Genomic DNA, 113,980 nt, shown 5'->3' with positions numbered 1-113,980 from the left:
TCGGTGCAGCAGGTGGGGGACATCATCGGCCAGGTCAGCGCGGCCAGCGCGGAGCAGGCGCAGGGCCTGCAAGGCATGCATCAGGCCATCGTCGAGATGGATCAGGTGACGCAGCAGAAGCTGGCGCTGGTCGAACAGGCCGCCAGCGCGGCGTCGAGCTTGCAGCGGCAGGCGGTGAATTTGTCGGAGGCGGTGGCGATGTTCAAGCTGGACGAGGGCATGGAGCCACCGCCGCCCAAACTGCCGGCAGGCACACCACGCGTGGTGCGCCTGCGGCTGGCGTCGGTGCGCAATTGAAGCTTATGCGCCCTGGCGTTTGACCGACCAGCGGTCGCCGGATTGGCGCAGGTATTTCTTGACCACGTAGCCCCAAGGCATGGCGATCGGGATGATGATCACTGCCAGGCATTGCACGAATATTTCCATCGTGCCTGCGTCCAGCGCGCCGGCGCGCCACGCGGGCAGGACGACGACCAGCGTCCAGATGACTTTCCACGACAGTTCCCACAGCAGCACCGGCAGCATCTGCAAGGGATAGCGCACGCCCAGCGCGCATAAGGCGCCAAACGCCGCCAGCATGCAATTGACCACGCCCCCCATCAAACTCCACGGCTTGTCGTGATGGATCACGCCAGGCCAGATGACCAGACCCAGGCCCACGGCGATAATCAGATACACGGCTCTCAGCATATACAGACGTACCAACGAAACTTCGTTCATTTTGCGGCTCCAGGTGGGGGGGGAGGGGGATTACTCGACTTCTTTCAGAATCTTTTCGATCGCCGTGACGCGCGATTTCAACTCCGACAAGCTGGCGTCCATCGACGCCAGCGAGGCGGCGGCTTCGGTGTGCGCCGCGACGGCCTTCTCGGCGATCACGCGGTACGCTTCCTCGTGGGCGAAGCGCAGCTTGGCCTGCTGGATCGCGGAGAAATGCCGCATCGCCGCGATGATCACGATCGCCAGCAGGGGGAGGCAGATCGTCAAAAGATATACATGCTCAGCCATAATTGCCTCTATTGTTCAGGGTTGTTGGACAGCGACTTGACCGCCTCGGCGATCACGGCCGGAGTCAGTTCGAAGTCGAAGTTACTCACGTCAAAATAGTTCAGCGCCTTGCCGTCCTGCGACAGCTCCATCTGGCTCACGACCAGCCCGGCGTCCTCCAGCTTCTGCAGGTGCAGATGCAGCAATGGCCGGCTGATGCCCAGCTCGCGCGCCAGCTGGCTGACGTAGTTGCGGCCGCCGGACTTCAGCATCGCAACGATGCGCAGGCGGTGCGGGTTGGACAGCGCCGCAAGCATGCTCAACAATTGGTCTCCGCTGGGAGTAGGCGTTTTCGATTTCATGTGTAAAGAATATCTGACATATGAAATGAAGTCAAACATAAATTCAAGTTATCAAATCCGCTAGCATGAAGCGCTTGAGCCGACCTGACCGGATTTCCATGACACTGCTGCTTTATTTCGCCGCCACGCTGCAGGCATAAAAAAACGCAGGCCGAACCGGTTGGTTCGCCTGCGTTCTTCAGACAGCGCGGCGAACCGCGCATCCCTCAGTTACTTACACGATTACTCGTAGTCGCTCATCGGCGCGCAGCCGCAGAACAGGTTACGGTCGCCGTAGACGTTGTCGGCGCGGCCGACCGGCGGCCAGTACTTCTGCTTGCGCAGCGACGGCACAGGATAGGCCGCCACTTCGCGGCTGTACTTGCGCTCCCACTTGTCGGCGGTCAGCACCTCGGCGGTGTGCGGCGCGAATTTCAGCGGGTTGTCCAGCTTGTCGAACTCGCCGCTTTCCACCTTGGCGATCTCGCCGCGGATGGCGATCATCGCATCGATGAAGCGGTCCATCTCGACCTTCGATTCGCTTTCGGTCGGCTCGATCATCAGCGTGCCCGGCACCGGGAAGCTCATGGTCGGCGCGTGGAAGCCGAAGTCCATCAGGCGCTTGGCCACGTCTTCGTTGCTGATGCCGGTGGCATCCTGCAGCGGACGCAGGTCGATGATGCACTCGTGCGCCACCAGGCCGTCGTGGCCCGAGTACAGCACAGGGAAGTGCGGCGACAGGCGGCGCGCGATGTAGTTGGCGTTCAGGATCGCGGTTTCGGTCGCGGCGGTCAGGCCTTCCGCGCCCATCATCGCGATGTACATCCACGAAATCGGCAGGATGCTGGCCGAACCGTACGGCGCGGCGCTGACCGAACCGATGCCGGCGTTGTCGCGGATGTAGCCGTTCGAACGCTGGTTAGGCAGGAACTTCGCCAGGTGCGCGCCTACGCCGATAGGACCGACGCCCGGGCCGCCGCCACCGTGAGGAATGCAGAAGGTCTTGTGCAGGTTCAGGTGCGAGACGTCGCCGCCGAACGAACCCGGAGCCGCAACGCCGACCAGCGCGTTCATGTTGGCGCCGTCGATGTAGACCTGGCCGCCGTGGCCGTGGACGATTTCGCACAGTTCCTGGATGCCTTCTTCGAACACGCCGTGGGTCGATGGGTAAGTCACCATCACGCAGGCCAGGTTCTTCGAGTGCAGTTCAGCCTTGGCTTTCAGGTCGGCCAGGTCGACGTTGCCGCTGGCGTCGCAGGCGGTGACGACCACCTGCATGCCGACCATGTTGGCCGATGCCGGGTTGGTGCCGTGCGCCGACGAAGGGATCAGGCAGATGTTGCGATGGCCTTCGCCGCGCGACTGGTGGTAAGCCTGGATCACCAGCAGACCGGCGTACTCGCCCTGCGAGCCGGCGTTAGGCTGCAGCGACACGGCGGCGTAGCCGGTCAGCGCGCACAGCATCTCTTCCAGCTGCGAGATCATTTCGCGGTAGCCCACGGTCTGCGCGTCCGGCGCGAACGGGTGGATGTTGGAGAACTCAGGCCACGTGACCGGGATCATTTCCGAGGTCGCGTTCAGCTTCATGGTGCACGAACCCAGCGGGATCATGGTGCGGTCCAGCGCCAGGTCCTTGTCCGCCAGGCTGCGCAGGTAGCGCAGCATTTCGGTTTCGGAGTGGTAGCGGTTGAAGACCGGGTGGCTCAGGTACTCGCTGGTGCGCGACAGCGCATCAGGGAATGCCTGGGCGACGGCGGCTTCCACGCCGTCGAAGTCCGGGCCGTGGGCCGGGCCGCCGACCGGGTGCGCGAACACGGTCCACAGCAGCGCGATGTCTTCGCGGCTGGTGGTCTCGTCCAGCGACACGCCGACGTGGGTGGCGTCGATCACGCGCAGGTTGACGCCGTGCGAGTGGGCCGATGCATGCAGCTGCTCGGCGTTCTTGACGGCCACGGTCAGGGTGTCGAAGAAGGTCTCGTTGGTGACGGTGTAGCCCAGGGTCTTCAGGTTGGCGGCCAGCACGCCGGTGTAGCGGTGCACGCGCTGGGCGATTTGCAGCAGGCCTTTCGGGCCGTGGTAGACGGCGTACATCGACGCCATCACAGCCAGCAGCACCTGCGCGGTGCAGATGTTGGACGTGGCTTTTTCGCGGCGGATGTGCTGCTCGCGGGTTTGCAGCGCCAGGCGGTAAGCCTTGTTGCCTTGTGCGTCGATGGTGACTCCGACCAGGCGGCCGGACATGCTGCGCTTGAATTCGTCGCGGGTCGACAGGTAGCCTGCGTGCGGGCCGCCGAAGCCCAGCGGTACGCCGAAGCGCTGGCTGTTACCGACAACCACGTCCGCGCCCCATTCGCCCGGAGGCGTGAGCATGGTCAGCGCCAGCAGGTCGGCGGCGACCACCACCATCGCGCCCTTGGCCTTGATGGCTTCAACGCCGGCCTTGTAGTCGCGCACCACGCCGTTCACGCCCGGGTACTGCAGCAGCACGCCGAAGCATTCGCCGACGGCGGCCAGTTCGGCCGGGTGGAAGGTCTTCACTTCGATGCCCAGCGGCTTGGCGCGGGTCTCGACCACTTCGCGGGTTTGCGGCAGCACGTCGTCGGCCACGTAGAAGGTCATCGATTTCGATTTGCCCACGCGCTGGATCAGCGTCATCGCTTCAGCGGCGGCCGTGCCTTCGTCCAGCATCGAGGCGTTGGCGATGCCCATGCCGGTCAGGTCGGTGATGGTCTGCTGGAAGTTCAGGATCGCTTCCAGGCGGCCTTGCGAGATCTCCGGCTGGTACGGGGTGTAGGCGGTGTACCAGGCCGGGTTTTCGAAGATGTTACGCAGCACCACGCCAGGCGTGACGGTGTTGTAGTAGCCCTGGCCGATCAGCGACTTGAGCACCTTGTTCTTCGAGGCGATCTTCTTCAGCTTGGACAGCGCTTCCTGTTCCGGCATCGGCTGCGAGTACGCGCCCAGCGGCAGTGCGCCTTTGTTGCGGATGTTGGATGGGACCAGGGCGTCGATCAGGGCTGCGCGCGAGGCGTAGCCGAGTACCGACAGCATGGCTTCCTGTTCTGCGGCGTCAGGGCCGATGTGGCGGGCGATGAAGGCGTCGCGGGCTTCGAGTTGGGTCAGGCTGGTGCGGGTCATGATTTGTCAGGGCCAAAAAAGAGAATGCGGGTGGGGCGCGGCTTTCCCCGGCAAGCAGCCCGGGGCAAAAGCAAAGGGCCAGCGTGCTGCTGGCCCTCTCGCGGAATTACGCTTCGGTGGTCTTGCCGTAAGCGGCGGCGTCCAGCAGGCCGTTGATCGCGGCGGCGTCGGCCGGCTTGATCTTGAACAGCCAGTTGGCGTAGGCGTCGGCGTTGATCGATTCAGGCGCGTTGACCACGTCGTCGTTGACGGCGACTACTTCGCCGGCGATCGGCGCGTAGATGTCGCTGGCTGCCTTGACCGACTCCACCACGGCGGCGTCGTCGCCGGCGCCGAAGGTCGCGCCCACTTTCGGCAGTTCGACGAAGACGATATCGCCCAGCGCATCCTGTGCGAACTCGGTGATGCCGACGGTGACGGTGCCGTCAGCTTCAGCGCGTACCCATTCGTGGGATTCGGTGTACTTCAGGTCGGCAGGAATGTTCATGTAAGGCTCCAGAAGGGTAGTTAGGTGATACGAAAATTAAACAGCCAGGATTTTACCGTTGCGCACGAACGGCAGCTTGACCACCGACGCGGCCAGTTTCTTGTCGCGGATCTCGACGTGCACGGTGTCGCCGACGGCCACGCCGTTCGGCACGCGGGCCAGTGCGATCGCCTGCTGCATCGATGGGCTGAAGGTGCCGCTGGTGATCTCGCCGGTGGCGTCGGTGCCCGCTACGACCACCTTCTGGTGGGCGCGCAGCACGCCGCCTTTTTCGCGCAGGATCAGGCCCACGAACTGGGCGTTCTGGCCCATGGCTTGCAGTGCCGATTTGCCGATGAAGTCGCGCTCGGAAACCAGGTCGATGGTCCATGCCAGGCCCGCGTCCAGCGGGTTGACGGTTTCGTCCATGTCCTGGCCGTACAGGTTCATGCCGGCTTCCAGGCGCAGCGTGTCGCGCGCGCCCAGGCCTGCCGGCTTGACGCCTGCTGCCACCAGCGCGTTCCACAGGTTCTCGGCCTGCGCGGCGGCGACGCCGATTTCAAAACCGTCTTCGCCGGTGTAGCCGGTGCGGGCGATCATCGCCTCGCCGAAGGTTGGGCTCTGGGCGAAGGCGACGTTGAACGGCTTCATGTCGGCCGTGCCTTCCTTCGATTCAGGGATGACTTCCCACACCTTGGCGCGGGCGTTCGGGCCTTGCACGGCGATCAGCGCCATCGGGGCGCCTTCGGCGGTGTCGCCGTCGCGGCGCTGGGTGATGGCCAGGCCGGCCTTGGTGGCGGTGTTCTGCTGCTGCATCCAGGCCACGTCTTTTTCGGCGGTGCCGGCGTTGACGACCAGGCGGAACCAGCTCTCGTTGATGAAGTAGACGATCAGGTCGTCGATGACGAAGCCTTGCGGGTTCAGCATGCACGAGTACAGGGCCTTGCCCGATACCTGCAGCTTGTCGACGTTGTTGGCCAGCAGGCCGCGCAGGAAGCCGCGCACGTTGTCGCCCTTGATGTCGACCACGCACATGTGGGCGACGTCGAACATGCCGACGTCGGTGCGCACGGCGTTGTGTTCTTCGATCTGGGAGCCGTAGTTGACCGGCATGTCCCAACCGCCGAAGTCGACCATCTTGGCGCCGGCGGCGCGGTGGGCATTATTGAGTGGGGTGGCTTTGAGCGTCATAATTCCTCGGTCCAAATCGAATAGGGGTTAACAGAACATACAAGGAAACGCTAAACAAAAGCTGATTCCACAATGATCGCAGACCCCTCTGTCCTTGGTACCTGAGAGATTACGGGAGGAGGCTGGCTCCTGGTTCCCGTGCGCCCCTTCGGTGGGCCGCCGGCTTGCGCCGCGACCGCTCTCCAGAGTTGGTCCAGTTGGCATCCCGTCGCATTGAACAATACGGCGGCCGCGCTGGTCCCTTGATCGGTCCTTTTGCCTGAGAGTTTTTGGGTAGTGCCCCTTCGGCGGCTGCGCAGGCGAATTCGCTCGCAACCCTCTCCCGATCAAGACTCGGGAATATATGTCAGAAGCACCTTGTTGTCAATCTGAACCCTGATTTCCGGGGCTCAGCCCCCGCGCACGAATGAAATGCAATAATAAGGCTTGAAAAACAACTATTTGCTAGAATAAATCACACTTATTCGAGAGCCCAGTTATGAGCCAAGATTCCACTACTTACGAGGGCCATGCGTGGTTCACCCTGTCCGGCGATGTCAACAGCGACATGGTTCGCCGCGTCTTTGACGCCGTGGCCGACATGACGGAGGACCGCATCACCACCGCCCACATCCTGATCCAGTCGAACGGCGGCTACGTCAGCGACGGCATCTGCCTGTACAACTACCTGAGCAAGCTGCCGATCAAGATCGTCACGTACAACGCCGGCGCGGTGGCTTCGATCGCGGTGATTTTGTTCCTGGCCGGCGCCGAGCGCTACGCCAGCGACACCGCGCGCTTCATGGTGCACAAATCGCACGCCAGCGCGCCGCACGGCGCCCGTCCGGACGCGCTGCGCATCATCGTCGAAGGCTTGCAGGCCGACGACGCCCGCACCGAACAGATCCTGCGCCATCATGTCCGGTTCACCGACGAGCACTGGCGCACGCACGAGTACTCGGACCTGCACCTGACGGCGGCCGAAGGCTTGAAAGTGGGGATGGTCGATGCAGTGAAGGATTTCGTGCCGCCGCGCGGACAGCGGGTGGCCAATATCTGACGTCGGAACCTGACGCCGCGGCGCTGCGGCGCCGGAGGATGGCACCGCAGGGACCGCGCTTGCCTACCTAGCGGTCCTTATTGCCGGACTGCTTGTTGCCGTCGTTTTTGTGGCTTTGACGGCCGGCTTCCACATGCTGCTCATGGGTGCCGCCCTGCGTGCCGCCGCTGCTGCCGCGCGAACCGCCGGACGAACCTTTGTCGCCCGACTGCTTGCTGCTGCCGGAGCTCTGGTCCTGCTTGCTGCCACTGCCTTTTTGATTCGAGTTCATGTCTATTCCTTTACGAAAGTGAAAGAACGTGCTCGCCAGAACCGCGCCGGCACTTGCATTCCGTCGCGTTTTTGGTATCGCAATGATGCGTGTTCGATCCGCTGATCGCTATCGGATTTCGTCTTGGTGGCATGTAGGAGCACGCCTTGTTGCTCCCCTCAGAACTCTTCCCACTCGACTTCCTTGCCGCCTTGCGCCGGACGCACGGCGGGCGCGGGCCTCCGCTGCGGCCCCGGCGGGGCGGGCGCGCGCCGTCCGGCGGCGCTGCCGCCCGCGTGCGTCATGTGCTGTGCCGGCGGGGCCAGCACGGCGGCAAGAGACAGGGGGCCGGCCGGCGTCGGCGACGGCGCATCGCCATCGCCGGAAAACACGCCGACCGCTTCCTTCAGCCTGGCGGTCTCTTCCTGCATCGCGGCCGTCGCGGCGGCGGCCTGTTCGACCAGCGCGGCGTTCTGCTGGGTGGCCTGGTCCATCGCCGCCACCGCCTGGTTGACCTGCTCCAGCCCGGCGGTCTGCTCGGCGCTGGCGTCGGCGATCTCGCCGATCAGTCCGGTGACGCGCTTGACGCTGCCGACCACCTCGTCCATCGTATTGCGCGCCTGGTCGGCCAGTTGCGTGCCGCGCGCCACCTTGTCGACCGAATCGGCGATCAGCTCCTTGATCTCGCGCGCGGCCGCCGCGCTGCGATGGGCCAGGTTGCGGACTTCCGACGCCACCACGGCGAAGCCCCGTCCCTGTTCGCCGGCGCGCGCGGCCTCCACCGCCGCGTTCAGCGCGAGAATGTTGGTCTGGAAAGCGATGCCGTCGATCACGCCGATAATCTCGGCGATCTTCTTCGAGCTGTCGTTGATGGACGCCATCGTCCCCACCACCTGCTCAACGTCGGCGCCGCCGCGCAGCGCCACGGCGGACGCCGACAGCGCCAGCTGGTTGGCCTGCATCGCGTGCTCGGCGTTTTGCTTGACGGTGGCCGTCAGCTGCTCCATCGACGAGGCGGTTTCCTCCAGCGACGCGGCTTGCTGCTCGGTGCGGGTCGACAGATTCAGGTTGCCTTCGGCGATCTCGCGCGCGGCGCCGTCGATGGCGCGGGCGCCGTGCCGCACTTTGCCGATCATGCCCAGCAGGCTGTCGTTCATATGCTGCATCGCTTGCAGCAACCTGCCGGTCTCGTTGTTGGAGGTGTCGCCGATGCGGGTGCCGAGGTCGCCGCTGGCGATGCGCTGCGCCGCCTGCGTCGCCCGCTGCAACGGCGACGAGATCGAACGCGCCAGCCACAACACCAGCAACGCGCCGCCGAAGACCGCCACGCCCAGCGTGCCCAGCGTGATCAGCCGGGAGCCGTCGTACAGTTCGTCGGCGCTGCGCGCCGCTTGTTGGCTGCCGGCCAGTTGCGCCGCCAGCAGCTTGTCGAGCTGGCCGTTCACCGTGTCCAGCGCCTGCTGCGAACGGCCCTTCAGCAAGGCCTTGGCCCCGTCCAGCTTGCCGTCGGCGGCGAGGGCCATCATGCGATCGTGCTCGGCGCTGTAGTCCCCGGCCAGGCGCAGCAACTCCGTACCCTGCGCCTGTTCCGGCGTCCCGGCCAGCAGGCGCGTCAGCTGGCCAGCGTTGCTGCGCAAGGCCGCGCTGGCCGCGGCCAGCTTGCGGTCGGCGTCGGCGATGCTGTCCTTGTCGGCCAGGACCACATGCTCCAGTTTGCGCACCTCCTGCAAATCGTTGCGCAGCGACAGCACTGCTATGGTCTGAGGCAGCCATTTGCCGGACAATGCCGAGGAGGCGTCGTCGATATGGCCCATGCGGGCCAGGGCGCTCAGGCCCAGCAGCGCGGTCAGGGCGAGCAGGGCGGCGAAGGCGGCCAGCAGCTTGCTGGACGTTTCCAGGTTATGCAGGAATTTCATGGCGGGTTCTCGGCGGCGGCGGCAGGAATTTGTTATGTTAGGGAAACTTCAACCTTGTCCTTTGCGCCCCGTCAATGCTGGGTTTCATGCCATAAAAGTTGTGGGAAAACAGAAAAATACGCGAAATATTGCACAGTCTTTCCTTTCCGGTATTGCCTTGTGGAAAGAATGTGCAAGAATGGCGTAAACAGACTCTCCTATCACAGCAGGTAACACCATGGTTGCAACTTCCACAACGTCCGCAGCGCCGAAAAAGCCGGTCTCGCCGCGGCATGCCTTGTTGGAAGAGTTGATCGGCATCGCCACCAGGCATGCGGGCGACCAGTACCTGGACCTGGCCAACAAATTGGCCGGCGCGCTGATCGACGCCACAGGCGGCGACCCGCGCACCATGCAGCAGCGCATACGCGCCGGCAATCAACTACGCAATCGCAACTTCGCCTTCCTGCACCTGGCCTCCAGCACGCTGGAGAAGGCGCTGCGGCGCGAGATCGCCGAGCTGTCGCCTGCGGTCAAGGGCGCGCCGCGCGCGAGCGAACAGCCGCTGTCGCTGGTGCCGTTCGAGGAAATGGACAACAAGGTGGCGCTAGGCGGCGTCAGCAAGCCGTTCGAGAGCCTGTATGCCGACCAGTTGCAAACGTTGAACGTGCGCCTGGCTTTCCTGTTGGATCGCGACATCTTGCGCATCAGCCAGAATCCTTTCCGTCCCGAGGTGTTCCTGGTGGCGTTGCAGCAAGCCTGGGTCGAATTCGATACCGAGGCCGACGCCGCGCCCTTGTTGCAGCCTTTGATCAAGCCGGGCATGTTCATCGAACTGGGGCCGATGCTCGATGCCTTGAACCTGGCCTTGCAGAGCAAGGGTGTGTTGCCGGGCTCGGTGGACGGCTACCAGGGCCGCAAGACGGACAAGCCCAAGGCCGCGGCGCCGTCGCGCGTGCGCGGCAACCAGGCGGCGCTGGCGCAGCAGTTGCGGCAGTTCTTCGCGTCCAGCGATGTGGAGGGTTCGGCTGCCGGCGAGATCGTCGACAACATCGCAGGCGGCCTGTTGCAGGGCGTGGATTTGAGTATTCCGGATTTGCCGTTGTCGGCATTGAATTCCGGTGCGGTGTGGGTGCCGAAAGCTGGCGAGCAGGGCGGCGCTACTGCTGTCCCGGTTTCGGGCGCGGCCGCGCAACACGCCGCGTCGCACGCCGTTGGGCCGTCTGCTGCGGGTGTGTTGATGGCTGCCGGTTTTGCCGCTGGCGCAGCTGGCGTGCCGGCCGTCGCCGCAGGTGGCTTCCTGCCCGCCGTGCCGGGGCAGGGGGCTGGCGGCGTGTGGGTGCAGGGACCGGCGCAAGGCTTTGTGCCTGGCGCCTTGAGCAACGAAGACGCGCAACGCCTGTCGCAGATCGGCGCCAAGCAGCCGCTGCTGGCGTATCTGGCGCAGTTGCAAAAAGCCGTGCCTTACGAATCCATCGGCACGCTCGGCGCGGTGGCCGGCGTTGGCGGTGCATCGCCGCCGTCAGCACATGCCGCCGATGGCGCTGCTGCGCCCGCAACGGCAGGCGCGGCTGGCGGCAACGTCTTCTACCTGCCGAACATCAAAGCCAGCATGCCGCGGGGCAGCCTGTCGCGCACCGACGAGAGCACCATCGATCTGTTGTCGGCGATCTTCGACACCGTCTTCCGCGACCAGAACATCTCGCAGGAAATCCGCGACCTGATCCGCTTCCTGCAAATCCCGGTGTTGAAGGCCGCGCTGGTCGATAAAAACTTCTTCTTCCAGGAAGCCCATCCGGCGCGCCGCCTGATCGACCTGCTGTCGCGCATGGGTTGGGAGCAGCGCAAGGGGCCGGAAGATCCGCTGTTCCAGGCCATGCAGCGCAGCGTCGACCGCGTCGGCCGCGACTACGATCACGAGCTGTCGGTGTTCACCGAGGCGGTCAATGAGTTGGAGGCATCGATCCAGGCCGAAGAGCGCGCCGCCGCCGCCGCCATCGCCGAGCCGGTCGCCGCCGCGCTGAAGCAGGAGAAGATGGCCGAGTCGGGCAAGCTGGCCAGGAACGCCGTCGCGCTGCGCATCGGCACCGGCGAAGTGATCGCCGTGGTTGAAGCCTTCCTCGAACAGCGCTGGGTATCCGTGTTGACCATCGCCTACAGCATCGAGGACGACAAGCCGGGCGCCGTCAACAACGCCACCAGGACCATGGACGACCTGATCTGGAGCGTGCGCCCCAAGCTCAACGCGGACGACCGCAAGCAGCTGATCGCCAAGCTGCCGGTGCTGCTGAGCACGCTGAACAAATGGCTGGATATCATCAAGTGGCAGGACGCCGACCGCCTGCAATTCTTTGCCGAGCTGGCGGAGTGCCACGCCTCCATCGTGCGTGCGCCGCTGGAGATGTCGCCGGAGCGTCAGCTGGAGATATCGATGCAGGTAGCGCAGCAGGCCGCCGAACGGCGCCTTGAGCTGCAAGCCAAGGCAGAAGCCGCCGCCCGGGCGGAAGCCGAAGCGCGCGCGTTACAGCAGGTGGATCCGGAAGAGGAAGACGCCGCCATCGAAGTCGACAGCCTGACGCGCGGCATGTGGCTGGAATTCGAACAGGACGATGGCGGCAGCCGCAAGGTCAAGCTGGCCTGGATCAGTCCGCTACGCACGCTGTACATCTTCTCGACGGCGGCGCGGCAGGAAGCGTTCTCGATGTCCGGCGAGCAGCTGGCGCAGCGCTTCCGCGAGCAGAGCGTGCAAGTGGTGCGCAGCGAAGGCGTGGTCGCCGTCGCCCTGTCGCAAGCGCTGGCCCGCAACGCCGACAACGACGCCTCCATCGACCCGCCGGCTTCGGCGTTCGGTTAAAGCCATCTCGGCGGCGTCCTGCAACTCCGTGAGAGCGGGCGGGACGATGACCAGTTTCATTTCAAGTTCTTGCGCACTTGAGCCAGTGCCTCGGCCATTGGAATAGTTTGTTCGATGCCGTTTTCTATGTCGGCGATGCGCCGCTCAATTTCAATGGTCCAAGCCTCGTCAAGGCCCGCATCTTTGCTCAAGCTTGCTTGCAATAGTTGCTCAAACTCCATACGTTCGCGCGTATCGAGTTTGAGCGCTTCAGCTACCAGGGTTTTAAAAGCGGCATTCATGGACTGGATTCTACCGCCGTTTGCCGCGAGCTTATTTCGAGTTCGTCAACGTCAGCAGCGCGCCGCCCATGCCGACGAAGATCACGCCGGTGGTGCGTTTGGCCAGGCGGGTGCGGGCGATGCTCTGCTTGACGCTGCGCTTCAACCACGACGCGCACGCGACGTAGAAGAAGTGCGACAGCAAGGTGCAGCTGGTGAAGGTCGAGGTCAGCAACAGGAAGCGCACCGGGTCCACGTGATCCGGCGGCATGAATTGCGGGAACACGGCGGTGAAGAACAGGATCGCCTTGGGATTGGACACCGCCACCAGCAGGCCGCCGCGGAAGGTGCTGAAGCGGCTGGCCTCAACCGCGCCTGGCGCCGCTTCAGCCGTTGCGGCCGCTTCGGCAGTTGCCGTCACCAGGCCCGCGCTGCGCCAGGCCTTGATGCCCAGGTAAATCAGATACGCCGCACCAGCCACCTTCAACGCGCCGAACGCCAGCGCCGACGTCTTCAACAGCAGGCCCAGGCCGGCCACCGCCGTCGTCGCCACGATGAACACACCCAGCGCGTTGCCCGCCGAGCTGTAGAGGGCCCGCTTCGCGCCCATGGTGGTCGCGGTCGAGATCGCCATCAGCACACCCGGCCCCGGGCTGAACGCCGCCGCCAGGGAAACCGATAAGAACAACAGCCAGGTCGATACAGTCATTGCTAAACTCCAAAAAGATTGTCAGGGCAGGCCGTTACAGCCATGGGTGCGAAAACCTTCGCGCTCGCTCAAACGGGAAAACCAGGCGTCGACGGCGGCAAGATCCGGCCGCGCCATCGGCACCGCGCGCCAGCGGTTGGCCGACAAGCCGAGCACGATATCGGCCAGCGTCGTCGTCGCGCCGCAGACGTAAGGCCCGCCGGCCGCCAGCTGCGCGTCCAGCATGGCCATCAGACGGTTCCATTCCGCCACGCTGGCCGCCAGCGCCGCCGCATCGCCATGTGCCGGACTTTGCCGGACCAGGGCCATGAAGGCATAACGCCAGGCGTTGTTCAACTCGGTCGCCTGCCAGTCCATCCACTTTTCCACCTGCGCCCGCGCCATCGGCCCGGACGGCAGCAGGTCGGTGCGGCCGTGCTTGCCCGCGAGGTAGCGGCAGATGGTGTTCGATTCCCACAGGCTGTGCCCGTCGTCGATGATGACCGGCACCATGCCGTTGGGATTCATGCGCAGGAAGTCGGGCGTGGCGGTCGGCAGGAAGCCGCTGCCATACTGTTCCAGCTGGTAGTCCAGGCCGATTTCAGCGCAAGTCCACAGCACTTTGCGGACGTTGATGGACGAGGATTTTCCAAGAATGATGAGCATGAGCAAGAGTATGCCACGGCCCGCCGACACGCGTCGGCCACGGCGAAATCCAGCGCGCACTGTTGTTGCATAGCAATTTTCGATAGAATGCGCCCGCATGTGTTTTAATGATGCGGTGCAAAAACAACGATAGGGCGCTTTTAGATGATGATGTGGTGGCACGGTTTGAGTATTACGGGGAGTCTGGCAGTCACCGGGCCGATAGGCATCGCCATCGCTGTTTGGCTGTTGGCCGGCAAGTCCTGGCGGCTGACGGCCGCCTGGTGCGCGCTGTTCGGCGTCGGCATGGCGCTGGTGGTGGCCACCAAGATGGCCTTCGTCGGCTGGGGCATCGGCGTGGAATCGGTGGAATTCGCTGGCTTCAGCGGCCATGCCATGCGCGCCGCCGCCGTGTTCCCGGTCGCGTTCTTCCTGGCGTTCCGCTCGTCGTCCGTGGCGCTGCGCTGGTTCGGCGTGCTGGCCGGCACGGCGCTGGCCGTGCTGATCGCCATTTCCCGCGTCTACGTCCAGGCCCATTCGGTGTCGGAGTCGGTGACGGGTTGCCTGCTCGGTCTGCTTGTGGCGGCCGTGTTCATCTGGTACGCCAGCACCGAGCACCACCTGGCGCTGAGCCGCCTGCTGGTGGTGTTCTGCATCCCCATTGTGCTGATTGCGCCGCGCGTGGAGCCGGTGCCGGCGGAAATGTGGATCACCCAGGCCGCGCTCTACCTGTCGGGCCACGACAAACCTTACACCCGCGCCATTTGGCGGGAACCCAAATCCCCGCTACGATAAGCGCACGCTCCGCCATGACGCGTTTTCGGCCTGATTTGATGCGCAAAATGGTATTATTGTGAACTTTTCCAGCCCACACACCAGATAACAACGTGCGTCTATCTTCCATCAAATTGTCGGGATTTAAGTCTTTCGTTGATCCCACCAATTTCCAGGTACCGGGTCAGTTGGTTGGCGTGGTGGGGCCCAACGGTTGCGGCAAGTCGAATATCATCGACGCCGTGCGCTGGGTGCTGGGCGAGTCCAAGGCTTCCGAGCTGCGCGGCGAGTCCATGCAGGACGTGATTTTCAACGGCTCGACCCACCGCAAGCCGGCCGGGCGGGCGTCGGTCGAGCTGGTGTTCGACAACAACGACGGCAAGGCCTCCGGCCAGTGGGGCCAGTATGCCGAAATCGCCGTCAAGCGCACGCTGACGCGCGACGGCACCTCGACCTACTACATCAACGGCCAGCCGGTGCGCCGGCGCGACATCCAGGACATCTTCCTCGGCACCGGCCTCGGTCCCCGCGCCTACGCCATCATCGGCCAGGGCATGATCAGCCGCATCATCGAATCGCGGCCGGAAGAATTGCGCGTGTTCCTGGAGGAGGCCGCTGGCGTTTCGAAGTACAAGGAACGCCGCCGCGAAACCGAAAACCGTCTGCACGACACCCGCGAGAACCTGCTGCGCGTGGACGACATCCTGCGCGAGCTGAACTCCAACCTGGAAAAGCTGGAAGGGCAGGCGGCCGTCGCCACCAAGTTCCACCAGCTGCAATCGGACCAGGAAGAAAAGCAGAAGCTGCTCTGGCTGCTGCGCAAGATCGAAGCCGAGAACGAGCAGAAGAAATACTTCCGCGAGATGGAGCAGGCGCAGAACGACCTGGAAGAACAGACCGCCAAGCTGCGCAACGTCGAGCTGTCGCTGGAGCAGATGCGCCAGGCGCACTTCTCGGCCGGCGACCGCCTGCACACGGCGCAGGGCAGCTTGTACCAGACCAACGCCGAAATCGGCAGCCTGGAAGCGCAGATCAAGTTCGTCATCGAATCGCGCAGCCGCTTGCAGGCGCAGCTGGCCGCGCTGACCGCGCAGCGCGACCAATGGCAGAACCAGGCCAGCGAGTACGGCGGCCAGATCGAGGAAGCCGAGTTCACGCTGGAAGAGCTGTCGGCCAAGGTCGAACAGTCGCAGATGATGGCCGAGCAAAAAGCCGAGTCGCTGCCGATGCTGGAGCAGGTATGGCGCGAGGCGCAGACCAAAAGCACCGAATCGCGCGCCCGCATCATGCAGGCGCAGCAGCAGCTGGAGCTGGAGTCGGCGCACCAGCGCAACGCCAACAACATCCTCAACGGCCTGGCTGTGCGGCGCGAGCGTCTGCAACAGGAAAAGAGCGGCCTTAATCTGCCGGACAGCGCGCACCTGAACAACCTGCGCTTGCAACTGGAAGAAAAGCAGCAGGCCCTGGAAGAGCAAGGCTTCCTGCTGGAAGAGGCGCTGGAGCAGCAACCGCGCCTCGACGAGGAACGCCAGGCCGCCCAGCAGCAGGTCAACGCCGAAACCGCCGCCAACGCCCAACTTGAAGCGCGCTTGAACGCGCTGCGCCAGTTGCAGGAGCGCGTGCAGACGCAGGGCAAGGTCACGCCATGGCTGCAAAAGCATGAACTCGATACGCTGCCGCGCCTGTGGCAAAAACTGAACATCGAATCCGGCTGGGAGACCGCGCTGGAATCCGTGCTGCGCGAGCGTACCTCGGCGCTGCAGATGTCGAACATCGAATGGGCCAAGGCCTTCTTCAGCGATGCGCCGCCGGCCAAGCTGGCGCTGTTCGCGCCATCCACCGCCGTGCCGCCTGCTCCGGTGGAAGTGGCGGGCCTGAAGCCGTTCCTGAATCTGCTCAAGCTGAACGATCCAGGGCTGCGCGGCCTGCTGCAGGATTGGCTGCACAATGTCTACATCGCCGAGGACACGGCCGAAGCCTTCGCCGAGCGCGCCAAGCTGCCGGCCGGCGCCTGCTTCGTCACGCGCCAGGGCCACGCCGTCACGCAGGGCAGCGTGCGTTTCTACGCCGCCGACTCGGAGCAGGACGGCATGCTGGGTCGCCAGCAGGAAATCGACAACATCACCAAGCAGCTGCGCGCGCAGCAGATGCTGGCCGACGAGGCGCGCGCCCGTTCGGTGCGCGCCGATGCCGCCGTCGCCGAGTTGACGCGCCGCCTGACCGAGTACCGCGCCAAGCTGCAAAGCCTTCAGCAGTCGGTGCACACCTTGCAGCTGGACGTGGTCAAGCTGTCGGAGATCGAAGCGCGCTTCAACCAGCGCAGCAACCAGATCGAAACCGACCTGGCCGAAATCGCCGCGCAGGAAGAAGAACAAACCCAGATCAAGATGGAGTCCGAGGAAAAGTTCGAGCAGCTCGATATGGAGCTCGGCAACCTCCAGGGCGACCACGAGGAAGGCCAGACGCTGTTCCTCGAAAAAGAGCAGCGCCTCGCCGACGCCCGCGAAGCCTTGCGCGACCTGGAACGCGCCGCGCAGGAAGCGCAGTTCGCGGAGAAGTCCCAGCGCAGCAAGATCGAAGAATTCCGCCGCTCGATCGCCACCGCGACCGCGCAGGTGGCGCAGGTCACGCAAAGCCTGGAAGCGGGGCAGGCCGAACTGGCCAATCTCGAATCCGGCCAGGCCAACGAAGGCTTGCAGGACTTGCTTGACCGCCGCACCGGCCAGGAAAAAGCGCTGTCCGACGCGCGCCATGAACTCGACCAGATCACGCAGCAGCTGCGCATGTTCGAGGAAGGCCGCATGTCGACCGAGCGCGCCCTGCAACCGCAGCGCGACAAGATCATGGAAATGCAGTTGAAGGAACAGGCGGCGCGCCTGAACCAGGAGCAGTTCGCCGCGCAACTGGCCGAGGTGCAGGCCGACGAGGCGGCGCTGGCCGAGAAGCTGCATCCCGATATGAAGGCTTCGTACCTGCAAGGCGAAGTCACGCGCCTGACCAATGCGATCTCGATGCTGGGCGCGGTCAACCTGGCGGCGCTGGACGAGCTGGCGACGGCTTCCGAACGCAAGAACTTCCTCGATGCGCAGAACGCCGACTTGAACGAGGCGATCAACACGCTGGAGGACGCGATCGCGCGCATCGACAAAGAGACCCGCGATCTGCTGCAAGACACTTTCGACCGCGTCAACGGCCACTTCTCCGAACTGTTCCCGATCCTGTTCGGCGGCGGCCAGGCGAAGCTGATCATGACCGGCGATGAAATTCTCGACTCCGGCGTGCAGGTCATGGCCCAGCCGCCGGGTAAAAAGAACGCCACCATTCACCTGTTGTCCGGCGGTGAAAAAGCGCTGACCGCAACGGCGCTGGTGTTCTCGATGTTCCGACTTAACCCGGCGCCGTTCTGCCTGCTCGACGAGGTCGATGCACCGCTGGACGACGCCAATACCGAACGATTCTGCCGGATGGTCAAGCGCATGTCTGACCAGACCCAATTCCTCTTCATTTCGCACAACAAGATCGCGATGGAGATGGCCAATCAACTGATCGGTGTGACGATGCAAGAGCAGGGCGTATCGCGCATCGTGGCGGTGGATATGGAATCCGCCGCAAACTTCGCTTCCGAGGCACAAGCAGCATGACAGACCTTCAAATGAGTTTGATCGGAATCGCCGGCGTATTCGTCGCCGGCGTTTTCACGTACAACAAGATCCAGGAATACAAGGCCAAGAAGAGCGTCGAACGCGCCTTCTCGACCGACCATGACGATGTGCTGATGCGCACCGGCGACACGCCGCCTGCGTCCGGCGCGCGCCATGAGCCGACGCGTCAGGAGCCGAGCTTCTCGCTCGACAGCGCGGCGCCTGGCGTGGCCGGTGGCGAAGCCTCCGCCGCAGCGTCCGCGCTGGGCGCGGTCGCCGCCGAATTCGAGACCGACGCCGACCCGACGGCGCCGCCGGCCGCGCCGCGCGCCAACAGCGTGACGCCGGCCGCCGAGCAGGCTACCGCGCTGGTCGACCCGCTGATCGATTGCCTGCTGCCGCTGGCGCTGGAAGGCGCGGCGCGCGGCGACAAGCTGCTGCCGGTGCTGCAAACGCTGCGCATGGTCGGCAACAAGCCGGTGCATTACATCGGCCTGGCCGTCAGCGGCGACTGGGAGCCCATCGTCCATGGCGGCGTCTACACCAAGCTGCAAGGCGGCGTGCAGCTGGCCAGCCGCAGCACCGCATTGAACGAACTGGAATACTCGGAACTGGTCACTCGCCTGCGCGCCATGGCCGACGAAATCGGCGCCGAGCCGGAAATCCCGGACATGATCGAAGTGATGGCCGAGGCGCGCAACCTGCACCGCTTCGTCGCCGGCCACGACGCGCAGCTGGGCGTCAACCTGCAAACCAATGGCGCGCCGTGGGCCATCTCCACGCTGCTGGGCGCGTTGGAGAAGCAGGGCTTCGACGTGCGTCCCGACGGCCGCTACGTGATGCCGGACGGCGAGGGCGGCCATCTGTTCTCGCTGTCGACCAACGTCACGCTGGCTGAAGAAACCACGCCGCGACTGACCTTGCTGCTGGACGTGCCTTGCGTGGCTCCGGCCCGCGACGGCTTCGGCGCCATGGTCGCCTGCGCCAAATCGCTGGTGGGCCGCCTGGACGCGACCATCGTCGACGACTACAACCAGCCGCTGTCGGACACCGCCCTGTCGGAGATCGCCGGCCAGGTACAGGACTTCTACGCCGAGATGAACGACGCCGATATTCCGGCCGGTTCCATCCGCGCGTTGCGTTTGTTTAGCTAGTAGGAAGCAGTAATGACCGAAGTAGATTTTAAAGCGCGCATCGAGTCGTTGAGCGCTGAGCTCAACAAGCACCTGCACGCCTATCACGTTGAAGACGCGCCCACCATCCCGGACGCGGAGTACGACAAGCTGTTCGTCGAGTTGCAAAAGCTGGAGGAAGCGCACCCGCAGTTCGCGCTGCCCGATTCGCCCACCAAGCGCGTGGGCGCGGCGCCGTTGCCGCAGTTCGACCAGGTCACGCACACGGTGCCGATGCTATCGCTGAACAACGGCTTCACCGACGAGGATATCGAGAACTTCGACCGCCGCGTGCGCGAAGGCCTGGATGCGGCGGCCGCCGTCGAATACGCGGCCGAAGTCAAATACGACGGCCTGGCCATCAACCTGCGCTACGAGAACGGCCTGCTGGTGCAAGCCGCCACCCGGGGCGACGGCTATACCGGCGAGGACGTCACCGCCAATATCCGCACCATCCGCACCATCCCGCTGCGCCTCCTCACGCCGACACCGCCGGCCGTGCTCGACGTGCGCGGCGAGGTGCTGATGTTCAAGAGCGATTTCGAAGCGATGAATGCGCGCCAGCGTGAAGCCGGCCAGAAGGAATTCGTCAATCCGCGTAACGCGGCGGCGGGCAGCCTGCGCCAGCTCGATTCGCGCATCACCGCCTCCCGCAACCTGAGCTTCTTCGCCTACGGCGTTGGCGCGCTGGAAGGCGCGGAGATGCCGCTGTCGCACTCCGCGCTGCTGGACTGGTACCGCACCATGGGCCTGCCCGTCGCGAAGGAAGGCGCCGTGGTAAGGGGCTACGACGGTTTGATGGCCTACTACAAACAGATCGGCGAAGCCCGTCCGACCATGCCTTACGAAATCGACGGCGTGGTCTACAAGGCCAACCTGCTGCAGGACCAGCGCACGCTGGGCTTCGTGTCGCGCGCGCCGCGTTTCGCGCTGGCGCACAAGTTCCCCGCCGAAGAAGCGCTGACCACCGTGCTGGCGATTGAAGTGCAGGTCGGCCGTACCGGCGCCATCACGCCGGTGGCGCGGCTGGCCTCCGTGTTCGTCGGCGGCGTCAACGTCACCAATGCCACGCTGCACAACGAAGACGAAGTGCGCCGCAAGGACGTGCGCATCGGCGACACCGTCATCGTGCGCCGCGCGGGCGACGTTATTCCCGAAGTGCTGTCCGTGGTCCTGGAGCGCCGGCCGTCGCCGGAGCCGGAAGCCTACGTGCTGCCCAAGACCTGCCCTGTGTGCGGCTCGCACGTCGTGCGCGAAGAGGGCGAGGCGATTGCCCGCTGCTCGGGCGGTTTGTTCTGCTCGGCCCAGCGCAAGGAGGCGATCCGCCACTTCGCCGGCCGCCGCATGATGGACATCGAAGGCCTGGGCGACCGCTACATCGACAACCTGGTCGAACATGGCCAGGTCCAGCGCGTCGCCGACCTGTACGCGCTCAAGCTGGAAGACCTGCTGGAGATGAAGCGCCTGGCCGACGAACGCGAAGGCACGACGCCGGAGACTGTCGCGCAGGGCAAGATCGCCACCAAGTGGGCGGACAATCTGCTGGAGGCCATCGCCGCCAGCAAGAACCCGCCGCTGGAGCGCATGCTGTTCGCGCTCGGCATCCGCCACGTCGGCGAGTCGACCGCCAAGACGCTGGCCGAATGGCTAGGCCGTTTCGATCTGATCCGCCGCGTGCCGGCCGCGCTGCTGCGCGTGCTGCCCGATATCGGCGGCATCGTCGCCGAATCGATCGCCGACTTCTTCGCCGAACCGAAAAACCAGGAAGCCATCGACGCCTTGCTGGCCGCCGGCGTCGCACCGTCCGGCGAACATGCGCCGAGCGCCAAGCTGCGCGAGAAGCTCGACACCGTCAAGCTGATGGCCGCGCTGGGCATACCGAAATTGACGGAACCACGCAGCAAGCAGCTGGTCGAACAGGAAGTGACGCTGGAAGTGCTGGCGCACCTGCCGGTGTTCACCGTGTTCGGCCTGCCGGCAGGCGTGGCCGAAGCGCTGGAAGCGTGGATGGCGGAGCCTGGCCACCGCGAGCAGTTGATCGCACTGGACCAGTTGCGCAAGGATCTGCTGGCGCAGCTGCCGGAGCAGGCGGCCGAAGGCCCGCTGACCGGCAAGACCTTTGTATTGACGGGCACTCTGCCCAACCTCAGCCGCGATCAGGCTGGCGCCATGATCGAAGCGCAGGGCGGCAAGGTATCCGGCTCGGTATCCAAGAAAACCCATTACCTGGTTGCCGGGGCCGATGCCGGCAGCAAGCTGGCCAAGGCCCAGGAACTCGAAGTCACCATACTGGACGAGGCAGGCCTGCTGGCGCTGCTGGAAGCCAGATAAAACAAGATAGCTATCATGTCCAAAATCAGAAAAGCAGTGTTCCCGGTCGCCGGTCTTGGCAGCCGTTTTCTCCCAGCGACCAAGGCGCAGCCGAAAGAGATGCTGCCCATCGTCGACAAACCGCTGATCCAGTACGCGGTGGAAGAGGCGGTCGCCGCCGGCATCACCGAAATGGTGTTCATCACCGGCCGTAACAAGCGCGCCATCGAGGACCACTTCGACAAAGCCTACGAACTGGAAGCGGAACTGGAAGCGGCCGACAAGAAAGCCTTGCTGGAGCTGGTGCAGAACGTCATTCCCAAGAACGTCAACTGCATCTACATCCGCCAGTCGGAGCCGCTGGGCCTGGGCCACGCGGTGCTGTGCGCGCGTCCGGTGATCGGCGACGAGCCGTTCGCCGTGCTGCTGGCGGACGACTTCATGGACACCGCCGACGGCGTCAAGCCGGTGCTGGCGCAGATGACCGACCTGTACGCCTACGAGCGTTGCAGCGTGCTGGCGGTGCAGGAAGTGCCGCGCGCCGCCACCCGCCAGTACGGCATCGTCAGCGCCTCGGCCTACCAGCCCAAGCTGGAACTGGTGCACGGCATCGTCGAGAAGCCGGCGCCGGACGTGGCGCCGTCCACGCTGGCGGTGGTGGGCCGCTACGTGCTGTCGGGCCGGATCTTCCAGTACCTGGAAAACCTCGGCACCGGCACCGGCGGCGAGATCCAGCTGACCGACGGCATCGCCGCGCTGATGAAGGATGAGCGCGTGCTGGCCTACCGCTACGACGGCCAGCGCTACGACTGCGGCTCCAAGCTGGGCTACCTGAAGGCGATGACGGCGATGGGCCTCAAGCATCCCGAGACCGGCGCCGAGTACTGCCAGTTCCTGCGCGAGATGCAGTGCGAGATCAACGGCGGAGGCATCAAATGACCGTCCGCGAAATCCTGAAGATGGGCGACCCGCGCCTGCTGCGCGTGGCGGAGCCGGTGACGGAGTTCGACACGCCCGCCATGCGCGAGCTGATCGCCGACATGTTCGACACCATGCACGCGGCCAACGGCGCGGGCCTGGCGGCGCCGCAGATCGGCGTCAACCTGCAACTGGTGATCTTCGGCTTCAAGCAGAACGCGCGCTATCCCGATGCGCCGCAAGTGCCGGAAACGGTATTAATCAATCCGGTGCTGACGCCGCTCTCCGACGACAAGGAAGAGGGTTTCGAAGGCTGCCTGTCGGTGCCCGGCTTGCGCGGCAGCGTGCCGCGTTTCGTCAAGCTGCGCTACGAAGGCGTGGACCAGTTCAGGCAGCCCATCTCCCGCGATGTTGACGGCTTCCACGCGCGCGTGGTGCAGCATGAGGTCGACCATCTGCTCGGCGTGCTGTACCCGATGCGCATCGCCGACTTTTCGAAGTTCGGCTTTACCGAGGTGATGTTCCCCGACCTCGATCCCAACGACGACGATTGAGGCCCGGCCATGAGTGAAGGTCCGGTGCGCAAGCCTGCGCAGAAGGTGGTCCGTCCGCGGGTCGGCAACGACCGCGGCGTGTTCCGCATGGGGACTTCGCAGATCAAGCGGGTCGGCCTGGGCCGCCCGCATTGGGGCGACATCTACCACTGGATGCTGACCCTGAGCTGGGCGCATTTCTTCCTGCTGGTCGGCGCGCTGTATCTGGTGACGAACCTGGCGTTTGCGCTGGCGTTCTACCTGGTGCCCGGTTCGATCTCCAATGCGCGGCCCGGCTACTTCCCGGACGCGGTGTTCTTCTCGATCGAAACGCTGGCCACCGTCGGCTACGGGTATATGAATCCCGGCTCGACCTATGGCCACATCGTCGCCTCGACCGAAATCCTGCTAGGCATGGTGGAAGTGGCGGCGGTGACGGGGCTGTTGTTCGCCCGTTTCTCGCGGCCGACGTCGCGCATCATGTTTTCCGACGTCGCCGTCATCACGCCTTTCAACGGCGTGCCGACGCTGATGCTGAGGACCGGGAATGAACGCGGCAACCTGATACTGGAAGCCTCGGTGCGAGCCACGCTGATACGCCGCGAGACCACGCTGGAAGGGCAGATCTTCACGCGCTTCTACGACCTGCAACTGGAGCGCGAGCATTCCGGCGTGTTCGCGCTGACGTGGACCATCCTGCACAAGATCGACGAATCGAGCCCGTTCTGGGGCAAGTCGCAGGAGGACCTGCACAATGAAGGCGCGACCTTGTCGGTGGCCGTTTCCGGCACCGACGACACACTCAACGATTTCGTCCACGCGCGCCAGACCTACGCGGCGGAGCACATCTTCTTCAACCACCATTTCGCCGACATCATGTCGGACAAACTGGAGGGCAATGTGCGGATACTGGACTACAGCAAGTTCCACGATATCTACCCGGACGGCTCGGCCGGCGGCAGCATGCCCGGCGCGGCGCTGGCGCATCCGGGTTAAGAGGGAAGGGCGTCAGCCTGCGCCCAGCAGGTCGCGGGAGTTCAGCAACGCGTAGACGATATCGGGGTGGTTGTGCAGGCAGCGCCGCACGGCGGCCGGCACCTGCTCGCGGGTCTTGCGGCACAGGCCTTGCTGCTCCGCCAGGCGTATCTGCAAGCCCATCACGGTGCGCACGCCGTTCAGGCTGGGGGTGATGGTCAGGCGTATGCCCAGCTGCTCCAGCATGCGCTGCTCGATGCGGCCCAGCTCTTCGAAGCTGGCGATGTTCTCTATCCTGGCGATCAGCAGTTTTTCTTCGTCGCGGGTGAGGCGCAGGATGCGGATGTCCGTGTCCTCGGGCGCCTGGTCCCACTGTTCCAGCAGTTCGTCGCGCCGGCACTCGCAGGCGCCGGGCGGGCATTCTTTTCGAAGCTGGAAGGGCAGTGCTTGAGGCATGGCGAAACAGTTCGGCTGATTAGGGCGACAATTCGCCGGAGCTAAATTCTACTCCTATTTACTTCGCCGTCGACGTTTGCAGACGTTGCTGCAACAAGGCCAGCACCGCCGCCTCTTCCGGACGCAGCGCGTGCAGGTTGTCCTGCAATTGCTGCCTGGCGCGGTTGCGCGCCGCCTTCAGCATGGTGCCGTCCAGGTAGGATGCGATCACGCTCGGATGCACATAGCACTTGCGGCAAATGGAGGGCGTGTTGCCCAGCTTGCGCGCCACCGATTCGATGGCCTGCACCACGTTCTTCTTGGCCTGCGCCTCGGAGTCGAACTTTTCGTACTCGCGCAGCGCCACCGCGGCCAGCACCGTGCCGGACCAGGTGCGGAAGTCCTTGGCGGTGTAGTCCTCTCCCGCGATCGCCTGCAGATACTCGTTCACGTCGGCCGAGCCGACGGCGTGCGGCGTGCCGTCGTCGTCGACGTACTGGAACAGCTCCTGCCCTGGCAGGTCGCGCGTGCGGCGGATGATGTTGGCCAGGCGCCGGTCCTCGACTTCGACGGCGTGGTGCACGCCGCTCTTGCCGCGAAAGCGGAACTCCACCTTGCGGCCGTCCAGCCGCACGTGGCGGTCGCGCAGCGTGGTCAGGCCGAAGGATTTGTTCTCGCGCGCATACTCCTCGTTCCCGATCCGCATCATCGTCGCTTCGAGCAGGTAGACTATGGTGGCCAGCACCTTCTCGCGCGGCAGGCCGGGCAACTTGAGCGCGGTGTCGACCGCGCGGCGTATCGCGGGCAGCGCTTTGCCGAAGCCGAGGATGCGGTCGTATTTGGACTCGTCGCGATGGGCGCGCCAGCGAGGGTGGTAGCGATACTGCTTGCGGCCGCGCGCGTCGCGGCCTGTGGCCTGCAGATGGCCGCGCGGATGGCTGCAGATCCAGACGTCGCTCCACGCTGGCGGGATGACCAGCGATTTGATGCGGGCCAGCGTGTCGACGTCCTTGACGGCATGGCCGTCGGCGTCGACGTAGTGGAAGTGCTTGCCGCGCTTGCGGCGGGCGATGCCGGGCTGGTAGTCGTGCACGTAGCGCAGTCCGGCCGACATGGCGGCGGCGGTGGCAGTGGCATCGGGCAGGTCGCGTTTCATCGCTATCCTTGGTGGGCAGATTATCGGAAATCGTACCCGGCCAGGGCCGGCGATGTTGTGCGCTAACGCACGCTTTAGTCCATGCGTTTGAGGCGCTGGCCGACGATGCTCCATTTGCAGGCTTCGCCGTCGACGGTGCCGGTCAGCACCCAGCCGGTGCCGATCTTCTCGACGCCGATGTCGCACTCCAGTTCCTTCGCCAGCTTTTCGGCCCAGCCGCGCGCCGCGCCCTGGCCTTTGAACAGCTCATTGCCTTCGTAGATCACGGTGGCGTCGAATACGGGGGCGGCGAAGATGGTCATGGTGAGGCTCCAAAAAAGTAAGCCGGTATTGTGCCATTAATTTCGCGCTGCGGCCGGCATTGCGTCGGGTGTGCATGTATGCCAACATTGCCATCACCTCCACAATCGAAAAGAACGACATGAAGCCTAAACTCTCAGCCTTGCTGGTGTCGTTGGCGCTGGCTGCGCCGCTGGCGGTGGCCGATGTGGCAGCGCCTGGGCCGGACGCCGGCACTGCGGCCATCTACCAATATCTGCGCACGCTGCGCAGCGAGGCGCAGAACCTGAGCGGGGCCGCTACCGCGTCCCGGGGCGATCTGCAAAGCGCGGTGCAGAAGTATCAAAAGCTGCTGGACTACCTGGCGACGCCGCAGGTGGCCGAGCATGCGGCCGGCTACCGGCCGCTGTACGCCGAGCATATCAATCTGTTGTTGCCGCTGGCCGCCACGTATGCGCGCTTGGGCATGAAGGAAGAGGCCTTGTCTGCGCTGGAGCGCGTGCAAGGCACGTTGTGGGCGCCGCCGTTTTTGCCGTTGCTGGAGGCGCCGGCATACGACGGGCTGCGCGACGAGCCACGCTTCAAGGCGGTACGGCGGACGATGGCGCTGCCGGAGCGGTTGTATAAAGCCGCCGCCATCGCCACGCCATACAAGCCGGTGCTGACAGTGGAAGAAAAAGTGGCCGGCCTGTCGCTGTTCTGGGCCGAAGCACGCAGCGGCTTTGTCCACTTCGACCACGTGCCGGATCTGAATTGGGACCAGGTCTACATGGACTATCTGGCCAAGGTGATCGCCGCGCCCACCACGCGCGACTACTACCGGATCATGATGCAACTGGCGCCTTTGCTGCAGGATGGCCATACCAACATTTATCCGCCTGAGGAACTGGACAACGAGTTGTATGCGCGGCCGCCGCTGCGCACCACGCTGTTGGAGGACAAGGTGCTGGTTGAGCGGGTAGGCAACCCGGCGCTGCAGGCGCGCTTGCGTGTTGGCGAAGAGATCGTCGCCATCGATGGCGAGCCGGCGTTGCAGTACGGGCGGCAGCACGTCGAGCCTTTTGTCAGCGCATCCACGCCGCAGGACCGGGCGCTGCGCACGTATTCGTATCAGCTGCTGACGGGGAGCGCCAGCAATCCTGTGGTGCTGCGCGTGCGCGCCGCAGCCGGGGCGGAACGCACCGAGATGGTGGAGCGCACCGGCTCCTATCAGGCGCCCGAACGTTTCGTCTTCAAGATCCTGCCGGGCGATATCGCCTATATCTCCATCGACCATTTCGAGAGCGATGAAAGTGTGAAGGCATTCGAGAAGGCGATGCCTGAGATCTTGAAAGCGAAGGGGCTGGTGATCGATGTGCGGCGCAACGGCGGCGGCTCCAGCGAGTTCGGGCTGAGGATACTGTCCTGGTTGAGCCGCCAGCCCGTCATCAGCGCCGCGTCCTACCGGCGCGACGACGATGCCGCCAGTCGCGCGCAGGGCGAAGTCATTGTCCGCTGGGAGCCTGTGGGTTACGGCGACGATGCTTATCGGGCGCAGCACAAAGAGGTGTTCAACGGCCCGGTGGCGGTGCTGACCGCCGCCCAGACATTCTCTGCGGCCGAAGACTTTGCTGTCGCCTTCAGGCTGATGAAGCGTGGCGTCATCGTCGGCGAGGCCACTGGCGGCAGCACGGGGCAGCCGCTGTTCTTCAAATTGCCGGGTGGTGGTTCGGCCCGCATCTGCGTCAAGCGCGACGTCTACCCGGATGGCAGTCCCTTCGTCGGCAAGGGCGTGATGCCGGATGTCGAAGTGCACCGCACAGTGGCGGCGCTGCGCTCCGGCGCCGATCCGGTGCTCGAACGCGCCGTCGCCGAACTGCACAAACAGTAGCGCAGCCTTATGCAACAAGGCGTGACAAAGCGTGCGTTTTCGAGCTTGTCGGTCATGTTACATTGCTCTTCTTGCCATTTGAAGAGCCGTCATGAAGCTACACCTGTTGCGCAACGGATTTTGGATGGTGCCGCTGCTGCTTGTGGTGCTCTACTGGACATCGAGCCGTCCGAACGATGAAGCCGGGCCAACAAAAAGGCCGGCGGCGTCCCGCGCCGCCAAAGCCGGCGAGCGCCAGCCTGGGTCACTGGCCGCGCCGCGCCTGCCCGCGCCGGATCCGCGCTACACGCTGGGCCAGCAAATCGATATGCTGGCCGCCACCCGGCGTCCGCAGGACGCCTACATTGCCTACTGGCTGGTGCAGACCTGCATGGACTTCATGCGCACCGGCGCGCTGCGCGTGGAGGACGGCGACGCCTTCAGGCCGGCGACCGCCGCCGAGAAAGCCGACGAGGCGCGCCGCTGCGACGGCGTCACGGAGCGGATGAAGACCACGCGGCTCGAACACCTTGCGCTGGCGGCCAGGGGCGGCGCCAGTGCGGCCGATCTGCTGTTCTTGAAGGCCGGCCCGTTCGGCGATCCGTCCGCGCTGGAGTCGCGCCCGGACGATCCGCTGGTGCTGGCCTGGAAAGAGGAGGCGGTCGGCTATCTGGAACTGCAGGCGGAGCGGGGCAGCGTGAGCAGCATGATTACGCTGGTGGGCGAGTACAACGAAGATATCGACTTGCAGAAGACGCACCCGGCGTCGGCGCTGCGCTACGCGACCGCGGTTCACGGCTACTATGACGCGCTGCTAGGCGGCGATCCCCGCAACGGCTCCAATCCGCTCACCGACGAGTTCATGCAGCGCATGGCGCAAGGCCTGTCGCCGGAGCAGATCAAGCTGGCCGTCGCCGAAGGCCAAAAGATCAGCGCGCGCGCCGTCGAAAAACAGCACTGAGCCGGCCGCCGGAATTTGGCCGCGCCGCGGATTGCTGATAAAGTAACGGTCCTTTTTTATCTGTCAGGTTTGCTGTGGAGTTTCGTTTGCTTTTTTATATCCTCGATCTGATCGGCGTGGCCGTATTCGCCGCCAGCGGCACGCTGGCGGCGATGGCTTCGCATCTGGATCTGCTGGGGATCATGGTGCTGGCCGCGATGACCGCGATCGGCGGCGGCACGGTGCGCGACCTGCTGCTGAACCGCCATCCGGTGTTCTGGATCGAAGACCCCAAGCCGCTGCTGGTGATCGTCGCTTCGGCGGTGTTCACGATACTGTGGGTGCAGGTGCTGCCGGTGCCCACCGACGCGCTGCTGATCGCCGATGCGCTGGGCCTGGCGCTGTTCGCCATGTCGGGCGCCAAGGTGGCCGAGGCACAGGGCTGCCGCGCGCTGATCGTCATCCTGATGGGTACCTTGACCGGCGTGGGCGGAGGCCTGGTGCGCGATATCCTGGCCGCGAAGGTGCCGCTGATACTGCGCCAGGACATCTACGCCACCGCCGCCATCGCCGGCATCCTGCTGTACATCCTGCTGAAGAAGGCCGGCACGCCGCCGCGCTGGGCTTTCGGCATCGGCCTGGTATCCATCGTGGTGGTGCGCTTGCTGGCGATTCAGCTGGGATTGCGGCTGCCGTCGTTCTGACGCGCCGGGCTTAGCGCTGCTTGCCGTGGTTGAGCTTGTCCAGCAGGCGGGCCAGCTCTTCCTGCATCGACGGCGACAGGTTGGAGAACTGGCAGCCGATCTGCACCTGCTCGCCCAGCAGGAAGGAGCGGAAGGTGCGCGACAGCCGCACTTCCAGGTCGGCGATCATCACCGAATCCGGTCCCAGCTCCAGCCGCACGCGTTGCAGCTTGCGGCCCACGTACAGGCCCTGGCAGTCGCGCGGCGGTGCGCGCATGCCGACGCCGCCGGCCGAGAAGTCGTACAGCTGCAGCTCGTAAGGCTTGCCGTTCAGGACAAACGAAGCCATGTAGTAGATGCCCAGCGGCGTTTCCAGCCGCGTCGATGCGCGGCGGTTCAGCACCTGGCACTTGAGCGGGAATTCCAGCGGGATCAGGGTCGGTTCGCCGGGCGTGCAAGCCCAGTCCGGGGAGCTGAGCTTGAACTGGATCTTGGCCGCGCGCAGCCAGGCCACGAAGACGGCGTCGCCGGGCGGCAGGAACTCGCCCTCGTTCAGCTCCAGCACAAAGTACGGGTTTTCAGGATCGACCGACTTGATGCGCGCCATCACCACGTTGGTGGTGGTGGACGGGTAAATCGAGATCGGATCGCCGTTGTCGGCGAGCAGAGTCAGGGAGTCGCCGATGTCATGCTCATCGGTCATTTCATGCGGCTTCGAACCCGCCGGTATTGGTTCCACAGCGTCTTTTAGGCTGGGAGGACCGCGGCGAAATTCATTCGGTATAGGATCGTTCACGACGGCATATCTCTTTGATAATGACTCTGCAATGCGAGGTCGGTCTGCACAGTTTACAGTTTATTCGCGCGCTTGGCTTGCAAAATAGCAAGAAAATTTAGAGATTGTGTCAGAACTGCTCTTCGGGCCGCAGATAGCGCCACTGGCCGACCGGCAGGTCGCCGAGCTTGACCTTGCCGATGCGGACACGTTTCAAGCCAACAACTTTCAAGCCGACCATGTCGCACATGCGGCGGATCTGGCGTTTCTTGCCTTCGCGCAGTGTGAAGCTGAGCTGGTCGTCGTTCTGCCAGCGCACCTTGGCCGGCAGCAGCGGCTTGCCGTCCATCCACAGGCCGTGGTTGAGCTTTTTCAGGTCGCTGTCCGGCAGCTTGCCGGGCTTGGTGTACTCGACGCGCACCAGGTATTCCTTGTCGACGTCGGTGGTTTCGCCGATCAGGTGCTTGGCCACGCGGCCATCCTGGGTCAGCACCAGCAGGCCGACCGAGTCGATGTCCAGGCGGCCGGCAGGCACCAGCGAGCGCAGCTGGGTAGGGTGGAAGATTTCCGGCGACGGATCGTCCGGCCAGCGGTTTTCCGGCTTGACCAGCACCACGGCCGGCTGATAGCCGTCCTCGGCCTGGCCGCTGACGTAGCCCATCGGTTTGTTGATCAGCACGGTCACGCGCTTGGATTGCTCGGCGGCGGCCTGGCGCTCGACGGTGACGCGCTGGCTCGGGTAGATCTTGGTGCCGAGTTCGGAGACGACCTGGCCGTCCACCCGTACCCAGCCGCGCGCTATCCACTCGTCGGCTTCGCGGCGCGAGCACAGGCCCAGTTCGGACATGCGTTTGGACAGGCGTAATAATTCTTCGGACATGATGCGTTTTCTATAAAAGTGAGGTGCAGCTTAAATCTGAGTTTATACCTTGATCGCGTCCAGCAGGTCGGTTTCAAGCTGGATCTGGCTGCGGGCGTTGCTGAGTGTGGCGCCGTCGATCAGGAACACGTCCTCGACGCGCTCGCCCAGGGTCATCACCTTGGCGGTGTGCAGGTTGATCTTGTACTTGGTGAGCACGTTGGCGATCGAGTACAGCAGGCCGGTGCGGTCGTTGGCGGCCACCGACAGCAGGTAGTACTGGCCGCGCTCGTCCGGCCGCAAGTCCACCGTCGGCTGGATCGGGAAGGTGCGCGACAGCCGCGACAACCGGCCCTTGCCCGGCGCCGGCAGCGGCTCGGGGTTGGTCAGCAGCGCGCACAGCTCGTGCTCGATCAGGCTGATGATGTCGCGGTAGCTCTTGGCGAAACTCTGCTCGGTGACGAGGAAGGTGTCGAGCGCGTAGCCGTGGCGGGTGGTGTGGATCTTGGCGTCGAGGATGCTGAAGTTCTTGCGGTCGAAATAGCTGCAGATGCGCGCGAACAGGTCAGGCTGGTCCTGGATGTAGACGGCGATCTGCAAGCCTTCGCCGATCGGCGCCAGCCGGCACTTGACCACCGGCTTGTCGCTGGTGAAGCGGTCGTACAGCGCGCGCGTCTGCCAGGCGATGTCGGAAGCGTCGTGGCGCAGGAAGTAGGCGACGTCGAGCTGCTTCCAGAACGCGACGTGCGCGTCCGGCGGCAGGCCGTACAGGCGCAGCGTGGCCAGCGCTTCCTGCTGGCGGTTCTTCAGTTCGTGGTCGGCGCTGTGCGGCTCGCCGCCCAGCACGCGCAAGGTGATGCGGTACAGGTCTTCGAGCAGCTTGGCCTTCCAGGCGTTCCATACCTTCGGGCTGGTGCCGCGGATGTCGGCCACGGTCAGCAGGTAGAGCGCGGTCAGGTGGCGCTCGTCCTTGACCACCTTGGCGAAGGCGGCGATGACGTCCGGGTCCGACAGGTCCTGCTTCTGCGCGACCTGCGACATGGTCAGGTGGTTCTCGACCAGGAACACCACCAGTTCGGTATCCTCGGCGCTGACGCCGTGCTCGACGCAGAACTGCTCGGCGTCGACGGTGCCCAGCTTGGAGTGGTCGCCGCCACGGCCCTTGGCGATGTCGTGGAACAGCGCGCCCAGGTACAGCAGCCACGGCTGCGGGAAGTTGGCCATCAGCTGGCTGCAGAACGGGTATTCGTGCGCGTGCTCGGCCATCGTGAAGCGGCGCATATTGCGCACCACCATCAGGATGTGCTGGTCCACCGTGTAGACGTGGAACAGGTCGTGCTGCATCTGGCCGACGATCTTGCGGAAGTTGGGCAGGTAGCGGCCCAGGATGGACATGTCGTTCATGCGGCGCAGCGCGTGGATGATGCCCACCGGCGCCTGCATGATGCGCAGGAACAGCGCGCGGTTGACCGGGTCGGCGCGGAAGGCGGCGTCGATCTGGAAGCGTTCGTGCCACAGCGCGCGCATGGTGCGCGAGGTCATGCCCTGCAGCGACGGCCGCTCCGTCATCAGCACGAAGATCTCCAGCATCGCCGACGGCGTGGTGGCGAAGGTGTCGTCCTCGCTGATGTCGATCAGGCCGTTGACATCGTTGAAGCGCTCGTTGATGCGCACCGCCTCGCCCGATTTCGGGAACAGCCGCTCTTCGATGTTTTGCAGCAGGATGGTGTTCAGCTGCGTGACGGTCTTGGCGGCCCAGTAGTAGCGCTGCATCAGGTACTCGCTGGCGCGGCGCATGTGGACGCCGCTGCCGGTGGCGGTCAGGCCCAGCGATTCGGCGATCGCTGTTTGCACGTCGAACACCAGCCGGTCTTCGCGCCGCTTGGCGTGCAGGTGCAGGCGCACGCGGATGTCCTTGAAGGCGCGTTCCTTTTCCATCAGCTGCTTGGCCTCGGTCTGCGTGATCAGGCCGCTGGTGGCCAGCGTGCGCCAGGAGTTGGCCAGGCCGGCGGCCTTGACCATCCACAGGATCACCTGCAGGTCGCGCAGGCCGCCCGGGCTCTCCTTGCAGTTCGGCTCCAGGCTGAAGGCGGTGTCTTCGTACTTGGCGTGGCGCTGGCGCATTTCCAGCACCTTGGCGTGGTAGAAGGCGCGCGGGTCCATCGCCGCCTGGTAGCGTTGCTGCAGCTGCTCGAACAAGGCTTCGTCGCCGCAGATGATGCGCGCTTCCAGCAGGCTGGTTTGCACCGTGATGTCGGCCGCCGATTCGCTCAGGCATTCGTCCACGGTGCGGATGCTGTGGCCGATTTCCAGGCCCAGGTCCCACAGCAGCTGCACCAGCTCCTCCAGCTTGCCGGTGGTGTCGGCGTCCGGCGCTTTTTCCAGCAGGATCAAGAGGTCGACGTCGGAGTAGGGGAACAGCTCGCCGCGGCCGTAGCCGCCGACGCCGACCAGCGCGGTGTTGGCCGGCAGCCGGGCTTCGTGCCAGGCCGTGGTCAGCACCGCGTCGACGCTCTGGCGCAGGCTGCGCAGCAGCTTCTCGGGCATGCCGTCGGCCTGGAAGCCGGCGATGACGACCTGGCGGTCGGCCTTCAGCTGGCGCTTGAGTTGCTCGCGCAGTTCCTTCTTCATCGCCGCCGTCGACATCCTGTGCTTACGCTGCTACGGCGTTGGCGTTGGTGATGAACGCCGGCGGCGGCGGGCTGCCGGCCGACAGGGTCAGCACTTCGTAGCCGGTCTCGGTGACGAGGATGGTGTGTTCCCATTGCGCCGACAGGCTGCGGTCCTTGGTTTTGATGGTCCAGCCGTCGCCCATTTCGCGGATTTCGCGCTTGCCGGCGTTGATCATCGGCTCGATGGTGAAGATCATGCCGGGCTGCAGCTCGTCCAGCGTGCCCGGGCGGCCGTAGTGCAGCACTTGCGGCTCTTCGTGGAAGATCTTGCCGATGCCGTGGCCGCAGAACTCGCGCACCACGCTGTAGCCGGCTTTTTCCGCGTGCTGCTGGATCACGTGGCCGATGTCGCCCAGGTGCGCGCCCGGCTTGACCTTGGCGATGCCCAGCCACATGCACTCGTAGGTGATGTCGGACAGGCGCTTGGCCAGGATCGACGGTTCGCCGATGAAGAACATGCGGCTGTTGTCGCCGTGGTAGCCGTCCTTGATGACGGTGATGTCGAGGTTGACCACGTCGCCGTTCTTGAGCACCTTGTCGCCCGGGATGCCGTGGCAGATGACGTCGTTGACCGAGGTGCAGATGGCTTTAGGGTAGGGCGTGTAGCCCGGCGGGCAGTAGTTCAGCGGCGCCGGGATGGTGCCCTGCACGTTGACCATGTATTCGTGGCAGAGGCGATCCAGTTCGCCCGTGGTCACGCCGGGTTTGACGAAGGGCGTGATGTAGTCCAGCACTTCGGAGCCCAGGCGGCCGGCCACGCGCATGCCGGCGATATCTTCGGCGGATTTAATGGAGATAGACATAATGGATCGCAATCAGCAAAGTAAACGGTAAAAACGCAGGCGGCGAGCGGATGGAATCGGCTCGCGGCGTGCAAATATGTCGAAATTATAAACGACGCGGGACGGCCCCGCTCGGGAATGCAAGGATGGTGCCACGGCACAGCGCACGGGCGCCGCCCGTGCCGGGGGATTCAGCCCTGCTTGCGCTGCTTGCGGCGGCGCGCGACTGCGCCCAGGATGCCCAGGCCGGCCAGCAGCATGGCCCAGGTGTCGGCCTCCGGCACGGCGGTCGGGTTGCTCGAGATGTCGTCTTCTTCGCCGCCGATAAACGGTGGCAGCAGCGGGTGGCCGCCGCCGCCGTTGGCGATGCGGGCGTCGACGTCGGCCTCGAATTCGAATTCTTCGGGCAGCTCGAACTCTTGCACGCTCGGCTTGTGCTTGGCGGCGTCCAGCGCGGCCTTGCGTTGCAGGCGATCGCGTTCGCGCAGTTCTTCGTCGGTCAGCTCCTCGGGCTCGTACGTCTCGGCGTCGGCCAGGCCCAGGTCTTTGTCGCCGAGCTTGTCGCCCAGGCGGGCGGCCGGGGCGGGCGGCGTCACCGGCGCCTTGGCGATGGTTTGCAGGCGGTTGATACGGCTGACGTTGCCGCAAATCCTGGGCACCAGGATGCAGTGCTGGTCGACGCAATAGACGGCGCCCGGTTCCTGGCGCTGCTCGGCCCACTTGCTGCGGGTCACGGTGGCGCACACCGAGGCGGCGCCGAAGTGCATGTCGCGGATGGCCGGATCGTACTGGTTCTTGCCGCTGATGCCGCTGCGGGTGATGATGACCTTATCGTCCGACTGGCCTTCTTCCATGCGGCGCTTGAGCGTGCTGCGCACGGCGGCTGGAATGTCGGTGTAGCGATCGATGGCCGCAGCCGTCTTGCCGGTGTACGGATTCACGCCTGGGTGGTCCCAGGAGCAGCTTGGCTGAACAGCGGAGGCTGCGGCTAGCGTCACGGCGAAGAGGATGGACATGGTGTAGCGCCTTTATCAGGGGGTGTGTCTTGCAAATCGTGTCTTGCAAATCAATATTTATTAACGGTATGCAATTTTAATTTTAGCAATGATATTACATCTTCGGCAGCAATGCTTAAAGATTTACACTTTTACTTGATTTGTAACAAGCATGGTGAAATTGGGAACGATGCACCGGTTTGGGGCGGTGGCCGGCGGGAGGCGTGCGGTGCTTGCCTAAGTGGCTGTTTTCAGGGTAGAATCTCGGGTTGCTTGAATTCGGTTTGAGCAATGTTGCAAACTTAGTTTCAAAAATTAGTTGTTAATTTCTATTAATAAACGCGAATCCGGTCGACAAGGGTGCCTCTATGGTGACTGATCGGATTCCAGACCCAACCCTGGAGTTTAATATGTCCGTAACTATGCGCGAAATGCTGGAAGCCGGTGTCCACTTCGGCCACCAAACCCGTTTCTGGAACCCAAAGATGGCACCGTTCATCTTCGGCCATCGCAACAAGATCCATATCATCAACTTGGAAAAGACGATGGGCATGTATCAAGAAGCGATGAAGCACGTGAAACAGGTCGCTTCGAACCGTGGCACCATCCTGATGGTCGGCACCAAGCGTCAAGCTCGCGAAATCATTGCTGCTGAAGCAGCACGCGCAGGCGTTCCTTTCGTCGACCAGCGTTGGCTGGGCGGCATGCTGACCAACTTCAAAACGATCAAGACCTCGATCAAGCGCCTGAAAGACATGGAAGCTACGATCGAAGACGGTTCGGTAGAGAAGCTGTCGAAAAAAGAAGCGCTGATGTTCCAACGCGAAATGATCAAGCTGCAAAAATCGATCGGCGGCATCAAGGACATGGGCGGCGTTCCTGACGCAATCTTCGTCGTTGACGTTGGCTACCATAAAGGCGCCATCACCGAAGCCGCAAAACTGGGCATCCCAGTTATCGGCGTGGTCGATACCAACCACTCGCCAGAAGGCGTTCAGTTCGTCATTCCAGGCAACGACGACTCGTCGAAAGCCATCACTCTGTACGCCCGCGGCGTTGCAGATGCGATCCTGGAAGGCCGTGCTGCTGCCGGTAACGAAGTAGTTGAAATGGTTAAAGCTGCAGCTGGCGACGAATTCGTCGAAGTTAACGAACAGGCTTAATCGTTCGTAACAAGCTGTAAGGAAAAAGGGGTGGCCAACAGCTCCCCCTTTTTTTTAACGTAAGTGGTTAGAGCAGCGCTCACCACCCCCACCCGAACACCGAATACAGGAGAATCACATGGCAGCTATTACTGCAGCAATGGTAGGCGAACTGCGCGCGAAGACTGACGCGCCTATGATGGAATGCAAAAAAGCACTGACCGAAGCCGAAGGCGACATGGGTCGTGCTGAAGAGATCCTGCGCGTCAAACTGGGCGGCAAGGCATCGAAAGCATCGGCACGCATCACCGCTGAAGGCGTCGTGGCAACCTTCATCGCCGGCAACGTCGGCGCGCTGGTTGAAGTTAACTCCGAAACCGACTTCGTCGCGAAAAACGACGACTTCCTGGCCCTGGCCAACAACGCCGCCCGCCTGGTTGTCGAGCACAACCCTGCTGACGTCGCCGCTCTGCTGGCACTGCCGCTGGACGGCAAGACCCTGGACGAAGTGCGCGCAGCACTGATCGGCAAAATCGGCGAAAACATGTCGATCCGCCGCTTCCAGCGTTTCGAAACCACCGGCAAGCTGGCTTCCTACCTGCACGGTGCGCGCATCGGCGTGATCGTCGACTTCGACGGCGCCGACGAGCAAGTCGGTAAAGACGTGGCCATGCACATCGCTGCAATGAAGCCAGTGTCGCTGTCGTCCGAGCAGGTTCCAGCGGAACTGATCGAAAAAGAGCGTTCGGTTGCAAAACTGAAAGCTGAAGAAGACGCAGCCAAAGCCGCCGCCGAAGGCAAGCCAGCGCAATCGCCGGAAATCCTGGCCAAGCGTCTGGAAGGCTCGGTACAGAAGTTCCTGAAAGAAGTGTCGCTGCTGAACCAGGCTTTCGTGAAAAACGACAAGCAATCGATCGAGCAGATGCTGAAAGAAAAATCGACCACCGTTAAAGCCTTCACCATGTACGTGGTAGGCGAGGGCATCGAGAAGAAGGTTGACGACTTCGCCGCCGAAGTAGCCGCTCAGATGGCTGCTTCCAAAGGAGCGTAATACCAAAGAAAACGGGCCGAGAGGCCCGTTTTTTTAGCCTGACCAAAGTTTCACCTGCAGCACTGTAAGTCAACTAGTCGTTCCCGGCGTCGTCCAAGGTATCATAGGCGCCGGCAGCCTTACCCGAATAAACCAACTTAGGAGCCTCGTCTCATGTCAAAACCAGCCTACAAGCGCGTCCTCCTCAAATTGTCCGGCGAAGCCCTGATGGGCGATGATCCTTACGGCATCAACCGCGGCACGATCGAACGGATGGTCGCCGATGTGGCCGAGGTCGCGAAACTGGGCGTGGAACTGGCGATCGTCATCGGCGGCGGCAACATCTTCCGTGGCGTCGCCCCGGGCGCCCAGGGCATGGACCGCGCCACCGCCGACTACATGGGCATGCTGGCCACCGTCATGAACGCACTGGCGCTGGCCGATGCGATGCGCCACGTCGGCATCACCGCTCGCGTGATGTCGGCGATCGGCATCGAACAGGTAGTCGAGCCATATGTGCGCCCGAAAGCCCTGCAGTACCTGGAGGAAGGCAAGGTCGTGGTGTTCGCGGCCGGCACCGGCAACCCGTTCTTCACCACCGACACGGCAGCGGCGCTGCGCGGTTCGGAGATGAGCGCGGAGATCGTGCTCAAGGCCACCAAGGTCGACGGCGTCTACACCGCCGATCCGAAGAAGGATGCCAACGCCACGCTGTACAGCTCGATCACCTTCGACGAAGCCATCGCCAAGCACCTGCAAGTGATGGACGCCACCGCCTTCGCGCTGTGCCGCGACCAGAAACTGCCGATCAAAGTGTTCTCCATCACCAAGCCGGGCGCGCTGATGCGTGTCATCATGGGCGAGGATGAAGGTACACTGGTTCACGTTTAACGCTTCACGTTTATATTACATTCCGATCACAGGAGAGCAGCAATGTCCGTAGCTGACGTTAAAAAGAGTGCGCAAGAGCGCATGATCAAATCGCTGGAAACCTTGCGCGCCGATCTGGCCAAGGTCCGCACCGGCCGCGCCCACACCGGCATCCTGGACCACGTGCAGGTCGAGTACTACGGTTCGCCGACCGCGCTGACCCAGGTCGCCAACGTCACCCTGATCGACGCCCGCACCATCGGTGTGCAGCCGTTCGAGAAGAAGATGGCCGCTACCATCGAGAAAGCCATCCGCGACGCGGACCTGGGCCTGAACCCGTCGTCGCAGGGCGATATGATCCGCGTGCCGACCCCGCCGCTGACCGAAGAACGCCGCAAGGAAATGGTCAAGCTGGTCAAGAGCGAAGCGGAAGACGCGAAGATCGCCGTCCGCAACATCCGCCGCGATGCCAACGAAGGCATGAAGAAGCTGGTCAAGGACAAGGCGATCTCGGAAGACGACGAGCGTCGCGGCACCGATGAAGTGCAGAAGCTGACCGACAAGTTCATCGTCGACATCGACAAGATGGTCGCTGAAAAGGAAAAAGAAGTTCTGACGGTTTAAAACCCGCAGGCGCCAGCAACCGATCCGTATGCGTGAATATGGGGTCGGACTCCGCGCGGGGTCCGACCCCGGTTTGCCGGGGTGGGTTGCTGGCGTCTTGTCTTTTTGCGTCACACCTGCAATACTTTATACTTTGGCACCAAAGTCTTCATGAAATATACGAGTTCGACTACTGAGGTTCCAGACGCGCCGGCCGTGCCGCGCCATGTCGCCATCATCATGGACGGCAACGGCCGCTGGGCCACCAAGCGCTTCCTGCCGCGCGTGGCGGGCCACGTCAAGGGCGTGGAAGCGGTGCGCACCGTGGTCGAGGCCTGCGCCCGCCGCGGCGTCGAGTACCTGACCCTGTTCGCCTTCAGCTCCGAAAACTGGCGCCGCCCGGAAGAGGAAGTGTCGCTGCTGATGCGCCTGTTCGTCACGGCGCTGGACCGCGAAGTCTCCAAACTGCACGCCAATAACATCCGCCTCAAGGTGGTCGGCGACCTCAGCCGCTTCGACGACAAGCTGCAAAGCATGATCGCCAGCGCCGAGCGCAAGACCGCCAACAATACCCGCATGACCGTGACCGTGTGCGCCAACTATGGCGGCCGCTGGGACATCATGCAGGCCGTCGGCAAGATGGTCGCCGCCCACCCGGGCGCCGGCGATTTCACCGAGGAGCAGCTGGCGCCGCACCTGGCGATGGCCTACGCGCCCGAGCCCGACCTGTTCATCCGCACCGGCGGCGAGCAGCGCATTTCCAATTTCCTGCTGTGGCAGCTCGCCTATACCGAGCTGTTCTTCACCGATACCTACTGGCCCGATTTTTCCATCGAGAGCCTCGACGAGGCCATCGCCTCCTACCAGCACCGCGAACGCCGTTTCGGCCGCACCGGCGCGCAACTCGCCGAGAAGACAAGCTGATGCTGAAAACTAGGATTATTACCGCTGTGATCTTGCTGGCGGTGTTGCTGCCGGTCCTGTTCTTCAACTACTTCCCTGCGTTTGCCGTCGTCGTCACGCTGTTTGTCGGCGCCGCGATGTGGGAGGGCGCGCGCCTGTTCGGCCTGGCCGAGATGCGCGCCCGCATGGTCGGCATCGCCGGCGCCGTGCTGTTCGCCGTGCTGCTGACGCACGCGGCCAAGCCGGGCGCGGTCAACGCGTTGTACGGCGCGGCCTGCCTGCTGTGGCTGATCCGCTATGCGCCGTCGCTGGGCCTGGGCCTGCCGCCGCTGGGCGGCGCGGCCAACTGGTCGCTGGCCATCACCTTCAGCTTCGCCGTGTTCGCCTGCTTCTTCGCCATCGTCGGCCTGTACCAGCATTCGCCGCTGTACCTGCTGTCGGTGATGGTGCTGGTGTGGATCGCCGACATCGGCGCCTACTTCTCCGGCAAGGCCTTCGGCAAGCGCAAGCTGGCGCCGTCCATCTCGCCGGGCAAATCGTGGGAGGGCGCCATCGGCGGCGGCGTCGCCGTGCTGGCCATCTCGTCGCTCTCCATCGCGCTGGCCGCCGGCTCGCCGTGGCTGCAGGACACCTTCGCCTACCAGCTGCAGGCGCGCTTCGGCTGGACGCTGGCGCTGCTGGTGCTGCTGCTGATCGTGGCCGCCTCGGTCATCGGCGACCTGTTCGAATCCCAACTCAAGCGCCGCGCCGGCATCAAGGACAGCAGCAACCTGCTGCCCGGCCACGGCGGCGTGCTTGACCGTATTGACGCCTTGATCCCGGTCCTGCCGCTGGCAGCGCTGATCGGCTCCTGGTTCTGAAAGAAATCACTATGCAACGCATCACCATCCTTGGCGCCACCGGCTCGATCGGCGTGTCCACGCTGGACGTGCTCGCCCGTCATCCGGAGCGCTACTCGGTCTACGCGCTGTCCGCCCACAACCGCATCGACGAACTGGCCGCCCAGTGCATCGCCTGCCGTCCGGCGCGCGCGGTGGTCGGCACGGCCGAAGGCGCCGGCCGCCTGGCGGCGCTGCTGCGCGCCGCCGGCGTCCACACCGAAGTGGAATATGGCGACGCCGCGCTGTGCAGCATCGCCAGCGCGCCCGAAGTCGACAGCGTGATGGCGGCCATCGTCGGCGCCGCCGGCCTGGCGCCCACCTTGGCTGCGGCCCGCGCCGGCAAGAAGATCCTGCTGGCCAACAAGGAAGCGCTGGTCATGTCCGGCCAGCTGTTCATCGACGCCGCGCACGAAGCGGGCGCGGTGCTGCTGCCTATCGACAGCGAACACAATGCGATCTTCCAGGGCATGCCGCAGTTCGGCGGCCGCGTGCCGGCGGTGCGCGACGCCAAGGCCGGCATCGCCAAGATCCTGCTGACCGCTTCCGGCGGTCCGTTCCTGACGCGCGACGTCGCCACGCTGGGCGCGGTCACGCCGGAGCAGGCCTGCAAGCATCCCAACTGGTCGATGGGCCGCAAGATCTCGGTCGATTCCGCGACCATGATGAACAAGGGCCTGGAGGTGATCGAGGCCCACTGGCTGTTCGGCGCACCGGCCGAGCAGATCGAGGTGGTGATCCATCCGCAGTCGGTGATCCATTCGATGGTGTCGTATGTCGACGGTTCGGTGCTGGCGCAGTTGGGCAATCCCGACATGCGTACGCCGATCGCGCACGCGCTGGCCTACCCGGAGCGCATCGAATCGGGCGTGGCCCAGCTGGACCTGACGCAGATCGCCACGCTGCAATTCGAACGTCCCGACTTCAACCGCTTCCCTTGCCTGGCGCTGGCCTTCGACGCGCTCAAGGCCGGCGGCACCGCGCCGGCGCTGCTGAACGCGGCCAACGAGATCGCGGTGCAAGCCTTCCTCGACCTGAAGATCGGCTTCCGCCAGATCGACCGCGTGATCGCCCATGTGATGGAGGCGCTGCCGCACGGCGCGGCCCACAGCATCGAGGCGGTGATGGCGCAGGACGCCGCCGCGCGCGTCGCCGCTGAAACCACTATCGCCGGACTGGCAAAATGAACTTCCTGCAAACCGCACTGGCCTTCATCGTCTGCCTGGGCTCCCTGATCATCTTCCATGAGCTGGGCCATTACCTGGTGGCGCGCTGGTGCGGCGTGAAGGTGCTGCGCTTCTCGGTCGGCATGGGCAAGGTGGTGTGGTCGCGCCGTTTCGGGCCGGACCAGACCGAATGGGCCGTGTCGGCGCTGCCGCTGGGCGGCTACGTCAAGATGCTCGATGCCCGCGAGGCCGATCTCGGCGACCTGCCGCCTGAAGACCTCAAGCGCGAATTCACGCGCCAGAACGTGTGGAAGCGCATCGCCATCGTGGCCGCCGGCCCGGCGGCCAACTTCCTGATCGCGATCGTGCTGTTCGCCGGCCTGTACATGCACGGCGTCGAAGAACCGACCAGCAAGATCAGCGTGCGCGCCACCGAGGTGGCCACTGCGGGCGCCGTGCCGACAGCCGCCTGGAGCGCGGGCCTGCGCAGCGGCGACGTCGTCACCGCCGTCAACGAGCAGCCGGTGGCCGTGTGGTCCGAGCTGCGCTGGAACCTGATTCAATCGGCCATCGATAAAACCGAGGCCCGCATCGCCGTCGAGCGCACGGGGCAGGGCCGCTTCACCTTCGTGCTGCCGGCCGCCGTGCTGGCGACGCTGGACCTGGAGGGCGACGTGCCCGGCAAGCTGGGCGTGGGCGTGGCCCGTCCGGCGCCGGTGGTGCAGGAAGTGGTCGCGGGCGGCCCGGCCGCGCGCGCCGGCCTGCTCAAGGGCGACCTGCTGCTGTCGGTGGACGGCACGCCGGTGGCCGACGGCATCGCCTTCATCGACATCATCCGCGCCGCCGCCGGCAAGACCGTGCAGGTGGCCGTGCGCCGCGCCGGCCAGGAGCTGGTGCTGCCCATGGTGCCGCTGGCCGAACAGGCAAAGACCGGTAAGGGAACTGTAACAGTCGGTAAGATCAGCGCTTACGTCGCGCAGCTGCCGGATATGATCAGCGTGCCATCGTCCCCGCTTGCGGCCGTCGGCAAGGCGGTGGCACGGGTATGGGATACCTGCACCATGACGGTGAAAATGATCGGCAAGATGATCACCGGCGAAGTCTCGCTGAAGAACGTCACCGGCCCGATCACCATCGCCGATTACGCCGGGCAGACCGCACGAATGGGCGCGGCCAGCTATTTGAGCTTCATTGCCTTCATCAGCATCAGTTTGGGGGTAATGAATTTGCTACCAATTCCCGTTCTAGATGGGGGGCATTTGCTGTATTATTCGCTGGAAGTTTTAACTGGGCGTTCTGTGCCGGAGCGTTTTGGTGAGATTGCGCAGCGCCTGGGCATGGGTTTGCTACTGACATTAATGCTGCTGGCGGTGTTTAACGACGTCGCGCGGCTGCTGTAGCAGGCCCGCTTTTGCATTGACCATGTTTATGAGTAGTTCGTTGATTTAGCCATTGAATAACCCCAATGAAATTATATTCTGACCGTATTACTTCATCTTCCTTTCGCCGCAGCCTGATCGGCGCCGCTGTCCTGGCGCTGTGCGCCGGCAGCGCCATGGCCATCGAGCCCTTCGTCATCAAAGATATCCGCGTCGAAGGGATCCAGCGTACGGAAGCCGGTACGGTCTTCAGCTACCTGCCGGTGCGCGTCGGCGAGACCTTCAACGACGACAAGTCCATCACCGCCATCAAGGCGCTGTATGCCACCGGTTTCTTCAAGGACGTCAAGCTGGAAGCCGACGGCGGCGTGCTGGTGGTGCTGGTCGAGGAACGTCCGGCCATCTCCAAGGTGGAGTTCACCGGCACCAAGGAATTTGAAAAAGACACGCTGGTCAAGGCGCTGAAGGACATCGGCGTCGGCGAGACCAAGATTTTCGACAAGGCGTCGGTCGACCGCGCCGAGCAAGAACTCAAGCGCCAGTACCTGTCGCACGGCCTGTACGGTGTGAAGATCGTCACCACCGTCACCCCGATCGAGCGCAACCGCGTCAACATCACCTTCGCGGTGGACGAGGGCGACGTCGCCAAGATCAAGCAGATCAGCATCGTCGGCAACAAGGTGTTCTCGGACAAGGAGCTGAGGGACCAGCTGGCGCTGAACACCGGCGGCTGGTTCAGCTGGTACACCAAGGCCGACCAGTACTCCAAGACCAAGCTGACCGGCGATATCGAGGCGCTCAAGTCCTACTACCTGAACCGCGGCTACATCGAGATGCAGATCGATTCGACCCAGGTGTCGATCACGCCGGACAAGAAGGACATCTACATCACGATCAACATCACCGAGGGCGAGAAGTACAAGGTCTCCGGCATCAAGTTCGAAGGCGAGACCTTCGGCCGCGAAGAGGAGCTGCGCTCGCTGGTGCTGTTGCGCCAGGGCGAGACCTATTCGGGCGAGCGCCTGACCGCCACCAACAAGCTGATCTCGGATCGCCTGGGCACCTTCGGCTACGCCTTCGCCAACGTCAACGCCAGCCCTGAAATCGACCAGAAGAAGCGCGAAGTCGCGTTCACCTTCTTCATCGATCCGGGCAAGCGCGCCTACGTGCGCCACATGAACATCGCCGGCAACACCACCACCCGCGACGAAGTAATCCGCCGCGAGTTCCGCCAGTTCGAATCGTCGTGGTACGACGCCAACAAGATCAAGTATTCGCGTGACCGCGTCGACCGCCTGGGCTACTTCAAGGACGTGACCATCGACACGCCTGAAGCGCAGGGCACGTCCGACCAGGTCGACGTCAACCTGACCGTGGTCGAACGCCCGACCGGTAACTTCCAGATCGGCGGCGCGTTCTCGCAGTCGGAGAAGTTCACCTTCCAGGCGGCGATCCAGCAGGCCAACTTCGCCGGTTCGGGCACCACCGTCGGCATCGAGCTCAACACCTCGAAGTACAGCCGCACGATTTCGTTCTCGCAGACCGACCCTTACTACACCGACGACGGCATCTCGCGTTCGTACGAAGTCTACCTGCGCACGCAGCAGCCGCCGGCGCTCAACATCGGCAGCTACACCATCCGCCAGCAGGGTGGCCGCATCAGCTACGGCGTGCCGTTCTCGGAAGTCGACACCGTGTTCTTCGGTATCGGCCTGGAACGCTCGAAGATCACCACCGACGCCACCTCGCCGGTGCGCTTCAAGGATTACGTGAGCAGCATCACCGGCTCCAAGGATGGCATCGGCACCGCCTCGACCAACGCCGTGCCGCTGACCGCTGCATGGGCGCGCGACAGCCGCGACTCGGCGCTGACGCCGACCGTGGGCCGCTACCAGCGCTTCAACTTCGAGCTGGACGTGGTCGGCCGCCAGAAATACTACCGCGCCGTGTATGAACACAACTGGTTCAAACCGCTGACGCCGAAGATCACGCTGGCACTGAAGGGCGAGATCGACTACGGCCATGGCCTGGGCAACAGCAGCTACCCCGTGTTCAAGAACTTCTACGGCGGCGGAATCGGTTCGGTGCGCGGCTACCTGAGCTCCTCGCTGGGCGCGGTCGACAATGTGTATGGCGACGCCCTGGGCGGCGCTTCGCGCGTGATCGGCAATGCCGAGCTGCAGCTGCCGTTCCCGGGTTCGGGCCAGGACCGCAGCCTGCGCTGGTTCGGTTTCCTCGATACCGGACAGGTCTACCAGGAAGGCCAGAAGATGCGCTATTCCGAGCTGCGCTACTCGTCGGGCCTGGGCATCAGCTGGATTTCGCCGGTCGGTCCGCTCAAGTTGAGTTATGCTAAGCCTTTGAACGCCAAGCCGGGCGACCGTCTGGAACGCTTCCAGTTCCAGATGGGTACCGGCTTCTAAGGCGTCGGACAGACATTGCGATGGCATTGAGTACTAATATTTACTTCGGAGAAACAAGTTGAAGACTGCGTCCGCTACCCTGACCAAATCTCTCGCCGTGCTTGCACTGGGCTGGTGTGCATTGGCGCCGGTGCAGGCCCAGACCTCGGCCTCGCGCATCGCCTGGCTGAGCGCTGAGCGCATCTACAACGAGTCCAAGCTGGCCAAGCTGGCCGGCGAGAAGCTGCAGGAAGAGTTCAAGAGCCGCGAGAAAGCCATGCAGGATATGGCCGGCCGCCTGAAGTCGGCGTCGGAAAAGCTGGAGAAGGACATGCCGACGCTGGCCGAGGCCGACCGCGTCAAGCGCCAGCGCGACGTGTTCGAGCTCGATAAGGAATACCAGCGCCGCCAGCGCGAGTTCCGTGAAGACCTGAGCCAGCGCACCAGCGAAGAGCGCCAGGCGATCTCGGAAAAAGCCACCAAGATCATCAAGCAGATGGCCTCGGTGGAAGGCTTCGACATCGTGTTGCAGGATGCGGTCTGGGCCAGCCCGCGCATCGACATCACCGACAAAGTGCTGGCCGCGCTGGATAAAGACAAGTAAAACACATCAAGATTGGATCACCCGATGGGCACTCGACTAGGGGAATTGGTCGAACGCCTCGGCGGGCAGTTGGTGGGGGACGCGAACCTGGTAGTGACCGGGATCGCGCCACTGACGGACGCCGGCGTTTCGCACATCAGCTTTCTCAGCAATAGCAAACTGCGCGCGCAGGCGCTGCAAAGCCAGGCGGCGGCACTGATCGTGTCGGCCGCCGATGACGCTTTCATCGCCGCCGGCTACGAAGGCGCGCGCATCGTCACCAACAACCCGTACGTGTATTTCGCCCGCGCGGCGCAGTATTTCGAATCCCTGACGGCCATCGTGCCGGCGCCCGGCGTACACGCCAGCGCGGTGGTGGCCGATGACGCCAGCGTCGCCGCCAGCGCCCACGTGGGTGCGCGCGCGGTGATCGAAAGCGGCGCCGTGATCGGCGAGCGCGCGGTGATCGGCGCCGGCTGCTACATCGGCCGCGACGCCGTCATCGGCGAGGACACGCAGTTGTTCGCCAACGTGACCTTCCAGGCGCGCTGCGTGATCGGCAAGCGGGGCATCATCCATTCGGGCGCCGTGATCGGCACCGACGGTTTCGGTTTCGCCAACGAGGGCGGCGTCTACATCAAGATTCCGCAGACCGGGCGGGTAGTGATCGGCGACGATGTGGACATCGGCGCCAACACCACCATCGACCGCGGCGCGCTGGCCGACACGATTCTGGAAGACGGCGTGAAGCTGGACAACCAGATCCAGATCGGCCACAACTGCCATATCGGCGCGCACACGGCGATGGCCGGCTGCGTCGGCGTGGCCGGCAGCGCCAAGATCGGCAAGTACTGCACCTTTGGCGGCGCCGCCATGGTGCTGGGGCACCTGACCATCGCCGACAAGGTGCACGTGGGCTCGGGCAGCATGGTGTCGCGCTCCATACTGGAGCCGGGACAGTACACGGGCTTTTATCCGCTGGCCAAGAACAGCGAGTGGGAAAAATCGGCCGCCATCGTTCGCAATCTGTCGACGATGCGCGATAAAATCCGCGCGCTGGAAAAAACAATTAAAACACTGACGAATCAAGACGAGAATTAAATCATGACCACTACCGACATCACCACCGAATCCACCTGCGTCAAGAAATGCATGGACATCCATCAGATCAAGCAGTACCTGCCGCACCGTTATCCGATGCTGCTGGTCGACCGCGTGCTGGACTGGGAGTCGGGCAAGACCATCACCGCGATCAAGAACGTCACCGTCAATGAGGAATTCTTCAACGGCCACTTCCCGCACAAGCCGGTGATGCCGGGCGTGCTGATGATCGAAGCGATGGCGCAAACCGCCGCCATCCTGTCCTTCCTGACCATGGACATCAAGCCGGACGAGAACTCGGTGGTGTACTTCGTCGGCATCGACAACGCGCGCTTCAAGCGTCCGGTGGAGCCGGGCGACCAGCTGGTGATGAAGGTCGAGATCCTGCGCGTCGCGCGCGGCATCTGGAAGTACAAGGCGGTCGGCACGGTCGACGGCCAGACCGCGGTCGAGGCGGAACTGATGTGCACCATCCGCAGCGCGACGGACGCCAGCCAGCCAGCAGGGAAGTAATCATGGCCAAGATCCACGCCACCGCCATCATCGATCCGAAGGCGCAGCTCGACGAATCCGTCGAGGTGGGGCCGTATTCGGTGATTGGTCCGAACGTCGTGATCGGCCCGCGCACCGTGGTCGGTCCGCACGTGGTCATCGAGGGCAATACGACCATCGGCAGCGACAACAAGTTCTTCCAGTTCTCGTCGATCGGCGCCGCGCCGCAGGACAAGAAGTGGAACGGCGAGCCGACCCGCCTGACCATCGGCGACCGCAACACCATCCGCGAGTTCTGCACCTTCAACACCGGCACGGTGCAGGACAAGGGCGTGACCTCGCTGGGCAACGACAACTGGATTTCGGCCTACGTCCACCTGGCGCACGACTGCCAGATCGGCAGCAACACGATCTTCTCGAACAACGCGCAGATCGCCGGCCACGTCGAAATCGGCGACTGGGTCATCATGAGCGGCTTCGCCAATGTGCACCAGTTCTGCAAGATCGGCGCGCACGCGTTTGTCGGCATGAGCACCTCGCTGACGCAGGACGTGCCGCCGTTCGTGCTGTTGAACGGTAATCCGGCCCAGGCCCACGGCGTCAATATCGAAGGCCTGAAACGCCGCGGCTTCACGCGCGAGCAGATCAACGGCATCCGCACCGCCTACAAACTGATCTACCGCTCCGGCCTGACGCTGGAAGAGGCCAAGCTCGCGCTGCAAGCGGAAGAAGAGGCGACGCCGGCAGCGGCCGAGCAAATCCGCTCGATGCGCGAATTCCTCAGCGTCGCCAGCCGTGGCATCGTCCGCTGACCTGACGCCGGCCTCCGCGCCGGCTGCGCCGTTATCACTGGCGCTGGTGGCGGGCGAACCGTCCGGCGACCTGCTGGCGGCGCGGCTGCTGTCCGGACTGCGCCCGCATCTGCCGGAGGCGCGCTTCCACGGCATCGGCGGCGAACATATGATCGCCCAGGGCTTCGAATCGCACTGGCCCATGGACAAGCTGACCGTGCGCGGCCTGCTGGCCGTGATTCCGCGCTACCGCGAAATCAAGGGCATACAAAACCAGCTGCGCGACCAGCTGCTGGCCGAACGGCCGGCGGCCTTCATCGGCGCCGACTATCCGGGCTTTAATCTCGGGCTGGAAGAGCAGCTCAAGGCGGCCGGCATTCCGACCATTCACTACATCGGGCCGCAGATCTGGGCCTGGCGCGGTGGACGCATCAAGAAAATCATCCGCGCGGTGTCGCACATGCTGGTGGTATTTCCGTTTGAAGAGGAAATCTACCGCCAGGCCGGCGTGCCGGTCAGCTATGTCGGCCATCCGCTGGCGGAGCTGATCCCGATGGCGCCGGACGAGGCGGGCGCGCGGCGCGCGCTGGGCCTGGCGGAGGACGCCAACGTGGTGGCCATCATGCCGGGCAGCCGCATGTCCGAGCTCAAATACAACACGGCGGCCTTCGTCGGCGCGGCGCGGCTGCTGTTGCAGCGCGACCGCTCGCTGCGTTTCGTCGCGCCGATGGCCGGCGAACGGCAGCGCCAGTACTTCCTCGAACTGGTGGCGCAGGCCGGCCTGCAGGACGTCGAGATACAGCTGCTGGACGGCCAGTCGCATACGGCCATCGCCGCGGCGGACGCGGTGCTGGTGGCGTCGGGCACGGCGTCGCTGGAGGTGGCGCTGTTCAAGAAGCCGATGGTGATCGCCTATCGCATGATGGAGCTGGAATGGCAAATCCTGCGCCACTTCGGCTACCAGCCATGGATAGGTTTGCCGAACATCCTGTCGCGCGAGTTCGTGGTGCCGGAGCTGCTGCAAAACGCCGCCAATCCGCAGGCGCTGGCGGACGCGATGTGGAAGCAGCTGAGCGACGCGCCGCACCGCCTGCGGCTGGCCGAGCGCTTCACCGACATGCATCACAGCCTGCTGCGCAACAGCGCGGTGGAGAGCGCGGCCGCCGTGCTCAAGGTCATCAAAGCTTAACCGTATCAACGAGTATCATCGAGAATCAACGTGAATAATCAAAACCCCGGCCTGTTCGACTTCCTGCCCGACTCGCCCGATGAAATCATCTGCGGCGTCGACGAGGCGGGCCGTGGTCCGCTGGCCGGCCCGGTGTACGCCGCGGCCGTGATCCTGGACGTCTCGCGTCCCATCGAAGGCCTGCGCGATTCCAAGAAGCTGACCGAAGCCAAACGCGATCTGCTGGCGCCGCTGATCAAGGCCAACGCGCTGGCCTGGGCCATCGCCGAGGCGTCGGAAGAGGAAATCGACAAGCTCAATATCCTGCAAGCGTCGATGCTGGCGATGCGGCGCGCGGTGGAGGCGCTGAGCACCGTGCCGACGCTGGCCCTGATCGACGGCAACCGCTGCCCGGTGATGAAGATCCAGAGCATCGCGGTGGTCGGCGGCGACGACAAGGTCGACGCCATTTCGGCCGCCTCCATCCTGGCCAAGACCGCGCGCGATGCCGCGCTGGTGACGCTGCACGCGCAGTATCCGCAGTACTGCTTCGACCAGCACAAGGGTTACGGCACCGCGCTGCACCTGGAGCGCCTGCGCGAGCACGGCGCATCGCCGGTGCACCGCCGTTCGTTCGCGCCGGTGCGCAAGGTACTGGAAGAATTCGCGCTGCGCGCAGGGAGGGCCGCATGAAGACCATCACCTCGCGCGACAACGCGCAGTACAAGGAGCTGGTCAAGCTGGCCGGCAGTTCGCAGGCGCGCCGCAAGTCCGGCCGCACGCTGCTCGACGGCGTGCACCTGTGCCAGGCCTTCCTGCAATTGCGCGGCCTGCCGGAGCAGTGCGTGGTCAGCGAATCGGCGCTGCACAATCCGGAAGTGATGGACATCGTCGGCCAGCTGGAGGCGAAGCATGCGCACGTGCTGGGATTGCCGGATGCGCTGTACAACGCCGTCAGCCAGGTGGAGCATGGCGTCGGCGTGATGTTTTTGATCGACACGCCGGAGCGCGCCGTGACCGAGCCGCTGGCCGTGTCGGCGGTGCTGCTCGATAACGTGCAGGATCCCGGCAACGTCGGCTCCATCCTGCGCAGCGCGGCGGCGGCCGGCATCACCCAGGTGTATTGCAGCGCCGGTTCGGCGTTCTGCTGGTCGCCCAAGGTGCTGCGCGCGGCCATGGGCGCGCACTTCGTGCTGGAGATCTTCGAGAACGTCGACCTGGCGGCGCTGGTGGCCGCGTCCAGGGTGACGTCGCTCGCCACCAGCGGCTACGCCACCCAGCGCCTGTACGACGTCGACCTGCGCCAGCCGGTGGCGTGGCTGTTCGGGCACGAAGGGCAGGGCGTGGCGGACGATCTGCTGTCGATGGCAACCCATCAGGTGGTGATCCCGCACCTGGGCCAGGTGGAGTCGCTCAACGTGGCCGCCTGCGCGGCAGTATGCTTTTTCGAGCAAGTAAGGCAGAATCAGACATAACCGCAGCTTTTGGAGCCGTACATGGATATCGCGCAGTTGCACTTTCTGGTGGCCGAAGGGGATCAGGTACAACGGCATGCGCTGGCCGATATCCTGGTGCACCTGGGCGTGGGCCGCATCACGCAGGCGCCCGACGGCCATACCGCACTGCGCCATTTCAGCGCCGGCATCACGCCCAAGGTCGATATCGCCATCATCGACCTGGCCCTGCCGGGCATGGATGCGCTGGAGCTGATACGCCGCCTGGCCGAGGCCAAGTCGCGCGTCGGCGTGCTGGTGGTGGGGGCGCAGTCCAACGCCGTGTTGTTTTCGGTGGAGACCATGGCGGCCGCCTACGGCATCAATATGCTGGGCGCGATCGGCAAGCCGGTGATCGGCAGCCGGCTGGAAGCGCTGATCGCCAACTACCTGGAGCCGGAGCAGGCGCATACCGCTTCGTCGCGTGCGCAGGTGCCGCCGATCTCGTTCGCCGAGGTGGGGCAGGGCTTGCAGATGCGCGAGTTCGATCCCTTCTTCCAGCCCAAGATCGAGCTGGAGACGGGGCAGGTCAAGGGACTGGAGATGTTCGCCCGCTGGCGCCATCCGCTGTATGGCGTGCTTGGGCCGGCGTCGTTCATGCAGGTGCTGGAGGATAACCGCCGCATCGATTTCCTCGACTGGAGCATGATCGAAAAGTCGGTGGCGGCCTGCCGCACGCTGCACGACCAGGGCATACCGATTTCGTTTTCCATCAACGTCGACCAGGGCACGCTGGCGCATCCGCAGTTCATGGAGCAGATCGCGGCCTGCCTGGAGCGGCATCGCATCATGCCCGACTACATCACCTTCGAGATGACCGAGTCGGCGGTGCTGACCACCGATCCGCATTTCCTTGAGCGCTTGCTGCGCCTGCGCATGAAGGGCTTCGGCCTGGCCATCGACGACTACGGCACGGGGCGCAGCAACCTGCAGCTGCTGGCGCGCATTCCGTTCTCCGAATTGAAGATCGACCGCAGCTTTGTCGACGGCGCTTCCAAAAAGCAGGCCATCGGCACGGTGCTGCGCTCCTGCCTGGGCCTGGCGCGCAGCCTGGACCGGCGCTCGGTGGCGGTCGGGGTCGAGACCAAGCAGGATTGGGATTTCCTGCAGGGACTGGGTTGCACCTATGCGCAGGGCTATTACATCGCCAAGCCGATGCCGGTCGAGGAGTTCCCGGCCTGGCTGGCTGATTGGCAACATTTCTTCTAAGCGCAGCGGGCGCGGCCCGCTGCGTTCGGTTTGCGCGCCGTCAAATACCTCAGGCCGTTAGAAAAGCACACTGAATCTCCGCCTCCCGCCCGGGCAGGCGATCCATTCACGAGGTGCGACATGGCTAATCCCAAAGACAACGGCGGCGCGGTGGACGGCGCCGGTTCCATTTTGAGCACGGTGGCCGGTCCGGCCGAGCCGCCGCATCCGGAGCGGCTGGGCCCTCCGAACCCGATCGCCGATCAGCTGCTGGAAAAAGTCATCACCGGCGAGCAGCTCGCCGCCGACATGCCTTTCAACGAGACCAAGCCGCTGGAATACGGCGAAGCCGCCTTCACGCCGCACGCGGGCGAGACGCGCACGCCGGCCGGCGAGCTCGCCACCGCCGGCACCAGTACCGAAACGGTGGCCTCGCCCAAGGTTGGCGACGGCCAGCCTGACCTCGGCGACAACCCGCTCGACGGCCCGCTGGACCGGGTGCGGGTGGACGACAGCGGCCGCGAACTGACCACCAACCAGGGCGTCAAGGTGGCCGACAACCAGGACAGCCTGAAGATAGGCCTGCGCGGGCCGACGGCGATGGAAGACTTCATCCTGCGCGAAAAAATCACCCACTTCGATCACGAGCGCATCCCCGAGCGCGTGGTGCACGCGCGCGGCTCGGCGGCGCACGGCTACTTCGAAAGCTACGCCGACCACAGCGCCATCACGCGCGCCTCGCTGCTGGGCGAGGCCGGCAAGCGCACGCCGGTGTTTGTGCGCTTCTCGACGGTGGCCGGCGAACGCGGCTCGGCCGATACGGTACGCGATGTGCGCGGCTTCGCGGTCAAGTTCTACACGGACCAGGGCAACTGGGATTTGGTCGGCAATAACATCCCCGTGTTCTTCATCCAGGATGCGATGAAGTTCCCGGACCTGATCCACGCGGTCAAGCCGGAGCCGCACAACGGCATGCCGCAGGCGGCCAGCGCGCACGACACCTTCTGGGACTTCGCCTCGCTCAGCCCCGAGATCACGCACATGCTGATGTGGCACACCTCGGACCGCGCGATCCCGCGCAGCTACCGCATGATGCAGGGCTTCGGCGTGCACACCTTCCGGCTGGTGAACGCGCAGGGCGCCTCGCTGTTCTGCAAATTCCACTGGACGCCGATGGCCGGCACGCACTCGCTGGTGTGGGACGAGGCGGCCCGCCTGGCCGGCGCCGATCCCGACTACCATCGGCGCGATTTGTGGGAGGCCATCGAGGCCGGCCAGTTCCCCGAGTGGGAGCTGGGCGTGCAGACCTTCAGCGCCGAGCAGGCGGCGCAGTTCCCCTTCGACGTCCTCGATCCGACCAAGCTGGTGCCGGAGGAGATGGTGCCGGTACGGCCGCTGGGCAAGCTGGTGTTGGACCGCAATCCCGACAACTTCTTCGCCGAGACCGAGCAGGTGGCCTTCTGCGCCGCGCACGTGGTGCCGGGCATCGACTTCAGCGACGACCCGCTGCTGCAAGGGCGGATTCACTCGTACATCGATACGCAGATCTCGCGCCTGGGCGGCGCCAACTTCCACGAGATCCCGATCAACACGCCGCTGGCGCAGATCCACAACAACCAGCGCGACGGCATGCACCGGCAGTCGCTCAACCGGGGGCGGGTCAGCTACGAGCCCAATTCGCTGGCGGGCGGCTGTCCGTTCCAGGCCGGGGCGGCGGGCTACACCAGCTTCCCCGAGCCGCTGACGGCGGCCAAGGTGCGCGGCAAGCCGGAACTGTTCGCCGACCACTACTCGCAGGCGCGCTTGTTCTGGAATAGCCAGACGGCGGTGGAGCAGAACCACATCATCGCCGCCTTCCGCTTCGAACTGACGCGGGTGCAGACGCCGGCCATCCGCCGCCGCGTGCTGGCCGGCCTGGTCAACGTCGCGCAGAAGCTGGCACAGGGCGTGGCCGATGGCCTGGGCATGGAGGTGCCGCCGCCGCTGCCGCTGGCGACCGATCTGCCGATCCATCGCTATCCGCCGTCGCCGGCGTTGTCGCTGCTCAGCCGTCCCGGCACCACGGGCATCAAGACCTTGCGGGTGGCGCTGCTGGTGGCGCCGGGCGTCGATGCCGGGCAGGTGCGGGAGTTGTACGCGGCGTTGCTGGACGGCGGCGCTGTGCCGCGCCTGGTCGGCGAGCGGGTCGGCCCGCTGCCGGGCTCGGACCTGGACGTGGAGATCAGTTTCGAGACCGGGCCGTCGATGGTGTGGGATGGCGCCATCGTGCCCGATCGCGCCGACGCCTACACGCTGGCGGACGACGCGCCGCAGAGCACCACGCCTGACGGCACGCTGCTCAACCGGGAAGTGGCGGCGGTGGAGTTCCTGCGGCTGCAATACCGGCACGACAAGCCGCTGCTGGCGCTGGGGAACGGCGCGCAGCTGGTGTACGCGGCCGGTCTGCCGCTGGCGCTGCCGGATGGGGAGACCGATCCAGGCCTGATCATCGCGGAGCGTGGCGGCAGCGGCGCCGCGCTGGAACGGTTCGAGGGCGCGTTGGTCCAGCGACGCATCTACGCCCGCGAAACCGATCCGCCACGCGTCTGACGTCATTCCCGCCTGTGCGGGAACGACCGCGCTAATCCGGGCGGTAGCTGGCGCGCACGCCGTCCAGCAGTGCGGCCAGCGACTGGCGGTCGCGCCAGCGGCCCTCGGCCATCACGCCCAGCGGCGCGCGCAGCGTCGCCAGTCCCTCCAGCGGATTGTGCTCGCTCAGCACCAGGTCGGCGCGATATCCGGCCACGATCTGGCCGAATCCCACGCCACCCTTGGTGCGGGCGATGAACGTCCCCGGCGCGCGGGTGGCCGTGGCGAGCGCCTGATAGCGGCTCAACTGCGAGCGCTCCAGCTCCGCCAGATTGTCATGCAAAGAGTAGCCAGGCGCCACGCCGGGAATGGTCGGCGCGTCGGTGCCGGACAGCAGTTCGACGCCGCCGTCGGCCAGGGCCTTGGCCAGCTTGCGCAGGAAGGCCAGCTTGGCCTCCAGCCGCGCCGACTTCGCGCCGTAGCCGCTGCGCCGCCAAGCCTGCACGTCGACCGGCGCCACGTAAGCCGTCTGCGGCTCGGCCAGGATGGCGCGCAGGCGCTCGGGATGGCCCATCTGGCCGGCCAGCGCCTGGTAGGTGACGACGTCCGCGATCACCGCCGCGCCGTATCGCCTGGCCAGCGCCACCGCCTCGGGTATGCGCGCCTCGTCGGGCGGCGCATCGGTTTCCTGTCCGCCCGCCGGCGTGAAATAGGTGTAGAAGAATTCCTCCAGATGCGCGACCAGCACCTGGCCTTGCGCCAGCTGGCGCTCCAGCCGCACCGCCGTCACGCCATGGCCCACCAGCGGCAGGCCTTGGGCGCGGCCCGCCTCAGCCAGCGCGCTGAATACATCCGGCGCCAGCCCCACGTACACCTTGATGAAATCGTAGCCGTTGGCGGCCGCCAGGTCGACCACCGAGCGCGCTTGCGCCGGCGTCTTGATCTGCAGGCCGTTGTAGTCCGGCGTGCCGTCCACCATCAGGCTGGCGTAGACATGGGGGCCGGGCAGCGATCCACGCGCCACGGCCGGCACGATGCTGTCCACGAGATTGGCGCGCGCGCCGCCCATGTTGAGCAGCGTGGTCACGCCGTTGGCCAGGTACAGCGCCAGGTCGTTGCGGGTTTCGGAGTGGGTGTGCATGTCGGCCAGGCCGGGCGACAGCCACGCCGTGCCATGTCCATCGATGACCTGATAGCCAGCCGGCGCAGCCAGCGCCGCGCCGACCGCTTCGATGCGGCCGTCCCGCACCAGTACCGTCTGGTCCCGCAGCACGCGCTCGCTGTCCATCGGCACCACATTGACGTGCACGAAGGCGGTGGACTGGCCCCACGCCGCCACGGGCGCCACGACCGCCACGACCGCAAACAGCAGCGCGGCCATGCGCACGGAGGACAGCAGCGCCGGCCGCCGCACTTTAGTACTCGCGCCGGTTAGGCTTGATCTCTTGCAGGATGGTGGTCGAGATTTCCTCGATCGACTTGGTGGTCGACGACAGCCAGCGTATGCCTTCGCGCTTCATCATCATCTCCGCCTCGTTGACCTCGTAGCGGCAGTTCTCGATCGACGCGTACTTGCTGCCGGCGCGGCGCTCGTTGCGGATCTCGGCCAGGCGCTCGGGCGTGATGGTCAGGCCGAAGATCTTCGGCTTGAACTCATACAGCGACGACGGCAGCTTGCCGCGCTCGAAATCGTCCGGGATCAGCGGATAGTTGGCCGCCTTGATCCCGTACTGCATCGCCAGGTACAGGCTGGTCGGGGTCTTGCCCGAGCGCGATACGCCCACCAGGATCACGTCCGCCGACGACAGGTTCTTGTGCGACTGGCCGTCGTCGTGCGCCAGCGAGAAGTTGATCGCCTCGATGCGGTTTTTGTATTCCTCGCTGTCCACAATGTTGTGCGAACGGCCGATGGTGTGGGTCGATTTGACGCCCAGTTCTTGTTCCAATGGGGCAACAAATGTTTGGATCAAATCCATGTGCATGCCCTTGCACTGGCGGATCACGTTCGACAGTTCGGTCTTGACCAGCGTGGAAAAGATGATCGGCCGTTGACCATCAGTCGCAAACGCCTCGTTGATCTTGCGTGCCGCGTCGTGCGCCTTGTCCAGCGTATCGATGAAGGGCAGCCGTATCTGGCGGAAGCGCAGCTCGAACTGGGTCAAAACCGAGTGACCAAAGGTTTCTGCCGTGATGCCGGTGCCGTCGGAAACGAAGAAAACCGTGCGGGCCACGGCGGGCAGGGGAGGACGTTGTTCTTGTGTCATGTAGAGTAAGCCTGTCATTATTGTGAATCGTCAATTTGGGCCGCAGGCTGTAGAATGGGCGCCATAGGTAAGATTGTGCTGCACGACGACCAGAATAACAAGAAACAAGTCTGCGCCTCGCTGGAAGATTTCTATCATCAAAAAGGTGTCATTATGTCCAACGCAGCATTGAAGGAGCAGAGTAACGGAGCGGTATACGTCGCATCGTTCGAACATTTGCGCATGACGGATGTCGAATCCGTCGGCGGCAAAAACGCCTCATTAGGCGAAATGATCAGCCAGCTGGCTGGCGCCGGCGTCCGGGTTCCGGGCGGCTTCGCCACCACGGCCCAGGCTTTCCGCGACTTCCTGTCGCACAGCGTCGACGGCGGCAAGCCGCTGGCCGAGCGCATCGCCGACCGCCTGGCCGACCTGAATATCGACGACGTGCGCGCCCTGGCGCAAGCCGGCGCCGAGATCCGTCAATGGATCGTCGAAACCCCGTTCCAGCCACGCCTGCAACAGGAAATCGAGACCTTCTACAACCAGCTGGTCGCCGATTCCAGTACCGAGATGTCGTTCGCCGTGCGTTCCTCGGCCACCGCCGAAGACTTGCCGGACGCTTCCTTCGCCGGTCAGCAGGAGACCTTCCTCAACGTGGTCGGCATCGAGAACGTGCTCGACGCGATGAAGCACGTGTTCGCATCGCTGTACAACGACCGCGCCATCTCCTACCGCGTACACAAAGGCTTCACCCACGCCGAAGTCGCGCTGTCGGCCGGCGTGCAGCGCATGGTCCGTTCCGACCTGGGCGCCGCTGGCGTGATGTTCACCATCGACACCGAGTCCGGCTTCAAGGACGTGGTCTTCGTCACCTCCAGCTACGGCCTGGGCGAGACGGTGGTGCAGGGCGCGGTCAATCCGGACGAATTCTACGTCCACAAGCCAATGCTGGAAAAAGGCAAATCGCCTGTCATCCGCCGCAACATCGGCTCCAAGCTGCTGAAGATGGAGTTCACCAACGAAGCCAAGGCTGGCCGCTCGGTCAAGACCGTGGACGTGCCGGTCGAGCTGCGCAACCGCTACTCGCTGAACGACACCGAAGTGGTGGAGCTGGCCAAATACGCCGTCATCATCGAAAACCACTATGGCCGTCCGATGGACATCGAGTGGGGCAAGGATGGCCGCGACGGTAAGCTGTACATCCTGCAAGCGCGTCCTGAAACCGTCAAGTCGCAGCAGAAGGCGACCGATGTGCAGCAGCGCTTCAAGCTGAAATCCTCCGGCACCGTGCTGGCCTCGGGCCGCGCTATCGGCCAGAAGATCGGCGCCGGTCCTGTGCGCGTGATCCACGATCCGGCCGACATGGAACGCGTGCAGCCGGGCGACGTGCTGGTCGCCGACATGACCGATCCTAACTGGGAACCGGTGATGAAGCGCGCTTCGGCCATCGTCACCAACCGTGGCGGCCGTACCTGCCACGCGGCGATCATCGCCCGTGAACTGGGCGTGCCTGCGGTGGTCGGTTGCGGCGACGCCACCGAGATCCTGAAGGACGGCACTTTCGTCACCGTGTCCTGCGCCGAAGGCGACGAGGGCAAGATCTACGACGGCCTGCTGGAAACCGAAATCTCGGAAGTGTCGCGCGGCGAGCTGCCCAAGCTGCCGACCAAGATCATGCTCAACGTCGGCAATCCGCAGCTGGCGTTCGACTTCCAGTCCGTGCCGAACGGCGGCGTTGGCCTGGCGCGTCTTGAGTTCATCATCAACAACAACATCGGCGTGCATCCAAAAGCGATTCTGGAATACCCGAACATCGACGCCGATCTGAAAAAAGCGGTGGAGTCGGTCGCGCGCGGCCACGCCTCGCCGAAAGCCTTCTACGTCGACAAGCTGGCCGAGGGTATCGCCACCATCGCCGCCGCCTTCTGGCCGAAGCCAGTGATTGTGCGCCTGTCGGACTTCAAGTCCAACGAGTACAAGAAGCTGATCGGCGGTTCGCGCTACGAGCCGGATGAAGAAAACCCGATGCTGGGCTTCCGTGGCGCGGCGCGCTACCTGGCTGCCGACTTTGCCGGCGCATTCGAAATGGAATGCCAGGCCATGAAGCGCGTGCGTAACGACATGGGTCTGACCAACGTCGAGATCATGGTGCCGTTCGTGCGTACGCTGGGCCAGGCCGAGAAAGTCGTCAACCTGCTGGCCAAGAACGGCCTGGTGCGCGGCGAGAACGACCTGCGTCTGATCATGATGTGCGAAGTGCCGTCCAACGCCATCCTGGCCGACCAGTTCCTCGAACACTTCGACGGCTTCTCGATCGGTTCCAACGACCTGACCCAGCTGACCCTGGGCCTGGACCGCGATTCCGGCATGGCGCTGCTGGCGGCCGACTTCGACGAGCGCGACCCTGCGGTGAAGGCGCTGCTGTCGCTGGCGATCAAGGCTTGCCGCGCGCAGGGCAAGTACATCGGCATCTGCGGCCAGGGCCCTTCCGATCATCCGGACTTCGCGGTCTGGCTGATGGAGCAGGGCATCGAATCGATGTCGCTGAACCCGGACTCGGTGATCGACACCTGGCAGAAGCTGGCAGCCCTGCAAAAGTAATAAAGTGTTGACGTAGGCGTAAATTGGGTTAGACTGGTGTTATCGAATTGAGTTGTAAATAACACTATCAATACCAAGCGCCTTGTAGCAAAAACCCTCGCAGCCCGCACCGGGAAGCGGGGGTTTTTGCATTTTTAAACCTGAGAGGAGTGCATCATGGCTGACTGGAGTTTTTGGTTGGTGGCGGCTGGCGCTACTGTGATCCTGGAACTGTGCAGCGGAACCTTTTACCTGCTGATGATCGCCATCGGCCTGACGTCCGGCGCGCTGGCCGCGCTGCTCGGCTTTGGCATGGCGACGCAGACGCTGCTTGCCGCCGTGGTCGGCGTGGCGGCCACCGTGCTGTTGCGGCGCAGCCGCTTCGGCAAGCTGGAGAACCGCACCCAGGCCGAGCGCGACCCCAACGTCAACATGGACATCGGCCAGACCGTGCACGTGCCGGCCTGGCAGGACGGCACGGCGCGCGTGATGTACCGCGGCGCGCTGTGGGACGTGGAGCTGGAGACGGGCACGGTGGCCGACAGCGGCGCGGCGCCCGGGCAATACACGATACGCGAAGTACGCGGCAGCCGCCTGATCGTGGCGGCTTAAGATTTACCCACCGGAGAGTTTTATGGATATCAGTTTCGGCAATGTCACCTTCATCCTTTTCATCCTGGCCTTGGTGTTCGTGTTCAAGACCATCAACGTCGTTCCGCAGCAGCACGCATGGGTGGTCGAGCGGCTCGGCAAATACCACGCCACGCTGGGCCCCGGCCTGAACATCGTGATCCCGTTCGTCGACCGCATCGCCTACAAGCATGTGCTCAAGGAGATCCCGCTGGATGTGCCGCCCCAGGTCTGCATCACGCGCGACAACACGCAACTGCAGGTCGACGGCATCCTGTACTTCCAGATCACCGACGCCATGCGCGCCTCCTACGGTTCGTCCAACTATATCTCCGCCATCACGCAGCTGGCGCAAACCACCTTGCGTTCGGTGATCGGCCGCATGGAGCTGGATAAGACCTTTGAAGAACGCGACCATATCAACACCGCCATTGTCAACGCCATCGATGAATCGGCCGCCAACTGGGGCGTCAAGGTGCTGCGCTACGAGATCAAGGATTTGACGCCGCCGAAGGAAATCCTGCACGCGATGCAGGCGCAGATCACCGCCGAGCGGGAGAAGCGCGCGCTGATCGCCGCATCGGAAGGCCGCAAGCAGGAACAGATCAACATCGCCAGCGGCGAACGCGAAGCGCAGATCGCCCGTTCGGAAGGCGACAAGCAGGCCGCCATCAACCGCGCACAGGGCCAGGCCGCCGCCATCGTCGCGCTGGCAGAGGCGAATGCGTCGGCGCTGCGCCAGGTGGGGGCGGCGATCCGCGAGCCGGGCGGCGAGGACGCCGTCAACCTGAAGGTGGCCGAGCAGTACGTCGGCGCCTTCTCGCAGCTGGCCAAGACCAACAACTCCATCATCATCCCGGCCAACCTGGGCGAGATGAGCGGCTTGATCGCCACCGCCATGCAGGTGGTTAAATCGCAGAAGGATGCGCCGCTGGTCAAGCCGGCCAAGGCTTAACCTTAACGCAGCCCAGTGCGCGTCAGGCCATCGCCAGCGCGCGCACCGTTACTTGCTGGCCGTCGAACGGCGGGACGGCCGTCATGCCGGCCACGCCGTACTGGAATGGATCGAGCGGCCACTCATGCAGGCCGCTCCACACCACGCGGAACGGATGGCCTGTGGCGAGCGGCATCAGCGCGATCTCCACCAGGCTGATGTCGCCCAGCGTCGGGTCGACGGTGCACAGCGTGGCGGCCGGGTCGTACACCGCCAGCGTGCCCGGCGTGGAGCTCATCACATGCACCGTATCGCCGGCGATGGAAGCGAAGCCTATGACGCCGGCGCCGCCCAGGCGCAGCACCGCCTTGCGCACGCCCGAGCTTTGCGCGGCGCGCGCCAGCACCAGCGGCGCGCTGCCCGCCGCGATGCGGCTCGGGCGGAAGCTCGATACCGTCATCGCGTAGTCCACGTCCCCGTGCAGCACCGCCTGGCCCACGCCCTGGCCGAGCAGCTGTGCCGCCAGCGCCAGTTGTTCGTCGCTCGGCTGCGCGGTCAGCAGCGCGGCGCGGCCGGAGGCCGGTGCGGAAACCCAGTCCAGGCGTGGCGCCAGCTCCGGCAAGGCGCGGTAGCTGCCGGGCGACGCCTCCAGCGATTGCAGCGTTTGCGCCGGCGCGTCCAACTGGCCGATGCTGACGCCGGGCAGCGGACGCTCAACCGCGATGGCTTGCGCATGGCGTGGCGCCTGCGCCGCCGCGTGCTGGTAGCGCGCGACGTTGTGCGCATCCCAGGTATGCTGCCGCAGGCTGGCGACGATCTTGTCGAGGGCGACCTGCGCAGCCGCCACCGTCAGGTGGGTGCCGTCGAGATCGAACTCCGGCCGCAGATAACCGTCCTGGCACAGCTCCGGCCACACATCGATGAACGGAATGCCGATGGCCGCGCACTCGCGCGCCAGGAACTGGTTGGCGATCACGGTCAGCTTGGCGCGCACCGACTTGTGCACCTTGGTCCAGCGCAGCGTGGCGGCGTCGTCCGGCGTGCGCGGCGGCACGCAGTGCACCAGCATGCGCGTGAAGCCGAAGGCGCGCAGCAGCCGCAGGCCTTCGGTGAAGGGCGACAGCAGCTTCTCCATCTGCGCGCGGATGGTGGCGTAGGCCACCGGACGTTTGTCGCGGTCGACGCCGTAGTACGCATCGTCGGGCAATTCGAAATCGTAGTCGGCGAATTGGCTCAGCAGATGATGGATGTCCAGGTCGCCGATGCACAGCACCACGGCCGGCGCCACGACGGCGCGCTTTTCCATCCACGCGCCGCTGATGGTGCTGCCGTCCAGCGAATGGTGGGCAGGGGACAGGTCGGGGCGCAGCAGCTCTTCGGCGCGGAACGCTTCCAGCAAATCCTGGTGGAAGGCGCGTACGGCCGGATCGCAGAAATTCTGCGCCAGCACGTGCGGCAGGTAGCGGGTGCGGGTCTGGAACAACTGCTCGCTGCCGGCGGTGCGGAACAGCAGATTGCGGAAGATGAGCGTGTGGCTTTCGCCGATGATGTGAATGGGACTCGGCGTGCCGAGCAGGGTAACAGCCATTATGCTTGCCCTTTCGCCGTGTGGCTGGCCAGCGCATCCATCACCAGCTGCTCGTCGCACATCGGCTGGCCGGGCAGCGCGGGGGCGGCCTGCGGCGCGGCATCCTGCCTTGCGACGGGAGCATCGCCCATGTACTGGCGGCGGAAGCAGGCGATCACGTGCTCCACGGCGGCCGGCAGCACGCTGCGGCGGTCGGGTGCGAAGTAGTTGTTGCTGTCGCCGCTGGCGGTGACGATTTCATACGACGCGAAGTAGTGCGCGTTGGCGTGCTTGCGCACGATTTCCTCGCAGGCCACGCGCAGCACCGCCTTCGAATAGGTCGTCGCTTGCAGCACATGGCGTTCCTCGAAGGTCGCCATCAGCGGCACCGGAGACACCGTCAGGATCACCTGCGCGCGCCGGTTGACCTCGGCCAGCCGCGTCATGAACTGCGACATATGCTCGCTGACCTCGGCCACGCTGAAGTTGTGATAGCGGTGGCGGGCCGGATCGAACTCGCCGCCCAGGCCGGAGCCGGGACAGACCGGGAACACCGCGCCATCCTCGTTGCTGAGCCACGATTCGGTCAGGCCCAGCGTGAAGACGAAGACGTCGAGCTGCTCGAACATGCGACGCACGGCGGCCAGGTGCTCGCGCCGGTCCCACAGGCACTCGCTCTCGCTGGCGTAGCCGCCCGGCTGCACCGATGGGCGGAACGGATCGACATAGCCGCCTTCGGCGTTGCGCCACAGCGGTTCGGCCGGTTCGAAGCGTCCGTAGGCGCGGTCGAACAGCTGCAGCAGTTGCAGCGTAGTGTAGATATTGCCGTAGCGCGCGGAGTAGACGCCGTAGCCCAGCGCCTTGCGGTCCGCCTCGGCGATGAAGCCCGGGCCGGTCTCGGCCACCATGTAGCCGTAGCCGCTTTGCTGCAGGGCTTCGGCGATGCGCTGCGCGAAGCAGCTGCCGGCCGACGCCACCTGCTGCTGCGGCGTGATCTGCATGCGCGGCGCCAGATGCGGATCGATGTCGGCGGCCGGTTTGCCGGCCACTGCATCTTTCCAGCGCGCGCCAGCCGGCACCTTCAGATACGGGGAGGATGGGTGTAGCGACATGGGGGCGTCTGATAAAATGTTGGAGGAAACAATATATCATACGGGCCGCCTGCAAAAAGCGGCCTCGACAGGAGCAACGATGGGTACATGGGCGGTGGACGCGTTCGGCAACGACTACGCGCAGGACTGGGCGGAAGATCTGGAGCAGACCAGCAACCTGGAAGCGGTGGAGAGCACGCTGGACACGGCGCTGGAAAACAACGGCGGCATGCTGGAAGCGCCGTTCGGCGCCGAGGCCTTGGTGGCGATCGAAGTGCTGGCGCGCTTGCAAGGCAAGGGCGGCGAGCGCAGCGAAGACAGCGCGGCGGTGGACGCCTGGGTGGAAGCGCGCAAGCCCAAGGCCCGCGTGCGTAGCGACCTGGCCGAGAAGGCCGGCCGCGCCATCGAGCGCATCCTGTCCGAGCAATCCGAGCTGCGCGAACTGTGGGCCGACAGCGAGCATTACGACGACTGGCGCGCCGCGGTGGAAGAGCTGCGCGGCCGCATCGCCGCCTGAAAAGCAAAACGCCCCGACATCGGGGCGTTTTTCATTGCGGCGTGCGGTGCCGCTTACTTGGCTGCCTTGCGGCGGCGTGCGGCGAAGCCGACCAGGCCCAGGCCGGCCAGCATCATCGCGTAGGTTTCCGGCTCAGGCACGGCGGTGGTCAGCGAGACGTTGTCCAGCGAGGTGCCCAGGCTGTCGTCGGTGCCGATGGCGGTGAACTTCAGCGACATCAACGCGCCGTTGCCGGTCAGCGTGTAAGTGCGGCTTTCCCAGCCGCCGCCCAGCGAGTTGTTCACGCTGTCGACTGCGCCGCCGCCCCAGGTCACGGCCAGGCCTTGCGACGAGGTGTCCACGCCTGGACGGTCCTGGAACTGGAAGCTCAGCGTGTACTGTTGGCCCAGGCCGGTCAGCACGTCGTGGCTGATGCTGCTGTTGTGGGTGGTGTCCAGTTCGATGAAGTTGACGCCCTCTGCCGCGACGCCGGCCACGTTGTTGCGCAGTTCGATGCCGTAGGCGCCGCCGGTCCAGTCGCTCAGGTTGGAGTAGATGGCCCAGCTGCCGTTACCCTGCGGGTTGGCTTCGAAGCCGCCGTTCAGCAGCAGTTCGACCGGCGCGGCCATTGCACTACCACTTGCCAGCAGGGCAGCGATTGCGACGGATTTGATCATTTTTATGGCGTTCATCGTTGTAATTCCCTGTGAAGTTGTATTTTGGCAATTCATGTTTCTTGTTCGACATGAGAATTGTAATTCCGTAATCATCTTATGCCAAGCGATTTTTGACGTCCTGGTAGGAATACTCTGATTTTGTGGCTTTACAGCATATCGATGCGACCGTAGAGCCCATGCGCCTCGTCGCCTGGTCCGGCGGCAAAAAACAGCGTGTTGACCGGCTGGCTGTTGACGCCTGGCCCGAACGCTATGCCCCACAAACCGTCGACGACGATGGGGCTGCCGGCGGCGTTGGACAGCGTGCCGGCCATGGCGCCGGTGGACGGATCGTAGGCATTGATTTTGCCGTCGCCGAAGTTGGCCACCAGCAGCTTGCCGCCGTAGGTGCCGAAGTTGGCCGGCGCCAGGGCCATGCCCCAGGGAGCGTTGAGTACGCCGCCCTTTGCCAATTGCTTGAGCAGGTTGCCCGCCGTATCGAACACATCGATCGCGCCCAGCCCGGCGCCCTTGACGTCGTCGTCGCCGCCGCTTTCGCGCTGGGCGTAGGCGATGTAGATGCGGTCGCCGGCGGCCTGGATGCCGAACGGCGCGTAGTTGGCTGGCAGCGTGGTGTCGCGGAAGGCGCCGGGCAGCGCCACCTTGTTGAAGTTTGTATCGAAGACGTCGACGCGGTTGTTATGGAAGTCGGCCGCGTACAGGTAGTTGGCGCTGTTCCAGGTGGCGATGGCCAGGCCCTTGTAGACCGCCTGCGCGCCCGCGCCGTCGAACACGGTGACGGCGTTGTTGCGGTCGACCGTGGGCGACCAGGCGGCGATCTTGCCGCTCTCGGTGGCGAAGATGAACGGGCTGGCGCGGAAATCGGCGCTGCCGTTGTAGATGATGCCGGTCGGCGACGGCGGCGTGGCCACCACCAGCGTCTGCTCCATGCCGTTGCCGTCATACAGCGTGGAGGTGGAACTGCCGTTGTTGGCGACCCAGACGAAGCCGGCCGGGTTGAAGGCGATGCCCCAGGCGTTGACCAATCTGGCGTCGGTCTGGGCGGCGCTGCCGGCGGTGTCGCCGACCAGCTTGGTGAGTTTGAACTGGGTCTGCGTTGGCGGCGTGACGACCGGAGGTTGCGTCATCGGCGTATCGTAGCCGCCTCCGCAGGCGGACAGGGCCAAGACTGCCAGGAGGGTGTAAGGGCGGGTGCGCATGGCGGCTCCTTTCGGGATCGGGGTTGATATCCCGTGGATTCCCGCTCGCCGCCGCGCGGTTCCCGATCAACCGCTAGAACGAATAGGTGCTGCTCAAGACCCAGGCCCGCGCCGGACGCGGCGGATAGTGGTTGTAGCGGATGCCGTCGTCCTGGGTCTGCTCGCGTGCAAGCTGGATCGTCCAGTTGCCGAGCGGGACGCTGGCGCCCAGTTTGTAGTCATGGCGCGAGCCGGCCGGCACGCCCGGCCACGCCATGCCGCTCAAGGTGTGCAGCAGGCCGGCGTGGGCGATCAGGTTGACGCTGGGATGGAGCGGGTAGAACAGGTTGACCTCGCCGTACAGCGTGCGGGCGTGGTGGCCGAAGTAGCGCGGTGAATAGTACAGCCGCGTGGTGACGCGCTCGGCCGACGCGCCCGCGTAGCATTCGTTGAAATCGACGAAGTGCAGCTGCGTGTAGCTGGAGCGGCTGCAGCCGGCCTCGACGCTCCAGCCCGAGCGCAACCGCAGCGCGTAGCCGCCATAGGCTTGCAGCTTGTAGCCGCGCAGATCGCCCATCGCCGCGCCGCTGGCGAACAGGCCGGCGTACCAGCCGCTGGCGTGGTCGAGGTTGAGCGTGAGTTGCGGCACCGGCTGGCCGTCGCCGAGCGATTGGCCGCGATAGCGGTAGTCCGATTGCAGCGCGACGCTGCCGCTGAAATCGGTCTGTGCCACGGCGTGGCGCCACGGCAGCAGTGGCAGGATGGCGATGCAGGCGAGGGCGGCGGCGCGCAGCGTCACGGGCCGACGCCACGTTGCGTGAGACCGGCGGCGGTGCACGAACAACTGCAATGGCGGAGCAGGCGGGAGATGGTGGCGCATGCGTCGATATTAACAGTGTTGAGCGCATCGCCCGGTTGCAGCAGGCGTCGCAACTGTGCGGGCGTGGCGCCCGGTTGCAGCTGCGCCATCAGCGCCAGCATGCCGCTGACGTGGGCCGCCGCGTACGAGCTGCCGCTGACGAAGGACCAGCGCCCGCCTGGCGCCGTGGTCGGGATGTCGTTGCCGGGGGCCAGCAGCGGCGGGTCGCCGGATGGGGCGGCAGCCGCAGCGGGCGCCGCCGCCAGCCTGCCCGCCGAAGGTTGCGACGCCACGGCCAGCACGCCGCGATGGCTGGCGGGGAAGGCCGGGCCGGCCGCCTTCGCATCGACCGCGCCGACCACGCCGATGCCGCGCTCCAGCGCCACGTCCAGCAGCTTGTCCAGCAGGCGATCCGGCGGTCCGGCCAGGCTGAGGTTGATGACCTGGGCGCCGTTCAGGATCGCATAGTTGAGCGCCTTGCTGAGCGTGAAGCTGTTGCAGCGCGTGGCCAGGTCGGGCTGCTGCCAGCAGGCGCGCAGGCCCATCAGCCTCGCCTGCGGCGCCACGCCGACGATGCCGCCGTGACCCGCGCGCGCGGCGATGATGCCGGCCACGGCGGTGCCATGGTTTTCCGGCGGCGGGGCGGCGTTGTCGACGAAGTTGGTGTTGACAGCCAGCTGGCCCAGCAGGTCGGGATGGCTGCCGTCGATGCCGCTGTCGATCACGGCGATCTTGATGTCGCGGCCGGTGGTCTGGCGGTGGAGCTCGGCCACGTGCCAATAGCGCGCTGCGGGCTGGACCGGATAGAGCGCGTCGCTGCCCGGCGGCTGCGGGCTGTCGGCGGCGGCGCGCGCAGGCTGCGTCGCCATGCCTTCGAAGCTGGCCACCGGTTGCGCCCATTCCACCTGCGGATCACGCGCCAGTTTGGCGATGATGCGTTCGGCGTTGTCGTTGTCCGGGTAGCGCATGACGTAGCAGTCCAGGCCGAGTACCGGCATGGGCCAGTCGTCGACCAGGGTCAGGCCGTGCTGGCGGGCCAGCTCTTCGGCGCGGCGACGGCGTGAGCCGCGTCCGCTGTCGTCGATGTAGCGGCCGCCGTAGCTGGCGTCCGGACGGAAGTGCGTGGCGGGCAGGCGCAGCATCACCAGCAACTGGTGGTCGCCGGGATCCCGGCCGGGGACGGAAGGCAGCGGCCGCAGCGTCTCGTCGCCCTCCGGCGGCGCGGCCTGGGCCGGAGCGGGGGCAGACTGCGACGCAGCGGCGTGCGCGGCCACCGGCGTTCCGACCAGGCAGGCCAGTATCAGGCCGGTGCTGAGCCAGCGGCTGTTCACGGCGAGTTCCCCGCATCCAGCGGCTCGGCCAGCTTGACGGCCGGATCGGCGCGCATGGCTTGCAGCGCACGGTCGCGGTTGGCGGCCGGCACGGTGAGCAGATAGGCATCGGTCACGGTCGGGCCGTCGACCACGCGCGCGCCCTGGGCTTGCAGGACGCGGCGCAGATCGCGCTCGCTGGTGTTGGGCTGGAACACGACCACCAGGTTGCCGCCGTTGCTGACCGCCGACCCCAGCACGCGGTAGGGCGCGGGATCGCTGTCCGGCCTCAGCAGCAGGGCGCCCAGGCCGATGATCGCCACCCACTGCGCCGCCACGGTCCAGCGCAGCCACGAAGGCTGGTTGGCGGCCGCCGCGCGCCACCACGATACGGGGCGGGGTCGGGGTGCGGGTGCTGCGGCGGGCGCGGGCGCGCTTTGTTCCTGCGGCCCAAGCGCGGGCATCAAGCGCGCCAGGGCGCGTTCCATGTCCACGCCTGCGGGCAATGCGTCGCCCGCACTGGCGGCCTCGGTTAGCATATCGCGTTCCCATTCCAGATCCTGCCGGCATTCCGCGCAGGTGTGCAGATGCTCCTGCACCCGCTGCGCCTCGTCCGGCGCCAGCTGTCCGCTGGCGAACCAGGGCAGCAATTCCTGCACCGCCTGGTGGGCCGGGATATCCATTCTGAAGATGCGCCCGTTCATCGGCTGCTCTCTCTTTCGTTCCACAACAAGTCTTTCAATCTGTGCCGCGCATGGAACATGCGGGTCTTCACCGTGTTCAGCGGACAGTCCACCACCTCGGCGATATCGCTGTAGGCCATGTCATGATAATAGGCCAGCACCATCACCGCGCGTTGTGCGGCGGGGAGCTGGTCCAATGCTTCGGCCACGGTCTGCTGCAACTGCTGGCGGTTCATGGTTTGCTCCGGCTGGTTGCCGCTGTCGTCCTCGTACAGCGACGCATCCGATTCCACCGGATCGTCACTGGCCTTCAACCCTTTCAGGGTCTTGCGATAGGCGATGGCAAAAATCCAGGTCGACACCTTGCAACTGCCGTCGAAGGTGGCGGCTTTCTGCCAGACCACCAGCATCGTATCGTTGACCACTTCCTCGATCAGCGCCGCATTGCGCGCCATGCGGCCGATAAAGCGCGACAGGCGTGAAAAATACGTCCGGTACAGCGCTTCGAAGGCGAGCCGGTCCCCGGCCGCTATCCTGGCCAGCAGGCGCACCTCTTCCGATTCCGGGTTCGGGCCGCTGATCCGGCCCCGTTCTTGCTGCATCCGCCATCCTCCTTACCCCGTTAATACCTTGCCGGATGAAAACGGTTCTACAAGTGGGGAAATTTTATCGTCCCATGCTACCACCGGGAGGGCAAAGGGCAGATTCAGTCTGGCCCAGGTGACAATGCGCGCATATTCCCAGGCGGAAAGCACGTAAGATAGCAGCCTGAATCTTGTTATAAAGTTACGCATGAACTTCCTGCTCCTTGCATTGATCGCCGCAACGCCATTGCTTGAACCTGCAACCGTCGAAATCAACGCCAAGCCGGTGCGCGGAAAAATGTCTTACAAGGTGGCGTTACGTGATTCCGCCCGCGCCGATCAACTGATGTCGCGGGCAACGCGTATGGTCGATCCATTGTTGGAGATCACCACGTCTGCTGGCGCCCGCAGCCTCAATCCGACGCGCGCGTGGGACGTTCGTATCGTAGGTCTTTTCGGCCAGCGCGTTGTTCCTACGGTGATGAACCGCTACTTTGTCCTGCCGGTCATCAAGGAAGCGCTGGACGACAAGACTGAGCTGGAACTGCTTGGGCAATTGGATGAAACTTACCTTAACTTCGTTTGGAGTGTGCGTATGAAGGATGGGCGCATCAGTTATCGCGATCTTAAAATTGCCATGAAAGAAGCGGCCAGTTTTTACACTAGCGGAGATAGTCAGTCACTGCGTGTTTGCTACGCCGAAGGCCAGGGGAAACTCAACATCGACGGAATGCCGCAGCATGCCAGCGAAGAGGAATACGGCTGCCAGATCTACACCTTTGCCCCCAGCTTGCGAGATGATGCCGTGCTCAGCTTCGACGGTGCACCCGCCATGGTAACGATCGCGTCGCGACGGCAGTATGCGCGCATGTGGCTTACTTCCCATGCCAAGAGCGAATGAAAGCAATCGATCTTGTCTAGATCATGGTGTCGACTTCCGGCCAATACCTGCCCCTCGACTCTTGTTCTGTAGGGCCTGACAAATGGCCGACCGATGTTATCTCGAAGTCGTCCATGCTATATTGCTTATTTACGATATATAACGTTATTTGCTAGAGAGGTATCGATGAGCATCTTTCGAGAGAAGCCAGCTTTCTATTACACCGCAGTCGGTTTGCTGGTGAGTTACATTATTTTGACCCTAATCTCCTTAATTTCTCATCTTGATGCCAGTGGAGTGGAGCAGTTCTCTTACCTAAAGCATATCGGAATGGTCGTTTTGAACATCTATTTCCTTTCGTCTAAGAATCGTGTTTTCAACTACCTTGCGTTAGTGTGGCTCATCGTTTTGCCGTACGAACGATATGTCGAGATCTACAGATTGGTTTTGTCCGGCAGCGCTAGCCTTTGGGATCTCATCGCCAGCATTGATGGACTAGGAATCTTTGTTTGGATGGTGGCAGTTTTAGTTTTGGTGTCAAAACTCGCTGTAGATCGCTACGTAAATCCGCAGGTCATCGCTGAGTAAAGCACATATGTAGAATCGCAACGGTCCGCAAAGGGACGGCTTCGGCAGACTGGTTGCCGGCGGTACCCGGCCACAAGCGGACGTCGGTTATGAAACAAAGTTAACCTCCAACAGTTCGATTGTTCGATCAGGACGTACCTTAAGATATGGCTCCAGAGTATCTAGAAGACTCGTGGCGATTCATACCACGAGCGCTTAAATTTAAGAATATTTTAAAATGAAAAAAATAAATTTATTTAAAAACTGCTCGGCACGTTATTTTCTTTCTTTGGGTATAGTACTCGCCGGATGTGCGGGTTTATCCCCCATGGATAAAACTTACCAGCCTCCAAATAAAAATACTGCGTTAGTAGTTTTTGCTTCTCAGCGAACAACCACACCGATTTATATTGAAGTATGTGACAACCAAAGGTGGGAAAGAGCCGCTACTATCGGGCGTGGGCTCGTTTCCTCTGGAAAAGTTGTAATGGATGATCGGTTAGACGGCGCATCTCGGCCAGGCAATACCCCTCTTTCCGACACCGCGACTATTTTGATTCCCCTTAATCAAGACGTGAAGATCCGAGTTAGATCCAATCCTGAATTCATAAGTGGTAGTCCAATCGGCTACGGAGTTGTGGAATCCTGCGAAATTCCTATGGTCTTCAAATCTGAGCAGGAATTCAGCTACAAGGCCACTTGGGAACGCACTCCGCAGAAATGTGGACTTTCTCTTATAAAATCATTTCGAAATAAAGAAAGTGGAGTGATTGAGTACAAAGTTGTGACCGAAAAGACGTCTTGTAGCTAACTTCTAGCCCTCGTGAACGGTGGCTGCGGGGAGGCTTGAGCTTAGGGTGAGAATTCGTGAGTTTTGCAGGTGGGCAAGCTGTTATCCTGAACGCCGTCGGCCGGGTTCGGCCAAAAGCAGACTGCCGTTAGCCGCTATTAGGAACGTAGAAATCACCCACAGTAAATCTTAAAAATGAAACCGAATAACCGGTTTGGCGTGGACTCCTGGATTATTCAAGATGGTAACTACGGAGATTTTTCCGTCGAGGACAAAAGTACGTTCGCGCTCGAATTTTGTGGTGATGGTCTTATCCATTCTGAGAAACGCACTGTTGAGTTAGAACTCATTAAAGACAGCACTTATCGAATTTGTGGAGAAGTAATCTATGTCAGCCAAAAAGTATGGGTAATTGATGTTGGCTTCAAGGCGTACTGGGAGCACGCGCCACCGGAGTTAGTATCAGTAGGGGATTGGCTTGCAGGCGAAATCTTCTTAGGGATAGATCCATTTTTCTACAAGGAGTACTTGTGCAAGGAAGAAGGCATTCCGAACATCTCTTTCTGTTGGTCCATCAAAAGGATTGAGCGGAATGACACGCCGTGGTTGGAGACATTAAACGCTCACGGCGGCAAGTTGCTCACGCGGGACGACAGCCAGGAGCGTTGGCTTGATACCAACTCGACGAACGCATGGGACGATGATGAAGGACGAGCGGACTATGTTCTTCATATTGAACGGTGTGACCTCTAATTGTGAGCCCGTTTCCGGCCACAACCGGACCCTCGAAATCCAATTTGTAAACAAAAAGACAGTCAGAAGAAAATTGATGAATCACTTGGAACTAAAGTCACCCTATGACGGTTCGCTGCTGACTTTCAGCGTGACCCACAAATTTGAAGACGCCATTGACTTTAATGTTCAAGTGAAGACTCCTTGCTTCTCAGGTAGTGCTCCTTCATCGACATTCGTGGGGGTTCCGCTTGAAAAGTGGTTTAAAAATATGGTTGATGACTGGGACGGCTGGAAGGGTGAAAAGAAATGGGGAGACCTGGAGAGTCGTGTCCTGTTAAGTGCGACTACCGACTCAACTGGCCACATCAAGATGAAAGTGACTTTGGCAGGTCAAGACTATGATTCTGAGTTACGAGTAAATATCATGTTTGAGGCGGGGCAATTGGAAGGTATGGCGCGTGGCGCAGCTCTCTTTTTGCATAGTCCAATCTCGGCCAGCAGCAGACACTGAGCAAGATTAAAGTTAGTATAGACAACTATGACCGGTACTTACGAATGGAACCCGATGCCGCATCACTTGGACTACTCGCTGATTGCCTCAAGTTCATTTTGGGAGTCCATGGAGCATACGACACTGGGACAAGTGGTCGACGGCCTGCTTAGACTTCGGTGACGGAAAGCGGCCATTTGCAGTCGATCAAATCAGCTCGAAATTAATGACGCAGCTGGCGTCAATTTCTAGATCACGAATTCAATTTCAAAGGAAACATCATGTACAAAAGAGTGTTTGCGTTGATTGCCGTTCTAACCCTGGCGGGCTGTGCCTCCCCTAAATACAATTATTCGGCGAACGTGACCTCGATTAGTGAGCCACCTTTGGATACCACGCAGATTAGTAGCGTCGGGGATGTAATGTTACGACAAGGGAAGTACAAGGAACATGAGGCAATTTACCTTCCGGCGAAGGGAGATATCAGCTGGGCCTATGACTTATTTCCTGGCTACTATCTCAAACATGGCGAGGATGAAAGCGCAGAATACTACTTGCCCGGTAGCGGAGAGGATGCTGGCAAAGTTGATAAAGCTGTCTTGGCTGACCCTTGGAAGAGCGTGATGGCGAAAAAAGGTAGCAAGACTTTATGCGTTGTCACGGTGTTCAACGCCACATCGTGTGGGAATAATGTGAACTTCGAACGTACAAAAAAGGCGATGCTTACACAGGACTCTTTCCAGCAGACGCTCATTTATAGCGGTAAGGTTGGAAGCAAAATCAACATTGGGTATCGGGAATTTTCCAGTAATTTGGCTAGGCCTGCTTTCAATAACAATGTCGAATACGACCTCTCGGAATCTGCCATAATTGGTTACAAAGGAGCACAGCTGGAAGTGCTTGAGGCGACAAATCAATACATTAAATATCGAGTTATTAGGAACTTCAATTTCGCCTCACAATAATTTTTGATAACTCCTAAATGGCTGATTCCGGCCAGTAGCGGTCACTCAATATCGGACGAAGAATGCATTTCCAACATGAGCACTGAACCAATGGACAAGATGCTATTCAGTTTCAAGGCGAGAGACGGAGTCGCGATGTTCTGGATTTTCTTTATTGTTTTTATTCCAGGTGGAGTTACGCTCGGACCACCGTTCATGAGTCTCAACTCATTTTTGATTTGTGCGGTTGGCTATGCTGTCATGGCCTTTGGGCTCGACTGTAAAATTACCATTCGCTCCGGTAGTGTTTGCTTCGTGCGGAGGCTCTATAGAATTCCATTCTATGTTCGACGCGGACGACTGATTACATCTGTGTCTTATGACAGTGACTGGGATGATGAGGATTCTGCGTCTGGTGTGGTCGTTGGAATAGATGGAAAAGAGATACACATCGGCGCAGGGAAGCGCAAGTCGGAGCTCTACACGGGCTTGTTTAAGAACTCTGAAATTTACCGTAGTATGCAGTCCAATCAAACAGGAAAGTTCGAGCCTGACGATGCACCTTAGTAGGCCCGAACCGGCCAAGAACAGCCACTCGATATTTTTAAGGCGTGATGAAACTTTATCGTACGTTTTTTTTGCTTATGCTATCGCTCCTCGCTCGCACAGCCGTGGCTTCGCCCGAGTCTGATTTTTGGACATGGTTCCAGCAAAATGAGGACGAAATTTTTAATTTCGAAAAGAATCAGGAAGTTGTGTTCGACAAACTGGCAGCGCGGATGCAAAAGGTTAATCCGTCTCTGACCTTCGAATTCGGTCCGAAAGAAGACGGCAAGCGAGAGTTTGTCGTCAGCGCTGATGGAATTAAAAAGGCATTCCCCAGTGTAGAAAAACTCTGTGCTGCAGCGCCTCAGCTGAAGAAGTGGAAAGTCATAAAATTCCGCCAGCGCAGAGAACCGTTTGACATGAACTATGGGGGAATATCAGTCCGAGCAGCCACAGTTACAGTGTCCATTGCAAGGGATGGGCCCAAGGCGGCGCTTACCGTGCTAATTCCAGGCTACACGGAGTCAAAACGGGAAAGCTACGCTGGCATCGCGTTCCTTATCCTAGACCAAGCACTTGGTGAGTACGACGTCGAAACCCGTGTTGGCGTGATTGATGTAGCCGCGCCTTCGGCACGTTATGGACAAGTGCGCACCTTGGCGGACCTGCCGAAAGCCTTTGATGAATTGCTTGGCCACTGAACGGTTGAGCGGCAAAATTCGGCCAGGAACGGACATAGGCTTTGAAGAAAGGAACCTCAGTGAAATCAATTTCAGCACGTTTAATTTTTATACTCTTGGGCCTTGCAATGACAATGAACGCCTTTGCGGATATGCCTCCGATGGTGCGGACCAAGAATGAGAGGAAGTTTAAATTTGGTGACATCACCATCGTGCAGTCGTTCAACTCGATGAAAGACCCCATGTCGCCAGAGTTCAAGGTGCGGGTCTACGATAAAAAGCGACTTTTACTTCAATTAAGCGATGCTGCCTTTGACTCGTTTTATCCTTCGCCAAATGGCGAGGCAGTTGTGGGACTGTCCAATGGAGGGTGGCCGGGTACTGCTGCGATAATTTTTGATAGGCGTGGCCGAGTTTTACTTCTGGTGGAGCATGGACTTGCAGAGTTTGATTACTGTAGCCAAACGTCTACTTTTATCAAGGAATGGTACGACGGTAAAGACCCACAAGTGAAATTTCCCATTTTCGACACTAGAAAAACTCCAATACCTGGAATTACTCTAAAGGACTGCCATGGGCAGACCGTAGATTTATTGGACACTATCTCTAAAGCAAGCGCCAATTCTCGTATAACGCTTCGCCATGAGGTTAATGTTCGATATGGAAATCGTGAGAAGTGAGAGCAATTCGATAGTGAATGCGAATGTCTGCAACGGGGCGAAAACAGCCCCACACCAAGTGTCCCCAACGGCGATCTCGGCTACCATATCGCCCATGAACCCTAACCCGCAAGTTGAACAGCTAGCCGATTTCCTGCACCAGCACCGCCGCGTGCTGGTGCTGACCGGCGCCGGCCTGAGCACCGCCTCCGGCATTCCCGACTACCGCGACAAGGACGGCGTCCGCCGCGGCCGCACGCCCATCCAGGGGCCGGACTTCCGCAAGTCCGAAGCGGTGCGCCGCCGCTACTGGGCGCGCAGCATGGCCGGCTGGCCGACGCTGGCCCAGGCTGCCCCCAACGCAGGCCACCAGGCCCTGGCCGAGCTTGAAACGGCCGGCCGCATCGATGCCCTGATCACCCAGAACGTGGACGGCCTGCACCAGCGCGCCGGCAGCCGCAATTTGATCGAACTGCACGGCAATATCCACGGCGTCATCTGCCTGGACTGCCGCACGCTGCACCGCCGCGCCGACATCCAGGCCTGGCTGGTCGAGGCCAACCCTGTGCTGGCCGCCAGCTCGGCGGCCGGCGTGGACAGCGTGGTGCCCGAAGCCCGCCCCGACGGCGACGCCGAGGTCGAGCTGGACGCCTTGCAGGACTTCCACATGCCATCCTGCGACGCCTGCGGCGGCACGCTGCAGCCGGACGTGATCTTCTTCGGCGATAACATCCCGCCGCCACGCACGGCGGCCGCGCTGCAAATGATGGAGCAGGCCGATGCGCTGCTGGTGGTGGGATCGTCGCTGATGGTGTTTTCCGGCTACCGCTTCTGCAAGCTGGCGGCCGAGACGGGCAAGCCGATCGCGGCCATCAACCTGGGCAAAACCCGGGCGGACGATCTGATCGGCTTGAAAGTGGAAGCGACGGCCAGCGAGGTGCTGCCGCGCCTGTTGTAGATCAGTTCCGCTGCAGCATGGAGCGGACGATGGCTTCCTTGGCCAGCACATAATCCTGGCCGGCCAGCACGAAGTTGGTGTTCGGCTGGATCACCTTGATGTTGATGAACACCATGTCGCTGGTCTCCGCATACGAGCCGACCACGATGGCTTGCGCATTGTGGGCGGTGGCCACTTCGCCGATCTCGCGCGTCAGCATCAGTTCGCCCTGGCCTCGCTTCAGGTAGACGCTGTTGCGCAGCTTCATTTCCAGCATGCTCAGGCCGCCCTGCGCCAGGCGCGTGGACAGCTGCTCGGACACCAGTCGGCCCAGCGTGGTGGTCTGCTCCAGCGCATCGATGTTGACGATGGTGGCCATGATCAGCGGCTTGTCGGCCATCAGCTTGCCGCTGAGCTGGTGCATCAGCGAATCGGCGGCCTTGTAGTTGGCGTCGATGAACTGGTTGGAGGAGATGGTCGAATAATTGCCTTCATCCTTGGTCGGCGTCGAGGAGCACGCGCCCAGCAACAACAGCGGCAGCGCCAGCAGGGCCGCGCGGGCCAGCGGCTTGGTCAAAACTTGGATCGGCATTACATGTCTCCGCGAACTTTGAAGATACGGGTCTGTGCGGGGTCTACCGGCTCGGGGTCGACGATGCCGTACAGGATGCGGTCGCTGTCGGCCACGTAGTAGGCCGAGGTGGTGCGCGCGACGTAGCGGAATTGGTCGGATACCGAGACGGTGACGATGATTTCAGTCTTGGGCGTGGCGCCCGGGGCGAACTGGGCGTTGAACCATTCGTAGGAATCCCAGGCGCCGGCGGCCACCGCCACGTTGGCCATCAACGGCGCTTCGATCTCGCTCAGTACCCACACGCCGGTGGCCAGCGCCGCGCTCTCGCCGTGGTAGCGGTATTGCGGCCGGTTGGCGGTGAAGGTGACGGCCTGCACGTCCATGTCGATCTTCAGCGAGCCGGCCGGCGAACGCGACACCACATAGCCGTCGTTGACCAGCGAGGTGGTCAGCTGGGTGGTCAGCGCGCGCTGGAAGGCGCTTGGTTCTTTCGGTTCGTTGAGGAAGACCGGGCGTGGCGGGCCCTTCTTGAGCTGGGCCACGATGTTTTTCTCGATATTGTCGGAGATGACGCCCCAGTGGTAGGCCGCTTGCAGCTTGGCCTGCTTGGTGGTGGGGAAGTTCGCCGCCAGCGGCGTCGGCGTGTAGCGCGACGCACAACCTGCGAGCAATATTCCGGCTGCCACAGCCATTGCAGTTTTCAGCGCCATCATTGCCTCGTCGTCAAAAGTCTAGTCCGGTTCGCGGCCGGCGCCCGCAGGGCAGGCAGGGCCACGAATGTAAAATCATGCTGCTCCCAGTTTAGCATGGTAGTTTCTAATTAGAAACTCAATGGGCGATAAAAAACCCGGTACGGGACCGGGTTTTGTACAGGGCGCGCAACAGAGCGGGGGCGTTTTTCAGCGGCGATTGGTCTTCATGGCGGCGGCCACTTCGCGCTTGCCGTCGCGGTCTTTCTCGGTGGCACGCTTATCGTGCATTTTCTTGCCCTTGGCGAGGCCGATTTCACATTTGACGCGGCCGCCCTTGTAATGCAGGTTCAGCGGCACCAGCGTGTAGCCGGAACGCTCGACCTTGCCGATCAGCTTGTCCATCTCCTTGCGGTGCAGCAACAGCTTGCGGGTGCGGATGGCTTCCGGGGAAATGTGGGTGGAAGCGGTGGGCAAGGCGCTGATGTGCGCGCCGAACAGGTACAGCTCGTCGCCCTTGATGGTGACGTAGGCTTCCTTGATCTGCACGCGGGCGTCGCGGATGGCTTTGACTTCCCAGCCTTCAAGAACGATACCGGCTTCGTAGCGGTCTTCAATGAAGTAGTCAAAAAAGGCTTTTTTGTTATCGGCTATGGTCATGGGATGCTATCGGTTAAACTACTGCTTCGCGCACAGAAACGCGAATAATTCAACATCATAGCAAATGGTTCGACTATGGCAGTAGTGCACAAATCAGTTTTCCTCGGATATAGCGCCCAACAGATGTTCGATCTGGTCGCGGCGATCGAGGACTATCCCCAGTTTCTGCCGTGGTGCGGTGGTGTGGAAATCCGCGAACGGGACGGCAATGCGGTCACGGCCAGCGTCGGCATCAACTACCACGGCGTGCGTCAGAGCTTCACCACCTGCAATGAAAACACGCCGTCGACCGCGATCAAGATGAAGCTGGTGGACGGTCCTTTCAAGTGCCTGGACGGCGTGTGGACCTTCAAGGCGCTGCGCGAGGATGCCTGCAAGATCGAGCTGGACCTGCACTACGAGTTCTCCAGCGCCTTGCTGGCGCAGCTGGTGGGACCGGTGTTCGGCATGATCGCCAACAGCATGGTCGATTCCTTCTGCAAACGGGCGGAAACGGTGTATGGCGGCTGACACCTTCAACATCGAAGTCTGCTACGCCAGCGACGCGGTGCAGTTCCTGCGCGCGCTGAGCGTACCGGCCGGCACCACCATCGAGCAGGCCATCGCCATCAGCGGCGTGCTGCAGGAGGCGCCGGAGATCGACCTGGCGACGATGCAGGTCGGTATCTACGCCAAGAAGAAGACGCTGGACACCGTGCTGCGCGAACACGACCGCGTCGAAATCTACCGGCCGCTGATCGCCGACCCCAAAAACGCCAGGCGCCGGCGCAAATCAGCGTGATGCCGGTGTTTATTGAGGCCAGCGGCTGCCAGGCCGCTCCTTCAGGTACCTGGTGACGGCCTCAAGATCGCCGTAGCCGTCATTGCCCTTGAAGGTGGTGTACATGAAGCCGTTAACCCCGGTTACGCCTTGCTGCTGCGCCGTATCCAGGGCATCCATCCATGCCTTCACCTCCGTCATTTGCGAGCTGCTGTCATCGTAGTAGCCGGCAATGATCTGCTTCACGGATAGTTTGCTGAAGAACGTTAAAGACGCTACCGGATTTTGTTTGCCCGGCATTGAATCAGTCCAGTTGACGACGGTAGTGGTGGTATTCAAGCCTTTATGCGAATCCTTCAGGCTGCCATGGACCTGCCAGTACTTGTCTATCGCGTTCGAATTGGGATCGAACATATCGTGCCAGACATACAGGTCCAGGCCCGGATGCTCTTTTAACAGGGCGTCCTGGTAGGTCTTGAAGTTGTATGCCAGGTAGTCGCCAGCCGATTCACGCTTGGTCGGGCAGGTCGGATCCCAGTTGAATACGCGGTTTTCGTCGTAGTAGATGAAGTACTTGGAAGAATTTGCCTCTCCCAGCAAACCACGGATGTTGTTGAAATTCTGTTTCTGAATGTTGAAATATTCAGGGTAGCAGGCGCTGGCAGGCGTAGCAGTCTTTGTCATCATGTTTTCTGCGGACTGATACCACAACACGTACAGTTCCTGGCCTTCCTTGATTTTCGTCGTTTGCGGCAGTGTCAGCTTTTCGACCTTGACCTCGTAGTCCACGCCCTCTTCATATTTGATGGTTCGGTCTTTCGAATACACCTCCACCGGCAATATCGGCCCCAAGTCTGGATCGCGGCGTATCGTATGCGCCAGCCCGATCTCCTTGATGTCGATGTCGTCGATCCAGACATTGCCGGTTCGCGTTTCGCTGGCGGACCACGAGCCGATGTACAACTTTATGATGTCGGAATCACCGGTGTTGAAATCCAGGTTGTAGTTTGCCCATCCCGCCGATGGCAGCGGCAAGTTATTCCGATCAGTCGCCCAGCCGCCGCCTACACTGGACCAGCCCAGATCAGCCGACGCATTCTGGTAGACCGGCATGCCGCCGTCGTCCGTGATCATGATCCTGAAGCGGGTGTCGTAGTTCGCTGCCTTCACCGAATATGTCATTCGATAGGCGGCGTTCTTGCGCAGGTTGCGGAAGGCGCGATAGAGTCGGGCCTGCCCGCCGGACACGGGTTGAGCAAACTTGATCGACTGCGAACCGGTATGGGCCTCGGAGTTGTCGTAGCTGACGGTGGCGTCTATGCCCCATAAGGCGTCAGTGCTTTCGAAACTCCCGCCGCCCGCTGGGAGCAGCGACGCACCGACCGGCGTTGCCTGGCCGCCCTTGACAATAAAAGGCGTCGTCGTCGGTATCGCCTCGATCAGTTGCGGCTTCACGTAGCCCGGGATATGCATGCCTCCGCTGACCGGTATCAGTTCAATGCCGTTGGCTTTGGCCGCGCTCACTATCTCATTGAAACTTGAAATGAAACTCGGATCCAGGGCAGGCTTCAACATGGCCTCGTAGGGACTGTGGCCGGAGGTGTTGAGTGCGATGCCGTTGTATCCCAGTACCGCAGCCCTGTGGATGACGTCGATCAGTTTCTGGCGGGTGCCAACCGAGGTGATGTCGCCGCCAAAATATACCCAGCGCTTTTCAAAACAGTTGACCTTGCAAGCGGTGTCGGCGGCGTACGCTGCGCTTGCGGTGGTCAGTGAGGCGAACGCCAGGGCGATCGCAGTTGTTGCAAAACGGCGGGTCATCATGCCAGCTCCAGAGGTGAGGTTGAAATAATGATAATATTATATTTATAATTATTTATCAACGACATATCCGCTTGTGCAAGAGGAGCGGTCCTCGGAGTTGCCCTGTTTATGGCGAGACGGCGCGCTTCAGAAAATCACGCATCGGCGCTTGCTTGAAAAATTCGGTATGCCAGATCTTGGATTGTTTCTGCTGCGGCGTGCCGAAGCTCAGCATGCGCTCGTCGACCGGTTGGGCCTCCGGCAGCAGCACGCTGGTGTAGGGCACCACCACGTCGTTGTCGGCTTCCAGCAGCAGGCGGTTGATCAGCGCGCCGGTCCGTTCCAGCGCCGACTTGCCGAAGTCGAAGTCGGCGCGCGCATAGTAGATGCTGGCGCTGGTCAGCAGCGTGTCGCTGCGGTTCAGCTGTCCGATCAGCGTTGAACCGGTCGCCAGCGCCTGCACGCTGGGGCGCGAGAAGCCCAGCGAGACCATCATCCGCGCCAGCCCGATCACCAGGTCCAGCGCCATGCCGCCGCTGAAGGAGGCCAGCATCGCCGTGGTGTTGAGGAAGTTCTGGATGTCTTCGGGCGACGCCAGTGGCGAACCCTGATTGGCCGCCGCGACAAAGAACACCTTGCCCACCTTGGCGATACGGCCCGCGCGCTGCGCGGCGATGGCGGCCAGCACGCCGTCTTCCGCGTGCGGCGCGGCCGACAGCAGCGAGCGCACCGTCAATCCGCCGCGGCTGTGGCAGACGATGTCGACATCCCACCCCGCATCGGCCGGCAGGTGCGACAGCAGGTCCAGCGCGTTCTGCTGCGGCGTCTTGGCGATGGTCCAATGGTTGTAGCCGTAGACCTGGCCGTTGTAGCGCGCCAGCAGTTGCTGCATGGTGCCGTCCGCATCGAGGTCGGCGAAGGCGCCTTCGATGGAGCTGAATACGCCGTGCACGAACAACAGCACCTTGCGTCCGCGCGAGGCGGCCAGTTCGGCTGCGGTGGCGGGCTGGCGCCAGCCGTGGCGCAGGCTTAGCAAGCCTTCCTGCTTGTTGTGGGCTTCGATGGTCTCGATCATTTGCTGCGTCATGCGCTCCTTCACGCGCAGGGCGGCCTGCACGATCCAGTTGCCATGGCCGGCGGCGGCGCCAGCCATCAGCTGCATGCGCTGGACCGGGAACACGAACTGGATGCAGCCGCTGTCCTTGTGGCGCACGATGTTCAGATGCGTGTCGGCGATCTGCTCGGCAGACATGGGCGCGGGCACTGCGGCGGTCAGCGTTAAAGGCGGCGCAACGATGTCTGGCGCGGCGTCGGCCAGCGCGCGCTGCAGTTCCGCATGTTTGGCGAATTGCATGGTGGTCTCCAGATAGTCCAGGCGTCAGTGTACGGCGCTCCGCCGGATCGCCGCGCCGGATTGCGCAAGCGCTGCAAGCTAGGCTACACTCGACGTCACAGCAAAACATGGGCCCATGATGAGACACTGGATGCGCAATCGGATATTCGCGATCGCAGGCTTGTGGCTCGGCCTTGCCGCCGCCCATGCGCAGGAGCCTTGTCCGGCGCTGACCCGGGTCGGGTTCAGCGACCTTGGCTACACCTCCTTCCGCGAGGCCGGGGAAATACGCGGGATTTCGGTTGATGTGGCCAAGGAGCTGGCGCGCAGAACCGGCTGTCGTTTCGAATTCATCTGGTATCCGCGACAGCGCCTGTTCGTCGAGCTGGAGGCCGGGCGCATCGACATGACGCTGGCGGCGCTGCGCACGCCGGAGCGCGACGCCTACGCCAGCTTCCTGCCATACGCCTATCTTCAATACGACTTGATCTTGTCCGAGCCGGCCGGCCAGCACTACACGAGCCTGACCGATTTTGTCGCGCGCGGCAGCGGAAGGCTGAACGTCACGCGCGGAATGACCTACGACCCTGCCGTCGAAGCCCAGCTGGCGCTGCTGGCCGCTGCCGGCAGGCTGGAGGTGGTCAACGATTTCGACACGGTGTTCGGCAAACTGGAAATGGGTCGCGCCGACGGCACCCTGGCCACGCCGCCGATCTACGCCAGGCATCTGAAGAGCCGCCGTTTCAAGGCCGCTCCGTCGGTGATCCCCATGCCGGAATCGAGCGCCCGCTTCACCGGCATTTACCTGTCGAGGAAGACGGTCAGCGCCGGAGCGCGGGCGCGCTATGCGGGCGCGATACGCAGCATGGTGATCGACGAGGTGGTGCCGGCGCTGTACGCCAGGTACTTCGACGACGCCACCGTCAAGCGCATATTCCGCCAGGGGACCGCGCCATTGCTGGCCGCTTCGGCGCCACAGGATTGACGCTCCCCCGAACCCGCCGCATCAGCGGCCGTTGACGTTGACGGTCTGCGCTTCCAGATGCAGTTTGACGCTGGCGGCCGGTGCTGCGCCGGCCGATTCGGCCAGCGTCACCACGTAGTCGCCGGCGGCGATCTTCCAGGTCTTGCTGGCGCTGTCGTACATGCCCAGCAGGCGCGGATCGATGCGCAGCGTGGACTTTCCGCTGGCGCCGGGCTTCAGCTCGACCTTGTCCCAGCCGCCCAGGCGCTTGGGCGCTTCCCAGCCGCCGGCCACCGGTGACACATACACCTGGCCCACGGCCTTGCCATCGCGCTTGCCGGTGTTCCGGGTGGTGTAGCTCACTTCCACGCCGCTGCCCGCCGCCCTGGCGCTCAGCTCCGAGTACGCGAAGCTGGTGTACGACAGCCCGTGGCCGAACGGGAACAGCGGCTTGTGTCCTTTCAGGTCGAACCATTTGTAGCCGACGGCCGCGCCTTCGATGTCGTAGTCGGTGGCGACCTTCTCGATGATGTTCTCGTCCTTGGTCTTGGCGTCGCCGTCGATCGCGGGGCGCGGCAGCTGGGCCAGCGAGGCGGGGAAGGTGGCGGGCAGGCGGCCCGACGGATTGACTTCGCCGCTGATGACGCGTGCAATCGCCGCGCCGCCGCTGGTGCCGGGATACCAGGCCTCCAGCACCGCGCCCACCTTGTCCAGCCACGGCATCGCCACCGGTCCGCCGGTCTGCAGCACCACCACGGTTTTCGGATTGGCCTTGGCCACGGCGGCGATCAGCGCATCCTGCTGGCCTGGCAGGTTGAGGTCGGGCGCGTCGATGCTCTCGCCCATCCACTGGTTGCCGAACACGATGGCGACATCGCTGGACGCGGCCAGCTTCGCGGCTGCCGCGGCATCCTTGCCGTCATGGTAGACCACGCGCGCCTTGGTCAGCGCCGTCAACTGCTGCATCGGCGACGAACGGTGATAGATCATCGGGCCTGGGAAGTGCGCCGGGCCTTCGTTGGCGACCGGCGAACCGCCGACCGGATACACCTGCGCGGAGCCGCCGCCGGACAGCACGCCCACATCCGCATGGCCGCCGATGATGGCGATGGTGCGCACGCTGGCATCGAGCGGCAGCAGGTTGTTCTGGTTCTTCAGCAGCACGATGGCTTCTTCGGCGTCGGCCTGCGTCACCTTGCCGTTGGCGGCGAAGTCGATGCCGGCGCCGGCCGATGTGGGCGCCGCGACCGGGTGCTCGACCAGGCCGTTGGCGAACATGGCGCGCGCGATGCGCTTGACCATGTCGTCCAGGCGGGCCTGCGGCACGTGGCCGTTGACCACCGCTTCCTTCAAGCCTTCGTTGAAGTAGGCCGCCTTGTCGAACGGATGGCCGGACTGTTGATCGAGGCCGGTCAGCGCGGCCGGAATGGTGGAGTGGGTGGCGCCCCAGTCGGACATGACGAAGCCCGGATACGCCCAGTCCTGCTTCAGCACTTGGTTCAGCAGGTAGTCGCTCTCGCAGGCATAGGCGCCGTTGACGCGGTTGTAGGCGCACATCACGGCGCCAGGCTGGCCGCGCTCGATCGCGATCTGCAAGGCCAGCAGGTCGGACATGCGGCCCGCCGCGTCGGCGATCTTGACGTTGACGTGATTGCGGTTGGTCTCCTGGTCGTTGAAGGCGTAGTGCTTGACCGTGGAGACCACGTGGTTGGACTGGATGCCGCGTATCTGCTCGCCGACCATCACGCCGGCCAGCAGCGGATCTTCTCCGCCGTATTCGAAGTTGCGGCCATTGCGCGGCTCGCGCATCAGGTTGACGCCGCCGGCCAGCAGGAAGTTGAAGCCGGTGCTGCGCGCCTCGCCGCCTATCATCGCGCCGCCGGCAAAGGCCAGCTTGGGATTCCAGGTGGCGGCGGTGGCCAGGCCGGAGGGCAGGGAGGTGCGCTCGTACGGCTTCTTTGAAACGGCCTGCGTGGCCACGCCGACGCCGGCGTCCGACTGGTATTGCGGCGGCAGGCCGAGGCGGGCGATGCCCGGCACGTAGCCGGCCGAATCGGGGCGGCCTTCCTTCGGCGGCGCGAACTTCTTCGGTGCGAACTCGGTGGAGAAGTAGGCGAACACGGTCTGGATTTTTTCGTCCAGCGTCATCGCGGCGACCAGCTGCACGGCGCGAGCGTCCGGCGATTGCGCGCTGTCCAGCCACGGGCGCTTGTCGTCCGCAGCGTGGGCCAACATGAGGGGATAAACCAGTGCCAGTGACAGCCAGAGACGCTTCTTCATACGATTACCGTGTCCTTTTAATTTGAATTGATCGTTCAACGCGGGATCAATACGTCCAGCGCGTGCACTCCACCTGCGACGATACCGCTAACACGCGCATCGGTCAAACGTTTACCTTCGCTCCAGGCCTGTGTTTCGGCGACGTCCGCGCGTTGTATGGACAGCTTGAAGGTCGCGCCCCGGAAGGTGCGCGTAACTTTGATGCGATCCCATTCCTTCGGCAATTGCGGCGCGATGCGCAGCCCGTCGCCATCGCCTTGCAGGCCGCACAGGCCTTCGATGAAGCAGCGGTAGGCCCAGGACACCGTGCCGGTGTTGAACAACTGGCTGGAGCGGCCGGCGGTGCGCGGGTACTGATGCCAGGCGCCGCGATAGTAGTTGGGGATGAAGACCGGCAGTTGGCCGCGCTGTAGGTAATCGTTTTCGTCCGGCCCAGGCAACATCTGTCGCAGCAGCTTGTAGGCGCGGTCGCCTTCGCCGATGGTGTACAGGCTGTAGATGTAGAACACGGCGGCGTGGTTGTAGACCGCGCCGTTCTCCGCCGAGCCGGGATGCTTCTGCGTGACGCGGCCGACATCGTCGCGCATGGCGCTGTACGGCGGCGCGAACATGGCCACGCCGTAGGGTGTCGCCAGCTGCTGCTCCACCTGCTCCAGCATGGCGGCGCGCTGCGTCTCGCCGGCCGTGCCGCCGAGGATGGCCCAGGCCTGCGGGTTGAGCCAGATGCGGCCTTCCACGTCCTTGCTGATGCCGAAGGCGACGTTGTCGTCGGTGATGCCGCGTGCGTACCAGCCGCCATCCCACAGGTGTTCGTTGGCGGCGCGGTTGACGGCCTTGGCGCCGGCGCGGAAGTGTTTTGCGCTCTCCGTCAGCGAGGTGCTGCCGCCGTGCCGGTCGCAGATGTCGGCCCACAGGTTCAGCGCGTAGGCCGTGGCCACGGTCAGCCAGCCGGATACGCCGCGCCCCTTGTAGCCGACCATGTTCATCGGATCGCACCAGTCGCCTTGCGCGATGTAGCTCAGGCCGCGCTGGTCGCGCGCGTGCAGCAGCCAGTCCATGGCGCTGCTCACGCGCTCGGAGACGGTGATGGCGACGCCGCTTTCATGGCCGACGACTTCCTCGTCGAGGATGGCGTAGTCGTTGGTCTCGTCGAGGTAGACCTTGAGCGCCACCGGCAGCCACACGCAATGGTCGGTGTGCGGCACCTGGTTGATGTATTTGAGTTCGGCGCCTTCGGCCAGCAGTATCCCGTCCGGCATGGCGCCGCTGGCTTCCTGCTGCGACAGCGCGTGCAGGAAGGCGGCCCGCATCACGCCGGGCTGGATGAAGCTCATACCCATATTGTCCTGCAGGTAGTTGCGGGTCTGCGGATCGGTGCTGAGGCGGTTGACGTCGCCGTGGTAGAACACCTGGCGCGGCAGCCAGTGGTTGACGAAGTTGTCCAGTTCCTTATCCGGCGTTTCGATATGCAGGCATCCGCGTCCTTGCGCGATGTAGGCGGCGTAGTCGCTGCGGGCTGCGTCGAAGGCGGCTGCGCTCAGGTACTTGGCGCGCATGGCCGCGATCTCGGCGTCGTCGAAGGCGGGGCCGAACAGGAAGCGGTAGTCGTGCGACGCGTTGGCGGCCAGCGCCAGGCGGTACTGCACGGCGGCGGTCGGCGTTTCGTAGCGCGCGTCGCTGTTGGACAGGTGCTCGGCCTGGATGGCGGAGGGATGATGCAGGCCGCCTTCGCCTTCGAAGGCATACTGCTGCGCTTCCCATGCCTGCGGCGCTTCCTCGCACAGGAAGTAGGTCTTGTCCTTGAAGTCCTTCTGCTTGAAGTAGTCGGCCACCTTCTGGTATGGCGCTACGCTGCTGGCCACCACGCCGCCGAGGTCCCCACGGTATTCGGCGGACTGGTTCATCCACGACATGTAGCCGATCGGGAAGTAGGGGTAGACGCTCAGCCGGCGTGGCCGGCCGGACAGGTCGGTCACGCGCAGCGACCACAGTTCCGCCACGTCGTCGGTGGGCAGGCTCAATGTCAGTTCGACGCGCACGCCCAGGTGCTCGACGGTCCAGGCGATGTCGCTTTTGCCGACCGAGAAAGCGAAAGCGTCCACCGGCGCGCGTACCGGTTCGTACGGCGCGGAGAACAGTTGGCCGCTGTCCTCGTCCTTGATGTAGAAGAAGCGGCCCGGATGATGCGCGTAGTAGTTCTGCTCCGGCTGCATGAAGGTCTTGGCCTCCAGGTTGGGCGCGTGCGCATATTTGGCGGGCTCCGGCTGCATGAACTGCGCAGTGGCGTAGCCGCGGCACGTCACTTGTATCATCATCCTGCGGTTCCACAGGAAGCCCGCCGCGCGCGGCATCGCCGTGGGGCTGGTCAGTTCGTAGCGGTCGCCGTCGTGGGTGGGGCGTAGCATCAAGCGATCTCCATCATGGTTTGTTGCGCGCGGCCAGATCCGTCTGGATCTGTACCAGCCTGGCGTTGTCGAGGTTATAGAAGAACATGGCGGCGACGGCCAGCAGCGCGAACGCCGCCGGTATCAATGACATCAGCCACACGATGCCGGCCTGCGAGCCGGACGACTGTGCCACGTTGGCGACGTAGCCGAGCCGTGTGAACAGCCAGCCGATGACCGCCACGGCGACGGCGGTGCCCAGCTTTTGCGAGAAGGTGGCGGCGGCGAAGGTCATGGCGGTGGCACGGCGGCCGGTGCGCCATTCGTTGTAGTCGGCGGTGTCGGCGTACATCGAAAAGGCCAGCGGCGATTTCGGGCCGAGCACCAGGCCGGTGGCGATCTGCAGCGCGAACATCAGTTCTACCTGCTCGCGGCCGACGAAGAAGAAGGCCAGCGACAGCAGGGCGGTGGCGCTCATCAGCAGCATCATCAGCTGCTTCTTGTCGATGTGGCGCGTCAGGAACGGCGTCAGCGCGGCGCCTGCGGCGGCCGAGATCATATAGGCCGGCACGAAACCCTGCATCAGCTCAGGCCTGCCCACCACGTACTTGAAGTAGTAGGCCGCGCTGGTGGTGCGCAGCGTGATGGTGATCATGATGATCAGCGCCAGGAAGAACAGCACCATCCACGGCCGGTTCTGCGACAGGTCGCGCAGGTCTTGCCACACCCTGGTCTTTTGCGCGGCGGGTGGTGCGATGCGCTCGCGCGTGTTCAGGAAGGTCAGCACGAACAGGGCCGAGGCCAGCACGCCCCACGCCAGCATCGTCAGTTGCCAGCCCAGCTGCTCGTTGCCGCCGCCCAGCCAGCGCACCAGCGCCGGCGTGGCCGCCGTCACCAGCGTGCCGCCGGCGAAGGCGAAGATGAAGCGCAGGCTGTTGACGGTGGCGCGTTCCTGCGGATCGGCGGAGAGCACGCCGGACAAGGCGTTGTACGGGATGTTGATGCAGGTGTAGCAGACCATCATCAGCAGATAGGTGCCATAGGCCCAGGCCAGTTTGCCGCCGTCCGCCAGATCGGGCGTGGTGTAGGTGAGCAGGGCGGCGCAGGCCAGCGGCACGGGAAGCCATATCAGGTAAGGGCGGAACTTGCCGTGGCGGGTGACGGTGCGGTCGGCGGCGGCGCCGATCAGCGGATCGGTGAAGGCGTTGACGATCTTGATGGTGAAGACCATGGACGCCGCCGCCGCGGCCGAGATGCCGAAGACGTCGGTGTAGAAGATCAGCAGGAAGGTGGCGATATTGGTCCAATAAAAATTGAAACCCATATCGGCGACGCCGTAGCCGATCTTTTCGCGCCAGGTCAGGGGTGTTTGCATGATGATAGCGCTAACAATAGTGGGCTCAGTGTACGGCTTTGGCGGAATTTGTAAACCGGAATTGATGCTGCGACGCAGCAGCGGTGCGGCTCCTCAGGCGTTACTCAAGCGCTTTCGCGCGCCATCAGCGTGAAGCCCAGGTCGATCTGCCGGTTGGCCGGCTCTTCGCCTTTGATCACCGCGCGCAGCAGCCTGGCGGCCTCGAAGCCGATGCGGTAGCGCGGCGTGCCGATGGTGGTCAGCGAGGGATTCATCCACGCCGAGGCCGGCAGATCGTTGAAGCCGCAGATGGCCAGCTGCGACGGCACCGCGATGCCGCGCCGCTGGCACTGGTAGATGGCGCCGTGGGCCAGGTCGTCGTTGCAGCAGAAGATGGCGTCGCAATCGGGCGCCTGCGCCAGCATGCGGCCCACCAGCTCGGCGCCCAGCGCGATGGTCGAGGGCTCGCCCACCATCACTTCCAGCTTGGTGTCGGCCAGGCCGGCGTCCAGCATCGCCCGGCGGTAGCCTTCGGCGCGGCGCAGCGTGCGCTCGTCCAGCTGGGCGCCCATGAAGCCGATGCGCTTGTGGCCTTTTTCGATCAGGTAGCGCGTCATCGCGTGGCCGGCCTGGAATTGCGAGAAGCCCACCGTCAGCTGCGCCGGGTCGGTGGACATGTCCATCATCGACACCACCGGCACGCGGGAGTTGGTCAGGATCTGCTGCACGCGCGGGCTGTGGCTCAGACCCGAGAGCAGCATGCCGTCGGGGTTCGATTGCAGGTAGGTGCCGATCAGCTTTTCCTCTTCCTTGTCGGAGTAGCGGGTGTTGCCGATCAGGATCTGGTAGTCGTCGGCGTCGAGCGCATCCTGGACGCCGGCCAGCACTTCGGTGAACACCGCGTTCGACAGCGACGGCACCAGCACCGCGATCACCTTCGACTGCGACGAGGCCAGCGCGCGGGCGGCGCGGTTGGGCACGTAGCCCAGCTCGGTGACGGCCTGCTCCACGCGGTCGCGCAGCGCCTGCGACACCATGTCCGGCTGGGTGATGGCGCGCGAGGCGGTCATGGTCGCCACGCCGGCGCGCTCGGCCACCATCGCCAAAGTGATGCGGCCGCTGGCGCGGCTCTTGTTCGCTGCAGTCTTGATCATGAGGGGGCGGTCATATACATGTTTGATAGCGATATCATACGGCAGCTTGGCATGCCCCCGACAGGGGCTATTTGCAGCCAGCCAACACTTTCTGGTTCTTTTTCGCCATTTCCGCCCGTTCCTCGTCACCCATGATGCCGCGTTCGCCGTTTTTATCGTAATTGCTCAGGCGCAGGCCGTCGGCCAGCGCCTGCTGGTTCTTGCGGGCGGCGTCGCAATTGGCGGCGATGTCGGCTTTCTGCCGGGCTTCGTCGGCGGCCTTCTTGTCGGCGGCGGCGGCGTCGGCCTTGCGCTTGTTGAAGTCGGCGTTGCGCTCGGCCAGCGTGGGGGGGCGTTTGGCGGGCGGCGCGTCCGGCGCGGCGGCGTCGGCGGCGGGCGCTTCGGCCTCGGCCGCAGCCGGGGCGTTGGGATTGAACGGCGCCTTGCCGGGCGCTTTCAATATGCGCTGCTCCGGCACCGACGGCGGCGGCGGGCGGTCCGATAGCTGCTTGACGCCCTTGTCGTCGATCCACATGTACTGGGCGATTGCCAGCGAGGATGCGGCCAGCAGCAGGGCGCCGCTCAGGCAATGCAGAGTACGGTGTTTCATGGGCACGCTCCTGTAAGGCACGCATCAATTTCGCCATGATTCACGGCAACTGTCAACTGTAAAGCAAAAAAGCCCGCCGTCCGGGTGGACGACGGGCTTGCGGCAAGGCGCCGGGATGTCTTACCAGCCGATGTCGCGCAGCAGCGGGAAGGACAGGTCGAACGGTGGCGTTACCTCGTGCGTCAGGTCGCCGTTGATTGCCGGCTCCATCAGCAGGTTAGGGAAGGCGCTGGTGTCGTAGTGCGATACCGACGAACCCGACTGGTACGGATTCGGCGCGAACATCAGCAGGCGGCCTGCCGCATCGGCGCCGGCGCGCATGGCCAGGTTCACACCCAGGTTGGCAAACACGTTGGAGTGCAGGCGGGTGCGCTTGGCCAGTGCCACTTTGAGCGCGTTGCCGTCTTCCAGCGAGATGCGCACCGCAGGAATGGTGACGCTAGGATCGGCGCCACCCAGGCCTGGCGGCGGCGAGCCGGCGACGTTGTCGGCGACGATCACGCCGATCGCGCCGGCATCCTGCACAGCCTTGGCTTTGATGGTGAACGAGCAGACGCCGCGATCGACCAGGGCGATCTTGCCGTTGACCGCGGCGGCATTGGCTGCCGACAGCGGGCCGCAGGCCAGGCCGAGGTTAGGTGCGGTATCCACCACCGGCATGATTTCGCCGGTCATGCCCGGGCTGCTCAGCGCAGGACCGAAGCTGGCGGTGCCGACCTGGACGGTGCCGGCGATGCTGGCCGGGCTGATCAGCGTCAGCGCAGGCGAACCCTGTTGCAGCAGGTTGGCGCCGGCGGCGTTGGCGATCGCACCAGTCCACACCAGCTTGCCGGATTTGAGCGACGACGCGGCGCGCTCGGCGTTCGTCATGTCTTTCCACAGCTTGTTGGTGGTGGCGTCCTTCAGGAAGAAGTCCCAGATACTTGGCACGCCGGACAGTTGGGCGCCGGTCGAGCCGTTGGTGTAGGTCTGGAAGCCCAGGCCGTGGCCGAACTCGTGGGTCAGCACCGTCACCAGATCAACGGCGGTGCCGTGGTTGCCGTCCAGGCCCAGGTAGAACGGCGAGCCGGCCAGGCAGCTGGCGGTGCCCAGGTTGATGTTGAAGCGGGCGCGGATATCGGCGGTGCTGCTGTCGGGATCGCTGCCGGTCAGCTTGCCGGTCTGCGCCTTGCCATACCAGGCGCCGGCCTGCGGTGCGCCGGCGAAGTCGCGGAACACCTGGGTCGCGCCGGCGCTGCCGAGCACGGCGGAGGTTGGGGTGCAGGTCAGCGCTTCCCAGGTCGACAGCACGCGGATGGTGCTGCTGCTGGTCAGGGTGGCGCCCCATTTGTTGGCGGCGGCCTGGAAGGCGTTCAGGCGCTGCGTACCCAGCGTGGTGCCGGCGTTGCCGCCGACCGGTGCGACCACGGTCGGGTCATTGAAGCCGACATTGGCAGGGTCGCCGTTGACGATGACGATGGTTGCTGCAGCCCAGGTCGACGAGGCAAACAGGCAGGCGGCCGCAGCGGCCATGGCGTTCAGGGTGAAGCGCTTCATTGTTGTTCTCCTTGCACGGCTGGCAGGCTATGGCCGTGGGCCAGGTGGTGGGCGACGTCCTCACCGGGAACGCAGGATTCGATCAGTTTGCCGTCGGCATCCTTTTGGACCACGGCAAAGCTGGCGGTCGAGTCGTCGAGCGCGAGGCCGACGCCGCCGCGCGAGGTGGTCAGCGGCGCTGCGCGGCCGCCGGCTTTGACGCGGGCGCCGACTGCGGAGAATTTGGCGCCGGCTGCCGGTACGGCGGCAGCTGCCAGTTCGGCGGCCTGTTCGGCCGACGGGCCGACCAGTTGGCCGGTGGCTGCGTCTTTATAGGCGACCATGCCGTTGCCGGTTGGCGTGGCGCTGCCGTTCAGCTCAGGCTGGACGACGACGCGCGCGTTCGGGAAGCTCATCAGGCCATTCGGGCCGGTGACTTGCGGCTCGGCGGCTTGTGCCACCAGGGTGCTGGCGGACAGGCCGGCCAGTGCCAGCAGGCGCAGTTTCTTGCGGCTGACAGCGACCACGCCCAGGCCCAGCAGCAGCATCAGCGCAGCGGTAGGCTCAGGTACGGCGCTGACGCTGACCGAGTCGATGCCGACGAAGTTGCCGTCGCCGGCAGCGGTGACGTAGCGGAACGCGAAGCGGCCGGTGGTGTCGCCGGACAGGCCGGACAGCGGTACCGAGTAGTTCACCCAGCCGGTGTCGGTGTTGGAGGTGTATGCCGGGTGCAGCAGGACGAAATCGCCGACCGACGAGGTGGTCGAGCCGACGTTCGCGCTGGCGCCGTGGGTGCTGTAGTAGACCTCGACGTTATCGGTAAAGCCCTGACCGAGCAGGCGCAGCGAGAAATTCAGCTTTTCGCCGTTCGACAGTGCCAGTTCCGGGGTCAGCAGCCAATTGCTGACGGTGCCGCCAAAAGTGGCGTTGGTGTAGTCGGCCGCGATGTAGGAATTTGCAGGGCCGGAAGCGGCGCTGAAATAGCCCGAGTCGCCCTGGAACCAGTTGGTCGAGCCGATCACATTGTTGACCCCACCGACCGAGCCAGTGCTGTTGTTGGTCATCACCCAGCCGCTTGCGCCGAGGGTGCTGATGTCATTGAATCCTTCGTTTAACAATAAAGGACTGGCGAAGACGGAGCTGGTAGCAACGGTGGCTACGAGTCCGATCAGGTATTTATTCAAGTTCATGATGCCCCAATGGTATTGTTTGCTTGCATACAATTCGCTACGGCAAGCGAGCGCGTTGAACATGTCAGACGGCAATGGTTGTATGCCTCTGGCCCAAATGACTACGTTTAATAAAGTACAGCAATTTTTCTTGGTTTTCTATATATATTGTTTATCAAATTATTCTAAATCGATAGCGTTGAGCTCGTCTTAGCTAGCAAACATGCAGTCTCCGGCCGTTTGAATGTGGTCGAAAAGACGAGGCTTTTTCACAACATGTTCTGTGGGAAAAGTTGCGGAGAAGGTAATTCTGGAGGCGGCGGGGATCAGCGATGTGTGATGCGGCTGGATTGACGGACGTCAAAGTCTTCTATGTGGTCTGCCGCGATGAGCATGAGCAACAGGGCGGCCACGATGGCTGCGATACGAAAAGTTTCTTTTTCTAACACGATTGCTCCATAAGAGGCGCGCGGTTGAACTTTCTTTGCTTCAATATAAAACAATTTTCTGATGGGAAAAAGATATTTTGTTTGGTTAATGTTTAATTGCGCAACACTTTTTGAGATGAGGTGGCAGGCGGACGAGCATGTGCCGGAGGGATGGTTGCGACTCCGCTGAGGGAGTCGCTTTGTTGAGGAGAACTTACGCTTTTACTCGCAATGTTGATGGGTACCGGAAGAAGATACTACTTCGAGACGCCGTACTGCGAAGTCAGCGTGAGTATGCGGGATTTGCTTTCCTTTACGGTTTCTGAGTTTTCATCGCGCATTAAGCCAAGGAAGCGTCCATTGGTATCTGCGACGCTCAGCACGCCCGATGTCCTTCCGACCGGCGTCGACATGGTGCCTATTACCAATGTGCCGGCGCCGGCATTCCCAGGTGTATCTTTCGATACAAACGCGGTTTCATAAATCGCCGTTGAAAGAATGACGTTATTAATCGAATTTGCGCTGAATTTGAAACCGTTTTGCACCCCTTCGGCCCCAAGAAGCCGGGGCGCGAAGAATATGTTGCGCACGAAGCCGGTCGCGTCGACAGCGGTGGTCAAACCTTCGAATCCGAGGTTGTAGAATTTGTTGCCGTTGAAGCTGTCCGCACCGGGACCGGGGGCGGATAGCAGGCCGGTAAGGCCGGTAATTTTCCCGCCGGTGAAAGTGTTTTCTGTTACCCAGTTATGTATGCCGTCGTTCTCAGTAGTCAGCAATATGCCTACGTCGTTATTTCTTAAGCCATCGAAGTCTATTTTGTTATATTGCGAACCGTTTTGCCCTCTCGCTGATAACTTGATAGCATTTTGGAAGCCATCAATCCAATTCACCTTTACCGTTGCGAATTGGGCATTCATCAAGGTTATGCCGGATCCGACGTAGCCGTAGCGTGGGTGATCTTCCCAAGGCATGCCATGTAGTCTGGTCAGGTTCAGAACGTGTCCATATCGACCCTCCACGATGATTCCGTCCCTGGGGCCAAACGTCAATTCGCCCCGTGCCGTGAAATGGATATACGTTTCGTCGCGCAAGGTGATGGAATTTTGGAATTGATAATTCCCCTCCGGAATGAGCACTTCTTGCCCGTTCCGTGCCGCGTTGATCGCATTCTGTACCGCGACGGAGTTATCCGTTGCTCCTTCTGTCAGGCCAAACCATTTGGCATTGATCGTACTGTCGTAGACCCGCTTGTACAATTTCTTGTTAGAGCCGCCGGCGTTGCACCACAAGCTTGTGCCACCATTCGCGTCGTGGGAGGTGTCCGAAGATGCAACGAACATGCCTTCTTTGCCGGCATCGATGATGTAGGCGGGAGTGGAGCAGGCGGTCGACGCCTGGAGTTGGGCGATGGTCAGGGCAGTTTGGGCATGGGCAGCAGAGATTGTGGTAATTGCTGCGAAGAACATGGAGTGACGAATGCTTTTCATTTATTTCGCTCGCGATAAATATTAATAAATATTACCCATTTTGCAATTTAATGCGAGGCAATCTTATCAGTTATTTAATGCTATTAAACTATCCAAATCCCACCGGTGGAACACCTGGATCTGTGCCGTTCGCACGCTGACGGGCGGTCGCTATCGGCGGGTGCTCGAGTACTTTCTAGAAGTTAAGGACAAGATGCCGCGATTTCTGTATAATCTGCTTTTGCGCCTATAGGAAATGCTATGCGTCTACTCCAAAAAGCACTCACGTTTGATGACGTGCTTCTCGTCCCAGCGTACTCGAATGTTCTGCCTGCCGATACGTCTCTCAAAACTCGTCTGACCCGTAACATCAGTCTGAACATCCCGTTGCTGTCCGCAGCGATGGATACGGTAACAGAAGCCCGCCTGGCGATCGCCATGGCACAAGAGGGTGGCATCGGCATCATCCACAAGAACCTGAATCCCAAGGATCAGGCTCGCGAGGTAGCGCGCGTCAAGCGTTTCGAGGCCGGCGTGCTGCGCGATCCGATCACGATCCCGCCGACCATGAAGATCCGCGACGTCATCAAGCTGACCGAGCAATATGGCATTTCCGGCTTCCCTGTCGTCGAAGGCAAGGAAGTGGTCGGCATCATCACCAACCGCGACCTGCGTTTCGAGCAGGAACTGGACGCCGAAGCGCGCGCCAAGATGACCCCGCGTGAGAAGCTGGTGTTCGTCAAAGAGGGCGCGGAAGGCGCCGACCGCGACGAAGCCAAGCGCTTGATGAACAAGCACCGCCTGGAGCGCGTGCTGGTCGTCAACGACGCCTTCGAACTGCGCGGCCTGATCACCGTCAAAGACATCCAGAAATCCACCGAGCACCCGCTGGCGTCGAAAGACTCGCAGGGCAAGCTGCTGGTCGGCGCCGCTGTCGGCGTGGGCGCCAAGGATGAAGAGCGGATCGAACTGCTGGTCGCCGCCGGCGTCGACGTGCTGGTGGTCGACACCGCCCACGGCCACTCGCAAGGCATCCTGGACCGCGTGAAATGGATCAAGACCAAGTTCCCGCATGTTGACGTCATCGGCGGCAACATCGCCACCGCCGCCGCCGCCAAGGCGCTGGTCGAATACGGCGCGGACGCGGTCAAGGTCGGCATCGGCCCCGGCTCGATCTGTACCACCCGTATCGTGGCCGGCGTCGGCGTACCGCAGATCACCGCGATCTCCAACGTCGCCGAAGCACTGGAAGGCACCGGCGTGCCCTGCATCGCCGACGGCGGCATCCGCTTCTCGGGCGACATCTCCAAGGCCCTGGCGGCCGGCGCGTCGACCGTGATGATGGGCTCCATGTTTGCCGGCACCGAAGAAGCGCCAGGCGAAGTGATCCTGTACCAGGGCCGTTCGTACAAATCGTACCGCGGCATGGGTTCGCTGGGCGCGATGTCGGACGGTTCGGCCGACCGCTACTTCCAGGACGCCACCATGAAGGCCGACAAGTTCGTGCCTGAAGGTATCGAAGGCCGCGTCGCCTACAAAGGCAGCGTGCTGGCGATCATCTTCCAGCTGGTCGGCGGCGTGCGTCAATCGATGGGTTACTGCGGTTGCGCCACCATCGACGAACTGCGCAACAAAGCCGAGTTCGTCGAGATCACCTCGGCCGGCATGCGCGAATCGCACGTGCACGACGTGCAGATCACCAAGGAAGCGCCGAACTACCGTTCCGGCGACTAACAGTCCTTGCAACGCCGGCTTAGCTAAGCCGGCGTTTTTCTATTCATTACCTCTCCAGTACATTACACATGCACTCAAAAATCCTCATTCTCGATTTCGGCTCCCAAGTCACCCAGCTGATCGCGCGCCGCGTGCGCGATTCCGGCGTGTTCTCGGAAGTGTACCCGTATGACGTCAGCGACGAGTTCGTGCGCAACTACGGCGCCGCCGGCGTGATCCTGTCGGGCAGCCACAACTCGACGCTGGACGGCGACTCGCCGCGCGCGCCGCAGGCCGTGTTCGAACTGGGCGTGCCGGTGCTGGGTATCTGCTACGGCATGCAAACCATGGCGGCTCAGCTGGGCGGCAAGGTCGAGAACGGCCTGGTGCGGGAATTCGGTTACGCCGAAGTGCGCGCCCGCAGCCACACCAAGCTGCTCGACGGCATCAACGACTTCGTCACCGACGAAGGCCACGGCATGCTGAAAGTGTGGATGAGCCACGGCGACAAGGTGCTGGAGATGCCGCCAGGCTTCGTCCTGATGGGCAATACCCCGAGCTGCCCGATCGCCGCCATGGCCAACGAAGAAAAGCATTTCTACGGCGTGCAGTGGCACCCGGAAGTGACCCACACGGTGCAGGGCAAGGCCATGCTGGGCCGCTTCGTGCACGAGATATGCGGTTGCAAATCGGACTGGAATATGCCGGACTACATCTCGGAAGCGGTCGAGAAAATCCGCGCGCAAGTGGGCACCGATGAAGTGATCCTCGGCCTGTCCGGCGGCGTCGACTCGTCGGTGGCCGCCGCGCTGATCCACCGCGCGATCGGCGACCAGCTGACCTGCGTGTTCGTCGACCACGGCCTGCTGCGCCTGGACGAAGGCAAGATGGTGATGGACATGTTCGCCAAGAACCTGGGCGTCAAAGTGATACGCGTCGATGCCGAAGACCAGTTCATGGGCCACCTGGCCGGCGTGACCGATCCCGAGCAGAAGCGCAAGATCATCGGCCGCGAATTCGTCGAAGTGTTCCAGGTCGAATCGGGCAAGCTGGTCAACGCCAAATGGCTGGCGCAAGGCACCATCTATCCGGACGTGATCGAATCGGCCGGCAAGGGCAAGAAGGGCCAGACCATCAAGAGCCACCACAACGTCGGCGGCCTGCCGGAGACCATGAAGCTGAAGCTGCTGGAGCCGCTGCGCGAACTGTTCAAGGACGAAGTGCGCAAGCTGGGCGTGGCGCTGGGCCTGCCGCATGACATGGTCTACCGTCACCCGTTCCCGGGCCCCGGCCTGGGCGTGCGCATCCTGGGCGAAGTGAAGAAGGACTACGCCGACCTGCTGCGCCGCGCCGACGCGATCTTCATCGAAGAGCTGCGCAACACGCCGTACGAGCCGGTGGTGGTGCCGGGCTTCGACCAGGACACCGTGCCGACCAACTGGTACGAAGCGACCAGCCAGGCGTTCGCCGTGTTCCTGCCGGTGAAATCGGTGGGCGTGATGGGCGACGGCCGCACCTACGAATACGTGGTGGCGCTGCGCGCCGTGCAGACGCAGGACTTCATGACCGCGCACTGGGCGCACCTGCCGCACGCGCTGCTGGGAAAGGTATCCAACCGCATCATCAACGAAGTGCGCGGCATCAACCGCGTGGTCTACGATATCTCGGGCAAGCCGCCTGCGACGATCGAGTGGGAGTGACGAGCTCGCTTTAAGTCGCTGACTTAAAGTGCAAAAAACGAGGCCGTTGATGATGCGATTTCGCTCATCAACGGCTTTTTTTTGTGCCTGGCGCCGCGCCATGGATACGTTCCCAAACTTGCAATGCGTAAATACTGTGCGATAATTTCCGTATGGATACAAAATGGCGGCGCCGGGGCGAACGATGAAAAATCAATATTTATTCAAGTACAACGCCTCTGCGCTGGCGCTCCCGGCGCTCACGCTGTGTACGGCTGCGTTGCTGAGCGCATGCGGCGGGGGCGGTACCGGCAGCTCCGCTGAACCGCGTATGGTGCAGGGCGCCGCGCCGCTCGCAACCGGCTCGACCACGCTGCTGCTGGACGCCGGCACGCTGCCGGCCGAAGATGCCCAGCGCATGGCGCTGCCGTCGTTCCACATGGCGCCGGTCGAACTGGAGGCGCCCGGGGACCATGCCGACAGCGCCAGGGCACCGGTGCACGCACAGGCCGTCACGACTGAATTCCAGCATCTTTCGACTCGCCGCCTGACCATGCAGGCGCTGCACAGCCGCCATGTGGAAGCCATGCGCAGCCTGAGCCCGGCAGCTGCCGCAGCGCCGGCAGCCTCCGGCGGGGTGGTGGCGACCTACACGCCGGCCCAGATCCGCGCCGCCTATGGCTTGCCGGCGCTGCCGGCGGCCGGCAGCGCTTTGACGCCGGCCCAGGCGGCCCAGCTAGGCGCAGGCCAGACCATCTACATCCTCGACGCCCAGCATGATCCCAACGTGGCCGCCGAACTGGCCGCGTTCAACACCAAATTCAACCTGCCGGCCTGCACCACCAAGGCCATCGCTCCCACGGCCAGCCTGCCGCTGGCCGCCGCCTCCGCCAGCGGCTGCGAACTGGCCGTGGTGTACAGCACCGCCAGCGGCGCCATGACCGCGACCCAGCCCGCGTACGACGCCGGCTGGGCCAGCGAAATCACCCTCGACGTGCAGTGGGCGCACGCCACCGCGCCACTGGCCCGCATCGTGCTGATCGAAACCGCCGATGCCAGCTACAACAATCTGCTGGGCGGCGCCAAGCTGGCCAACGCGATGGGGCCGGGCATCGTCTCGATGAGTTTTGGCGGCGCTGAAAGCAGCGGTACCGTCGCCTCCGACAGCGTATTCGCCGCCGCCGGCATGACCTATCTGGCCGCCACCGGCGACTCCGGCGCAGGCGTGTCGTGGCCGGCGGTCGCGCCGCATGTGCTGGCTGTCGGCGGCACCACCCTCAACTACAGCGGCAGCGGGCTGCGTTCAGAAGTGGCCTGGTCCGGCACCGGCGGCGGCGTCAGCCTGTACACGACCACGCCGAGCTACCAGACCAGCGCCGTACCGGGCATGGGTACGCCCGCGCGCCGCACGGTGGCCGATGTCGCCTTCAATGCCGATCCTTCGTCCGGCCAGTACGTGGCGATGATCGCGCCCGGCAGCAACACGGTGCGCTGGGGCAGCGTGGGCGGCACCAGCCTGTCGACGCCGCAGTGGGCCGGCCTGATCGCGGTGGCCAACGCCACCCGCGCACTGAACGGCAAGGCGGCAATGGGCGCGCCGCACGCGGCCCTGTATGGCGGGATCGCCGCGGTGCCGGGCGCCTATGCCGCCGTCTTCGCCGATGTCACCGCCGGCAGCGACGGCAGCTGCGCTGCCTGCACCGCCAAGACCGGCTACGATCAGTTGACCGGCCTGGGCACGCCGAACGTGTCCAGCCTGTTGTCGACGCTGTCGGGCCTGACCGTCGCCACCGCGCCGCAGGTGGGCTCGGCCAGCATCAAGGGCACGGTCGGGACAGCGTTGACGTTCACGATTTCCACCGTTGCGGCCAATACGGTCGGCTATACACTGAGCGGGGCGCCGTCCGGCATGAGCGTCAGCAGCGCCGGCGTGGTCAGCTGGGCAGCGCCGGTGGCCGGTACCTACGCCGTCACCGCGACCGCCAAGGACAGCAAGACCGGCCTCAGCGGGCAAGGCGTGTACACCGTGGTCATCGCGCCGTTGTCGGCGCCGGTGCTGACTGCGAGTACCATCAGCGGCAAGGTGGGCGTGGCGTTGTCGTTCTCGGCGGCGGCCAGCAGCGCCAATCCTGTCACGTACGCGTTGAGCGGCGCGCCGTCCGGCATGGCGATCGGCACGGCGGGCCTGGTCAGCTGGGCCAAGCCGGTAGCGGGTAGCTACACCGTCACCGTCACCGCCAAGGACAGCAAGACTGGCTTGAGCGGCCAGGCTAAGTACACGGTGCAAATCGCCGCCGGTGGCCCGGTGATCACGGCCGCCGCGATGGCGGGCGTGGCGGGCAAGCCGATGACGGGCTTGATCACCATCGTCGATACCGGCGCCAGCTCGGTGTCGATCACGATCTCCGGAGTGCCGCTGGGAATGATGTTCCAGTCCAGCGGCCTGAGCGTCATACCGTACTGGAACGCGCCGGTGGCCGGCAGCTATCAATTGAAGGTGCTTGTCACCGACAACGCCGGAGGCAGCGCCCAGCAGACCATCCTGGTGACGGTGGCTGCGCGCTGATTGAAATTCAAGACGACAAAAAACCCGCTGCTCCGAAAGGACTGGCGGGTTTTTGTTATTCAACGAACGCCGGCAGCGCCGATGCTGGCCCGACCCGTACAATAGGGGGTGTTCCACATTTTTAAGGTCGTCGCAACGATGAATAATCTGCTCGAAGAAATGCTATTCTGTGAATTCATGCTCGTATGCGAGTCCCATGACTGCCGCGCGTTCTTTGAATTCGAAGAAGTCGCCAACGATCCCATGGACGAGTGGGCCAAGCGGGCGGCGGTGGCGGCGAGGGCGTGCGGCTGGACGATAGGCCGCACCGGACTGGTGAAGTGCGCTGAATGCGCCGCCCGCGTCGATTGATTTGAAAGGCTGAACATGTCCGAAAACATTCCTGCGCTGTACCAATGGCTGGGCGGTGTCGATGCCTTGCCGGCCCTCCGTGTTGGCCCATATCGTGGCTGACGCGCGGCGCGCGCTGGCGGCGCTGGCGCTGCTCACCGGACTGCTGGTGTGCGGCACGGCATCTGCGACGGCCGGCGTGATCGAGGCGCCGAACGTGGTCGCGATCTCACCCAAGCTTGTCACATCCGGCCAGCCCAGCGCCGAGGCACTGGCCGGCCTGGCTGCGCAGGGATTTGGCGCTGTCATCTACCTGGCGCCGCCGACCGTGCCGGACGCCATTGCGGGCGAAGCGGAGATCGTTCGCCGGCAGGGGCTTGAGTTCATCAATATTCCTATCGGCTTCGGCAAGCCCACCGAGGCCGACTTCCAGTCGTTCGTGGCGGCCATGGAGCGGCTGCGCGAGCGCAAGGTCCTGGTCCATTGCCAGGTCAATATGCGCGCCTCCAGCATGACCTTCCTGTATCGCGCCATCGTCCTGCACGAGAAGCCCGAACTCGCCTATGAATCGGTCGCGCGGGTGTGGTCGCCGGAAGGACCATGGAAGAGCTTGATGTTGTCCCAGCTGCGAAAAGCCGGCATTCAGTTCGAACCGTATTGAAAAGCCCCTGGTTTTTTCAGGGGCTTTTCCTCAGTTCTTGACCAGGTTGAACGAAAACGCCTTGGCCACCGCGTGGCTGCGGTTGGACGCGTTCAGCTTGGACAGCAAATTGCCGACGTGGATCTTGACGGTCCAGGAACTGATGTCGAGGATGGACGCGATCTCCGTGTTGGACTTGCCGCTGCACACCCATTGCAGCACTTGCTGTTCGCGCTTGGTCAGCGAGCCGGTGGGCCGTTTGTTGCCGAAGTCGATGGCGTGGCTCAGCGCGCAATGCAGGTGGGGCACGACGAACTTGAGCAGCGACACGTCTTCCTTGGTCCACGAATCGATGCCGGCCAGCGCGAAGTAGCAGGCGTTTTCGTGATCGATGTCGGCCACGCCGTGCACCGCGACGTTGCGGATGTCGTATTGCGCGGTCTTTTCCAGCCAGCCGTTGTCGTTCGGAAGCAGCCATGACGATTTGCGGTCGACCAGCACCGGCTGGCGCTTCTCGGTCCATTTGCGTATCGCCGGGCAACTGCTGGAGCGCTCTTCGCCGAGCAGGCTTTGCATATACCCCAGCGGAAAGGTGAAGTTCATCGATTCGTGGACGCGCAGGTCGGCCATCCGTATCATTCCGCAGTCAAACATTTCGTGCGGAATGATGTTCTGCAGCCGCGGATAGACATCCGAGCGGAAATCCTTTTTACTGGACACCGCATGGCAGGCGTCGACAAAATCGTTAATCTGATCCATTTTCTGAGAATTAAAAAATCCATCCATAAATAGGTATCCAGCATGAAATAAGGGTTTGTGGGTATGTATTACGCGTAAAGCAATATTTATTGTTTTAAAATAATATCTTAATTGCAACTACAGGGCCGAAACCATGCCGTCCCTGGCTGCGGACGGTCACAACAACGGTGATTGATGAATTTTCCTGCCTGTCACGTCCCGGGCCATGCCGGGGCGTGGTCCCGCATCACACTGTGGCGGCGGTGTCTTCCGGCCCGACTTCCAGTGCGTCGAACTCGGCGTTGATGGCCTGGTCGAGGCGCTGCTTGTCGAAGCCGGAACGCACCAGCACCAATATTCCCTGATACAGCGCCAACAGCCTGACCGCCGCCACCGCCGGCTCGATCGAGGCCCGCAATACCCGGGCCTCGCGCGCGCGCACCAGGCGTTCATTCAGGGCCGCGCGCAAAATCTCGAATCCTTCCAGCACCTTGGCTTCGCGCGCCGTATCGGTGGCGCCGAACTCCACCGCACAGTTGGTGATCAGGCAGCCGAAACTCTCGTCGCGCGGCTCATGCAGCAATGACACAAACAAGCGCCTCACACCCTCCAGGCCGGCCGACACGCCGGCATAGGTGGCGATCCGGCGCTGCAGCACGTTCTCCAGGTAGTAGGCGAAGGCGGCGTCGAACAGCCGGCCCTTGTCGCCGAAACTGTTGTAGATGCTGCCCGTGCTCAGGCCGGCCGCGGCCGCCAGCTCCTGGACCGACACGGCCGCGTAGCCGGTCCGGCGAAACGCGTGCATCGCCAGGTTCAGTACGGATTGTTCGTCAAAGGAGCGGGGTCGGGCCATGATTGTGTACTCTGCGGCAGGGATTCTAGAATGAGCGTTTTATAATTATTTGTCAAGGCTTTGTGGCGTGCCTGACACCAAAGGCGCGCCGCCGTCGGGCGTCTCAGGGCGGCGGCGGGGAGCAGTGCAGGATGCGCGGATGCGGGCCCTGGATGGCCAGCGCGGCGGCGTAGCCGTCCATCAGTTGCAGGTCGGCGACGGTCCAGCACAGCGGCGCCAGCGGGTCGACCCGGTCCGAGACCAGCGCCTGGCGCGCCGTCGCCGCCACCGACACCTCGAACTGGTGCGACAGGCGCCGGCAGGCATGGCCCTTGATGTAGGCCTCCTTGCGGACCCAGGCCGCGTAGAAGCATTGCCGGCGGATGGCCGGCGCCAGCCGCTGCAGCGCGGCGAATTCGGCGCCGGTCAGGAAGCGGCTGGCCAGCGTCCACGGCAGGTCCGCGCCGATCTGCTCGACGTCGATGCCGAGCGGGCGGGTGGCGAAAGCGTGCACCAGCAGCGTGCCGGAGTGCGAGGTGTTGAAATGCAGCGGCGCCCCCCCTGAAGTAGCTAGCACGGGCTTACCTTGTTCGCCGGAAATTAACGGCACCTGTTCGGCCGTGCAGCCGAGGTAGCGGCCCAACAGGGCGCGCAGCGTGCGGCGCGAGTAGCCGCACCGGGGGGCCGTGCCGGCAACGGCCGGCCGGGCTGTCGTCAGCGCCCACAGGTGCACGCTGTCCGGCGCCGGCGGCGCCAGGCGCGCCGTCCATTCCTTGCCGAAGTTACGGGTCTCGTCCATGGCAAGCACTATGCCAGCGCGCGCCGCCGCCGGCGATAGCCTGGACGGTCTATTGTCCGATGCCCCGTGCGCGCCGATAGTGGCGACCGTAGCCAAGTGGCGCCCGGCGGCCGGCGGCGCGGAATCAATCTAACATCGACCAAGGACCAAATGAAAATTGCAATCGTGGGCATCGGATGCCGCTATCCCGGCGCGAACAGCGCGGACGAATTCATCGAAAATGTCATGGCGGGACGGCGTTATTTCCGCGCCATGCCCCCCGAGCGGCTGCCGTCGAGCGACTACTACCACCACGACCCGAGCCATCCCGACACCACCTACTGCAAGATCGCGGCGGTGCTGGAGGGCTTCCAGTTCAATCCGGTCGATTTCAAGATTCCGCAGTCGACCTTCCGCGCCACCGACACCGCCCAGTGGCTGGCGCTGCAGGTCGCCAGCGACGCGCTGCAGGACGCCGACCTGAAACAGATCGACACCGCGCGCACCGCCGTCATCCTCGGCAACTCGCTGACCGGCGAGATCAGCCGCGCGCAAGTGATGCGCTACCGCTGGCCCTACGTCGGCCGCGTCATCAGCGAGCTGCTGGACCAGTTCGGCGTGCAGGGCGAGGCGCGCGCCGCCATGCTGGCCCAGCTGGAGGAGCGCTACAAGGAACCGTTCGCGCCGGTCGACGAGGACAGCCTGGCGGGCGGCCTGTCGAACACCATCCCCGGCCGCATCTGCAACTACTTCGATTTCCGCGGCGGCGGCTACACCGTCGACGGCGCCTGCTCGTCGTCGCTGCTGTCGGTGATCCATGCCTGCAACGGCCTGGAAAACGGCGACTTCGACGTCGCGCTGGCCGGCGGGGTCGACATCAGCCTCGATCCGTTCGAGCTGGTGGGGTTTGCCAAGATCGGCGCGCTCAGCCCCGGCGACATCAAGGTCTACGACCAGCGTTCGAGCGGCTTCCTGCCGGGCGAAGGCTGCGGCATCGTGGTGCTCAAGCGGCTCGACGATGCGCTGGCCGACAACGACCGCATCTACGCCACCATCCCGGGCTGGGGCGCGTCCACCGACGGCAAGGGCGGCCTGACCGCGCCCAGCGTCAGCGGCCAGATGCTGGCGCTGCAGCGCGCCTATGAGAAGGCCGGCTACAACCTCGGCAGCGTCGAGCTGATCGAAGGCCACGGCACCGGCACCCCGGTCGGCGACAAGGTCGAGCTCGGCGCCGTCGCGCAATCGCTGCTGCGCGACGCCGACGCCGGCCACCGCTGCGGCATCGGCTCGATCAAATCGAATATCGGCCACACCAAGGCGGCCGCCGGCGTCGCCGGCCTGATCAAGGCGGCGATGTCGGTTCATCACGCGGTGCTGCCGCCGACCCAGGGCCTGCAGGTGCCCAACGCCATCTTCGCCGACAGCCCCAGCCTGTATCCGCTGACCCGCGGCGGGCACTGGGACAGCGACAAGGTGCGCCGCGCCGGCGTCAGCTCGGCCGGCTTCGGCGGCATCAACACCCACGTCACGCTGGAAGAGGTGGAGGGCAAGCACGGCGCGCGCTCGCCGCTGCTGCCGCTGCTGCATTCGGCGCAGGATACGGAAGTGTTCTTCCTCGGCGCCGACAGCCACGCCGCGCTGCTGGCGCTGGTGCTGAGCCTGAAGGACGCGGCCGCCAGGATCGCGCAGGCGCAGCTGGTCGACCTGGCGGCCCACTGCGCCAGGCTGGCCGGGCGCAAGCCGGTCCGCCTCGGCATTGTCGCCGACACGCCGGCCACTTTGCTGGCGCGCCTGACGGCGGCCGCGGCCGCGCCACTGCTCGCCGGCGTTGAGTCGCTGCGACCAGCACCAGCGGCGCGCGGCCGCGCATCGCCTTCGTATTCCCGGGCCAGGGGTCGCAGCGCCTCAACGCCGGCGAGCAGTGGCGCGGCCGCTTCGGCTTCATCGACCATCTGTGGCGCGAGTTCGACGCCACGCTGGCCGACACGCTGGGCAAGCCGCTCAGCGCCCAGGTGTTCCGCGACGCCCACCGCGAAAGCCCGGCGACCCAGCGCGCCATGGCGGCCGAGCTGGCCGAGACGGCGGTGGCCCAGCCGGCCATCGTGGCCGGCTCGATCGCCAGCGCCGAGCTGTTGAAATACTTCGGCATCGAGCCAGACCTGTGTCTGGGCCATAGCCTGGGCGAATACAGCGCGCTGTGGTGCGCCGGCGCCTTGCCGGCCGCGCGCACGGTGGCGCTGGTGGCCCGGCGCGGCGCCGCCATGACCGGCGCCGACGGCGCCAGGGGCGCGATGCTGAGCGTGGCCGCCGCGCCCGAACAGGTCGAAGCGCTGCTGGCCCAGGCCGGCGGCTACCTGACCGTCGCCAACTTCAACGCGCCGCGCCAGACCGTGGTGTCGGGCGACGCCGAGGCGATCGCCGCGCTGCGCCGCCTGTGCCAGGCCGCCGCCATCGACAGCACCTTGCTGCCGGTGTCGAACGCCTTCCATTCGCGCTACATGGCGCAGGCGCAGCAGACCATGCTGGGCCACCTGGAGCGCACCGAACTGGCGCCGTTGAAACGCCTGCTGATTTCCAGCACCAGCGGCGAGCTGGTCGGCGGAGCGCAGGACTTGCGCGCCACGCTGGGCGGACAGATCACGGCGCCGGTGCAGTTCGTGCGCGCGGTCGAGACGGCGCTGGCGGAAGACTGCGACCTGTTTGTCGAAGTCGGCCCGGGCAGCATCGCCAGCCGCCTGACCCGCCACATCGTCGGCGCGCGCAAGGCGCGTGTGTTCGCCACCGATTCCGCCAATCCGGAAACCGCCACCGCAGAGCTGAACGAGCTGCTGGCGTTCGGCTTTGCCAGCGGCTTGCCGGTGCGCACCGGCCGGGTGTTCGAGGGCCGCCACACCAAGCCGATCAGCCTGCCGTACGAGGCCAGCTTCATCACCTCGCCGTGCGAGCTGCCGGTGACGCCGCTGCAGCTGGACGGCGTGGGCGCCATCGAGCTGGCCGGCGGTCAGCGCAGCGCAGCGTCGGCCACCCCGCGCGCCAAGGCGGCGCCGGCGGCGGCGATGGCGTGGACGGCCGACACGGTGCTGCCGATGATGCAGCAATACATCGTCAGCAAGTTCGGCTATCCGATCGAGATGGTGCATGCCGGCGCCATGCTGCAGGAAGACCTGAGCCTGGATTCGATCAAGTCGGTGGAAGTGGTGTCGGAAGGCATGGCGCGCCTGGGCGTGACGGGCGACCCGACCACGCTGGTGACGCTGAACCTGGCGCAGATCGCCCAGCGCCTGTCGCTCGCCAAGGCCGAGCTCGACGCCGGCATGGCGCCGGCGCAGCCGGGCAAACACGATATGCCGGACTGGACCCGCAGCTTCGAGGTCGCGCTGCTGCCGCAGGCGATCGAGGCCGGCGCGCCCGGCGCCGCGCACCGCTACGCGCTGGTCGACGGCGGCGATGCGGCGCTGGCGCAAGCGGTGCGCGCGCAGCTGGAGGCCGCGGGCCACACGGTGGCGGCGCTGGCACTGCCGCTGGCGGCCGGCGCCTTCGACGGCGCCAGCGGCTGCCTGCTGGTGCTGGGCCATGACGCCGGCGACGACGGCGCCGTGCTGGCCGCCGGCGATCCGTTCGCCACGCCGATGCTGCTGCTCGACAGCGCCCAGGCCTTCCTCAAGCAGCTCAAGTCGACGCCGCACGCGGCGCCGGTGTTCGCCGTGCTCACCCGCGGCAACGGGTCGCTGGGCCGCCACGCGGAGACGGCCTGCCGGGTCGACCAGCTGGCCGCCGCGGGCTTCGTGAAGACGCTGGCGCTGGAAAACCCGGCGCTGCGCACGCGCTATGTCGAGCTGCACCGCGATATCGCCAACGCCACCGCGGCCGCGCTGGTCGCGGCCGAGCTGGACGCCGGGGCGCCGTTCGCTGAAGCGGCGTATCCGGACGCGGCGACGCGCCTGCTGCCGCAGCTGCGCCTGCGCACCCTGGCCTCGCTGCCGGCGCGCACGCAGCCGGCGTTCGAGGCGGGCGAGGTGCTGGTCATCAGCGGCGGCGCCGGCGGCATCACCGCCGAGTGCGCGCTGGACATCGCCGCCCGCTACGGCCTGCGGCTGGCGCTGCTGGGCAGCACCGCGCTGGCCGACGCCGCGCAGCGCAAGCCGTCGCTGCTGGCCAACCTGCAGCGCTTCAGCGACGCCGGCATCGTGTTCCAGTACTACCAGTGCGATCTGACCGACGCCGGCCAGGTGCGCGAGGTGATGGCGCGCGTCGGCGCCGAGCTGGGGCCGGTCAGCGCGCTGATGCACGCGGCCGGGCTGAACCGGGCGCACCGCATCGACAAGCTGGCGCCGTCGGAATTCCTGGCGGTGATGAAGCCGAAAATCCTCGGCCTGCAAAACTTGCTGGCGGCGGTCGAGCTGCCGCGCATCAAGACCATCATCGCGTTCTCGTCCATCATCGCCAAGTCCGGCATGGCGGGCAACGCCGATTATTCCTACGCCAACGAATGGATGAACGGCGTGCTGAACCGGATCCGCGCGCTGCATCCGCAGGTGCGCTGCCTGAGCTACAACTTCTCCGTCTGGGCCGAGGTCGGCATGGGCGTGGACAGCGTGGCCCACCTGGGCAAGCTGGGCATCGATCCGATCCCGCTGCGCGACGGCGTGCTGCACGCCAGCGCGCTGCTGGAGCGTGAATGGCCGGCGGCCGAGCTGATCGTCTCGTCGCGCCTGGGCGGCCTGGCCACCGTGCGTTTCGAGACGCCGCCACTGCCGGCGCAGCGCTTCCTGGAAACCATCGTCAGCCATCAGCCCGGCGTCGAACTGGTGGCCGAGGCCATGCTCAAGCCCGAGCTGGACCACTACCTGAGCGACCACAACTACCAGGGCAGCCTGCTGTTCCCGGCCGTGCTGGGCATGGAGGCGATGGTGCAGGCGGCCTGCGCCTGCGTCGGCGAGACGCCGGCCTCGGTGCTGGTGGCCTTGGAAAACGTGCAGTTCCACAAACCCATCGTGGTGCCGGCCGAGGGCCGCGCGATCCGGGTCTACGCCCAGGTGCTGGCGGACCGCGCCGACGAGGCCGGCGTGCAGCGGCTGCGGGTGGCGATCCGCTCCAGCGTGACCAACTACGAGTCGGATTATTTCGTCGCCGACTGCGTGCTGTCGGCCGCGGAGTTCCCGGAACAGGTCAACGACGCGCTGTGGCCGGCGCCGCTGTCGGTCGATCCGCAAGACTTCCTGTACGGCAGCGTGTTCTTCCAGGGCCCGATGTTCCAGAACATCAGCTCCTTCCACTCGCTGTCGAGCCGGCACTGCATGGTCAAGGTCGATCCGCCGGCCGCCACGCTGGTGTTCGATCCGGCCTCGGGCCACGGCACCATCTTCGGTGCGCCGGAGGTGCGCGACTGCTACCTGCACGCGGTGCAAGCCTGCGTGCCGCAGCATCGCATCCTGCCGGTCGGCATCGAACGCATCGTCACCCGCGCCGCCGGCGGCCAGCTGTTCATGAGCGCCAAGGAACGCTACCACGTCGACAACGAGTACTGCTACGACCTGGAAGTGTTCGACGCCGACGGCTATCTGGTCGAGCTGCTGCAGGGCTTCCGCTGCCGCATCCTGGAAGCCTACACCGACACCGTCGCGCTGGAGAAGATCGCCGGCATCCACCAGGAAGCGGCCGACCGCGCGCGCCTGCACGAGCAGGAGGGCGCGGCCGCTTGATGCGATGACACACGGGCGGGCCGCGGCCCGCCCACCGATTCAATCTACCAGGCCGCAGCGGCCGCAATGAGAGGATGCAAGATGGCGCACTATGAATACCGTACCTTCGTGGGTTTCGAGGAAACCAACGTGGTTGGCAATGTTTACTTCAGCAATTATTTCGTCTGGCAGGGCAAATGCCGGGAGGCTTTCCTGCGCCGCTATGCGCCGCAGGTGCTCGATGATTTCAAGGCCGGCTACGGCATGATCACCAAGGAATCGTCCTGCGTGTTCCATACGGAAGCGTTCGCTTTCCAGGACATCGTCGTGCATATCTCGCTCGACAAGCTGTCGCGCACCGCCGTGACCATGGCCTTCGACTACTACCGCGAGCAGGACGGCGAGCTGATCCTGCTGGCGCAGGGCAAGCAAACCGCGATGTGGATCACGCCGGAACATCGGCTGGCGTTGCTGCCCAACTATCTGTACGACGCGATCGAGGCGTTTTCGCGCAGCGAGGACTTGACACCGGCCTGAGCGCCGGCATAGCCAGCGCAGCTATTCCCCGCTTCGAATCCCGGAGCGTTTTGGGCCGGTCTCGTGGGGGACCGGCCTTTTTTTTACGGCAGAAAAAAACGGGCGGCGGGTATCAGGTCACGGGTTCCAGGCAAGCCATCAATTCCTCCGCCACCAGCGCCGACGAGGCCGGGTTTTGGCCGCTGATCAGCTGGCCGTCGCGCACCACGTGCGGCTGGAACAGCCCGGCCGATTCGAACTTGCCGCCCAGTTCGGCCAGCCGCGTTTCAAGCAGGAAGGGCACCAGCGCGCTCAGGCCGATGGCCGTTTCCTCCTCGTTGGTGAAGCCGTTGACGCGCTTGCCCTTGACGATGGACACGCCGTACTGGTCCCTGGCCGACAGCAGCGCGGCGGCGCCGTGGCAGACGGTGGCGATCGGCACGCCCTGGTCGTGGGCCTTGCCCAGCAGCGTGGCCAGCGGGGCGCTGTGCGGCAGGTCCCACATCGCGCCGTGGCCGCCGGGGATGAAGATGGCGACGTAGTGGTCCAGCTGGGCTTCGGCCACCGGCAGCGAGTTCTGCAGTGCGTTGGCCGCTTCCTTGTCGGCGAGGAAGCGCTCGACCGAGGCCGGACGGGCGGCCGTGGCGTCGTTGCTTTCCGGCGCGACCGGTATGCGCTTGCCCTGGACCGAGGCGATGGTCACGTCGAAGCCGGCGTCTTTCAGCGCGTAGTAGGGGGTGGTCAACTCTTCCAGCCACAGGCCGGTGGCGTTGCCGGTGTCGCCCAGCGCGGCGTGGGAGGTCGAGACGAACAGTACGGTGGGACGGAAATGCATGGCAGATTCTCCTTGAGGAATGGAACGACAAAAAAACGCGCGCCGCGGGCGTCAGCCCGGCAGCACGCCGATACCGATATCGAAGGCCCGTTCCAGCAGCCACACCACGCCGGCCAGCGCGATCGCGCCGGACAGGCCGGGCACCACCAGCCGCCGGTAGGCGCTGCTGCCGCGGATCAGCATGGCGAGCAGGAACAAGGGCGCCACCACGCTCAGCTGGCCAAGCTCGACGCCGAGGTTGAAGGCGGCCAGCGCCACCAGGCGCGCGCCGGTCGACAGCGCCAGGTCGGCCAGCGAATTGGCGAAACCGAGGCCGTGCACCAGGCCGAAGGCGAACGCCATCACCCAGTCGCACACCGGCAGCAAGCGCAGCACGTTGTTGAGCGCGGCGACGACGATGGACAGGGCGATGCCCGACTCGACCCAGCGCGACGGCAGGTGCACCACGTCGAAGAAGCCCAGCCCCAGCGTGATCGAATGGGCGATGCTGAAGCCGGTGATCATCTTGCACAGATCGATGAAGGCCGCGCGGCCGGCGCCGGCGGCCGGCGAGGGCGCGGACGCCGCGCGCGGCGCCACCGCCGCCAGCAGCAGCGACACCAGGAACAGCAGGTGGTCGGCGCCGGACAGGATGTGCTGCACGCCGGCCGCCAGATAGTCCGAAAAGGTGCTCAGCCGCGCCGGCCCGGCGCCCGCCGCCCCCAGCGTGTGGCTGGGCGCGGCGGGCGAGAACAGCAGCGCCATGCTGGCGTTGTCGTGCGTCAGATTGGCCATGCAGCGGTGGCCGGGGTCGATGTCGAACAGCAGCCGGTAGGACAGTTGCAGCGGCCCGTCGGCGGCGCAGTCGAAGCGCAGCGGCAGCACCGCGTAGGCGCCGTCCGAATGGCTGTCGATCATCAGTTCGCCGCTGCTGGCGCGGCAGTCGCGGCCGCCGCGCCGCACGTCCAGGCGCGACAGCACGTAGCGCGCAATGGCGGCGCTGCGGGCATTCAGTTCGCCCCAGGTGATGTCGCCGTCGCCGTTGGCGTCCAGGCCCAGCACGAAGTCGAGGTCGCGCAGCGCGACGTCGATGCGGCCCTGCACCAGCGCGCCTTCGCTGCGCAGCGTCAGGTAGCTGTCGCTGGCCTTGTGGGCGGACGCCGGCAGCGCGCACCAGCCCAGCGCCATGGCCAGCAACAGATGCCGGAGCAGCCGCAGCAGCCGCAGCAGCCGCAGCAGGCGGCAGGCC

Annotated in this window: 103 protein-coding genes, 1 pseudogene and 2 riboswitches (1 of these 106 cut by a window edge); of the genes and pseudogenes, 56 read left to right on the top strand and 48 right to left on the bottom strand. The window is 63.8% G+C overall.

Going from position 1 to position 113,980, the window contains the following annotated elements:
* Nucleotides 1-297 carry the 3' end of a methyl-accepting chemotaxis protein gene (locus tag DUGA2_RS22220; RefSeq protein ID WP_070271640.1) on the top strand. It extends 1,335 nt beyond the left edge of the window, so only the last 297 of its 1,632 coding nucleotides appear in the window; its start codon lies off the left edge, out of view; its stop codon occupies nt 295-297.
* A gap of 3 nt (nt 298-300) precedes the next feature.
* On the opposite strand, the gene DUGA2_RS22215 is transcribed toward DUGA2_RS22220, so the two are convergent.
* The 6 genes from DUGA2_RS22215 to gcvT all read right to left on the bottom strand — a co-directional run bounded on the left by DUGA2_RS22215 (nt 301) and on the right by gcvT (nt 6,123).
* Nucleotides 301-720, bottom strand: coding sequence for a hypothetical protein (locus tag DUGA2_RS22215; RefSeq protein WP_070271639.1), 420 nt, complete (start codon nt 718-720; stop codon nt 301-303).
* A gap of 30 nt (nt 721-750) precedes the next feature.
* Nucleotides 751-987 (bottom strand): hypothetical protein, encoded by a 237-nt coding sequence (locus DUGA2_RS22210; protein WP_051077282.1) that lies wholly within the window; start codon nt 985-987, stop codon nt 751-753.
* Nucleotides 988-1,016: 29 nt separating this feature from the next.
* Nucleotides 1,017-1,304: a winged helix-turn-helix domain-containing protein gene (locus DUGA2_RS22205; RefSeq protein ID WP_229212341.1), complete on the bottom strand. Its 288-nt coding sequence runs from the start codon at nt 1,302-1,304 to the stop codon at nt 1,017-1,019.
* A 267-nt stretch (nt 1,305-1,571) separates the two neighbouring features.
* Nucleotides 1,572-4,466 (bottom strand): aminomethyl-transferring glycine dehydrogenase, encoded by a 2,895-nt coding sequence (gene gcvP / locus DUGA2_RS22200; RefSeq protein ID WP_070271637.1) that lies wholly within the window; start codon nt 4,464-4,466, stop codon nt 1,572-1,574.
* 106 nt (nt 4,467-4,572) lie between these two features.
* Nucleotides 4,573-4,953 (bottom strand): glycine cleavage system protein GcvH, encoded by a 381-nt coding sequence (gcvH, locus tag DUGA2_RS22195; RefSeq protein WP_070271636.1) that lies wholly within the window; start codon nt 4,951-4,953, stop codon nt 4,573-4,575.
* 36 nt (nt 4,954-4,989) lie between these two features.
* On the bottom strand, nt 4,990-6,123 hold the full coding sequence (gene gcvT, locus DUGA2_RS22190; protein ID WP_070271635.1) for a glycine cleavage system aminomethyltransferase GcvT: 1,134 nt from the start codon (nt 6,121-6,123) through the stop codon (nt 4,990-4,992).
* Between the two features lie 78 nt (nt 6,124-6,201).
* Nucleotides 6,202-6,319, bottom strand: a riboswitch (glycine riboswitch).
* 41 nt (nt 6,320-6,360) lie between these two features.
* Nucleotides 6,361-6,458, bottom strand: a riboswitch (glycine riboswitch).
* A gap of 143 nt (nt 6,459-6,601) precedes the next feature.
* Between gcvT and DUGA2_RS22185 the strand changes: the two genes are divergently transcribed.
* Entirely contained in the window at nt 6,602-7,162 is a 561-nt protein-coding gene (locus tag DUGA2_RS22185; RefSeq protein ID WP_070271634.1) for an ATP-dependent Clp protease proteolytic subunit, read from the top strand.
* A gap of 67 nt (nt 7,163-7,229) precedes the next feature.
* Here the strand turns inward: DUGA2_RS22185 and DUGA2_RS22180 are convergent, their stop codons facing one another.
* Together DUGA2_RS22180 and DUGA2_RS34835 are read right to left on the bottom strand one after the other, a co-directional pair.
* Nucleotides 7,230-7,433: a hypothetical protein gene (locus DUGA2_RS22180; RefSeq protein WP_070271633.1), complete on the bottom strand. Its 204-nt coding sequence runs from the start codon at nt 7,431-7,433 to the stop codon at nt 7,230-7,232.
* A gap of 158 nt (nt 7,434-7,591) precedes the next feature.
* The gene (locus DUGA2_RS34835) at nt 7,592-9,328 is read right to left on the bottom strand and encodes a methyl-accepting chemotaxis protein (RefSeq protein ID WP_070271632.1); all 1,737 of its coding nucleotides are present in this window, start codon (nt 9,326-9,328) and stop codon (nt 7,592-7,594) included.
* Nucleotides 9,329-9,545: 217 nt separating this feature from the next.
* Between DUGA2_RS34835 and DUGA2_RS22170 the strand changes: the two genes are divergently transcribed.
* The gene (locus tag DUGA2_RS22170; protein WP_070271631.1) at nt 9,546-12,161 is read left to right on the top strand and encodes a DUF1631 family protein; all 2,616 of its coding nucleotides are present in this window, start codon (nt 9,546-9,548) and stop codon (nt 12,159-12,161) included.
* A 56-nt stretch (nt 12,162-12,217) separates the two neighbouring features.
* Here the strand turns inward: DUGA2_RS22170 and DUGA2_RS22165 are convergent, their stop codons facing one another.
* From DUGA2_RS22165 to DUGA2_RS22155, 3 genes are read right to left on the bottom strand one after another with little or no spacing between them, the layout of a single operon-like run.
* A complete protein-coding gene (locus tag DUGA2_RS22165) occupies nt 12,218-12,442 on the bottom strand; it encodes an addiction module protein (protein WP_070271630.1) in 225 nt (74 codons plus the stop codon).
* 31 nt (nt 12,443-12,473) lie between these two features.
* The gene (locus tag DUGA2_RS22160) at nt 12,474-13,130 is read right to left on the bottom strand and encodes a LysE family translocator (protein WP_070271629.1); all 657 of its coding nucleotides are present in this window, start codon (nt 13,128-13,130) and stop codon (nt 12,474-12,476) included.
* 21 nt (nt 13,131-13,151) lie between these two features.
* Nucleotides 13,152-13,775, bottom strand: coding sequence for a glutathione S-transferase family protein (locus tag DUGA2_RS22155; protein WP_070271628.1), 624 nt, complete (start codon nt 13,773-13,775; stop codon nt 13,152-13,154).
* 144 nt (nt 13,776-13,919) lie between these two features.
* Here DUGA2_RS22155 and DUGA2_RS22150 point away from each other — a divergent pair, with 144 nt between their 5' ends.
* The 7 genes from DUGA2_RS22150 to DUGA2_RS22120 all read left to right on the top strand — a co-directional run bounded on the left by DUGA2_RS22150 (nt 13,920) and on the right by DUGA2_RS22120 (nt 24,098).
* Nucleotides 13,920-14,549 carry a phosphatase PAP2 family protein gene (locus tag DUGA2_RS22150; RefSeq protein WP_008449337.1) on the top strand — a complete coding sequence of 210 codons (630 nt, stop codon included), beginning with the start codon at nt 13,920-13,922 and terminating at the stop codon, nt 14,547-14,549.
* 92 nt (nt 14,550-14,641) lie between these two features.
* Nucleotides 14,642-18,169 (top strand): chromosome segregation protein SMC, encoded by a 3,528-nt coding sequence (gene smc / locus DUGA2_RS22145; protein ID WP_071658960.1) that lies wholly within the window; start codon nt 14,642-14,644, stop codon nt 18,167-18,169.
* Nucleotides 18,166-19,323, top strand: coding sequence for a cell division protein ZipA C-terminal FtsZ-binding domain-containing protein (locus DUGA2_RS22140; RefSeq protein ID WP_070271626.1), 1,158 nt, complete (start codon nt 18,166-18,168; stop codon nt 19,321-19,323). The genes smc and DUGA2_RS22140 overlap by 4 nt, the downstream gene beginning before the upstream one ends.
* A 12-nt stretch (nt 19,324-19,335) precedes the next feature.
* Nucleotides 19,336-21,672 (top strand): NAD-dependent DNA ligase LigA, encoded by a 2,337-nt coding sequence (ligA, locus tag DUGA2_RS22135; RefSeq protein ID WP_070271625.1) that lies wholly within the window; start codon nt 19,336-19,338, stop codon nt 21,670-21,672.
* 15 nt (nt 21,673-21,687) lie between these two features.
* Nucleotides 21,688-22,590 (top strand): UTP--glucose-1-phosphate uridylyltransferase GalU, encoded by a 903-nt coding sequence (galU, locus tag DUGA2_RS22130; protein WP_070271624.1) that lies wholly within the window; start codon nt 21,688-21,690, stop codon nt 22,588-22,590.
* Entirely contained in the window at nt 22,587-23,123 is a 537-nt protein-coding gene (gene def, locus DUGA2_RS22125; RefSeq protein WP_070271623.1) for a peptide deformylase, read from the top strand. The genes galU and def overlap by 4 nt, the downstream gene beginning before the upstream one ends.
* Nucleotides 23,124-23,132: 9 nt before the next feature.
* On the top strand, nt 23,133-24,098 hold the full coding sequence (locus DUGA2_RS22120; protein WP_070271622.1) for an ion channel: 966 nt from the start codon (nt 23,133-23,135) through the stop codon (nt 24,096-24,098).
* 12 nt (nt 24,099-24,110) lie between these two features.
* Here the strand turns inward: DUGA2_RS22120 and DUGA2_RS22115 are convergent, their stop codons facing one another.
* From DUGA2_RS22115 to DUGA2_RS22105, 3 genes are all read right to left on the bottom strand, one after another.
* A complete protein-coding gene (locus tag DUGA2_RS22115) occupies nt 24,111-24,533 on the bottom strand; it encodes a hypothetical protein (protein WP_070271621.1) in 423 nt (140 codons plus the stop codon).
* 58 nt (nt 24,534-24,591) lie between these two features.
* Nucleotides 24,592-25,668 carry a DNA topoisomerase IB gene (locus DUGA2_RS22110; protein WP_070271620.1) on the bottom strand — a complete coding sequence of 359 codons (1,077 nt, stop codon included), beginning with the start codon at nt 25,666-25,668 and terminating at the stop codon, nt 24,592-24,594.
* Between the two features lie 74 nt (nt 25,669-25,742).
* Entirely contained in the window at nt 25,743-25,970 is a 228-nt protein-coding gene (locus tag DUGA2_RS22105) for a hypothetical protein (protein WP_070271619.1), read from the bottom strand.
* Nucleotides 25,971-26,089: 119 nt separating this feature from the next.
* Between DUGA2_RS22105 and DUGA2_RS22100 the strand changes: the two genes are divergently transcribed.
* From DUGA2_RS22100 to DUGA2_RS22090, 3 genes are all read left to right on the top strand, one after another.
* Complete coding sequence (locus tag DUGA2_RS22100) at nt 26,090-27,817, top strand: S41 family peptidase (RefSeq protein ID WP_168167815.1); 1,728 nt, start codon at nt 26,090-26,092, stop codon at nt 27,815-27,817.
* A gap of 91 nt (nt 27,818-27,908) precedes the next feature.
* Nucleotides 27,909-28,757, top strand: a complete 849-nt coding sequence (locus DUGA2_RS22095; protein WP_070271617.1) for a hypothetical protein — start codon at nt 27,909-27,911, stop codon at nt 28,755-28,757.
* 86 nt (nt 28,758-28,843) lie between these two features.
* Nucleotides 28,844-29,440, top strand: a complete 597-nt coding sequence (locus DUGA2_RS22090) for a trimeric intracellular cation channel family protein (RefSeq protein ID WP_008449310.1) — start codon at nt 28,844-28,846, stop codon at nt 29,438-29,440.
* A gap of 10 nt (nt 29,441-29,450) precedes the next feature.
* Here the strand turns inward: DUGA2_RS22090 and DUGA2_RS22085 are convergent, their stop codons facing one another.
* From DUGA2_RS22085 to DUGA2_RS22065, 5 genes are all read right to left on the bottom strand, one after another.
* On the bottom strand, nt 29,451-30,122 hold the full coding sequence (locus tag DUGA2_RS22085; protein WP_070271616.1) for a flagellar brake protein: 672 nt from the start codon (nt 30,120-30,122) through the stop codon (nt 29,451-29,453).
* Nucleotides 30,123-30,324: 202 nt separating this feature from the next.
* Nucleotides 30,325-31,074, bottom strand: a complete 750-nt coding sequence (locus DUGA2_RS22080) for a pseudouridine synthase (RefSeq protein ID WP_008449305.1) — start codon at nt 31,072-31,074, stop codon at nt 30,325-30,327.
* A gap of 42 nt (nt 31,075-31,116) precedes the next feature.
* Entirely contained in the window at nt 31,117-33,684 is a 2,568-nt protein-coding gene (locus tag DUGA2_RS22075) for a [protein-PII] uridylyltransferase (RefSeq protein ID WP_070271699.1), read from the bottom strand.
* Nucleotides 33,685-33,706: 22 nt separating this feature from the next.
* A complete protein-coding gene (gene map / locus DUGA2_RS22070; protein ID WP_070271698.1) occupies nt 33,707-34,531 on the bottom strand; it encodes a type I methionyl aminopeptidase in 825 nt (274 codons plus the stop codon).
* A gap of 167 nt (nt 34,532-34,698) precedes the next feature.
* Nucleotides 34,699-35,523, bottom strand: coding sequence for an MHFG family PEP-CTERM protein (locus DUGA2_RS22065; RefSeq protein WP_070271615.1), 825 nt, complete (start codon nt 35,521-35,523; stop codon nt 34,699-34,701).
* 389 nt (nt 35,524-35,912) lie between these two features.
* On the opposite strand from DUGA2_RS22065, the gene rpsB reads away from it, so the two are divergent.
* The 18 genes from rpsB (at nt 35,913) to DUGA2_RS21975 (ending at nt 55,280) form a co-directional block, all read left to right on the top strand.
* Complete coding sequence (rpsB, locus tag DUGA2_RS22060; protein ID WP_070271614.1) at nt 35,913-36,665, top strand: 30S ribosomal protein S2; 753 nt, start codon at nt 35,913-35,915, stop codon at nt 36,663-36,665.
* Nucleotides 36,666-36,783: 118 nt separating this feature from the next.
* Nucleotides 36,784-37,695, top strand: coding sequence for a translation elongation factor Ts (gene tsf / locus DUGA2_RS22055; RefSeq protein ID WP_008449296.1), 912 nt, complete (start codon nt 36,784-36,786; stop codon nt 37,693-37,695).
* 153 nt (nt 37,696-37,848) lie between these two features.
* Nucleotides 37,849-38,565 carry a UMP kinase gene (gene pyrH / locus DUGA2_RS22050; RefSeq protein ID WP_008449294.1) on the top strand — a complete coding sequence of 239 codons (717 nt, stop codon included), beginning with the start codon at nt 37,849-37,851 and terminating at the stop codon, nt 38,563-38,565.
* Nucleotides 38,566-38,607: 42 nt separating this feature from the next.
* The gene (frr, locus tag DUGA2_RS22045) at nt 38,608-39,168 is read left to right on the top strand and encodes a ribosome recycling factor (RefSeq protein ID WP_008449292.1); all 561 of its coding nucleotides are present in this window, start codon (nt 38,608-38,610) and stop codon (nt 39,166-39,168) included.
* A gap of 150 nt (nt 39,169-39,318) precedes the next feature.
* Nucleotides 39,319-40,071, top strand: coding sequence for a polyprenyl diphosphate synthase (gene uppS / locus DUGA2_RS22040; RefSeq protein ID WP_008449290.1), 753 nt, complete (start codon nt 39,319-39,321; stop codon nt 40,069-40,071).
* Nucleotides 40,071-40,910 carry a phosphatidate cytidylyltransferase gene (locus DUGA2_RS22035; protein WP_070271613.1) on the top strand — a complete coding sequence of 280 codons (840 nt, stop codon included), beginning with the start codon at nt 40,071-40,073 and terminating at the stop codon, nt 40,908-40,910. The genes uppS and DUGA2_RS22035 overlap by 1 nt, the downstream gene beginning before the upstream one ends.
* A gap of 11 nt (nt 40,911-40,921) precedes the next feature.
* Nucleotides 40,922-42,115, top strand: a complete 1,194-nt coding sequence (ispC, locus tag DUGA2_RS22030) for a 1-deoxy-D-xylulose-5-phosphate reductoisomerase (protein ID WP_070271612.1) — start codon at nt 40,922-40,924, stop codon at nt 42,113-42,115.
* Nucleotides 42,112-43,494: an RIP metalloprotease RseP gene (gene rseP, locus DUGA2_RS22025; protein ID WP_070271611.1), complete on the top strand. Its 1,383-nt coding sequence runs from the start codon at nt 42,112-42,114 to the stop codon at nt 43,492-43,494. Before ispC ends, rseP begins: the two co-directional genes overlap by 4 nt.
* A gap of 65 nt (nt 43,495-43,559) precedes the next feature.
* Entirely contained in the window at nt 43,560-45,896 is a 2,337-nt protein-coding gene (bamA, locus tag DUGA2_RS22020) for an outer membrane protein assembly factor BamA (RefSeq protein WP_008449281.1), read from the top strand.
* Between the two features lie 58 nt (nt 45,897-45,954).
* On the top strand, nt 45,955-46,479 hold the full coding sequence (locus tag DUGA2_RS22015) for an OmpH family outer membrane protein (RefSeq protein WP_008449280.1): 525 nt from the start codon (nt 45,955-45,957) through the stop codon (nt 46,477-46,479).
* Nucleotides 46,480-46,503: 24 nt separating this feature from the next.
* Complete coding sequence (gene lpxD, locus DUGA2_RS22010) at nt 46,504-47,559, top strand: UDP-3-O-(3-hydroxymyristoyl)glucosamine N-acyltransferase (RefSeq protein WP_070271610.1); 1,056 nt, start codon at nt 46,504-46,506, stop codon at nt 47,557-47,559.
* Nucleotides 47,560-47,562: 3 nt separating this feature from the next.
* Complete coding sequence (gene fabZ, locus DUGA2_RS22005) at nt 47,563-48,072, top strand: 3-hydroxyacyl-ACP dehydratase FabZ (protein ID WP_210402589.1); 510 nt, start codon at nt 47,563-47,565, stop codon at nt 48,070-48,072.
* Between the two features lie 2 nt (nt 48,073-48,074).
* On the top strand, nt 48,075-48,863 hold the full coding sequence (lpxA, locus tag DUGA2_RS22000) for an acyl-ACP--UDP-N-acetylglucosamine O-acyltransferase (RefSeq protein ID WP_070271609.1): 789 nt from the start codon (nt 48,075-48,077) through the stop codon (nt 48,861-48,863).
* Nucleotides 48,847-50,031 carry a lipid-A-disaccharide synthase gene (lpxB, locus tag DUGA2_RS21995; protein ID WP_070271608.1) on the top strand — a complete coding sequence of 395 codons (1,185 nt, stop codon included), beginning with the start codon at nt 48,847-48,849 and terminating at the stop codon, nt 50,029-50,031. Before lpxA ends, lpxB begins: the two co-directional genes overlap by 17 nt.
* 30 nt (nt 50,032-50,061) lie before the next feature.
* Nucleotides 50,062-50,703, top strand: coding sequence for a ribonuclease HII (gene rnhB, locus DUGA2_RS21990; protein ID WP_070271607.1), 642 nt, complete (start codon nt 50,062-50,064; stop codon nt 50,701-50,703).
* The gene (locus DUGA2_RS21985; RefSeq protein ID WP_070271606.1) at nt 50,700-51,485 is read left to right on the top strand and encodes an RNA methyltransferase; all 786 of its coding nucleotides are present in this window, start codon (nt 50,700-50,702) and stop codon (nt 51,483-51,485) included. The genes rnhB and DUGA2_RS21985 overlap by 4 nt, the downstream gene beginning before the upstream one ends.
* Before the next feature lie 21 nt (nt 51,486-51,506).
* On the top strand, nt 51,507-52,712 hold the full coding sequence (locus DUGA2_RS21980; protein ID WP_070271605.1) for an EAL domain-containing protein: 1,206 nt from the start codon (nt 51,507-51,509) through the stop codon (nt 52,710-52,712).
* Between the two features lie 120 nt (nt 52,713-52,832).
* Complete coding sequence (locus DUGA2_RS21975) at nt 52,833-55,280, top strand: catalase (RefSeq protein WP_070271604.1); 2,448 nt, start codon at nt 52,833-52,835, stop codon at nt 55,278-55,280.
* A 31-nt stretch (nt 55,281-55,311) separates the two neighbouring features.
* On the opposite strand, the gene DUGA2_RS21970 is transcribed toward DUGA2_RS21975, so the two are convergent.
* Nucleotides 55,312-56,673, bottom strand: coding sequence for an amidohydrolase (locus tag DUGA2_RS21970; protein WP_141753344.1), 1,362 nt, complete (start codon nt 56,671-56,673; stop codon nt 55,312-55,314).
* A gap of 1 nt (nt 56,674) precedes the next feature.
* Complete coding sequence (locus DUGA2_RS21965; protein ID WP_008449263.1) at nt 56,675-57,523, bottom strand: pyruvate, water dikinase regulatory protein; 849 nt, start codon at nt 57,521-57,523, stop codon at nt 56,675-56,677.
* A gap of 153 nt (nt 57,524-57,676) precedes the next feature.
* Here DUGA2_RS21965 and ppsA point away from each other — a divergent pair, with 153 nt between their 5' ends.
* The 3 genes from ppsA (at nt 57,677) to DUGA2_RS21950 (ending at nt 61,670) form a co-directional block, all read left to right on the top strand.
* A complete protein-coding gene (gene ppsA, locus DUGA2_RS21960) occupies nt 57,677-60,106 on the top strand; it encodes a phosphoenolpyruvate synthase (RefSeq protein WP_043481998.1) in 2,430 nt (809 codons plus the stop codon).
* 156 nt (nt 60,107-60,262) lie between these two features.
* A complete protein-coding gene (locus DUGA2_RS21955) occupies nt 60,263-60,697 on the top strand; it encodes an NfeD family protein (RefSeq protein ID WP_070271603.1) in 435 nt (144 codons plus the stop codon).
* Between the two features lie 22 nt (nt 60,698-60,719).
* Nucleotides 60,720-61,670 carry an SPFH domain-containing protein gene (locus tag DUGA2_RS21950; RefSeq protein ID WP_070271602.1) on the top strand — a complete coding sequence of 317 codons (951 nt, stop codon included), beginning with the start codon at nt 60,720-60,722 and terminating at the stop codon, nt 61,668-61,670.
* 22 nt (nt 61,671-61,692) lie between these two features.
* On the opposite strand, the gene DUGA2_RS21945 is transcribed toward DUGA2_RS21950, so the two are convergent.
* Nucleotides 61,693-63,237, bottom strand: a complete 1,545-nt coding sequence (locus DUGA2_RS21945) for a hypothetical protein (RefSeq protein ID WP_070271601.1) — start codon at nt 63,235-63,237, stop codon at nt 61,693-61,695.
* Nucleotides 63,237-64,328: a GSCFA domain-containing protein gene (locus tag DUGA2_RS21940; protein WP_070271600.1), complete on the bottom strand. Its 1,092-nt coding sequence runs from the start codon at nt 64,326-64,328 to the stop codon at nt 63,237-63,239. Before DUGA2_RS21940 ends, DUGA2_RS21945 begins: the two co-directional genes overlap by 1 nt.
* 79 nt (nt 64,329-64,407) lie before the next feature.
* On the opposite strand from DUGA2_RS21940, the gene DUGA2_RS21935 reads away from it, so the two are divergent.
* Nucleotides 64,408-64,824, top strand: a complete 417-nt coding sequence (locus DUGA2_RS21935; RefSeq protein WP_070271599.1) for a DUF4259 domain-containing protein — start codon at nt 64,408-64,410, stop codon at nt 64,822-64,824.
* A gap of 53 nt (nt 64,825-64,877) precedes the next feature.
* On the opposite strand, the gene DUGA2_RS21930 is transcribed toward DUGA2_RS21935, so the two are convergent.
* From DUGA2_RS21930 to DUGA2_RS21905, 6 genes are all read right to left on the bottom strand, one after another.
* Entirely contained in the window at nt 64,878-65,495 is a 618-nt protein-coding gene (locus DUGA2_RS21930; protein WP_070271598.1) for a PEPxxWA-CTERM sorting domain-containing protein, read from the bottom strand.
* 131 nt (nt 65,496-65,626) lie between these two features.
* Nucleotides 65,627-66,679: a TIGR03118 family protein gene (locus DUGA2_RS21925; RefSeq protein WP_070271597.1), complete on the bottom strand. Its 1,053-nt coding sequence runs from the start codon at nt 66,677-66,679 to the stop codon at nt 65,627-65,629.
* Nucleotides 66,680-66,752: 73 nt separating this feature from the next.
* Nucleotides 66,753-67,457 carry a TorF family putative porin gene (locus tag DUGA2_RS21920; RefSeq protein WP_070271596.1) on the bottom strand — a complete coding sequence of 235 codons (705 nt, stop codon included), beginning with the start codon at nt 67,455-67,457 and terminating at the stop codon, nt 66,753-66,755.
* Nucleotides 67,454-68,848 (bottom strand): S8 family serine peptidase, encoded by a 1,395-nt coding sequence (locus tag DUGA2_RS21915; RefSeq protein WP_083296418.1) that lies wholly within the window; start codon nt 68,846-68,848, stop codon nt 67,454-67,456. Before DUGA2_RS21915 ends, DUGA2_RS21920 begins: the two co-directional genes overlap by 4 nt.
* The gene (locus tag DUGA2_RS21910) at nt 68,845-69,531 is read right to left on the bottom strand and encodes a zf-HC2 domain-containing protein (RefSeq protein ID WP_070271595.1); all 687 of its coding nucleotides are present in this window, start codon (nt 69,529-69,531) and stop codon (nt 68,845-68,847) included. The genes DUGA2_RS21915 and DUGA2_RS21910 overlap by 4 nt, the downstream gene beginning before the upstream one ends.
* Nucleotides 69,528-70,112, bottom strand: coding sequence for an RNA polymerase sigma factor (locus DUGA2_RS21905; protein WP_070271594.1), 585 nt, complete (start codon nt 70,110-70,112; stop codon nt 69,528-69,530). Before DUGA2_RS21905 ends, DUGA2_RS21910 begins: the two co-directional genes overlap by 4 nt.
* Nucleotides 70,113-70,302: 190 nt before the next feature.
* Between DUGA2_RS21905 and DUGA2_RS21900 the strand changes: the two genes are divergently transcribed.
* The 10 genes from DUGA2_RS21900 to DUGA2_RS21860 all read left to right on the top strand — a co-directional run bounded on the left by DUGA2_RS21900 (nt 70,303) and on the right by DUGA2_RS21860 (nt 77,343).
* Entirely contained in the window at nt 70,303-70,995 is a 693-nt protein-coding gene (locus tag DUGA2_RS21900) for a hypothetical protein (RefSeq protein ID WP_070271593.1), read from the top strand.
* Between the two features lie 165 nt (nt 70,996-71,160).
* Entirely contained in the window at nt 71,161-71,562 is a 402-nt protein-coding gene (locus DUGA2_RS21895; protein WP_070271592.1) for a hypothetical protein, read from the top strand.
* A 217-nt stretch (nt 71,563-71,779) separates the two neighbouring features.
* Entirely contained in the window at nt 71,780-72,352 is a 573-nt protein-coding gene (locus tag DUGA2_RS33675; protein WP_141753343.1) for a hypothetical protein, read from the top strand.
* Between the two features lie 174 nt (nt 72,353-72,526).
* Entirely contained in the window at nt 72,527-73,084 is a 558-nt protein-coding gene (locus DUGA2_RS21890) for a hypothetical protein (protein WP_070271591.1), read from the top strand.
* A gap of 76 nt (nt 73,085-73,160) precedes the next feature.
* Nucleotides 73,161-73,577, top strand: coding sequence for a DUF6228 family protein (locus tag DUGA2_RS33670; RefSeq protein WP_141753342.1), 417 nt, complete (start codon nt 73,161-73,163; stop codon nt 73,575-73,577).
* Between the two features lie 260 nt (nt 73,578-73,837).
* Nucleotides 73,838-74,521 (top strand): hypothetical protein, encoded by a 684-nt coding sequence (locus tag DUGA2_RS21880; protein WP_070271589.1) that lies wholly within the window; start codon nt 73,838-73,840, stop codon nt 74,519-74,521.
* A 75-nt stretch (nt 74,522-74,596) separates the two neighbouring features.
* Entirely contained in the window at nt 74,597-75,067 is a 471-nt protein-coding gene (locus tag DUGA2_RS21875) for a hypothetical protein (RefSeq protein ID WP_141753341.1), read from the top strand.
* A gap of 47 nt (nt 75,068-75,114) precedes the next feature.
* Nucleotides 75,115-75,747 carry a hypothetical protein gene (locus DUGA2_RS21870; protein WP_070271587.1) on the top strand — a complete coding sequence of 211 codons (633 nt, stop codon included), beginning with the start codon at nt 75,115-75,117 and terminating at the stop codon, nt 75,745-75,747.
* 41 nt (nt 75,748-75,788) lie between these two features.
* On the top strand, nt 75,789-76,406 hold the full coding sequence (locus DUGA2_RS33665) for a hypothetical protein (protein ID WP_141753340.1): 618 nt from the start codon (nt 75,789-75,791) through the stop codon (nt 76,404-76,406).
* 94 nt (nt 76,407-76,500) lie between these two features.
* Nucleotides 76,501-77,343 (top strand): NAD-dependent protein deacetylase, encoded by an 843-nt coding sequence (locus tag DUGA2_RS21860; protein ID WP_070271585.1) that lies wholly within the window; start codon nt 76,501-76,503, stop codon nt 77,341-77,343.
* A 1-nt stretch (nt 77,344) separates the two neighbouring features.
* On the opposite strand, the gene DUGA2_RS21855 is transcribed toward DUGA2_RS21860, so the two are convergent.
* From DUGA2_RS21855 to smpB, 3 genes are all read right to left on the bottom strand, one after another.
* On the bottom strand, nt 77,345-77,914 hold the full coding sequence (locus tag DUGA2_RS21855; protein WP_083296416.1) for a FlgO family outer membrane protein: 570 nt from the start codon (nt 77,912-77,914) through the stop codon (nt 77,345-77,347).
* On the bottom strand, nt 77,914-78,588 hold the full coding sequence (locus DUGA2_RS21850; RefSeq protein ID WP_229214748.1) for a hypothetical protein: 675 nt from the start codon (nt 78,586-78,588) through the stop codon (nt 77,914-77,916). Before DUGA2_RS21850 ends, DUGA2_RS21855 begins: the two co-directional genes overlap by 1 nt.
* Nucleotides 78,589-78,795: 207 nt before the next feature.
* Nucleotides 78,796-79,245, bottom strand: coding sequence for an SsrA-binding protein SmpB (smpB, locus tag DUGA2_RS21845; protein WP_008449233.1), 450 nt, complete (start codon nt 79,243-79,245; stop codon nt 78,796-78,798).
* Nucleotides 79,246-79,320: 75 nt separating this feature from the next.
* On the opposite strand from smpB, the gene DUGA2_RS21840 reads away from it, so the two are divergent.
* On the top strand, nt 79,321-79,755 hold the full coding sequence (locus DUGA2_RS21840) for a type II toxin-antitoxin system RatA family toxin (RefSeq protein WP_070271584.1): 435 nt from the start codon (nt 79,321-79,323) through the stop codon (nt 79,753-79,755).
* Nucleotides 79,745-80,026 carry an RnfH family protein gene (locus DUGA2_RS21835; protein WP_070271583.1) on the top strand — a complete coding sequence of 94 codons (282 nt, stop codon included), beginning with the start codon at nt 79,745-79,747 and terminating at the stop codon, nt 80,024-80,026. The genes DUGA2_RS21840 and DUGA2_RS21835 overlap by 11 nt, the downstream gene beginning before the upstream one ends.
* Nucleotides 80,027-80,035: 9 nt before the next feature.
* Here DUGA2_RS21835 and DUGA2_RS21830 read toward each other — a convergent pair whose 3' ends face one another.
* Both DUGA2_RS21830 and DUGA2_RS21825 read right to left on the bottom strand, forming a co-directional pair.
* Entirely contained in the window at nt 80,036-81,829 is a 1,794-nt protein-coding gene (locus DUGA2_RS21830; RefSeq protein WP_070271582.1) for a hypothetical protein, read from the bottom strand.
* Between the two features lie 106 nt (nt 81,830-81,935).
* Nucleotides 81,936-83,162 carry a hypothetical protein gene (locus DUGA2_RS21825; protein ID WP_070271581.1) on the bottom strand — a complete coding sequence of 409 codons (1,227 nt, stop codon included), beginning with the start codon at nt 83,160-83,162 and terminating at the stop codon, nt 81,936-81,938.
* A gap of 130 nt (nt 83,163-83,292) precedes the next feature.
* Between DUGA2_RS21825 and DUGA2_RS21820 the strand changes: the two genes are divergently transcribed.
* Nucleotides 83,293-84,126 (top strand): ABC transporter substrate-binding protein, encoded by an 834-nt coding sequence (locus tag DUGA2_RS21820; protein ID WP_168167814.1) that lies wholly within the window; start codon nt 83,293-83,295, stop codon nt 84,124-84,126.
* Between the two features lie 21 nt (nt 84,127-84,147).
* On the opposite strand, the gene DUGA2_RS21815 is transcribed toward DUGA2_RS21820, so the two are convergent.
* From DUGA2_RS21815 to DUGA2_RS21780, 9 genes are all read right to left on the bottom strand, one after another.
* Nucleotides 84,148-86,385 (bottom strand): beta-glucosidase, encoded by a 2,238-nt coding sequence (locus DUGA2_RS21815; RefSeq protein WP_070271580.1) that lies wholly within the window; start codon nt 86,383-86,385, stop codon nt 84,148-84,150.
* 35 nt (nt 86,386-86,420) lie between these two features.
* The gene (locus DUGA2_RS21810) at nt 86,421-88,790 is read right to left on the bottom strand and encodes a GH36-type glycosyl hydrolase domain-containing protein (protein WP_070271691.1); all 2,370 of its coding nucleotides are present in this window, start codon (nt 88,788-88,790) and stop codon (nt 86,421-86,423) included.
* A 13-nt stretch (nt 88,791-88,803) separates the two neighbouring features.
* Complete coding sequence (locus DUGA2_RS21805) at nt 88,804-90,144, bottom strand: MFS transporter (protein ID WP_070271579.1); 1,341 nt, start codon at nt 90,142-90,144, stop codon at nt 88,804-88,806.
* Between the two features lie 104 nt (nt 90,145-90,248).
* The gene (locus DUGA2_RS21800) at nt 90,249-91,277 is read right to left on the bottom strand and encodes a LacI family DNA-binding transcriptional regulator (protein ID WP_070271578.1); all 1,029 of its coding nucleotides are present in this window, start codon (nt 91,275-91,277) and stop codon (nt 90,249-90,251) included.
* A gap of 67 nt (nt 91,278-91,344) precedes the next feature.
* A complete protein-coding gene (locus DUGA2_RS21795) occupies nt 91,345-91,866 on the bottom strand; it encodes a DUF4124 domain-containing protein (protein WP_070271577.1) in 522 nt (173 codons plus the stop codon).
* A gap of 120 nt (nt 91,867-91,986) precedes the next feature.
* On the bottom strand, nt 91,987-93,402 hold the full coding sequence (locus DUGA2_RS21790) for a PA domain-containing protein (protein ID WP_070271576.1): 1,416 nt from the start codon (nt 93,400-93,402) through the stop codon (nt 91,987-91,989).
* On the bottom strand, nt 93,399-94,571 hold the full coding sequence (locus DUGA2_RS21785; protein WP_229214747.1) for a choice-of-anchor J family PEP-CTERM protein: 1,173 nt from the start codon (nt 94,569-94,571) through the stop codon (nt 93,399-93,401). The genes DUGA2_RS21790 and DUGA2_RS21785 overlap by 4 nt, the downstream gene beginning before the upstream one ends.
* A gap of 305 nt (nt 94,572-94,876) precedes the next feature.
* Nucleotides 94,877-94,999, bottom strand: coding sequence for a hypothetical protein (locus DUGA2_RS34830; protein ID WP_286162317.1), 123 nt, complete (start codon nt 94,997-94,999; stop codon nt 94,877-94,879).
* Between the two features lie 236 nt (nt 95,000-95,235).
* Entirely contained in the window at nt 95,236-96,465 is a 1,230-nt protein-coding gene (locus tag DUGA2_RS21780) for a hypothetical protein (protein WP_141753339.1), read from the bottom strand.
* A 240-nt stretch (nt 96,466-96,705) separates the two neighbouring features.
* On the opposite strand from DUGA2_RS21780, the gene guaB reads away from it, so the two are divergent.
* The 5 genes from guaB (at nt 96,706) to DUGA2_RS21755 (ending at nt 103,393) form a co-directional block, all read left to right on the top strand.
* Entirely contained in the window at nt 96,706-98,178 is a 1,473-nt protein-coding gene (guaB, locus tag DUGA2_RS21775; RefSeq protein ID WP_070271573.1) for an IMP dehydrogenase, read from the top strand.
* Nucleotides 98,179-98,246: 68 nt separating this feature from the next.
* On the top strand, nt 98,247-99,857 hold the full coding sequence (gene guaA / locus DUGA2_RS21770) for a glutamine-hydrolyzing GMP synthase (RefSeq protein WP_070271572.1): 1,611 nt from the start codon (nt 98,247-98,249) through the stop codon (nt 99,855-99,857).
* A gap of 184 nt (nt 99,858-100,041) precedes the next feature.
* Nucleotides 100,042-102,402 carry a S53 family peptidase gene (locus DUGA2_RS21765; protein ID WP_083296414.1) on the top strand — a complete coding sequence of 787 codons (2,361 nt, stop codon included), beginning with the start codon at nt 100,042-100,044 and terminating at the stop codon, nt 102,400-102,402.
* A 138-nt stretch (nt 102,403-102,540) separates the two neighbouring features.
* Nucleotides 102,541-102,753, top strand: a complete 213-nt coding sequence (locus DUGA2_RS21760; RefSeq protein ID WP_141753338.1) for a hypothetical protein — start codon at nt 102,541-102,543, stop codon at nt 102,751-102,753.
* 79 nt (nt 102,754-102,832) lie between these two features.
* Entirely contained in the window at nt 102,833-103,393 is a 561-nt protein-coding gene (locus tag DUGA2_RS21755; RefSeq protein ID WP_168167813.1) for a protein tyrosine phosphatase family protein, read from the top strand.
* Nucleotides 103,394-103,423: 30 nt separating this feature from the next.
* On the opposite strand, the gene DUGA2_RS21750 is transcribed toward DUGA2_RS21755, so the two are convergent.
* From DUGA2_RS21750 to DUGA2_RS21740, 3 genes are all read right to left on the bottom strand, one after another.
* Entirely contained in the window at nt 103,424-104,131 is a 708-nt protein-coding gene (locus DUGA2_RS21750) for a helix-turn-helix transcriptional regulator (protein ID WP_070271570.1), read from the bottom strand.
* Nucleotides 104,132-104,357: 226 nt separating this feature from the next.
* Nucleotides 104,358-104,963: a TetR/AcrR family transcriptional regulator gene (locus DUGA2_RS21745; protein WP_070271569.1), complete on the bottom strand. Its 606-nt coding sequence runs from the start codon at nt 104,961-104,963 to the stop codon at nt 104,358-104,360.
* 103 nt (nt 104,964-105,066) lie between these two features.
* Nucleotides 105,067-105,741, bottom strand: coding sequence for a 4'-phosphopantetheinyl transferase superfamily protein (locus DUGA2_RS21740; protein WP_070271568.1), 675 nt, complete (start codon nt 105,739-105,741; stop codon nt 105,067-105,069).
* Between the two features lie 150 nt (nt 105,742-105,891).
* Here DUGA2_RS21740 and DUGA2_RS34075 point away from each other — a divergent pair.
* From DUGA2_RS34075 to DUGA2_RS21730, 3 genes and pseudogenes are all read left to right on the top strand, one after another.
* Nucleotides 105,892-107,103: pseudogene (locus DUGA2_RS34075) on the top strand (beta-ketoacyl synthase N-terminal-like domain-containing protein); the annotation flags it as partial.
* Between the two features lie 485 nt (nt 107,104-107,588).
* Nucleotides 107,589-111,422, top strand: a complete 3,834-nt coding sequence (locus DUGA2_RS21735; protein WP_229214751.1) for an SDR family NAD(P)-dependent oxidoreductase — start codon at nt 107,589-107,591, stop codon at nt 111,420-111,422.
* An 81-nt stretch (nt 111,423-111,503) separates the two neighbouring features.
* The gene (locus tag DUGA2_RS21730) at nt 111,504-111,938 is read left to right on the top strand and encodes a thioesterase family protein (protein WP_070271566.1); all 435 of its coding nucleotides are present in this window, start codon (nt 111,504-111,506) and stop codon (nt 111,936-111,938) included.
* A gap of 112 nt (nt 111,939-112,050) precedes the next feature.
* On the opposite strand, the gene DUGA2_RS21725 is transcribed toward DUGA2_RS21730, so the two are convergent.
* The gene (locus tag DUGA2_RS21725) at nt 112,051-112,752 is read right to left on the bottom strand and encodes a type 1 glutamine amidotransferase domain-containing protein (RefSeq protein WP_070271565.1); all 702 of its coding nucleotides are present in this window, start codon (nt 112,750-112,752) and stop codon (nt 112,051-112,053) included.
* Between the two features lie 51 nt (nt 112,753-112,803).
* On the bottom strand, nt 112,804-113,980 hold a 1,177-nt coding region (locus DUGA2_RS21720; RefSeq protein ID WP_083296411.1), incomplete at its 5' end, for a HupE/UreJ family protein.

Source organism: Duganella sp. HH101 (assembly GCF_001758795.1).
In the GTDB taxonomy this organism is placed as follows: Bacteria; Pseudomonadota; Gammaproteobacteria; order Burkholderiales; family Burkholderiaceae_D; genus Rugamonas; species Rugamonas rivuli.
Note: the sequence above shows the minus strand (reverse complement) of the source record. Positions and strands in the feature narration are given on the sequence as shown.

What these genes read in the sequence shown, in the direction of transcription:
- DUGA2_RS22215 (WP_070271639.1), bottom strand. Translation starts at nt 720, where the DNA reads ATGAACGAAGTTTCGTTGGTACGTCTGTATATGCTGAGAGCCGTGTAT.
- DUGA2_RS22205 (WP_229212341.1), bottom strand. Translation starts at nt 1,304, where the DNA reads ATGCTTGCGGCGCTGTCCAACCCGCACCGCCTGCGCATCGTTGCGATG.
- gcvP (WP_070271637.1), bottom strand. Translation starts at nt 4,466, where the DNA reads ATGACCCGCACCAGCCTGACCCAACTCGAAGCCCGCGACGCCTTCATC.
- gcvH (WP_070271636.1), bottom strand. Translation starts at nt 4,953, where the DNA reads ATGAACATTCCTGCCGACCTGAAGTACACCGAATCCCACGAATGGGTA.
- gcvT (WP_070271635.1), bottom strand. Translation starts at nt 6,123, where the DNA reads ATGACGCTCAAAGCCACCCCACTCAATAATGCCCACCGCGCCGCCGGC.
- DUGA2_RS22185 (WP_070271634.1), top strand. Translation starts at nt 6,602, where the DNA reads ATGAGCCAAGATTCCACTACTTACGAGGGCCATGCGTGGTTCACCCTG.
- DUGA2_RS22180 (WP_070271633.1), bottom strand. Translation starts at nt 7,433, where the DNA reads ATGAACTCGAATCAAAAAGGCAGTGGCAGCAAGCAGGACCAGAGCTCC.
- DUGA2_RS34835 (WP_070271632.1), bottom strand. Translation starts at nt 9,328, where the DNA reads ATGAAATTCCTGCATAACCTGGAAACGTCCAGCAAGCTGCTGGCCGCC.
- DUGA2_RS22170 (WP_070271631.1), top strand. Translation starts at nt 9,546, where the DNA reads ATGGTTGCAACTTCCACAACGTCCGCAGCGCCGAAAAAGCCGGTCTCG.
- DUGA2_RS22165 (WP_070271630.1), bottom strand. Translation starts at nt 12,442, where the DNA reads ATGAATGCCGCTTTTAAAACCCTGGTAGCTGAAGCGCTCAAACTCGAT.
- DUGA2_RS22160 (WP_070271629.1), bottom strand. Translation starts at nt 13,130, where the DNA reads ATGACTGTATCGACCTGGCTGTTGTTCTTATCGGTTTCCCTGGCGGCG.
- DUGA2_RS22155 (WP_070271628.1), bottom strand. Translation starts at nt 13,775, where the DNA reads ATGCTCATCATTCTTGGAAAATCCTCGTCCATCAACGTCCGCAAAGTG.
- DUGA2_RS22150 (WP_008449337.1), top strand. Translation starts at nt 13,920, where the DNA reads ATGATGATGTGGTGGCACGGTTTGAGTATTACGGGGAGTCTGGCAGTC.
- DUGA2_RS22140 (WP_070271626.1), top strand. Translation starts at nt 18,166, where the DNA reads ATGACAGACCTTCAAATGAGTTTGATCGGAATCGCCGGCGTATTCGTC.
- ligA (WP_070271625.1), top strand. Translation starts at nt 19,336, where the DNA reads ATGACCGAAGTAGATTTTAAAGCGCGCATCGAGTCGTTGAGCGCTGAG.
- galU (WP_070271624.1), top strand. Translation starts at nt 21,688, where the DNA reads ATGTCCAAAATCAGAAAAGCAGTGTTCCCGGTCGCCGGTCTTGGCAGC.
- def (WP_070271623.1), top strand. Translation starts at nt 22,587, where the DNA reads ATGACCGTCCGCGAAATCCTGAAGATGGGCGACCCGCGCCTGCTGCGC.
- DUGA2_RS22120 (WP_070271622.1), top strand. Translation starts at nt 23,133, where the DNA reads ATGAGTGAAGGTCCGGTGCGCAAGCCTGCGCAGAAGGTGGTCCGTCCG.
- DUGA2_RS22115 (WP_070271621.1), bottom strand. Translation starts at nt 24,533, where the DNA reads ATGCCTCAAGCACTGCCCTTCCAGCTTCGAAAAGAATGCCCGCCCGGC.
- DUGA2_RS22110 (WP_070271620.1), bottom strand. Translation starts at nt 25,668, where the DNA reads ATGAAACGCGACCTGCCCGATGCCACTGCCACCGCCGCCGCCATGTCG.
- DUGA2_RS22105 (WP_070271619.1), bottom strand. Translation starts at nt 25,970, where the DNA reads ATGACCATCTTCGCCGCCCCCGTATTCGACGCCACCGTGATCTACGAA.
- DUGA2_RS22100 (WP_168167815.1), top strand. Translation starts at nt 26,090, where the DNA reads ATGAAGCCTAAACTCTCAGCCTTGCTGGTGTCGTTGGCGCTGGCTGCG.
- DUGA2_RS22095 (WP_070271617.1), top strand. Translation starts at nt 27,909, where the DNA reads ATGAAGCTACACCTGTTGCGCAACGGATTTTGGATGGTGCCGCTGCTG.
- DUGA2_RS22085 (WP_070271616.1), bottom strand. Translation starts at nt 30,122, where the DNA reads ATGACCGATGAGCATGACATCGGCGACTCCCTGACTCTGCTCGCCGAC.
- DUGA2_RS22080 (WP_008449305.1), bottom strand. Translation starts at nt 31,074, where the DNA reads ATGTCCGAAGAATTATTACGCCTGTCCAAACGCATGTCCGAACTGGGC.
- DUGA2_RS22075 (WP_070271699.1), bottom strand. Translation starts at nt 33,684, where the DNA reads ATGAAGAAGGAACTGCGCGAGCAACTCAAGCGCCAGCTGAAGGCCGAC.
- DUGA2_RS22065 (WP_070271615.1), bottom strand. Translation starts at nt 35,523, where the DNA reads ATGTCCATCCTCTTCGCCGTGACGCTAGCCGCAGCCTCCGCTGTTCAG.
- rpsB (WP_070271614.1), top strand. Translation starts at nt 35,913, where the DNA reads ATGTCCGTAACTATGCGCGAAATGCTGGAAGCCGGTGTCCACTTCGGC.
- tsf (WP_008449296.1), top strand. Translation starts at nt 36,784, where the DNA reads ATGGCAGCTATTACTGCAGCAATGGTAGGCGAACTGCGCGCGAAGACT.
- pyrH (WP_008449294.1), top strand. Translation starts at nt 37,849, where the DNA reads ATGTCAAAACCAGCCTACAAGCGCGTCCTCCTCAAATTGTCCGGCGAA.
- frr (WP_008449292.1), top strand. Translation starts at nt 38,608, where the DNA reads ATGTCCGTAGCTGACGTTAAAAAGAGTGCGCAAGAGCGCATGATCAAA.
- uppS (WP_008449290.1), top strand. Translation starts at nt 39,319, where the DNA reads ATGAAATATACGAGTTCGACTACTGAGGTTCCAGACGCGCCGGCCGTG.
- DUGA2_RS22035 (WP_070271613.1), top strand. Translation starts at nt 40,071, where the DNA reads ATGCTGAAAACTAGGATTATTACCGCTGTGATCTTGCTGGCGGTGTTG.
- ispC (WP_070271612.1), top strand. Translation starts at nt 40,922, where the DNA reads ATGCAACGCATCACCATCCTTGGCGCCACCGGCTCGATCGGCGTGTCC.
- rseP (WP_070271611.1), top strand. Translation starts at nt 42,112, where the DNA reads ATGAACTTCCTGCAAACCGCACTGGCCTTCATCGTCTGCCTGGGCTCC.
- bamA (WP_008449281.1), top strand. Translation starts at nt 43,560, where the DNA reads ATGAAATTATATTCTGACCGTATTACTTCATCTTCCTTTCGCCGCAGC.
- lpxD (WP_070271610.1), top strand. Translation starts at nt 46,504, where the DNA reads ATGGGCACTCGACTAGGGGAATTGGTCGAACGCCTCGGCGGGCAGTTG.
- fabZ (WP_210402589.1), top strand. Translation starts at nt 47,563, where the DNA reads ATGACCACTACCGACATCACCACCGAATCCACCTGCGTCAAGAAATGC.
- lpxA (WP_070271609.1), top strand. Translation starts at nt 48,075, where the DNA reads ATGGCCAAGATCCACGCCACCGCCATCATCGATCCGAAGGCGCAGCTC.
- DUGA2_RS21985 (WP_070271606.1), top strand. Translation starts at nt 50,700, where the DNA reads ATGAAGACCATCACCTCGCGCGACAACGCGCAGTACAAGGAGCTGGTC.
- DUGA2_RS21980 (WP_070271605.1), top strand. Translation starts at nt 51,507, where the DNA reads ATGGATATCGCGCAGTTGCACTTTCTGGTGGCCGAAGGGGATCAGGTA.
- DUGA2_RS21975 (WP_070271604.1), top strand. Translation starts at nt 52,833, where the DNA reads ATGGCTAATCCCAAAGACAACGGCGGCGCGGTGGACGGCGCCGGTTCC.
- DUGA2_RS21965 (WP_008449263.1), bottom strand. Translation starts at nt 57,523, where the DNA reads ATGACACAAGAACAACGTCCTCCCCTGCCCGCCGTGGCCCGCACGGTT.
- ppsA (WP_043481998.1), top strand. Translation starts at nt 57,677, where the DNA reads ATGTCCAACGCAGCATTGAAGGAGCAGAGTAACGGAGCGGTATACGTC.
- DUGA2_RS21955 (WP_070271603.1), top strand. Translation starts at nt 60,263, where the DNA reads ATGGCTGACTGGAGTTTTTGGTTGGTGGCGGCTGGCGCTACTGTGATC.
- DUGA2_RS21950 (WP_070271602.1), top strand. Translation starts at nt 60,720, where the DNA reads ATGGATATCAGTTTCGGCAATGTCACCTTCATCCTTTTCATCCTGGCC.
- DUGA2_RS21945 (WP_070271601.1), bottom strand. Translation starts at nt 63,237, where the DNA reads ATGGCTGTTACCCTGCTCGGCACGCCGAGTCCCATTCACATCATCGGC.
- DUGA2_RS21940 (WP_070271600.1), bottom strand. Translation starts at nt 64,328, where the DNA reads ATGTCGCTACACCCATCCTCCCCGTATCTGAAGGTGCCGGCTGGCGCG.
- DUGA2_RS21935 (WP_070271599.1), top strand. Translation starts at nt 64,408, where the DNA reads ATGGGTACATGGGCGGTGGACGCGTTCGGCAACGACTACGCGCAGGAC.
- DUGA2_RS21930 (WP_070271598.1), bottom strand. Translation starts at nt 65,495, where the DNA reads ATGAACGCCATAAAAATGATCAAATCCGTCGCAATCGCTGCCCTGCTG.
- DUGA2_RS21925 (WP_070271597.1), bottom strand. Translation starts at nt 66,679, where the DNA reads ATGCGCACCCGCCCTTACACCCTCCTGGCAGTCTTGGCCCTGTCCGCC.
- DUGA2_RS21910 (WP_070271595.1), bottom strand. Translation starts at nt 69,531, where the DNA reads ATGAACGGGCGCATCTTCAGAATGGATATCCCGGCCCACCAGGCGGTG.
- DUGA2_RS21905 (WP_070271594.1), bottom strand. Translation starts at nt 70,112, where the DNA reads ATGCAGCAAGAACGGGGCCGGATCAGCGGCCCGAACCCGGAATCGGAA.
- DUGA2_RS21900 (WP_070271593.1), top strand. Translation starts at nt 70,303, where the DNA reads ATGAACTTCCTGCTCCTTGCATTGATCGCCGCAACGCCATTGCTTGAA.
- DUGA2_RS21895 (WP_070271592.1), top strand. Translation starts at nt 71,161, where the DNA reads ATGAGCATCTTTCGAGAGAAGCCAGCTTTCTATTACACCGCAGTCGGT.
- DUGA2_RS33675 (WP_141753343.1), top strand. Translation starts at nt 71,780, where the DNA reads ATGAAAAAAATAAATTTATTTAAAAACTGCTCGGCACGTTATTTTCTT.
- DUGA2_RS21890 (WP_070271591.1), top strand. Translation starts at nt 72,527, where the DNA reads ATGAAACCGAATAACCGGTTTGGCGTGGACTCCTGGATTATTCAAGAT.
- DUGA2_RS33670 (WP_141753342.1), top strand. Translation starts at nt 73,161, where the DNA reads ATGAATCACTTGGAACTAAAGTCACCCTATGACGGTTCGCTGCTGACT.
- DUGA2_RS21880 (WP_070271589.1), top strand. Translation starts at nt 73,838, where the DNA reads ATGTACAAAAGAGTGTTTGCGTTGATTGCCGTTCTAACCCTGGCGGGC.
- DUGA2_RS21875 (WP_141753341.1), top strand. Translation starts at nt 74,597, where the DNA reads ATGAGCACTGAACCAATGGACAAGATGCTATTCAGTTTCAAGGCGAGA.
- DUGA2_RS21870 (WP_070271587.1), top strand. Translation starts at nt 75,115, where the DNA reads ATGAAACTTTATCGTACGTTTTTTTTGCTTATGCTATCGCTCCTCGCT.
- DUGA2_RS21860 (WP_070271585.1), top strand. Translation starts at nt 76,501, where the DNA reads ATGAACCCTAACCCGCAAGTTGAACAGCTAGCCGATTTCCTGCACCAG.
- DUGA2_RS21855 (WP_083296416.1), bottom strand. Translation starts at nt 77,914, where the DNA reads ATGCCGATCCAAGTTTTGACCAAGCCGCTGGCCCGCGCGGCCCTGCTG.
- DUGA2_RS21850 (WP_229214748.1), bottom strand. Translation starts at nt 78,588, where the DNA reads ATGGCTGTGGCAGCCGGAATATTGCTCGCAGGTTGTGCGTCGCGCTAC.
- smpB (WP_008449233.1), bottom strand. Translation starts at nt 79,245, where the DNA reads ATGACCATAGCCGATAACAAAAAAGCCTTTTTTGACTACTTCATTGAA.
- DUGA2_RS21840 (WP_070271584.1), top strand. Translation starts at nt 79,321, where the DNA reads ATGGCAGTAGTGCACAAATCAGTTTTCCTCGGATATAGCGCCCAACAG.
- DUGA2_RS21835 (WP_070271583.1), top strand. Translation starts at nt 79,745, where the DNA reads ATGGCGGCTGACACCTTCAACATCGAAGTCTGCTACGCCAGCGACGCG.
- DUGA2_RS21830 (WP_070271582.1), bottom strand. Translation starts at nt 81,829, where the DNA reads ATGATGACCCGCCGTTTTGCAACAACTGCGATCGCCCTGGCGTTCGCC.
- DUGA2_RS21825 (WP_070271581.1), bottom strand. Translation starts at nt 83,162, where the DNA reads ATGCAATTCGCCAAACATGCGGAACTGCAGCGCGCGCTGGCCGACGCC.
- DUGA2_RS21820 (WP_168167814.1), top strand. Translation starts at nt 83,293, where the DNA reads ATGCGCAATCGGATATTCGCGATCGCAGGCTTGTGGCTCGGCCTTGCC.
- DUGA2_RS21815 (WP_070271580.1), bottom strand. Translation starts at nt 86,385, where the DNA reads ATGAAGAAGCGTCTCTGGCTGTCACTGGCACTGGTTTATCCCCTCATG.
- DUGA2_RS21810 (WP_070271691.1), bottom strand. Translation starts at nt 88,790, where the DNA reads ATGCTACGCCCCACCCACGACGGCGACCGCTACGAACTGACCAGCCCC.
- DUGA2_RS21805 (WP_070271579.1), bottom strand. Translation starts at nt 90,144, where the DNA reads ATGCAAACACCCCTGACCTGGCGCGAAAAGATCGGCTACGGCGTCGCC.
- DUGA2_RS21800 (WP_070271578.1), bottom strand. Translation starts at nt 91,277, where the DNA reads ATGATCAAGACTGCAGCGAACAAGAGCCGCGCCAGCGGCCGCATCACT.
- DUGA2_RS21795 (WP_070271577.1), bottom strand. Translation starts at nt 91,866, where the DNA reads ATGAAACACCGTACTCTGCATTGCCTGAGCGGCGCCCTGCTGCTGGCC.
- DUGA2_RS21790 (WP_070271576.1), bottom strand. Translation starts at nt 93,402, where the DNA reads ATGAAGCGCTTCACCCTGAACGCCATGGCCGCTGCGGCCGCCTGCCTG.
- DUGA2_RS21785 (WP_229214747.1), bottom strand. Translation starts at nt 94,571, where the DNA reads ATGAACTTGAATAAATACCTGATCGGACTCGTAGCCACCGTTGCTACC.
- DUGA2_RS21780 (WP_141753339.1), bottom strand. Translation starts at nt 96,465, where the DNA reads ATGAAAAGCATTCGTCACTCCATGTTCTTCGCAGCAATTACCACAATC.
- guaB (WP_070271573.1), top strand. Translation starts at nt 96,706, where the DNA reads ATGCGTCTACTCCAAAAAGCACTCACGTTTGATGACGTGCTTCTCGTC.
- guaA (WP_070271572.1), top strand. Translation starts at nt 98,247, where the DNA reads ATGCACTCAAAAATCCTCATTCTCGATTTCGGCTCCCAAGTCACCCAG.
- DUGA2_RS21765 (WP_083296414.1), top strand. Translation starts at nt 100,042, where the DNA reads ATGAAAAATCAATATTTATTCAAGTACAACGCCTCTGCGCTGGCGCTC.
- DUGA2_RS21760 (WP_141753338.1), top strand. Translation starts at nt 102,541, where the DNA reads ATGAATAATCTGCTCGAAGAAATGCTATTCTGTGAATTCATGCTCGTA.
- DUGA2_RS21750 (WP_070271570.1), bottom strand. Translation starts at nt 104,131, where the DNA reads ATGGATCAGATTAACGATTTTGTCGACGCCTGCCATGCGGTGTCCAGT.
- DUGA2_RS21745 (WP_070271569.1), bottom strand. Translation starts at nt 104,963, where the DNA reads ATGGCCCGACCCCGCTCCTTTGACGAACAATCCGTACTGAACCTGGCG.
- DUGA2_RS21740 (WP_070271568.1), bottom strand. Translation starts at nt 105,741, where the DNA reads ATGGACGAGACCCGTAACTTCGGCAAGGAATGGACGGCGCGCCTGGCG.
- DUGA2_RS21730 (WP_070271566.1), top strand. Translation starts at nt 111,504, where the DNA reads ATGGCGCACTATGAATACCGTACCTTCGTGGGTTTCGAGGAAACCAAC.
- DUGA2_RS21725 (WP_070271565.1), bottom strand. Translation starts at nt 112,752, where the DNA reads ATGCATTTCCGTCCCACCGTACTGTTCGTCTCGACCTCCCACGCCGCG.